Raw genomic sequence first — 115,343 nt, forward strand, 5'->3', positions numbered from 1 at the left:
TCCGCTAATGCTCGATAGATGGGCTCAGGATGGGGCTTGAAGTGAGTGTAGGAATCTGACCCAATAACCAGATCGAACAAATCTTCTAATCCTAATACTTTAATGCCGCGCTCAATCATATCATTCCGTTTAGTTGAGACAACGGCTAGTTGAACGCCATGCTGCTTTAACTCTGTTAAAGATTCTTTGACCCCTTCGAACACAGTGATCATTTCGTCATGTAATTCGGAATTCAGTTTGCGGTACTGTGCCACTACTTCCACCGATCGGTCCGGCACCAAAGTCTCATAGACCTCTGAAAGAGAGGGGCCGTTGAATTGTCGCACTGTCTCCATGGTATATTCTCCAGGAAACAACTCTTCTAATATCGTAAAGTGTGTTTTATTGATCAATTCATTTGAGTTGGCTATTGTACCGTCAAAATCAAATAATGCTGCTGTATATTCCACGTATATTTCCTTCCTTGTCTGCCGTTTGGGTTAACGTTTTTTTGATTCGTACTTTTTCTTCTTTTCTGCAAAAGTGCGCTCTGGCAGCATGCCTTGCGTATAATACGGAGGTGTCGGATATAGGAATTTTCTTCTGTAAATAATCAATGCAATCGCTCCAACAAGCAGCAGAACCGATAGCACTTGCGACACGCGGAATGGACCCCAGTATAAGCTGTCTGTGCGCATTCCTTCAATCCAGAACCGCCCAAGTCCATACCAGGCAACATATCCTAGAGCCGTCTCGCCTCTGCGTAATAGATCTTTTCTGCTGCGAAGGAACATCAGTAAAACAAATCCGGCAACATTCCATAATGACTCATATAGGAACGTTGGATGATAATAGGTTCCGTTTATGTTCATCTGTTCAATAATAAAATTGGGGAGCATTAGATTTTCTAAGAACCCGCGGGTCACTTCTCCGCCATGTGCTTCCTGATTGACAAAGTTACCCCAGCGACCGATTGCTTGAGCAATCATGACGTGCGGTGCTAAAACATCTAACAGGAGCCACACTGGCACACTGCGTTTCTTTGTAAACCACAATAAAGCAGCAAATCCGGCAATCAAACCACCATAAATGGCGATTCCGCCCTCCCAAATATAAAATATCCGGATCGGGTCCTGCAGGTAGGCATCTAATTCAAAGATTACATAGTAAATCCTGGCGCCGATCAGTCCGGCTGGGATAATCCAAAATGCCAGATCCACGATAAAATCTTCTTCGATTCCTCTTTTTTCCCCTTCTTTGATACTCAACCATACAGCTAAAAACATTCCAATAACGATAATGATTCCATACCATGCTACACTGATCGGTCCCAGCTGAAAAGCTACCGGATCTATAGCACCTATATTGACTGCCATATTCTTACTTCCTCCATACTATAACTCTTGAGAGTTCCTTTTGATCAACTGATTTAGATTCTGTTCAAAGGTTTCTGTAGCGTCGTAACCCATTTCTTTCGCGCGTATATTCATTGCGGCGATTTCAATAATAATGGACAAGTTGCGTCCTACTCGCACCGGAATAGAGAGTTTAGGCACATCTACATTGAAAAAGCGCATTTTTTCCAGGTTATTTCCTAAACGATCATACTCACGGTTGCGGTCCCAATGTTCCAGATTCATAACGAGGTCCACTGTTTTACTTGTGCGGATAGCTCCGACTCCGAAGAGGTTGACTACATCGATCACGCCAATCCCTCTAATTTCTATTAAATGGCGTAAAATTTCAGGCGGCTCACCAATAATTCGATGCTCATCCATCATGTACAACTCTACGCGATCATCTGCTACTAATCGATGTCCTCGCTGGATCAATTCCAGGGCAGTTTCTGATTTTCCAATCCCTGAATCTCCGATAATCAAAACACCCATCCCATAAATATCGACCAGCACACCATGTTGAGAAATGCGTTCTGCTAATCTTTCCTCCAAGAAATTCGTTACATTTGAAGATAATCTGGTTGTAGGTCTAGAAGAAACCAACACGGGAACGCCTTTTTCAGAAGCTGCTTTGATCAGCTCTTTTGGCGGTTCCTGATTTCTAGAAATCAGAAAAGCCGGTGTATCTGCCTGACACATCCGTTTCATAATAATATACCGTTCATCACTGGTCATTCGTTTTACAAATGATAATTCAGTTCTGCCTAATAATTGAACTCGGTTTTGCGGATAAAAGCTGAAATAGCCCGTCAACTCTAAAGCAGGTCGGGATAAGTCACTGATCGTAATATGACGGTCTAGATGATCTTCTCCAGTAATGACTTCAATGTCATTCATTGCTTCAACAAGTTCCTTAACAGTTACTTTATTGGTCATGTTAATCTCCTTCGCTAATCTTTTACTTTATGATTCACGCTGTTCTTTCACTGCACTGCTGCACTGCTGTGATTGCCTTCTAATCTGGAAAGCCTTCGTAAAATACTTAGCCTTATCTAAAAATGAATAAGCACTTACATCATATCATAATTGAATACGTCTTTATAGTGGATATCATTGCCCTTAATCTAATTTAAACTGAATTTACAATAATAAAAAACTCCACCGAAAAACGGAAGATCCGTCAATCGATGGAGCATAACGATTATTCTGCTTTTTACTAATTTTCGAATCCACTGCTCAAGAATGCGTTTAGCGCAGAAACAATGAGCGCAACGAGCAGTGCCAGCCAGAATGAACTGAAGGCGAAGCCGCTCACTAAGGCAGCTGTCAACCAGAGCATTAAACCGTTTATGACGAAATAAAACAGTCCTAACGTCAAGAACGTGATGGGTAAGGATAAAAGGACTAAAATGGGTTTAACAAACAGATTCAGTCCAGCAAAAACGATTGCCGCAACTAACGCTGTCAGCCAAGTCTCAATAATAAATCCTTCCAGAAATCCGGCTAAAGATAAGAATATAATTGTATTAGCTAAGATTTTTTGCCACCATTTCATGCTTAAAAGTCACTCCAGTCGTCCTCATCTACCTTTTCAGCTTCTTTTCTCTGTTGTTTCGGTTGAGGGCCTCTATTCGAGAAGCTGCTCGAACGATCAGAGGATGTTCTGCGAGGATTTCTTTTACTTGAACTGCCCTCTGGTAAAATCAACGCTAATATTAAATAAATCGGAACGGTCGCTCCTACTCCTACAAAAGTTGCCACGACCACTATGACGCGCAATAAGACAGGATCGATATTGAAATATTCGCCTAATCCTCCTAAAACACCGAAGATAACGGCATTATCTTTTGATTTTCTTAAATGTCCCATTATAACTTTCCTTCCTTTATGAAATTATTGATTAGAGTCTTTTAAAAGCACATTTCCTGAAGTCGTATGTGCTTCCAGTTGCAGCACTTGTCCTTCACGAATACGTTTAAATTTAAGTTTCGTGTCTTTTTGAGTCTGGATATCTAACTCGCTCAATCTGCTCTTCACTTTTCCGAAAACTGTCTTAGCTTCTCCTTCAACATCCGTTTCAAAAGGAATCGCAATTTTGACATCTCCATTTACAGACCCTGCTTTGATACGTGTCATCTCTTTACCCGTCAGCGTCAGCTTGATGTCGCCATTTGTTGTAGAAACGTCTGCACTCAACGGTGAGCCGTTATAAAGAACATCTCCATTTACTGTACTGACCAGAAAATCACGAATATCGGACTGTTTAACTTGAATATCGCCATTCGTTCCTTTGATCTCAAGCATAACAGCTTCTGTGTTTTTGAATGTCATATCACCATTTGTAGATTTGACAAATAGATCTTTTCCAGAGAATGATTCGAACACTACATCGCCGTTCAGCAACTTAATAGCAGTGTAATCATAAACTCTTTTAGGTAGTGCCATCGTGACGTTTGCTTCTACTCGTTTATTCGGAACATGGAAAACAAATTTATCATCATCGATCTCAATTGTGCTGCGTTCTTCAAAAGCTTTTAAAGGTGTTTCTGAGTCTATTTTACCATAGAGTTTGATTTTTGCAGAGATTTTAATCGTATCATCTTCGCTGGATACTAATTTCAGTTTACCGTTTGCTAGTTTGAAATCTAAAATACTAGCAGTCGTATTCTCAAAAGTCCACTCGTGATCAAGTGTGGTAGAGACCAGTTTTGGTACGCGTATATTCATGTCTTTCCAGTCGAAGTTTTCAAATGCTGAATTAATGGAGCCTTTGACTGATTTTGCAGCATTGCTGTTCATTGAAGAAGAGACTGATTCGCGAATGAATTTTCCGAGCTCTTTGCCGCTCACTTCAATTTGTTTACCCGCTTTAGAAATCGTTTCAGTCGCTTCATCGCGCCAGTTTTCAGGAATTTCTAATCTTTCGGAAACCTGTTTAGCTTTGGTCGTCCATTGTTTCATTTTTGTTGCATGCAGCTTTTTCATGACTTCATTTTTTTCATCTTGAATCTTCTCTACTTTATCAGACAGTCTTTTTACAGTTTGTTCCCGCTCTGAGATTTCCATTTCAACATCCGGCTCAGTTTCAGCTTTGACAGCTTCTAACTCAGCTTCTGTTTTGGCCAGGTCAGCTTTTAATTCTGCTACTTCAGCTGTATTATCCAGTTCATTGATTTTTTGAACCAAAGACAATTCTTTTTTCAAATTGGCTATTGATGTCTGTAAAGCAGCTGTTTCTTCATTTTTACGATTTTCCTGATCCGCTTTAAGGTGATCTAGTTCCGCTTTTTCATGATCTAAAGCTGATTTTGCTTTTGTCAGTTCGCTATTCACTTGATCTAATTTTGCTGAATGCTGGTTGATTTCTGTTGCTAGGCGTTCCAACTCTTGCTCGTTCTCAGAAGCTTTTTTCGTTTCGGTTTCTTCTGTAGATGTTTCTGTATTATCATTTGTTTCTGTTGTCTCAACTGTTTCTGATTCTACTGAATCTTCAACTGGTTCTTCAGATACTGGTTGAACAGGATCTGGTTCGTTAAAATCTTTGTTTTCTTGCTTCTTATCTTCTTTTTTCACTAGCGACTCCAGCAAGTCCAACCCTTCTTGAGTTGAAATCACACCGTTTTTGACTAGTTCTAAAATACGTTCTCTCTCTTGCATGTTTCTTCCTCCCATTCATTCTTCCCTCTTATGTCTGCAACAATTTTTAAGTTATGCTTATCTACTCTTTTCAATCTTGCTGAAAATCAATCTTTAGAATAGAAAAGATGTTTTCTACCCTTACACATAGTATGCAACAGATGAGTTCAAATGTCATAGGACTTGCGACTGATATTTGAGAATCAATCAAAAAAACAAACGACAAAGATCCTTCAACACGATGAAATGCTGAAGGATCTGAATGGTTTACTTACTTCCGACTTTTGATTTCCGTTTGGCTTCTTTTTCTAGGACTTCTTTCAAAAAGCGGCCAGTATGGCTTCCCTCGACTTCGGCTATATCTTCCGGTGTCCCAGTCGCCAAGATCGTTCCTCCGCCAGCACCGCCTTCCGGTCCAAGGTCAATCACATAATCAGCAACCTTGATTACATCCAGGTTGTGTTCGATCACTAACACAGTATTTCCAGCTTCTACCAATCGTTCTAAAACGACCAGCAATCTAGAAATGTCATCTGCGTGCAACCCTGTTGTCGGCTCATCCAGAATATAGAAGTTGTGCCCATTCTGTCTCTTATGCAGTTCACTCGCTAGTTTCATCCGCTGAGCTTCTCCTCCGGACAAGGTTGTAGCCGGCTGTCCTAACGTCATATAGCCCAATCCGACATCAATGATCGTTTGAAGCTTGCGTGCGATCTTCGGTACATTCTCAAAGAATTCGACAGCATCTTCGATAGTCATTTCAAGAACTTCAGCGATATTTTTGCCTTTATATCGAACTTCCAAGGTTTCTGAGTTATAGCGTGTTCCGTGACAAACTTCACAGGGAACATACACATCAGGCAGAAAGTGCATCTCGATTTTAATGATTCCGTCACCTTTACACGCTTCGCAGCGTCCACCTTTGACATTAAAACTAAAGCGTCCTTTTTGATAACCGCGCATTTTGGCTTCATTAGTTTTTGCAAATAAATCTCTGATATCATCAAAAACACTTGTATAAGTCGCTGGATTGCTTCGAGGCGTTCTGCCGATCGGACTTTGATCGATATCGATGATTTTTTCAATATTTTCATAACCTGTCACACTCTTATGCAGACCGGGTTTCGCTTTTGAACGTCCGACTTCTCTAGCTAAAGCTTTTTTCAAGATACCATTCACAAGAGAACTCTTGCCTGATCCTGATACTCCAGTGACTGCAGTAAATCGACCCAGCGGGAATGAGACATCCACATTTTTCAAATTGTTCTCACGCGCCCCTTTTACTTCGATGGATCCTAAATCTTCTGTACGGCGTACTTCTGGAACAGGGATGAATTTTTCTCCTGATAGATAAGCACCGGTCAGGGAATCCGGGTTGCTTTCAACTTCATCAGGTGTTCCGCTGGCAACAATCTGTCCGCCGCGCTCGCCTGCCCCTGGCCCCATATCGATTAGATAATCAGCTGCACGCATAGTATCTTCATCATGTTCTACGACAATCAGTGTATTACCTAAATCTCTCATATTCTTCAGTGAATCGATCAAACGATTATTATCTCGCTGATGAAGCCCGATTGAAGGTTCATCCAGGATATACAATACTCCAGATAAATTAGAACCGATCTGCGTCGCTAAACGAATACGCTGAGCTTCTCCACCTGAAAGGGTTCCTGCTTTTCGGCTCATTGTCAGATAGTCCAAGCCAACATTTTTCAAAAAGCTCAATCGATCGAGAATTTCTTTTTGAATCGGCAACGCAATTGTCGTATTCCGTTGTGAAAGATCCATCTTTTCAAAGAAAGCATGCGCTTCTTCAATAGAAAAATCGCTGACTTCACCAATATCTTTGCCCAGAACTTTGACAGACAAAGCTTGACGATTCAATCGTTTCCCTTTACACACAGGACATTTAAGCTCTGTCATATACTGAAGCATCTGATTTCGGGTAAAATCACTGTTTGTCTCTTTGTATCGTCTTGCGATATTCGGCAAAATCCCTTCAAAAGGAATCATGGTATCTCTTACACTGCCGAAGTCATTTTTGTAATGGAAATGGAATTTTCTGTCTTTCGAACCATTCATGACAATCTCTTTTTGTTCATCAGTCAGATCTTTAAACGGAATATCCGTTGGTATGCCAAACGTCTCGCAAGCTTGCGACAGCATTTGCGGATAATAATTTGAGCTGATCGGATTCCAAGGAATAATTGCACCATCATCAATAGACAGTGACTGATCCGGTACGACCAGTTCCTGGTCAACTTCAAGGTTTGTTCCCAGTCCGTCACAAGCTTCACAGGCTCCAAAAGGTGCGTTGAAAGAAAATAAACGCGGTTCTATCTTTGGTAAGGTAAAACCGCAATGCGGACAAGCATAGTGCTCGCTGAACAAATCTTCCCGCTCTCCGATAATATCAGCTATTACAAATCCATCTGCAAGGCGTAAAGCTGACTCGACTGATTCAAATAAACGAGAACGAATTCCATCTTTGATTACGATTCGATCGACTACCACATCAATAGTATGTTTTTTATTTTTATCCAGCTCGATTTGGTCACCGATATCAGCCATCTCACCATCGATTCTCAATCTGACATATCCTTCAGCTTTGATTTTATCTAGGATTTTTTTATGTTGGCCTTTTTTCTCTTTTACGATCGGTGCTAAAATTTGGATTCTAGTTTTTTCTGGGTTTTCCATGATGCTGTCGACCATTTGATCAACAGACTGACTAGAAATCTCAGTTCCGTCATTAGGACAGATCGGCGTACCGATTCGGGCATACATCAAACGCATATAGTCATTGATCTCAGTAGCTGTTCCAACTGTAGACCGCGGATTATTGCTGGTCGTTTTCTGATCAATAGAGATCGCCGGACTTAAACCATCAATACTGTCCACATCTGGTTTATCCATTTGTCCTAAAAACTGTCTGGCATAGGCAGAAAGCGACTCTACATATCTTCTCTGTCCTTCAGCATATAGCGTATCAAACGCCAGAGAGCTTTTACCAGAACCGGAAAGGCCAGTCATTACAACGAATTTATCACGCGGAATCGTCACATCGATATCTTTAAGATTGTGAGAGCGAGCACCGCGAACTTCAATTTTGTCGTTACCCATTAATTTGATCATTCCCTTTACTAAATTCTAGCCTTGCATTTTCAATCTGTTTTTTAGTTGATTATTGATTTAATTTAAATGATTTTTAGCACAACGAAGAGGTAAGTGAATCATTCCCTTACCTCTTCCCTATCCTGTATTATAACATATCATTTTCTATTTTGCGAATGTTTGTTCTGTATTTCGTTCGCTGAGCAACTGACTGGTAATTCTTTCCAGTTCTGCCTGATTAGTGAATTCACCTCTGATCAAGTCCGGTAATATTTCTTTCAAAAAGTACTGTACACAAGATAATGACTGGAATTCTAAAATGGTACCTAAAGACTCTTTATAGATTTCTGTAAATAGCGGTTCAGGGTTGCCTTTTTGAATTTCTCCAAAAGACTCGTACAGCAGATCAACTTTATCGGCTACCGAAAGAATCTTTCCTTCGAGCGAATCGTCCTTTCCCTCTTTGAATCGTTCTTGATATATGTCTTGGAATGGTTCAGGAATTTCCTGCTGAATAAAGTGATGAGCCATTGATTCTTCTACTGTCGCTAGTCGTTCTCGTAAATAAGGGTCAGCGTATTTGACAGGCGTTTTGATATCGCCGATAAAGATTTCTGTATAATCATGGTTCAATGCTTTTTCATACAAAGAGCGCCAGTCTACAGCATTACCGTCCTGTTCTTCTACGGTGCCTAAAAATTGAGCAATTTGTGTCACTTTAAATGAATGCGCCGCTACTGAATGTTCCTCATACTTGAACTTTCCGGGACATCGATTGATCTTTTCCAAGTCGCTCAGACTTTTAAAATATTCGTGCATACCCATATTCTCACTCCTTCATTGGTCATATCTATCCGTAATGATAAATTTTTACTATATTATCAGCTTCTTGCAATAAATGCAACTTCTTACTTAATTGTATTCTTGATATTCATTGTTCGCAACGATTCCGATTCGGCAAAAAACGCCAGCCTTTTGAAAGGGCTGACGTTCTTGATCGATTAGTTAGGTGGCATAAATTTGTTTTTAAATTCTAAAGGAAGATGAACTTCAAATGTCGTTCCCTTTCCTACCTGACTATTCAATTCGATATATCCATTTAGGTTATCAACAAGATATTTAACGATCGACAATCCTAAGCCTGTACCGCCGGCATTTCGGCTTCGTGCTTTATCCACTCTATAGAATCGTTCGAATACTCTTGATTGTTCTTCAGGAGGAATACCAATGCCATTATCAATCACTTTAATGACAGCTTCTTGCTCCTGATAGGAGATTTCCACTCGTACTGTGCCTTTTTCTGGTGTATAAGAAACGGCATTTCCTACCAGATTCAATACTATTTGCTTCAGCTGATCATGATCTACTTCTAAAGAGACATCCTCTTCATCTATCAGCATTAAATCAATTTTTTTCAATTCAGCCTTCTGCTGCAGAATCTGGAAAACTTCTCGTGCAACAGCTCCAGCTTTTATCGATTCAACATTCAAGCGAATCTGCTTTTGCTCTAATTTGGATAATTGCAGAATGTCTTGAACCATCAAGTCCAGTCTGCTGCTTTCTTTCAGCATGATCTCCAGAAATTCAATCAGCACTTCACGGTCCTCTAGTGCTCCATCAAGCAAGGTCTCGCTGAATCCTTTCAGAGCAGTAATAGGTGTCCTTAATTCATGTGAGGCATTTGCAACAAAGTCAGTTCTGACTTTTTCCAGCCTTCTGATCTCCGTGATGTCATATAACAAGACAATATAGTTTGTTGTGTTCTGTAATCGTCCTGGAATCGGAACAATATTTGCATCCACAATCTTCTCATCTTGGAGCAGCAGAGAAACTTCACGATTCTGAAGTTCATTTCCCTCATAGGCAGCTTCAATCAACTGATTTAATCCGTAACTCTTGAATACCTCTAAATAAGAGTGGCCGATTTTTCCATAGAGATTCTCACCCAATATCTCATTCATCACCGGATTGACCATGGTGATCTGGCGGTTTTCGTCCAGCAGCAGGACACCAATAACCAAATGATTGATTAATTCTCGCATCCGCTTGTCATTCTGGGCAATTTCCTGCATCTGCCCTTGCAAATTTCCTGCTAGGTTATTAATCGTTCCTCCAAGACTATCAATTTCACGGTAGGATGTTGACTGATACCTCGCATCATATTTCCGATGAGAAAGTTTCTTAGCCACATGTTTGATTTCTTCGATTGGGTCACCAATTCTTTTCGTCCAGTAAAAAGTAAACAAAATCGTTAATAGTAAAGATATCGTGATGAACAACAGAAAATATCTCACAAGTTCATCAGAAAATCCCACCATTTCTTCTACGCGCTTAGAAAGTCTCAGGATCCCGATGCGCTCTCCATCCGCATTCGATAATGGAACGGCAGCATAGTATCTAAAATCATCAGTACTGCTGCTGATCCGGTCATATGTACCGAGATCTTCTCCTGAGAGTACCGCTTGAATTTCAGGACGGTTCAAGTGATTTTCAAGTTCTGACTGATCTACGTGTGTATCATAAATGACATCACCTGTTAAACTGATGAGTGTAATTCTTTCTGAAATGACGGCTTCTGCTCTTTTAAGATCATTAATCAGTTCTGGAAGTTCCGTAGAATCCGAGATCGTTCCATCCAACTGACTCTGCAGGGTTCTCAACTGTGCTTCCAATCCACTGGCTTGCTGATTCAACCCTTGATCGGTAAAGACATTTGAAGAAATATAGAAAAATATAATAGAAAATGCACCAAACAGGATCAGGAAAAAGAGTAGTATCCTCCCTCTCAATTGTCTCATTTCGGCTCCTCTAACTTATATCCGAATCCTCTAGCTGTTTTGATATATTGAGGATTTTTAGTATCTTCTTCAATTTTTTCTCTTAAATGACTAATATGAACATCTACAATTCTTGTCTCGCCTGCAAAATCATAGTCCCAGATCGCATTCAGCAACTGTTCTCTGCTTAAAATACGATTCTGACGTCGAGCCATATACAGCAGTAAATCGAATTCTTTAGGTGTACATTCGATTAGATCGCCTTTTACCCGTACTTCATATTGTTCAGGGAAAATCTCTACATCTTTTATTATGATCGATTTTTCAATATTTTCCGTCGGCTCTGTTTCCAGATCATTCATTTTTTCATATCTTCTGAAAATAGCTTTCATGCGTGCCAATACTTCTCTTGGGCTGAACGGCTTAGTCATATAATCATCTGCGCCGATTTCCAGACCAATAATTTTGTCGATCTCAGAATCCTTAGCGGTCAGCATGATGATAGGAGTATCGACTTTTTCTTGTCTCAAGCCTTTACAGATATCGATTCCGTCTTTAGATGGCAGCATCAAGTCTAAAATGATCAGGTCATACGAACCTGAGCTAGCCATTTCATATCCTTCTTCTCCATCCATAGATGCAGTTACCTGATAGCCTTCTTTTTCCAGGTTATAAGTCAACAACTTGATGATCGATTGCTCATCTTCAACGATTAACACTTTTTTCAACATGTTCGTCTTCAATCCTTTCACATAAACCCGCATCTTTTTACTACTAACCTTTGTTCATCTTCGTTTTTTAAACGACTTTGATTTCTTCTAGTGTAATCAATCCTAAATCATGCGGATCGTCATCATAAATAGCCGTTTCAGCCAGAATAATCTCTCCATCAATTCGCTTAACTCTTAAGTGGCAATAGGCGCGATTAGAAAAAAGTGCTTCATTATAGTCATCGATTGTCTGGATCGTTTTTTGATTACATTCCAAAATAGCATCTCCGATATCCAATCCCATTTTTTCTGCGGGACTATTGGGACGAACCGCCACAATTTTTAATCCTTGTTCAGCGGGACCAAATCGAAAACTCCATTTTTGCTCTCGTTTTCTGTGTCGATAAAGTACAGCAAATCCGCCAGCGACAAATACGACCAATCCTGCTGCTGCGATTTCTTGGATCCAGAATGATAACGCAAATAACAGTATACTTACGATAGAAAGAGCCATAAAGTCCCTGATGATTCTATCTTTTGCTTCACTAGGCATTTGAGCCTGAACAGTGTATCTCAGCCCGATAAGAACAGGGAGTAAGAAGAAAGAATACGTCTGATTCCCAAATGTAAAAACAGGCCACCAGTCAAAAAATGGTCTGAACCCCTCTCCGGGAATAATCAACAGCAGCGGGACCAGCCAGAAAGGCGTCATGCGATACTTGGCAACCAGTTTGCCGCGTTTAGTAGCTAAGAACCTTGGAATGAATCTCGCCATGTCTCCTGTATGCAAAACCAAAACGGTACTAAGTAAAAGGAGCAGTGCTAATATAAAGGTTACTTGAGAAAGTTCAAACGCCGTTTCTGTTCCCTCAGTCAACGGACCGTACCAAGCTGCAGATTGCGGAATCCATTGTGTAACATCAACGTTTAATAGTGCAAGCCCCAGTAAGAGCAGACTCGTTACTGAAAAAGTGAAAATGGGATGGATAAACCGGTAGCCCATTCCTAAAGATACGATCGTTACGACTTGATACAAAATGATCCAGTCTAGGGTAATCGGCATTCCAATCAAAACCGTCAACAATGAAATCAGCAGACCGGGAAGCAACCCCCAGATGAAAAATCGTTTTACTTCAAAATGGTCTTTATAAATCGTTGCTCGTAATTGTTTACGGTCATAGCTGATTCTTCTGCTTCTGGAAATAAAAACTAATGCAACACCTAGTAAAAATAACGGTTGAATAAAAAAGAGGCCTATTGCAAGCAGTAAATTTTGTATTATATTCATTTCTCTACACCTTTCTCTTTAGCTTTCTTTATTATTTTAACATATCTTTAGATAAAGGTATGCATTGGTTTACGGTTGGAGCACTTTATTTAGATCCGCTTTTTGATAATTTAACTATATGCTATACTATTAGGATAAACACATTATTTTTGAATAAAGGAGTTCCTTATGAATTTACTGCAGCAGTTTGGATGGATCCTGTTCTTTTCTTTAATCGGAGAACTGATTTCTCTTTTTTTACCCTTGCCTATTCCCGGCAGCGTAATCGGTATGCTTTTACTTTTTTCAGCCCTGCACTTTGATTGGCTGAAAATGGAGAAAGTAGAACAAGTCGGGACATGGCTAACACAAAATATGGCCATCTTATTTGTTCCGGCAGGCGTAGGATTAATGGTTTATCTCGATTTACTTGTATCTATCTGGTGGCAAATCATTATCATTTGTATCTTATCTACTTCTTTTGTAATCATCTCTGTAGGCAAAGCAGTCCAAAAGTTCAAACAACTTAGAGGACAGAAATTTAATGAGAGAGAAGCGGAGATATACGAATGAAAGAAATCATTACAGAAACCCCTATGTTTGGACTATTTTTGATTATTAGTACCTATGCTCTGGGCAATGTTCTGCACAAAAAATGGCCCATCCCGTTATTTGCACCTTTAGTATTTTCAATTTTCAGTATCATTTTCCTGTTGATGATATTTGATGTAAAATATACGACTTTCCAGTTAGGCGGAGATATTGTGCATATGCTGATTACACCAGCAACCGTCTCTCTCGCCATTATTCTAGAAAAAAACTATCGTTACTTGAAGGAATATTACCCCTCTATATTGTTAGGGATCGGGATCGGAACTATTGTGCATACACTCATTGTTCTGGGATTTGTTGCTCTATTTTCTCTTGATCAGCAAATATTTGCTTCTTTCTTTTCAAAAAGTATTACCACTGCCATTGCTCTAAGTGTATCAGATTCACTAGGTGGGATAGAAGCTCTGACCGTTACCTTAGTCGTGATTACCGGAATACTCGGCTCATTGATCGGCCCATTTCTGTTCAAAGTCGCCCGTATCCATGACCCGATTGCACAAGGTGCAGCACTAGGAAGCGGTGCCCATGCTATGGGTACTTCAAAAGCCATTCAACTAGGCGACGTTCATGGAGCTGTATCTGGTATTTCTATTATATTGACGGGTATTTCCTTCGTGCTATTAACATCCATAGCCAGTCTGATCATTCAATAAAAACCTATTGAGGAACATTTAAAACAAACTCCATATAAAATCTGACCAAAAAAGGTTAGCCAGAAGACAGTGGATCACTGAATTCGGCTAACCTTTTTAACCTTTTTTATAGATGAAAGAGTTGTTTTTTATGATTAAAAGATCAGATAATGTTGCTTAAGGACGACCGAATCCTGCAACATATCTAGACCAGTATCCTGAAGTGAAACTAGCAACGGCTACTCCAGTAGATGTTTGTGCACCGATAAATCTTCCGCCGCCTAGGTAGATCCCAACGTGATCAATAGAGCCAGACTGGTTAAAGAAGATCAAGTCTCCAGGTTGTGCTTGTGATTGAGAAATTCTTGTTGTAGAGCTGTACTGTCCAGCAGCCGTTCTTGTAATGCTGCGGCCTGCTTGACGGAATACATATTGAACAAATCCTGAACAATCAAACCCTGCTGGCGATCCGCCACCGTAAGAGTAAGGAACCCCAGTATAATTGTAGGCAATACTTGTAATAGATCCTCCATTTGTTGCAGCTGGTACAGAAGCATTTGAAGATTCTGAAGACTTCGAAGAACTAGATGAAGTTGTAACCGTATCTTCTGAAGAACTAGATGAAGTTGTAACCGCGGCTTCTTCTGATTCATCTTCTACAGTAATTGTGCTGGTTTGTGAGGCAGCTGTTCTAGCTGACTGGATTTCTTGAATACGCGCTTCAGCAGCTTTTTGTTCAGCCAAGAAAGCTTCTTTTTCTTCCGTTACCTCTGCACGTTCAGCAGCAATTGAAGCTACTAAGCGTTCTTGATTTGCTTGTTCTTCTTCAAGCGCAGATTTTTGGCTTTCCATTTTAGCAGCACGCAATGTTTGCTCTTCTTGTTTTGCCAATGTTTCTTTTTCTTTTTCTACAACAAGTTCTTTATCATCGATTTGTTGTTGGATCAAATCTTGATTTGCAGTCACCATGGTATTAACAACATCAATTCTTCCAATAATGTCTGATAAAGATTCTGATTCCATCAAAAAGCTGACAACAGATCCAGAGTCTCCTGTTACTTGAACAGCACGCGCTTGCTTTTCAAGCTGTGCTTCACGTTCTTCAATAACCTGGTTTAACTGTTCAATTTCTTCTTGTAGTTGAGTCAATTCTTTGTTGGTCAATTCCATCTCTTCAACTAACGTATTCATTTCTTTTTCTTTGCTTTCGATCTCAGCTGTTACAGTAGATAATTCTTTTTCAGCTTCACTTTGGCTGCTTGAAAGCTCTTCTAGTTTCTGGTTGAACTCTGATTCATTTTCAGGAGCTGCAAATGCAGTAACAGCAGGTGCTGCTAAGTAGCTGAATCCTATTGTTGATGCTAATGCTAGTTTTAAGATTGATTTCTTGTTCACGGTCGGTTTCCTCTTTCTCTATTAAAGTATGTTTTTACTATGTAAGTTCAGCAAGGCAAGTACGGTTGCACTCGCAATGCTGAAGAATTGCTTTAAACTTTTAAGAATTTTCTGATAGACATTGCTGAACCAAGACTTCCGATGATCACACCAATGCTTAACAATGCTGCGACAAGCAGGATCAGGAAGGGATTAGGCGGCAATAACGCAAAGTATGTTCCTGAAAGATAGTTCATGATTGTGTCAAACCCTCTCAGATAAACATAAGAGATGATTGATACAGGAATCAATGCTCCGATTAGCCCAATCAGTGCTCCTTCAATTAAGAACGGCCATCTGATAAACCAGTTTGTAGCTCCAACGAGTTTCATAATCTCGATTTCTGTTCTTCTGGAGAAGATAGTGATTCTGATCGTATTGGCAATCAGGAAAACTGCTGTAAAGACTAATGCGACGATGATGACGACTCCAACGTTTCTAACTGTACCCATGACTTTAAACAGTCTGTCAGCATCAGAACCGCCGTAATTGACTTCAGCGACATAATCAAGTGTTTCTGCCTGCTGTGCTACTTCTGCTGTCTGTTCAGGAGTCGTAGTATTGACTACGAATACATCATAAAGCGGGTTATTGTCTCCATCGAACAGTCCGAATGCATCACCGTAACTGCCAATTACGTTATCTAATTCTTCTTCCCGACTAGAAAACTCTACTGATTCGACATTTTCCAATCCTTCAAGACTCTCTTGCAGTGCTTCTCGGTCAGCTTCTTCAGCTGCCAGATCGACATGCACTCGAATACTTACATCATTCTCAATATCTGAAGCTAGTTTGTTTACATTCATCAGCAAAGCGATAAAGCTTCCAACCAGCAACAAGGTGACAGCCACTGCACTGATAGCTGCCAGTGTCATCCAGCCATTTCTTATAATGCTTCTAAATGATTCTGCGATATGTCTTTTAACAGTTCTAAACTTCATATCCGTACTCCCCTTCCTCTTGATCGCGGGCAATACGTCCATTTTCAACTGCTAAAACTCTGTGTCTAACACGGTTTACAATCTCGCTGTTGTGTGTTGCCATGATAATCGTTGTTCCTTGATTATTGATTTCTTCTAGTAAATCCATAATCCCCCAAGCTGTCTCCGGGTCTAAGTTCCCGGTCGGCTCATCTGCTATCAACACGCGCGGCATGTTGGCGATAGCTCTTGCAATGGCGATTCGCTGCTGCTCTCCGCCTGATAACTCATTCGGAAACATTCTGACTTTGTGTTTTAATCCGACTAGATCCAGCACTTCAAGTACACGCTTTTGAATCTGTTTAGGATTTTTTTCCAATACCTGCATTGCATAAGCAACATTTTCATATACTGTCAAACGCGGCAACAATTTAAAATCTTGGAAGACGACTCCGACGTGTCTTCTTAAGAAAGGGATTTTTTTAGGTTTCAGGTTAACAAGATCAAACTCTCCAACCTTGACCGTTCCTTTTGTCGGAACTTCTTCTCTATAAATCATTTTAATGAATGTAGATTTCCCAGCACCACTGGGTCCAACGACGTAAACAAATTCTCCCTGTTCAATTCGAACATCTAATCCATTAATTGCCGTAATGCCGTTTGAATACTTCTTATAAACATTAGACATTTCAATCATGTTATACTCACCTATCTAAAATATTTTACTTCTCGGACGACTGGTAGACATGCTTATGAAGAAACAGGAAAGACCTGCTCCTTTCTTTCAAGCAAGTATTAGTATATCAGAGCATAAAAATAAGTCTGTTTTAATCCAATTACAAACATATTTCAAATTGTCATGCTTGTAGGAAATTATACAAATATTTGTTTTCAACTCTTCAAAAAAGTGGATTATCTACCACTTTATAAATTAATTAGATTTAAAATAGTGATCGAATCACCATATATACATGTTTTAATAGGTGTAAAATGGGATATAATCAAATTTCGCAATGTTACAGTTCTGTTAAAAAAGAATCGATGAATTTATGTCCAAATTTTGACACTTATATTGTAGTGCTATTTTAGTCATAAAAAAGATTGACTTCGGATTATCTTATACCGAAATCAATCTTTTCATCATATTATTCGCTTGTCTGAATCAATGAACGAAGATAAGCTTCGATAAAAGGATCCAAATCGCCATCCATCACAGCATCTGTATTGCCCGTTTCTTCGTTTGTTCTGTGGTCTTTCACCATTGAGTAAGGGTGGAAGACATAAGATCGGATCTGAGAACCCCAGCCGATTTCTTTCTGTTCGCCTCTGATAGCAGCCATCTCTTGTTCTTTTTCTTCTATCTGCTTCTGATACAATTTTGCTTTCAGCATTTGCATCGCTTGCTCTCTGTTGGCGATTTGAGAGCGCCCGGCTTGACTGGCAGCTACGATTCCAGTTTCTTTATGAGTGATTCTAACGGCAGATTCTGTTTTATTGATGTGCTGTCCGCCAGCCCCGCTAGCTCGGTAGGTATCTATACGGATATCATCAGGATTGATTTCAATATCGATATCTTCATTAACTTCCGGTACAACATCTATCGATACAAAGGAAGTATGTCGACGTCCACTCGAATCAAATGGAGAGATTCGAACTAACCTGTGGACTCCTTTTTCAGCTTTCAATAATCCATAAGCATGCGTGCCTTTAACGAGCAAGGTTACACTCTTGATTCCAGCTTCTTCTCCGTCTTGATAATCCAGTACTTCTGTGGAAAAACCTTTCTTATCCATCCACCTTGTGTACATCCGGTACAGCATTTCTCCCCAGTCTTGTGACTCAGTTCCACCAGCACCAGGATGAATTTCCAGGATAGCATTATTGTTGTCATACGGCTCACTTAAAAGCATTTCCAGTTCAAACTCTTCAGTATCTTTATTGAGTTTTTCTATCCCCGCTTCTAATTCTGCGCGAATATCAGCATCTTGTTCTTCTTCCAGCATTTCAATCATCGTTGAGTATTCTTCTACTTGTTCCGCTAAAGATTGAAAGGCATTGTACTTGCTTTTTATACTATTTCCTTCATCAATAACTTTTTGTGCTTTCTGCTGGTCGTTCCAAAATGAAGGGTCAGCCATTTGTTCATCAAATTCGGCAATATCGGCTTCCATTTTTTCTAAGTCAAAGAGACCCCCTGAAGTCTGAAACTTTCGAACGTGCTGCTTGCAGAGCATTTCTGATATCACTGATTTCCATTGTAATTCCTCCTAATGATGGGTAGAAAAATCCCCTCTTGCAGCTGGTTGCCGCAAGAGGGAAAGAACGTTTTTAGATACAAGCTACCCCATTCTTGTATGTGTTTCTTCGTCATGAGAAAAGACAGGTTTTTTTGTTTTTCCGCGGCTTGCATCTTTGCTGCTGCCGCTCGGTGAAGCTTGTTCACGCTGCAAGTTCTGACGGATTTGAGATTTCATCAGTAATCGAGTTACTTCGTAATCGATCTCTCCAATCATTTCTTCAAATAGCGTGAATCCTTCTTGTTGATATTCTGTCAGCGGATTTGACTGAGCATAAGAGCGCAACCCAATACCTTGGCGTAATTGATCCATTTGATCTATATGATCAGTCCATTTGCGGTCTACAACTCTCAAGATAACCACTTTTTCAAATTCAAGCACTTGTTCTTTACCGTTTAATTGAGCTGTTTTTTCTTCGTAATTGCTTTTGGCAAGTTCAACCAGCATGTTTTCAATTTCAGCAGCTGATTTGCCTTTTAAATCTTCTTCTGATAACTGATCCGGGTGTACAAGTACGGTATGGGCAAATTCAATGATATGTCCAAGATTCCATTTGCTTGAATCTTCTTGCTGTGTGTTTAACTCCACGTAGTTTTTGATTGTACGGCGAATCATTGGTAAAGTAACATAGCTCAACGATTCTTCTTCAAGAATGACTTCTTGTCTTTGCCCATAAATCACTTCACGCTGTTCACGCATGACATCATCATATTTCAATACATTACGACGAGTATCGTAGTTATTTCCTTCAACTCGTTTCTGAGCAGACTCAACTTGACGGCTGATCATACGGCTTTGAATCACTGCGTCATCTTCTGCAATCTTCAATTGCTCTAATACCATTCTGATTCGTTCTGATCCAAAACGTTTCATTAAACTATCTTCTAATGAAAGATAAAATTGTGAAACCCCTGGATCTCCTTGACGTCCAGCACGTCCACGAAGCTGATTGTCAATACGTCTAGATTCATGACGTTCTGTACCAATAACTGCCAAACCGCCCATTTCTCTAACACCAGGTCCAAGTTTGATATCTGTACCACGACCCGCCATATTTGTTGCGATTGTTACCGCTCCCGGCTGTCCAGCGTTCACAATGATCTCTGCTTCTCGGAAGTGGTTTTTCGCATTCAATACTTCATGCGGAATGCCTTCTTTTTTCAAGAGATTACTGATATGTTCAGATGTCTCAACAGCTACTGTACCCACAAGAATCGGTTGTCCTTTTTCATGGCGTTCTTTGATGTCTGCTACTACAGCATTAAATTTACCTTCTAATGTCGGATACAGCAGATCATCACGGTCGTCACGAATCAGCGGACGGTTTGTTGGGATCGCAATAACATTCATATTGTAGATCTCACGGAACTCTTCCTCTTCTGTTTTTGCTGTACCTGTCATCCCAGACAGTTTTTTGTACATACGGAAGTAGTTCTGGAACGTAATGGTCGCCATTGTCTTAGATTCTTTTTGGATTTCGACGCCTTCTTTGGCTTCGATCGCTTGGTGCAATCCGTCAGAGTAGCGGCGTCCATCCATAATTCGTCCTGTAAATTGATCTACAATTTTCACTTGTCCATCATCCACTACATAATCAATATCCAGCAGCATAATGAAGTTGGCTCTTAATGCTTGGTCCAAATGATGGATCAATGACTGATTTTCTAAATCATACAAATTGTTGACTCTGAATGTTTTCTCTGCTTTCTCAATCCCTTCTTCTGTTAAGGAGATCGATTTAGACTGCAAGTCGATTGTATAATCTTGTTCTTCTTTTAAGCCTTTGACAAAAAAATCGCAGCGTGTATAGAAAGAAGTGGAACGATTTGCTTGCCCAGAAATAATCAACGGCGTTCTAGCTTCATCGACTAAGATCGAGTCAACCTCATCTAAAATCGCAAAATTTAACGGACGCTGTACCATTTGCTCTTTATAAACGACCATGTTATCTCTTAAATAGTCAAACCCTAGTTCATTGTTTGTAGAATAGGTAATGTCGCATTGGTACGCTTCGCGTTTTTCACTAGACGTTTTGCCGTTCAGGTTCAAACCAACGGTTAATCCCATCCAGCGGTACAACTCGCCCATTTCTTCCGCATCACGCGTTGCCAAGTAGTCATTGACCGTAACTACGTGAACACCTTCTCCGGAAATCGCGTTCAAATAAACCGGCATTGTAGCCGTCAAGGTCTTCCCTTCACCAGTTTTCATTTCGGAAATATTTCCTTCATGAAGAGACATCCCTCCCATTAATTGCACGCGGAAAGGGAATAGTCCTAAAACACGTTTTGCCGCTTCACGAATCGTCGCAAATGCTTCAGGCATTAAGTCTTCTAATGTTTCACCATTTTGATAACGGGATTTAAATTCTTCTGTACGTGCTTTCAGCTCCTCATCAGATAAGGCAGCGATCTCTCCTTCCATACTTTCAATACGGTCGGCAATTTTTCCGTAACGACGCAGATCTTTTTTGTCGTTATCGAATAAATTCTTTAATAAATGAGCCATTTAAACAAATCTCCTCTTTATTCGTTTCACTGTTTTAATTGTTATATCGCAAAAGTCAATGATATCGATTTTCATACTATACTATCATACCACTATTGATTCTCAAAAAAAAGCCTTGATACTATGCTTTACAGGTGTTTACAAAAATGTCATTTTTTCATTATTATACATACTTGTACTTTCATTTTGTACAAGATTAAAAGAACGTGAAAAAAGGCGAGCAGTCAGCTGCTCGCCTTATCCTAAAAAGATTAATCTGTTTCAATTAATCCATATTTTCCGTCTTTACGTTTATAAACAATACTTGCACCATTTGTATCCGCATCTTCAAATACAAAGAAGTTATGCCCAAGCATATCCATCTGCAGGATCGCTTCTTCCGCATCCATCGGTTTCAGACTTAAACGTTTTGTGCGAACGATTGCTGCACCGATTTCGTCTTCTGTTGTCTCCTCTTCATTATCAAGATCCAAGTCCGCCCATAAATCAGGGTTGGTCGGCTGAGGTGCGTCCACTCCTTGTGATCTGCGGTTCTTGCGATTTACTTTCGTTTTGTACTTTCTCATTTGTCTCTCTAGTTTACTGACCACTAGATCAATACTTCCATAAAGATCAGGTGATGTTTCTTCTGCGCGTAAAACGATGTAAGGAAGTGGAACCGTTACTTCTACTTTCGCAGTTTTATCAGAGTAGGTCTTCAAATTGACATGTGCTTGAGCGTCCGGCACATCTTTGAAATATTTTTCGATTTTCCCTACTTTTTTCTCAACATAGTCTCTGATTGCTTGAGTCACTTCTATGTTTTCTCCGCGAACATTGTATTTTAACATATTGCTTCACCCTTCCAATACTTTTTTACTTTGAGTCATTTTAGCATACTTTCTTCAATAACTCTCTAACAAACCATTTATATTGATTTGTTAACTTAGCTTCATTATACATGATAACGGTTACTTTCTCAATGTATCACGTTCATCATTTCGAATTTATCGAAATAACGAGACTGTCTGTACACTCGCCGCCCCCGCATCTACTAAACATTCTGCTGCATAGCGTATCGTTCGGCCCGTTGTATAAACATCATCCACAACTACTAGACGCTGACCTTTAATAGAATGAACTGCATGATCATCTTTAAGCTTGAAAGGCTGCTCCATCGCCAGCCGCTCTAGACGAGATTTAGTGGCCTGATTTTCACCTGAAGATCGATTCTCTAATAAAGTACTATATTTTACTCCGGCATAGTTCAGCATAATCTCCATCTGATTGAACCCTCTTTTTGCCAGACTACTTGAAGCAATCGGAATCGGAACGACTGTCTCAACGTTGGTTATTTTTTCAACTGCTTCTTTTAACGTTGGCGCAATCATACTGGCCACTCGGATATCTCCATCAAATTTAAACCGTTCCATCCATTCTTTTGCAAAAGCATTATAAGCAAAGATCGCTTGGTGACGAAATAAATAGTCTGGACTCTGCTTTCTCCATTTCAAGCAGTCAGAACAGACTTCTGAAGACGTTTGTCTGCGGCTGCAATCAGGACAGACAGAAGAAAAATCCAGCAGTTCAAATCGCTTCATGCAGGACTCGCAGACGGTTCTAGGCTGCAGTTTTTTGAACATTAGTAAATCGGTTATGGACAATTTTATCGCAATTTCCTTCTGACACCAAATACAAGCACTCAAGAATTTAACAACCCTCTTTTCTTTGCAATCTCGTTCATTTTTTTGATCTGACGAATCGCTTTTTTTATCTCTTTTGTCAATCCATCATGATAAAAGAGAACATTTCCTGTCGGATACTGAGGTGATCTTCCGGCTCGTCCCGCAATTTGCACAAGCGCCGACTCTGTAAAAATACGATCATCTGAGCCGATGACCAGTACATCAATGTTTGGAAAGGTAACGCCTCTCTCAAGAATCGTCGTGCAGACTAGAAAGTCCAGTTCTTCATTTCGCATAGACAGTACTTTTGCTTTTCTTTCCGGATCTTGAGAATGTACTGCTTCAAAGTGTGCCGTTTCAAAATGTGTTTTAATTACCTCTGAAAAAGCTGTCATCCAGTCGATATTCGGAGCAAATAATAGAAACTTTTTCTGAGATTTAAACAACTGCTGCATTTGTTTAAATAACTTTGTATTAGGGAAATGATGGAGCAATGCTTTTTGCCAGTTTTTTTCTCTCACATTTTTCGGAACTGGGAGTGCAAATCCATGATAGCGTGCTGGAAGTATACTGGCTTTTAATTGCTTTTTTTCTATTCTTTTTTGGTAGGTCTGGTCTGGAGTAGCTGTCAGAAAAATCAATGTCGAAACGGATTTTCGGGACTTTTCAGCAGCATACTGAAGTGCTTTATCCATTCGGTACGGAAAGGCATCGATCTCATCGATGATCAACAGATCAAAAGCTTCCTTGAACCGATATAACTGATGGGTCGTTGCAACGGTCAACTGAGCATACGTGTAGGGCTCTTCCATATCTCCATAAAGCACACTGATCGGGACATCTGGAAATGCTTGTTGTATCCTAGGCGCCAATTCCAGACATACATCCACCCGGGGAGATGCTAAACAAATTCTTTTATTCTGACGAATTGCTCTTTCGATTCCGGGAAAAAGCATTTCTGTTTTTCCGGCACCTGCTACCGCCCACAACAATCTGGTCTCGCAGTGATCGATTGATTGAATCAGCTCCTGTGCCGCTGCTTCTTGCTGAGCAGAAAGCTTTCCTTTCCAATGCAGAATTGGCTCAGGGACTTTTTTGAACTCGTTTGGTTCAGGTATATGAAAAAACATACTGCAGCTTTTGACTTTTCCGAGCTGGAGACAATTTGTACAATAACTGCACTCTTTATCACAGGTACACTGATTAAAAGGAATCGGTACAATCGGATGATTGCACCTTCGGCATCTTTCTTTACCATTCTTTATGTAAAAACCCGATGTTTTCAGCAGGTTTGACCCATCGATGATTGGTTGACTGAATTCACTTCGTAAGACTTCTCTTCCATATAAGTGAGTTTGCTTTGCTGCTGTCATTGTTATCCACTCATTTCTAACGTTTGCTCTCACTTATACTATTGTCTAAATCGTTTAAATCTCATTAAAAAAACTAGCGTATAACCATACGCTAGTTTAAACGAACAGCATGATTCATCATGCCAGATCATCATATTTAGTTGTCCAAGTCATCCCAATTGCACCTTCACCAGTATGTACTCCGATAACGGGGCCTAAAAAGCTGAGATTAAATGTAACAGTCGGGAATTTTTCCTCCATTTTTTCTTTGAAGGCAAGCCCTTCTTCTTCACTGAAAGCATGTACCACAGTTGCTTGGATCGGCTGTTCTGAAGCCTGCACAGAAGCTTCAAGCAAACTTTCGATTTTTCGCATAGCTTTTCGTTTAGTTCTGATTTTATCAAACGGAACGATCAATCCATTTTCAAAGGTCAAGACAGGTTTGATGTTTAACAGTGTCGCCACTCCGCCGGCAGCTCTGGAAAGACGTCCGCCTTTTACTAGATTCGTTAAGTCATCAACCACAAAATAGAGTTCTGTTGCGGCTTTAAGTTCATCCAGTCGGTCAAAAATTTCTTCTATTGTTGCCCCTTTTTGAGCTAACCTTGCTGCTTCTATCACTTGGAAAGCTTGTCCAGCAGCTGCAAGTTCAGAGTCATACGGGTAAATCTCCACCTGTTCAAAAGCTTTTGACACACTCACTGCGTTTTGATAAGTTCCAGAAATTTTGCTTGATAAATGTATACTGATAATTGCATCGTACTGTTTCCCTAACTCTTCATACAGAGCGGTAAAGTCTCCGACAGTCGGCTGAGAACTGGTAGGCAGTTTGTCCATTTCTCGTACCTTCATGAAAAATTCTTCTGAAGTAATATCTACTTCTTCCTTATAGACTTCATCTTGAGCGATACAGGATAATGGCACAGAATAAATATTATATGAATCGTATTGCTCATGAGATAAATACGCTGTACTATCTGTTACAACGGCTATTCTCATTGTTTCACCTCGTCTCTTTCATTCGTATCCAGTCGTGTATTATTAGCATATGCAATCTAATTATGCCCCCTATAAAATGGTCATAGAACCGCCTTGTAAATACACCAGATTCATTATACACTAATTGGATAAAAAAAAGAAAGGTCGAAAAAATAATGCAAAATTTTAGGACAATAAAAACTGAGGGTTCACATGAAATGGATATTAAAAAATCTCGTTTTATTTGTCATTTAAAAAGAACTGAAACTGAAACAGCAGCTTCTGCTTTTATTGAATCGATCAAAAAGGAACACTGGAAAGCCAACCACAACTGTTCTGCATACATATTGGGTGAACGCCAAGAAATCCAGCGAGCTCACGATGACGGCGAACCCAGCGGAACGGCAGGTGTTCCTATGCTTGAACTATTAAAAAAGCGCAACTTGAACAATGTGACAGCTGTCGTTACCCGTTATTTTGGCGGAACGAAGCTGGGTGCTGGCGGTTTGATTCGTGCTTATGGTGGTGCAGTGAATGATGCCTTATCTGAAATAGGTATCGTTGAACGCCAGCTGCACCAGTTTATAAATGTGACGGTTTCTTACCCGATGAGTGGGAAACTGGAAAATCAGCTTCGTCAGTCAGACTATTTACTGCAAGACATCTCTTACACTGACCAAGTAGGGTTTAATTGTGTCATTCCAATTGAGTCAGAAGAGTTGTTCAAACAGTCCGTTACAGAATGGACAAATGGTCAAGGTCTATTTTCTATCGGAAAACAAGCCTGGATCGAAGTCGATGCTGCTGACTGACCGATTGATTAGATTTCAAAAAACCGACACCTTGCTTGCTTTGTGTCAATAGTTGCACACAATAATGACAGTTAAATGAATTTCTTTTTCAAGTCTTGACACTGCACAACAGAAGGATAATAATGTAGACTAGAATATTTATGCTTACAGAAAATTTTGTCCCAGCTAAAGGAGTACCTGACTTGTCTAAAAAATATAAAAACAGTCGAGCAACCACTCGGCAATCTAATAAGAAGAAAAAACAAAAAATTATCCTTATGTTTCTGATTCCGATTTTTGCAGTGATCTTGGTTGCTATGGGATACTTTGCCAAATTACTGGCCACTACCGAAAACGCCATTGAAGCTTCTTATCATGAAGTCGAACGTTCAGAACCGATGGCAGAGGTCAATCCAATTGAAGAACCTGTATCTTTCTTGATTCTAGGAGTAGATAATGATCAGGCTGACTCTCGTTCACTTGGTTCCGCTCGTGCTGATTCTATTATTTATGCGACAGTAAATCCTATTACACGCAAGATGGAAATGGTTTCCATTCCTCGGGACACCTATGTGCCCATTATGCAAAATGGGCAAGTTGTGCAATATAATCGTATTAACTCGGCTTATGCAGTAGATGAAGAAAGTACAATGATTGAGACTGTTGAAGAATTTTTAGATGTGCCGATCCATTACTATGCGACCTTCAATTTTGATGCTTTTCTAGAAATTATTGATGCATTGGGCGGCATTGAAATGGATGTACCGATCACTTTTTCTGAACAGAATTCTTCTGGTGAAATGAGCACCATTCATTTAGAAGAAGGTTATCAAACCTTAAATGGTGAAGAAGCTTTAGCCCTTGCCCGGACTCGTAAAATTGATAATGATGTGGAACGCGGACATCGTCAGCAGCTTGTTATTCAAGCAATTATGAAAAAAGCTTTAAGTTTGGGATCTATTCCTAGGTATACAGAGATTGTAGAAACTGTTGGAGCAAATATGAGAACGGATATGCGCCTAAAAGATATGACTGCTTTGGCTCAAACAGGACTTAATCGTGATTTCGCTATCAACTCACATGTATTTGAGTGGACCAGCTTCACAGAAAGAGGGATGGATCTCGTTAGAATCGATCCTACCAGTTTGGCTAATATCCAAAACGATTTGAAAGCTTCTCTTGACGCCAGCGTAGCAGAAGAAGATGAAACTTCTTCAGAAGATTCAAGCGAAGCCAGCTCTGCTGATAATCCGGACTCAGACGAAGTTCAGTAAACTAGTTAAAGTAACAGGAAAAAACCAGACGATCATTTATCGTCTGGTTTTTTCTTGTTCAGTTGGTTTCCAAATTGTCTTAATGCCTTCAGCAACGGTCGTCTATCTGATCCAACTAATCCGATAATTTCTACGAAAAGCTCTACTCCAATCAAGACAAATATCGTCAGTAGAATTGACCCCCATAAAGTAGAAAAGTTATACAGCAAGGCAATAATAGAAAAAATCAGCGATACAAGATAAATTGCCATTACGGTTTGCCGATGAGACAATCCTAGTGACATCAAGCGGTGGTGAATGTGATTTTTATCTGCTACCGATATCGACTGTCGATTCATTTTCCTACGAATCATGGCAAACAAGGTATCTGTTACAGGGATACCCAGAATGACTACTGGAAGAACGAGTGAAATCAACGTAGCATTTTTCAACCCTTGCAGTGAAAAAATTCCAATCATGAACCCGATAAAAAGTGCTCCAGTATCTCCTAAGAACACGCTGGCCGGCTGGAAATTAAACGGCCAGAATCCAGCGATTGCGGCAACCAAAACAAAAATCATAATTGAAACAGACACTTCCTGAATAGTCAAAAAAATAAATCCGATAACTCCCATGGTTGTTAAAGCAATCATCGATACACCGCTGGCCAATCCATCTAATCCATCAATTAAATTGACGGCATTGGTAAACCCTAGAATCCAAAGCAGCGTAAACGGCAAACTCCAGGAGCCGAATTCCAATGTTCCTACGATTGGCAACGTCATGGTTTCCAGAGAAATATCTCCATAAAAATAGACTAAAAGTGCACCCACTAATATTCCTAGAACTTTTAAAATAGGTGTAAGATTTTTCCTGTCGTCAATAATTCCCGTTAGCAGCACTACTAAGGAGCCTATAAACACAGGCAGTAATTGTTCATCTGGTATGGGAAGCAGCACGAATAGTGATAAATAGTACGCAATGAAAACAGCAATACCGCCCATTGTCGGCATTACTTTACTGTGGACTCTTCTAGCTTCTGGAACATCTACAAAATTCAACTTTACTGCAACAATTTTATAAACATAGGTCAGTATAAAACTAAGGACAGTTGTAGCTATGCAGACTAGGAAAACTAAGAACATATCATACATATCAATAACTCATTTCTGGTAAACTTTCTTTCATTATAGCACTGCAGGAAACGAAAACACAATTGCATTTATGAATCATCTGAATTAAACTATAGAATAGTAAATCTATCATCCAACCGCTTTGTTTAAATCATTATTTAAAATTCAGCATAGAATAGAGGCTAATATGCGTTCACAAAAACATACTCATAGAAAAAAAAGAAATAAATGGATCAGACGCATCATCTACAGCGTTGTTCTGATCGCTTTTTTCATTTTCGGAACCGGTGTAGGCTATTATGGCAGTGAGATCTCCAGATTTTTAGGAGACGTTTCAAAAAACACGCCTGAAGAACTTCAGGATACTTCAGAACAGGATGCCAGACTGGAAGAGCTGCATCCATTTTCCGTACTGCTTATGGGACTAGACGATACAGGAGATACAAGACGTTCAGATACCTTGATCGTTGCAACGATTAATCCAAATATCGACTCTGTTAAGCTGGTTTCGATTCCGCGCGATACGCTCATAACGCTTCCGAATTCGGACCGACAAGAAAAAATCAATGCGCTATATACTATCTACGGCGTTTCAGGAACCATTGATTTTGTCGAAGATTACATGGATATCCCCATTTCTTATTATGCCACCTTAAACTTTGATGGTCTAGTTGACTTAGTCAATGCTGTCGGCGGAATCACTGTGGACGCTCCTTTTTCATTTACAGTACAGGACAGTAATGAAAATATGGATGCTATTCAGATAGAAGAAGGAATTCAGACAGTTGACGGCGAGCATGCCTTGGGGTATGCAAGAATGCGTAAACAGGATCCTCGAGGAGATTGGGGAAGACAAGAAAGACAGCGAGAAGTGATCCAGTCACTAGCAGATGAACTACTGTCCTTTGATACGTTCGCAAACTTTTCATCTATTTTGGATGCTATCCGCAATAATCTGCAAACTAACCTTTCCGGTCGTCAAATCTGGACAATTGCCAACAACTATACAGAAGCCGCACAAAATGTAGAAACGCTGGAAATTGCGGGTGCTGCAGATACTGTATATTTCCCAAGATATGGATTAGATCTTTATGTTTGGGAGCCCTATGAGGAAAGTCTGGAAGAAATCAAAACAGAATTAAGAGAACATTTAGAGTTGAGTGATTCAACTGGCTCACAAGATGAAAGTGAAGTTGGACTGGATGAAGAGTTTGAAAATTTTCCTTCAACGGAGGATTCAGATGATTCGTTCTCAAATCCACTGGAAGACGATTCCACAACTGAATAAAGCATAAACAAAAGGCAGCCATTCACACGGAACGGCTGTCTTTTATTTTAACTCTGATACTGGTGTATTCAAGCGATCAGCCAGTAACTTATACCACAACTGATATCCGTTCCCATTCGGGTGAACGGCATCTGCTAAGAATTCTGTCAGTTGACTACCATTTTCATCGATATTTTGCGACATTAGAGTATATATATCTATAAACGGCCATTGCTGTTCTCGAACAAATTGAGTGATCTCTTTATTATACTGATGGTAGGTCAATAAACCATTGTCCAGATAGACATCATTATAAATCGTTGGGTTGGCAGTTGTCAGTAAGACAAGGGTCTGAGGAAGCTGCTTTTGAAACCGATCCATGATATCAGACAGTTCTTGTTTTGTCTGCTCTAAATCGTTTTGCGGATAACGGTTATTATTGATCAAGCTCATTTCAAAAATCACAATATCCGGATGCAGGCCAATGGTTTCACCGACCTTGCCGTTTACCAGCAGATCCGTAGTACTGTATCCGTTAAATCCCTGGTTCCATACTGTCGCTTTGATCCCTTCCAAGGTATTCAACTGCTGTTCCAGCCTTTTCCCCCATACAGGCTGTGCAGCTGTAGCACCTTTCCCTCTCGTTACACTGCTGCCCAGCACGGCGATATCCACAACGCCATCTCTTTTAGTCACAAATTTTGCGCGATTCAAAATGGTTTCAGATCCATCAGCGTATTGATTCATGTACGTCTGAGTCAGTTCTTGAGAAGTTGCTTTGAACTGTTTATTGATCAGCCAATATGAACTGATGACAATCAGCATGGCACAAAGACATACAAACAACAGATTTCGTCTGGAAACTACTGGTCTATCCATTTCACCGATCTCCTCCCCTTTCTTACAATGGTAATGATTCTTATGTACAAACGGTTTAAACAGTCTTATTTTATCGAAGAATCCACTTGAAGTCTCGCATATTTTTAATTTAGACGATTGTTTTTATTTTATTGTAAAAATTTGTGCACATTTAACCTATTCTATATAAAAAGCCATTTCCAAAGGCACACAACTCGCTGGTTGAATGACTTGAAAATGGCTAATCTATTCTTTTGAAAAGTTCCTTATTTCTTTGCGGCTTCCAAGAAAAACTCGTAGCGGTCGCCAACATATTGAGATCTTACATATTCAAACGGTGTGTCATCTTGGCTATAGCTGACTTGACGCAGCCTTAATACAGAAGATCCTCGTTTGATGCCCAGCATTTCAGCGATTGATTCTGATGCCCAAGTAGCCGAGATGGTCTGTTCAGCTCTTTCGACACGCATGCCTTTTTCTACTTCAAGTGTTTTGAATAAATGTTGCGTAATCTGTTCTTTACTGAGATCATGTACATATTTATAAGGAATCGTCGCCACTTCATAACAGATTGGGATACCATCTGCTGAACGGATCCGCTCCATGATCAGAACTTCTTCATTGTGTTCAATCTGCAGTTTCTCCGCTTCACTGATACTGGCCGGTTTAGTATGAAAAGCCACTAGCTTGCTGGCCGGTACTTTGCCTTGTCGCTCAACTGTTTCTGTAAAGCTGGGGACTCCGCTCATTTTTTCTCGAACTTTTTCCAGCGCTACGAAGGTTCCGGATCCTCTGCGTCGTTCAAGAAGTCCTTCATCTACTAGTGTATTCACTGCTTGTCTAGCCGTCATACGACTGACGTCGAACTGCAGCGCCAAGTCTCGTTCAGAAGGCACTTTTTCTCCTTCTTTCCATTCTCCTGTGTTGATCCATTCTCTCATTTGATTATGCATTTGAATATATACTGGCATTTTTTTAGGCATGCAAATCTTCCTTTCTAACTTCACACCTTGCAGGATCAGAATAGTCTGTTTTCGCTACTCACTTTCTGCGATCTGGTGCGTTAGAATACTTTACAGTTTACTTGCAGCTGCCTTATCTACAATAATAGTCACATCGTCATGTGTTTGCAGGATACTGGCCGGTACTTCCTCAGTGATTGGACCGTTGATCATTTTACTGATGGCTTCTGCTTTCTGTTCACCATACGCCATCAAAATGATTTTTTTCGCTGAAACAATTGATTTGATGCCCATTGAAAAAGCGTATTTGGGAACATCTTCTTCTGTTTCGAAGTAACGCTTGTTCGCTTCAATCGTTGCATCTGTCAATTTTTCCATATGCGTTTCTTGAAGAAACGGTGTGCCCGGTTCATTGAATCCGATATGTGCGTTCGTTCCAATCCCTAAGATCTGCAAGTCGATCGGGTATTCTTCTATTACTCTATTGTACCTTTTTATTTCTTCTTCTTCATCCCCTAATCCATTTGGAATAAAAGTTTTTTTGAAAGGTTTATATTGAAATAGATGCTCATACATAAAAGTATGATAACTTTGCGGATGATCTTCTGGGAGCCCGACATATTCATCTAAATTGATTGAAATTAAATGAGAGTAATCCGTTTCACTATTTTTCATTTCATTATAAAGTGGCACGGGTGAACTGCCAGTCGCTAAACCAAGCACTTGTGCGCCGTTTTGAACGGCTTCCTCTACTAGTTCGAATGCTTTTCTTCCGCCTTCTTCTTTGTCATCAACGATGATTACATTTAAATCATGCTTTTCTTGCAATTGTTTATCTGACATCATGCATTTCTCCTCTTGTTATTGTCTTTTGAAGAGACAAGTCACTATCTAAAACCAATAGATCAGCGTCTTTTCCTGCTGACAACATCCCTTTATTTACAAGTCCAAACTCTTTTGCTTGGTTGTATGAACTCATTTTGACAGCTTCTTCAATCGAACAGCCTGTAAACTGAATAATATTTTTAAATGCATCAATAAATGTCAATACACTTCCTGCGAGCGTACCATCTTCCAGTCTCGCTTGCTTGTTTTTAACATAAACTTTCTGTCCGCCTAATTCGCTTTCACCTTCCGGAGCACCTTTTGCACGCATAGAATCCGTAATCAGTTCAATTCCATCTGCCCCTTTAGCTTTGTAAGCCAGTTTGACCATTTCGGGAACAATGTGCAGTCCATCCACAATCATTTCCACTGTGACACTGTCTTCCAAAAGCCCATATCCGCTGACACCGATTTCTCTATGATGCAGTCCTTTTTGTCCGTTGAACAGATGAGTAATATGAGTTGCTTTCGAGTCTTTCAGTTCGGCATACGTCGCTCCTGAATGGCCTGCCGATAAAATGATCTCATTTTCCTGACAGTAAGCTTCAAACTCTGTAACATCTCCTGTTTCCGGTGCATAGGTGACTAATCTGATGCGGCCGCCGCTCAAGTCGTTCCATCTGCTGATTTTTTCAGCATCCGCTACAACGATATACTGTTCCGGCTGAGCTCCCTTATGCGCTTTAGAAATAAAAGGACCTTCAATGTGAATTCCTTGAATCATCGGATTCATCTCCGCTACCTGTTTGATCGTCTTCATGGCTTGTTCGATCTGTTCATCTGACTGAGTCATCGTAGTAGGAAAATAACTTGTTACACCCTCTGACAGCATTTTTTCAGTCATCTCATTGATTTCTTCAGACGTACCATCCATATTATCAATGCCGTATCCTCCGTGACTGTGCACATCAATAAATCCGGGAATGACTTTTTTTCCTTTCATATCCAGAACAGTTTCTTCACTTTCCGGTTCAAATGCTTCCATACTCCCTACACTGACAATGGTGTCATTAAACCGTATAAACCCTTTTTCTATAACGCTTTCGCCGGTATAGATCTCTGCATTCGTGAGTACTGTGACCATGTTAATTCCTCCTTATCAACTCTTCATTCACATTGTAATTGGTATATACCAAAAAGTCAATCTTTATCTATTCACCAAAAAAAGAGCCGAGACAGGATTGTCTCAGCTCGATTAACTTCTTTTGTCTTACTTCCAGAAATCATCAAAAACGGTAATGGGGAGATGGCGTTTGTGCTGCGTTTTCAAGTACCAGCTTTCAATCGTTTTTGCTGCCTGTTCTGATACTTCTTGTCCAGTCAGGTAACGATCGATTTCTTCATAAGTTACTCCAAGAGCATCTTCATCAGAGCGGCCCGGACGGTCACTTTCCAAATCTGCAGTCGGTACTTTTTCATAGAACTTAGCGGGAGCACCAAGTTCTTTTAACAACGCTTTTCCCTGACCTTTATTTAAACGGAACAACGGGTTCAAATCAGTACCGCCGTCGCCGTATTTAGTAAAGAACCCAGTCACACTTTCTGCAGAATGATCTGTTCCTAAAACTGCTCCGCTGTGATGTGCTGCAACGGCATACTGTACTACCATACGCTCGCGTGCTTTGATATTCCCTTTATTGAAATCAGTGACTTCTACTCCGCCTGCTTTTAGTGACGCTTCATTTGCATCTACCGTCGGCTTGATATCTACTCTAACTACTTTATCCGGCTTCATCCAGTCTATCGCCGCCATGGCTTCTTCTTCGTCAGCTTGTTCGCCGTAAGGAAGACGCATTGCTATAAAAGCGTAGTTCTCATCTCCGGTTTCTTCGCGGAGTTCTTCCATTGCAAGTTGTGCAAGTCTTCCCAGCAATGAAGAATCCTGGCCTCCTGAGATACCTAAAACCAGCGTTTTAAGAAACTCATGCTTTTTCAAATAGTCTTTCATTAAGTCGACACTTTTTCTAATTTCTTCTTTTGGATCGATTTCGGGCTGCACAGCCATTTCTTTTATAATCTGATTTTTTAATTCTGACATTTTTCTGTCATCCCCCATTAAAAGTTTTCTCATTATTATAAAACTAGTTTAACACAGATTTTTGACTTCTTTTAAAACAAAGATTCGGACTCTTTATTTGGAATTTTTTTAAATAAATTTATGGTCTCTACTTTTGCATCATACAGTTTCTGAGACAAATCTACTGGATAAGGTTCTGGATTTAACAAACGTTTATGTTCTTCCCACTGTTCAGATAAGCTCTCTTTCGCGTACATACGAATTTCTTCCAGCTTCGGCAATTTATAGACTCTCTTGCCTTCTACAAAAATCTCTTGCAGCAGCGGACGGGCTTTGTAATCTGTTAGTGTTTTGTTGATATAGGTATATTGCGGATGAAACATGAACAGTTCTTCTTGTTCATTCGGCGTTTCATCGATTAGAGTAATATAGTCTCCTTCAGGCTTCTTGTCATTATGTGAGCGAATGCGCCAGACTTGTTTTTTTCCTGGTGTAGAAATTTTAGCAGCATTCCCTGTTAATTTAAGGGTATGATGCATATTGCCGTCATTTCCTTCTACTGAAACAATTTTATAAACAGCACCTAATGCCGGCTGGTCATATGCTGTAATCATCTTCGTCCCAACACCCCAAACATCTATCTTAGCACCCTGCATTTTCAAATTTTGAATAGTTTCTGCATCAAGGTCATTAGAAACGAAAATCTTCGCTTCTTTATATCCAGCTTCATCTAATTGCTGACGAACCCGTTTAGACAAATAAGACAAGTCTCCAGAATCCAATCGAACGCCTAAGAAATTGATTTTATCACCCATTTCTTTTGCGACTTTGATCGCATTTGGAACGCCCGATTCTAGAGTGTTAAAGGTATCTACTAAAAAGACACAGTTTTTATGGGTCTCAGCATATGCCTTAAAAGCCTGATATTCATCGCGATAAGCTTGGACTAACGCATGAGCATGTGTTCCTGAGGCTGGAATCCCAAAGATTTTAGCTGCTCTAGTGTTACTGGTGGAATCTACTCCGGCAATATAAGTTGCACGCGCTCCCCAGATCGCTGCATCCATTTCCTGTGCTCGGCGAGCTCCGAACTCCAAGACTGGGTCTTCTCCAGCAGCACTTTTGATTTGAGCTGCTTTCGTTGCCACGAGTGTTTGAAAGTTCACAATATTCAATAAAGCTGTCTCAATCAATTGACAATCCACGATAGATCCTTCTACTTGGATCAAAGGCTCGTTTGCGAAAGCAACTTCCCCTTCTTTAAAAGAGCGCAAGCTTCCCTTGAATTTCCAATTTTTCAAAAATGCCAAAAACTCTTCCGGATAGCCTTCAACCTCTCTAAGGTACTGGATATCTGACTCTGTAAAATGAAGATTCTCAATATAGCGGACGATTCTTTCTAATCCGGCGAAAATTGTATAGCCCATCCCAAAAGGGTTGCTTCTGTAATAGACTTCAAATACTGCTTTCTTATGATGATTGTCTTTCTTCCAGTGCGTTAAAATCATATTGATTTCGTACAAGTCTGTATGCAGCGCTACACTGTCATCAGCATACGTTCGGTTCATAATGTTATCCTCCTACTTGGTCCTTGCATCCTGATAGCTAGTATAGCACATCTGTACAAAGACAGCCCATTCAGCAGAACCCTGCTTTTTCTGAGCGGTTTCTATCGTTTATTCACTTACTTTTCGATAAACCTCTACTGTTTCATTTCCTTGTTTTTCAATCGTAAATTGACGACTCCATGCATAAAATGACTTACCGACTGCTTCGAGACGTCCAGTCTTCCATTCATGATGAGCTTGCTCGATTGCTTTCTTCAAAGCAGTACTATTTCCTTTTGGAACCAGCCATCCATACTGTTCAGATGGAATCATATCTTTCACGTCCCCAACTTCAGATGCAATGACCGGCAGCCGTTTTTCTCCCGCCTCTAAAGCGACTAAAGGGAAACTTTCACTTAAGGATGGCAAGATCATGACGTCTGCCTTAGAAAACTGTCGACTGACTTCTTCTGAATCGATCCAGCCTAAAAAAAGAACCTTTTCAGTTAAGCCGCTGCGGTTCACTAGTGCTTTCAACTCAACTTCTTCTTCGCCTGAACCACAGATCGTTAACATCCAATCTGAAAAATCCAGTTGCCGCAGTGCTTCAATCAGGTAACGGTGTCCTTTGACCTTTTCCAGTCTTCCAACTGTAAGCATCCTAAAAATGGATGTATCTTTTGCTGCCGGTTTCCAGTCTTCGCTGAAAGCTCGACCATTGTGCACTACTGAGACTTGACTGGCCGAAACATTGTTTTGCATAAGGATTGATTTGATTTCTTTAGATACAGCAATTAAATGATCCGGTTTTTTTAGTGTCCTCAGGTTAATCTGTTCAAAGAGCTTGCCTTTTATACCGCGATGCTCGAAGTCTAGCGTTGGATCACTGTGTACAGTCATAATCCATTTCGCAGCAATCAGTCTGTGAAGCAGCGAGACAAATAGATTGGCCCTCGGTCCATGCGTATGCACGACTGTATAACCGTTTCTTTGAATCAATTGCCTTAATTTTTTCAGAACACGTATGTCATATCTAGATTGTTGAGATAAAATATAGACAGTTATTCCGCTTTTTCGAGCCATATCTGCAACAGGGCCTTCTTCAAAAACCAGCAGCTCCATATCGATTGTATCCATCCCACGAAAAAGCGACTGAATATGGAATAGTCCTCCTCCGAACTCGTTTCCTGCATTGACATGTAAAATTTTCATTTTTTCTGCTCTTTTCGTTTCTGCTGATTAACTTTTTTCATGAATGCCGGCAGAGCCAGCATCCGCTGATAACGAGACGGCTGCTTCATTAAGCGGTACAACCATTCAATGTGCAGTTTCTGAACCAGTTTCGGTGCACGTTTGGCTTTGCCGGACAGCACATCAAAACTTCCGCCTACTCCAACAGCTATGCCGTAATCCGCAGACTTCAAGTATTGATAAATCCATTTTTCCTGCCTTGGAAAACCAAAAGCAACTAAAATCAAGTCTGGTTTCGAAGCCTTCACTTGTTCAATCATTTTTGGATCCGAGTGGTCGAAGTATCCATGGTGATATCCGGCAAGGATCATGTCCGGCCATCTTTTTTTTGCATTCTGTACCGCTTGTTCAATAACCTCTTCTTGCGCTCCGATGAAAAAGACTCGTTTTCTGTGAGTGTTAGATAAATCCAGCAGCCCCAGCATCAAGTCAAATCCTGGCACGCGTTCTCTAATAGGCATATTCAACTTCTTTGCAGCTCTAACGATTCCGATGCCATCTGGCGCTATGTAATCTGCTTTCAGCAATAAGTCGAAATAAGCTGGATCTTCTTTAGCATACATAACGATTTCCGGATTAGCAGTGACTAAGAATGTCTTCTGCTGTTTTTCCATTCTAATGAGCAGCCGGGTCAGAAATTCAATTTGAGTTAAATTATCAAAAGGAATGCCTAATATCGAGACCTTCTTTTCGTCCATTCCATTCATCCGTTCCGTAGTTTCTATTGCTATTATTGTAATACAATTTTGGCTTAGCGTACAGTCATCATTTAGTGAAACTTTTATACTTGAGCTGATTTGTGTAAGCCTGTTATTACCATTCTTAGACTATCTCTATATGTCCTTTACTGAGATAAACAAAAAGAGCGAAAAAAGGCTGTTCAGACCTCCTTTCGCTTTTGCATAAAACCACGTCATCAACATTTATTGTTACTTACACAATAATTTCTTGTATCTCACTACCGGTTCTGTTTTTCAAGTTAACTTTAGAGGCTTCAATTTTCAAGACAAGAATATTAGGATCATCTTTACTGGAGTAATGTTTGTCCATATACTTATTCCAAGCTTTATCGATAATCTCCTGATCAGTGCTTGTAGAAACGGTTCCTTCAATCTCTACATAATCTTTGTCAAACATACCTTCTTCATGTCCTAATAGGACAAAAACATGTGGATTATTTTGAATATCTTCAACTTTTTCAGTTCTTTTATCTGTTATGGTATACAGGTTAAACCCTTCACTGTAAAAAGACATGTACCGTGCAACCGGTTTATTATCTGCGATTGTTGCCAGCACACCTACATCTTTTTTGTCCATGATCTTAAGTGCTCTCTCTTTGACCTCTTCCATTTTCCCATCTCCTTTTATTCAATTGATTATCTTAACTATGACAGAGATCCGCCCAGCATTCAAAGAATCTGCTTTCAAAACAGAAACCAAAAAAAGAAGCAGCTGACAGCTGCTTCCTTTCTTATCTTTACCATATTAAGATTCTACTTGGTTTTTCCCGTTCGTTTTAACTTTATACAGCATGCGATCTGCCCGATTGAATAACTGACTGACCGTTTCTTTTAGCATATACTGAGCAATGCCGGCACTGCTGGTTACTTCTGCAGGCTCACTGTAATCAGCAGAAGCCAATTTCTGTCTGATTCGTTCAGCGGTTTGATGCGCACTGTCTTTTGTTGTATTCGGCATAACAATCATGAATTTTCCACCTTCAAAGTTTCCGGCAAGATCTTCAGGCTTAATGGTGTCTTCAATGATCTGACTAGCCTTCTTGATAATTTCATCACCGAATAGCGGACCAAATAAAGAGTTCTGGTGACTTAAGTTGTCGATATCTAGTAAAAGGATCGATAAGGTTTTATCAGCACCTACTTGTGCCTCATTTACAAGTTTTCCTAACTCAAACAAGATATTCGCACGATTATATAATCCTGTTAAAGAATCTTTTCTGGATTGGATCGCCCACTCTTTATTTTCTTCCAGCAAGCGGCGTCTTTCATCCTCGTAATCCGTAATATCAAATACAATACCAGATAAAAATAAAGGTGCCCCTTCATCTGATCGCTTAGTTACTTTCCCACGATCATAATAAGTGCGGTACTGACCGTCTTTTGTTTTGATTCGATATCTAACTTCCCATACTGGAGTTTTATTGGAAAGATGATCTCGCATTGCATCCATTACTCGTTCGTAGTCATCTGGATGCAATCTATCTGTAAAGAACTGAAAATCTACATATTCCGGTAATTCTTCTTTTGTAAATCCGAGCGCCATTGCTTTCATAGGATTGAAAGTCACTCTATTTACTGTGAAATCCCAGTACCAGTGTCCAAGGTTTCCTGACCAGGCGAAATCAAGTGAATCTTGTTCCTCCTGCAGTTTTAATAACTCTTTGTTTAACCGTTTAACTGATTCAAGTTCTTTCTTCAGATCTTCAACTTCTTGCTGAAGGATATTTTCGGTCATGTGCTCACACCTTTCACTTACTAATTATAGGCTAAACTATTTTTTATTCATATAAATATGAGAAAGACAGTGTTATTAAATAGAATGTGTGTTCACATTTCAGACATAAAGCAAAAACCTTTTTAATGGTCGGAGAATCTTAACCTTCATTGAGAAAAACCTCTGAATGTATTACTATTTTTACGAATAAATTCCAGCTATATCCCATTCTTTAAATTAGAGAACTCTAACCTATTTTAATCTTTTCCTTATACCGGCTTACTTGAGATGGCTTTCTGAGTATGTCTAGGTACTTATCAGGATATTTATGTAAAATCTGTTGAATAATCGGTCGATTATTGGAATTAAACTTCCAAATAAACGTTAAAAATCCCTTCTCGATTGTATTAGGATTACCGTATTTATGTGTGTTTGTTAATTTTCCTGATACGGCTCTTTTAAGTACTCGGTACAAGCAAATCCATCTGGGGAAATCCAACCAGATCACTGTATCAGCGTATTGAATCCTTTTTTCCAGTGTTCTGTTGTAATTTCCATCAATAATCCAAAACGATTCCTTCAGCACTTTATCTAATACAATATCAAATTCATTTTTTGATATTGTTGCATGGTCATCAACCCAGTTTATTTGATCTAAATGAATAAGCGGCAGTTGCAGTTCATCAGCCAGATTCTTAGACAACGTTGATTTCCCTGCACCTGGACAACCAATAACTAGCACTCGCTCCATCACACTCTCTCCTATCTAATGATTCAACTGTTCACTGCGACCTTACAATTCTGTTTCTTTAATAACTAAAACGACTTTGTAAGTAGCGTGCTGATCAATTTTAGTCAAAAAATCATCTAGTTCTTCAATGTTCGTGAAGCGGGCTTGCAGCATATAGCATCCATCGCCGCTGATTTTGTAATACTTTTCTACTGTTTCTTCTTCATCCTCTAATAAAGTGAAGAAGGTACGGTGATCCTTATTTCTCATCGTAATCGTTATAAAAGCAAAAACTGATTTATTCAACTTGTTCTGGTCAATTTCTACCGTATACCCTTTAATAATTCCTTTTTGTTCCAATCTGGCCACTCGATCTGAAGCAGCTTGTCCGGTCAGATGAACTTTTTCTCCTAGTTCTTTCATTCTGATGCGTCCGTTTTTTTTGAGTTCTTTCAGTATGAGCCTGTCGGTTTCATCTATCATTTTTTTATTCCTTTCATTAATCTAGTAAGAGTTTTTATATGATTGAGTCTCTCATTATTAAATAGCGTCTAGACTATTATAGAATAGAATCATAATAAAACAAAACGAGGCGTTGTCATAAAGAAAGTGGAACTCAGATGAACGCTGCACGACTTATGAATATTACAAAAAATCCATTTACATTCTAACAAAAGCCAAAAAAGCTCGGCACAAACCTTCTTTCTAGTAGATTTGTTCCGAACTTAATTAATCAGTTCAAGGCAGCGAGCTGCTTTTTATTTAATTTTATTTATATCACACTTTTGACTTTCCAGTTAACCTCTTTGGAGTTTCTGAACTGGATCTTTATAAAGAGATACCAAAGCAAGTAAATCAATAATCCAGATATTAAAGTGACTATAATAGTCGACCAGTACCCTTGCACTGCGTTCTCCGTCACTGATGATGCCAGCGGTGCAAACAGAAATGTGGAGAATATGTATAGTCCCATAAGAACGAGACTGTCCGCTAATAATTGCGGGACTCCATAGTCTTTACGATGATTCTTCTGTCCAAAAAAGAATAAAAAAAGCCAAATCCCTGCAACCACTGCTATATTTACGAGCTGGTACGGAACCTGCATCGTTGCCATCAGAAAAAAGACGCCTCCCATTGGCCATTGTACACGCGTTCTGAAAACTTTATGCTTGTCTTCTTCTATTAATTCCCCAAACTTCATTAAATCTCCCCCTTATAGAAACATTTTAACCATACACTATTTTATTTGCAATGGTTCAATACCTGCTTCTAATACTTATATCTTTAGGAAGTTGAATAAATAAGGTATGAAATGAGAGGGCAATGTTCATAGCACAACTTCCTTAACCGTATTCATTTTTTTCCAGTTGATTTGCTTTCTGTTCTTTTAAAAATATATTCAATATCGTATTCAGGAAAAAAGGTACATTTTATTTTTACTGCTTCTCCAAATTTAAAATCTGATTCTCCGTTGATTTTCTCTCTAACCGTCTGGTACCGAATATGTAGTAAATCCGCTATATCGACCAAAGAAACACCTTTTTCTTTTCGGATCCTTTCAAAATTATGAAGCATATTTACACCACCTTATACGAATTTTCGTACTACAAGACCACTGCATATAACATATTTAGCAATTAAGTTCATATTAGTACGAATTTTCGCACTTGTCAACTCTTATTCGTTACTCTTCTCACAAGCTTCATATTGATATACGATTTTTCGTATGTTACTGTAATACTACCTAATTAAACGGAGCGAAGAGAATGAAAAGAGAAGATCATTTAAAGAGTATAATCTTACAAAGATTTGGTACGATCAAAGAATTTTCACGAGCAATCGACTTGCCTTATACGACGATTCGTTCCATTTTGGAACGTGGGATCTCAAATGCCAAGCTGGGAAATGTCATTACGATCTGCAACGGACTCGGCATTTCTACAGAAAGTCTGATTACTCAAGAAGATTTCGTTATGGAGTCGAGTACGGTAGCCTATTCTTCCTATCTGCATACTCAAATTCAGAATCCATCATCAACTGAAAAAGTAGAATTACCTGATATCGTTATGGGTAAATACGCTGGAGATAAAGATGTTTTATTTACAAAAATGGTTGAAGAAACGGTTAATAAAATCATTCCCAGCGGCTCCTATATTGGAATCAAGGAAGAACCGCTAATGAAGTTAACGGATGGAGATATTGTGATTTATACTTATCAGGAAAAGCAAAGTGTCAAAAAGCTTTATAAAATTGGCAATTCTTTAGTATTCAAACCCGTCTCTCATGATCCGAAATTTATTGATTCTGTATACGAGGCAACAGATCAAAGTCTGCAAATCCTTGGAAAAATCGTCGTTTACATCGTTGTAAATGACTAATTCTTATTACTACTTATGAACAAAAAAGAAGCTGCCGCTTGTCATTTTCATCCAAGCGACAGCTTCTTTTTTATACTTTCCGTTTTAGTAAGGTAGTTGTTAATCGCTTGATTTCTTCTTTTTCTTTTCCATTCGGCAGTTCTTCGATCAGTGCCAGTGCTTTTTGTGTATAGCGCTCTGCCAGTTTCTCGGCTTTTTCAATGCCTTTTGCATCATGTAAGGCTGTTCTGATTGCTTGCACATCTTTGTCTGTGTAGGTTTCTTTTTCAAGCAGATTTTTGAAAAATTCTGGAGACTGTTCCATGGTATAAATTACCGGTGCAGTGTAGATTCCATTTTTGATGTCTTGAAATGTCGTCTTTCCCCAATCCGCTTCTTCCTGGGTATACTCCAGCAAGTCATCCATCAGTTGAAACGCCATACCGATCTTCAGGCCGATTCTGTAGCTCAGCCATTGCGCTTTCACAGATAGGCCGCTTTCCATAGCTCCAGCATAGCAAGACAAGGCAAAGAGTTCAGCCGTCTTTCCTCTTATCTGTGTAAGGTAGCGTCTAAGCGTCATCTCTCCATTATACGTCTGATCGAGTTGCTGCAGTTCTCCTCTAATCACTCTCTCCATTGCTCTTGTCAGCAGTCCTTGCACATCCATTTCAAGACGATAAGGATGCGTGATTCTAAAGCATACGGATATGAGATAGTCTCCTGCATATACTGCCGACTTCTTTCCATATCTGGCTTGAATAGTTGGTTGCCCTCTTCGTACGATGCCTTCATCAATGATATCGTCGTGCAAAAGTGTAGCATTATGAAAAATCTCCAATGATGCAGCGATCGACTGCGCTCGCTGCTGTTCACTGGCTGGGCCTAATTTAGAGAACAATAAGGCATAAGCAGGCCGCACCATCTTCCCATTATGGATGAAAATGTCTTTAGCCGCTTCATGGACTTGCTGGTTGCGTATAAAAATATTGCTTTCAATCAACTGTTTTGTCTGAATCAGTTCTTCTTTAACTGTTGGATAATCATCCCAAAATAAATGGATAGTCACACTAGCTCCGCCTTATTGTTTAATTTATGTAGAGTAAATAGATTACTTAATATGCATTCAGTAAATACTTCCCAGCTCCTTAAATATTTTATGGATCATTTAGCTAAAAATCTGTTCTTATAGTGAAAGTCATCTAATCGGTCAATAGACCCGTTTTTTATGCCTTCAGAATAGTTACTAGGTTATTAGTATTTCTCTTATTATACTGTTGTCTAGCAGGGTTGTCTAAGAGATTGACTACATTTCATTTTACTCGTTATTTAATAAGTCTATATAAAGTGTCTACCTCATTTTGTCTGGTATACTTAAGAAAAGAAATTTGTTTACCTTTAAAGGAGTCAGAAATGTCTATAGCTCAATTTCTGCGGTTCGTAGATATCCGCACTAAGTTTACCAGCATGCTTCCGGTTTTATTAGGCGTGCTCTGGTCACTTTATTATTTTCAGTCTTTCAATTTACTGAATACGGTTGTTTTTTTCATCGCCTCTATTCTGCTTGATTTTACAACTACATCGATCAATGTGATTGTCGATTACCAGACAGCTTCTTCAGAAGCCTTTAAACGGGAACATAATATCATCGGCAGAGAAAACATCTCAGAAAAACTAGTTGTCCAATATATATTCGCCATGCTCGGTCTGTATTTTTTATTAGGTGCATTCCTCGTCATTCGTACAGACCTTGCTTTACTTCCGCTGGGTATTCTGTCTGCTGTTATTGCTGTCACTTATACGTATGGACCGATCCCGATTTCCAGAATGCCGTTGGGAGAGTTGTTTTCCGGTCCTCCACTGGGTTTCGGGATCATATTTATCGCTATTTATGTAAATAACCCAGAATCCCTGCTGCTTTCACTGAGGTTTCAAGAAACAGCCTTTGTTCTCCAGGGGAATTGGGAAGCTATTTTAGCCATCTTTTTCTTTTCGCTTCCGCAGATTCTGCTGATTTCAAATATAGTTTTAGCAAACAATATCTGCGATCTAAAGCAAGATATCGAAAATCATCGGTTCACGCTCGTTTACCATATTGGAAAAGAAAAAAGCATTCAGTTGTATAACTGGCTCACTTATGGCAGCTATGCTGTGCTGGCTATACCGATACTTTTTGGCTGGCTGCCATGGATAATGGTTATGATTTATCCCACTCTGATTTATGTTCATCAGCAAGTCATATTATTTAATCAGAGACAGGAAAAATCGGAAACCTTTGTCACTTCTGTTAAATCATTTTTAATCTTTACAGTTGTTGAATTGATCTTATTTATGTTCGCTGTACTTTGGAGGATGATTTAAACATAAAAAAAGGAGTGAATTCACATGACCAGAAAAGTTGTCTTGTTTATTGCTATGAGTCTGGATGGGTATATTGCGAGGAAAAACGGCTCAATCGATTGGCTTGAGCTGAATGTCATGAACAAACAAGAAGATTCTACCTACGATGAATTCTACAAATCAGTTGATACTGTCATTATGGGAAGAACAACTTATGATCAAGTTGTCAGCGAACTGTCTCCAGATGTTTATCCTTATGCTGACGCTGAGTCTTATGTGTTAACCTCAAGACCAGGTGATTCTAGTGAGAAGATTCACTTTACAGATGAAGACGTTACTGATCTAGTCAGCAAGCTAAAACAGTCCCCGGGCGATGACATTTGGATCGTAGGCGGTCAATCTGTGATCACACCGCTTATCCAAAATAATCTGATCGACGAGTATCAAATTACCATTGTACCGATGCTGCTGGGAGAGGGCATTCCCCTATTCAAACCCATTGAAAATGAGATTGAACTGCGGCAAGTAGGCTGTTACGTACTCAATCAACTCACTTATTTAACCTTTATTCGTGTCTGAAGCTTTCAAAAAGACGATGAAATTCTCCGTTAGCAATACTGGAGAATTTCATCGTCTTTTATCTATCCCATTCATTCGAACATTTGACAAAATATTCAACTGTAAAAAACAAAGACTACCACCGATATTGTTATCATAGCAGCAAGCGGAACGGAAAACTTAAACAAGGGCTTCTGTGTTTTATGTCGAAAAACCTGCATACTGACCCAAGACCCAACCCCTCCTAATAAATAAGACGCCACCAGAAGGTGTTTTTCAGAAATTCTGTACTGTCGTCTTACTGCACGCCTTTTATCTATATAGAAGAGACAGAACGTATACCCATTCATCATTGTTATAAAAGCTAAAGTGATTAACTGTAAAATGGTTAGAGTAAATTCCATTTTTACCTCCTTAAGTTAAAACATTCTGGTTATTATACCATATTAAGAAATGCGTCGAATGATTATCGATCGTCATTTGTTCGCACGCTGAAACCTCTGTATACTATGCTTATCTAGTATGGAGAGGACGTTAATATTGAGTCACAAAGAAGTTACAACGAGATTTGCCGTTAGAGAAGATATACCGTTGATTATGAAGTTCATCAATGAATTGGCAGTATATGAAAAAATGTCCGATCAAGTCATCGCAACTGAGCAGCTGCTTGAAGAACAGCTCTTTGACAAAGGAAATGCAGAAGTGCTGTTTGCAGTAGTTGATCAGCAGGAAGTTGGCTTTGCCCTCTTCTTCCAGAACTTTTCAACCTTTTTAGGTCGTTCAGGAATTTATCTGGAAGATCTGTATGTAGACCCGATTTATCGAGGAAACGGGTACGGCAAACACCTTTTGAAACAATTAGCCAGCATCGCTGTCGAAAGAGGCTGCGGCCGTTTAGAGTGGGTCTGTCTGGACTGGAATAAACCAAGTATCGACTTTTACTTATCATTAGGTGCTCAGCCAATGAAAGACTGGACCATCTACCGTGTTGCCGGCGAAACACTGCATCACCTGGCAGAATAGCAGAAGAATCGATCAAGACAGCTGGAGGTACTCGGTCAGCTGTCTTTTATTTTTTTGTGTTCCACTATTTGTTTTAGTACAATATTAATATAAAGCATACTGAACTGGAAGGAGCCGTTCCCATGAAAGCTTTCTTAAACTATCTGTTAGGATTCAAAGTAGTGGTTTGTTTTGTTATCCTCATATTGCCTTTTGCACTCAGCTTTTTCATCAGTGACCCATTCATCTAACAACTGAATGGGTCGGTTATGAGCTGTTTACTATTTTATTAGAGGATAAAACGATGCATTCAAGCATTGGCGGCTTGGCTATCATCGTCGTCTCCATCTTTTCCTTGTTCAGCTATCTGATTATCGAACTTCCAAAATCTCTTACAACGAAAGTACAGAAAGGAAATCACTGATGAGTAAACTAGAAGACAAATTAATAGATCGGTTAAAAAAATGGATATTCCCGATCTCTCTTCTCACTTCCATTGCAAACGATTATGCTCAAAAGGGTATCTTAGCAGCAAAACTTACATACACCATCCTTTTATTCTTTCTTTTATGTGTCGGTATCTATGCTTTAGTTAAAACCGTCCAGTTCGGTTACACGAAGCTTTTTCACCGTAATAAAAATTGGCTTATAAAGTAAAAAGTTGTTTGATCTGCTGTTCCACTTCTTGGAATGTACGGCACTCAGCGTCTGGCTGAATGTTTGTATGATTTTTCAATGCATAAGGATTGAACCAGATATTCTTTAACTCTGCATGTATGGCCCCTTGGATATCCGAACGTAAAGAGTCGCCAATCATAAGCGTATTGCTTTTAGTCATCCCACTGTTTCGTTTCAGAATCTGTTCGAAGAATAACCGATTCGGCTTCGCGATACCAATTTCATCAGAAATCACAATATCCTCAAACATTTCCGCAAGACCGGTACCTTTTAACCGATTTCTCTGCGTACTTGATTTCCCATTCGTTCCGGCAATCAGTACAAATCCTTGCTGCTGAAGCCTATCCAGCAGTGCTTTTGCACCTTCCAGTACAAAATAACTTTGATCCAGATAGTTCCGGTAAGTCCGCTCAAGTAAGGTTCCGTCTGCTTCAATACCAAATGCTTGGTAGGTCGTTGAAAATCGCGTATTGAGCAAGTCTTTTGCTGATCCGCCCTCTTCGATCTGCTTCCAAATGCTGCTGTTTACCTTTTTAAATACAGGCAGCCACTGATCAAAAGTCACTTCAGAAACTGGATGCTCGGCAAAAATATTGCTTAACCCTTCCTGTTCTCCCTTTTTGAAATCAAATATTGTATCATCTAAATCGAAAATCAAAAATTTTTTCTCTTTCATTGTTTACCTCCGTAAAATCAAAGTCTGTTTTATTGTAACAAAGTTTGACATTGAAATCTGTGGCGAATTTAAAAATCCATTGATTCTATACTTCTGATCCATGTTATAATAGGCAGCAAAATGCCTTATTCCTCAATCAAAAATCGCTATAAAGGAGAATGAACTATGACAATACCTGTGATCACTTTAATGGATGCTTACATGCTCGAATCCCTTTTATCTAAAGGGGTAAAAAAAGAAGCGCTCGTTCAAGCAATAGAAAACCACTCTCTGGATCAATTCAAGCAGACTGAGCAATCTTACGATTACGCTCAACTCAATGAATCTGTTAAAGGAAAAGAACAAAACTATATTGACGCTGTAAAAGGTCCTTACGCAATCAGCTACTTGACGATCAATGGATTGAAAAATCTGCTGCGAATCAAATACGGTTTCGAGGAAGGAACAGACTTTACACTGTATGAAAAGAAGCTGGAACAGTTGACCGTTACGCAACAGCAGCTAACTGAAATCCAGACTTTAGTCGGCTCAGTCTGGTCTGTCAAAAAAGTCGCTGACCAAGAACAGGGATCCTATACGATTTCCATTCTCCACGCAAGCTTATTACAGTAACTGAAAATCCAAATACAAAAGTTTTAAAATTTATTGTTGACAACCGCCTCCTTCACTTGCTATAGTTATGACCAATAAGAACAGCACAATAAAATGCGTAAAAGATAAGTACTTTTGGAAACTCTTCATAGAGAGCCCTGTCTGGTGAAAAGGGGCAAGAGGGAACAGTCGGAAAATGGTCTTTTAATTGCCGGAAGGCTTTATACTTCCAGCGAACGCGGAACGAATGAGTTCGAGAGAATGAGTTTGTTACGGTCACACCCGTTACAGTGTCGCAGTATTATGCACTTTTTAAAACAAGTGTCGTACTGGCTGAGACAATGAGAAGTGATTCCATTGTAAAACAAGGTGGTAACACGAATTTGACGATTTCGTCCTTGAAGGAGATCTGCATACAGCAGATTTCTTTCAAGGACTTTTTTTATTGACAATTTTATACTGAACACTTAAGAGATGAGTAAATGCCCCTGAAGCAATAACAGAGAGCCTGTAATCGCTGAAAACAGGTTTGCTTAAAGACATTGAATATGGTCTCTTCCCTGCTTCCCTTTTTATATTTTATAAGGTAAGCAAAAAGTGGATTGCCGAGTCTAGTAATAGACCAGGCAATTCCGGGTGCGCCCGTTAACGTGCTTAAGTATAGTTTTTTTCCACTATACTTAATGAGGTAAGATTCGTGAGAGTCTTATAAATAAAGGTGGTTACACGACAACATCGTTCGTCCTTTGACTAAACAGCATCCAGCTATTCCGTTAGCACTTTGCTGTTTGGTCGAAGGGCTTTTTTTATTTTCAATCAATTAACTGTATAGATTATAAGCATTATGGTGTTAAGTCAAGAGAATAGATTAAAATGACAACCTATTTTCATAAAAAAGGGTACACTGAACTAAACCGCCACGTATTCGAAAATACGTTCGGTTTATATCTTCGGATAGTCGTCCTTAAGAAATAGTTTCTCTTAAGACTCCATCGCCTCCGATCTTGCGATATAGAGTTGGTGATCGCTTAGGAGTGCAAACACCAGACGCACTAATTTTCGTGCAGTTAAGACGAGGGCTCGTTTGTGTTGTGTTTTCGGTACTTCTTTATATTTTTTCTGGTAATAGGCTTCATACTCAGGAATATATCGTCTTACAGAGTTGGCAGCTTGAACTAAGTAATAACGTAAATAACGGTTTCCTGACTTAGACATCGGTGTCTTTTCTTTTTGATAGTTACCAGATTGATGTTTTGGCCAATAAAGACCAGCGTATTTTGCCAGTTGAGCTTCATGGTTAAATCGGTCAATTTGACCAACTTCAGCGATAATGCCTGCGGCATAAACAGGTCCAATGCCTGGAATGCTTAACAATGTTTTGGCGCTATCGATGGTTTCCATAATATTCTCAATGGCTTTATCAATGATTTTTATTTCTTGTTCAAATCCACGTATAACACGCATTTGAACACCTAGATTGATATCAATACTGTCTTGTGCTAATTTGCCTAAGCGATAAGAGTCTGAGACAGATTTTCTAATGACTTTAGCTAATTTGACAGGATCTTTAAAGCGTCCTCGTCCAAACTTTTGAAGTAAAGCAGCTAGCTCAACGCTATTCATTGTCCGAATCTCAGCCATTGAAATGTCGCCATTCATTAATTGAATCATCGTTGAACTAAACACAGACGTGCTTATATTTTCAGCTTTTAAGTCACTCGAAAGAGTGTTGCACTTGTAATAAAGATTTTCCACGTAGTGCTGCTGGGCTTCGGTCATCTGTCGAATCAACTGATAGCGTGTACGAGTAAAACGTAGAAGAGCAACGAATTTTTCTTCTCGTGGTTGAGATTTCGTATGCTTTCCAGTTGTCAAAAACTCTGCAATGATTTGGGCGTCTAATTTATCATTCTTTTCTTCTGTCCAGACTTTAGAAAAACGATGAATAACCCGCGGGTTTTCTACAATGGTTTCAACGTTAATCAGTTTCAACTCTGGATCATTTGAGAAGAATAGGGACGGGTGCATACTGTATTGACCCGTCGCTTCCATACCTACAAGTATTTTGTCAAAATCCAACTCCTCGTGAAAGCGAAGGATTTTATCTTTAATCATTGTGGCGCCTGACTCACTATTCGCTACTGTCTCTTGCCAAAGAATCGTATTGGTATCATCTTCACGTAAGAGAAAACAAGCATCAAGCTTCGCTTTACTTACGTCTAAACCGACAAATAATTTCATGGAAGGGTTCCCCCTTTCGTTATAAATTTGGAAGGTAAGCTTGGTCACTCCGGGCTATCCCTGTAACACAATGCGTGCCTTAACCTCGAGCATAAGTATTTAACTCGTTTCTTGTGTAGCTGCCAAGACCGAAGGTTTCCTAAGACCAACGGACACAAGAACCAAGCCATACAGCTTATGAGTAAATAGTCTCAACATTGTGACGGGAAGCATGCTTAATGAGTAGTCGAACTACAAGGAGGGGAAAGCTTCATCCCATTTAGAACCATCTTCCATCTAGTTCTATTTTACACAGAAACAGCACGGAATGACCAAGCGATAACCAAGATATTTAATTATCAAAGAACTAAAGTGAATGGATCATCAAAAGCGACTTTTTGAAATTTTTCTCCCCCATGGGGGAGAAAGCTCCATTCTTTCAAACAGTTAATCCATCAACTAAGTTAAGAACAATTCTTAACTACAAACTTATTATACGAGGAGGATAACACATGATAGAGTTAAAAAATTTAGATGTTCAATTCAAAACAGATCATAAAGAGATTCATGCTGTACGAGATGTAACGATTCAGATCGATAATGGAGATATTTTCGGAATAGTCGGTTACTCAGGTGCCGGAAAAAGTACATTGGTCAGAACGATCAATCTGCTGCAGCGGCCTACAAACGGCAGCGTGCGAGTAGGAGATAAACAATTGCTGGACTTGAATCCGAAAGAACTGCGTCAGGCAAGAAAGAAAATCGGGATGATATTTCAGCATTTCAATCTAATGAATGCCCGGACCGTTTCCGGAAACGTACTTTATGCTTTACGTTCGAGTAAGCTATCCGCCGAAGAGAAACATAAAAAAGTAGCAGAACTTCTGGACCTTGTAGGATTAGCAGATAAACATGACGTCTATCCTTCTCAACTTTCTGGTGGGCAGAAACAACGTGTTGGGATTGCACGATCATTGGCAAACGATCCGGAAGTCTTGCTTTGCGACGAAGCAACGAGCGCTTTAGATCCTAAGACGACTCTATCTATTTTAGAATTGCTGAAGAATTTAAATGAAAAGCTTAATTTGACTATTGTCATTATCACTCATGAAATGGAAGTCATCAAAGAAATCTGCAATAAAGTAGCCGTCATGGAAGACGGTTCAGTTGTTGAGCAAGGTGATGTTGTCTCAATTTTTACAGAGCCTCAGAACGCTTTAACACAGGAATTTATTAATACAGCCACTCACATTGACCAGGCATTGGCAAAACTGGCTAAACATCCAACTTTGCTTAACTTGAATAGAGAGGATACCATTGCTCGTCTGTCATTTGTTGGAGAAAGTACAAATGAACCGCTAATCTCCAGTCTCTATTCTAAGTTTACTGTTTCAACAAATATTCTATACGGAAATATTGAAATTCTGCATGATACACCCATCGGAAATTTGATTGTTGTATTGAGCGGTAATCCAACACAAATCAAACAAGCTACACAATTTTTAGAATCTCAACAGGTTCATGTTCAGGAGTTGGAACATGTTCAAACAAATGAAAAAGCAAAAGTTGTTCCTTTAAATCGTGAGTATGTTGTTTAGGAACAGTTTTATAAGAAAAGGAGAAAACTTATGAATGGAATAACTGAATTTATTGAAAGTATTGCGCCGAATGTATGGGAAATCCGCGAACGAGTCGTTGAAAGTACCTGGGAAACGATTTATATGGCCCTTGTAGCTGCGCTTATTGCCGGTACTATCGGCATAATCCTTGGCATCATTTTAGTCGTTACAAACAGAAGAGGTATTTTAGAAAATGTGAAATTCTATCATTATCTTGAACAAGTCATCAACACCTGTCGATCCGTTCCTTTTATTATCTTACTAGCCCTACTGGCACCTTTTACTCGATTCATAGTAGGCACAACAATCGGAACGACAGCCGCTATTGTTCCAATTATTATCGGAATTATTCCCTTTTACTCTCGGCAAGTTGAGAATGCTTTACTTGAAGTGGATCCTGGAATTGTAGAAGCAGCAGAATCAATGGGCTCGTCTCCTCTTGAAATCATATTTGGTGTTTATTTAAAAGAAGGGTTTCCTTCACTTGTTCGAGTATCAGCTGTTTCAATCATTAATTTGATTGGTCTGACCACCATGGCCGGTGTAGTCGGAGGTGGCGGATTAGGAGATTTAGCGATTGCTAGAGGGTATAACCGATATCAGATGGATGTTACAGTCGTCTCTACTCTTTTGATCATGCTAATCGTTTTTGCTTCACAATGGTTAGGACGTGTACTGATCAGAAAAACATCCCATTAACTTATGCAGTGTTGTTTAAAAACTGTTGATACAACCTATTTAGATAAACAATATTCTTAAAGGAGAGAAAAAAATGACTACAATCACTTCTGGTACACTCGAAAAAACGATCACGGATTATATTGAAACAAACACAAAAAAATTCATTGATACAAGCCATATCATTTCAGCAAATCCAGAAATTGGAAATGAAGAATTCTTTGCTCAAAAAACACTGACTGCCCTGCTTGAGGAAGCCGGCTTCAACGTCACAAGAGATATTGCCGGTCATCAGACTGGTTTTACAGCAACAAAAGATTCTGGAAAAACTGGACCTCATATCGTATTTCTTGCAGAGTACGATGCACTGCCTGGTATCGGACATGCTTGTGGGCATAACGCCATTGGAACGCAAAGCACACTAGCAGGAATTGCACTTTCAGAAGTGATCAAAGATGTTGGCGGAAAAGTTTCCGTTTACGGAACACCCGCAGAAGAAGGTGGGCCAAACGGAAGTGCTAAAGGCAGCTTTGTGAAAGCAGGATTGTTCGATGATGTAGATGCTGCATTAATCGTCCACCCAGCAAATCGAACGGGACTAACCGGTCCGAGCTTAGCAGTTGATCCTCTAGAGTTCAAGTTCTTTGGACGAACCGCTCATGCTTCTGCTCAGCCAGAAGAAGGCATTAATGCACTCGATGCTGTAATCCAGCTCTTTACAGGAATCAATGCACTCCGCCAGCAATTAAAATCAACTATACGGATTCACGGAATCATCACTGACGGTGGAGAAGCTCCCAACATTATTCCAGAATATGCAGCAGCCCGATTCTTTATCCGAGCAGAAACCTGGGAAGAGGCCGAAGAAGTTTCTAAAAAAGTTCAGGATGTCGCTCGCGGAGCTGCTCTGCAGACTGGTTCAAGAGTAGAAATCGGCCGGTTCCAAAATGAAGTACATGAGTTTCGCATCAATTCTGAATTGGACAAAGTCCTCGAACAAGAATTGCTGAATGTTGGAGAAGAAATTGATTATACCCAAAGAAAATCTTACGGTTCAACCGATGCCGGAAATGTCAGCCGTGTAGTCCCTACTTCTCACCCGCACTTTAAGATTGGCCCAGATACATTAGTCGGTCATACAAAAGAGTTCCGAGAAGCTGCTATTTCACCTTTAGGAGATGAAGCACTCATCAAATCAGCAAAAGTACTTGCTCTCTCAGGATTGAAGTTATTAAAAGACAGAGAAACACTTGCAAAAATCAAAGAAGAATTTAAAAAAAATAAAACAAAGTGAGGAAAACAAAGATGAAAAGGAAATTTTTAGGAACATTTACACTATTATGCGCAGGGTTATTGGCTGCATGCGGAGCTAACGCTGAAGAAACCGTTAAAGTCGGAGTCGTAGGAGAAAATAACGATGCTTGGGAACATGTACGTGATGTAGTAGCTGAAGACGGAATTAATTTAGAAATTGTCACTTTCTCAGATTACCAAACACCCAATACAGCACTAGCAGAAGGAGATCTTGATCTAAATGCGTTCCAAACAGTTATCTTTTTAGATTCTTTCAATGAAGATACTGGAAATGACTTAACACCAATTGCAGACACCACTTTGAACCCGTTAGGCATTTATTCTGAACAGGTAGAAGATGTAGCCGATATTCAAGAAGGCGATACGATTGCTATCCCAAATGATGCATCTAATGAAGGCCGCGCATTGAAATTGCTTCAATTTGCAGGGTTGATTGAAGTTGATCCAGAAAAAGGAAACTATCCTCTTATTGAAGATATCACAAGCAATCCATTGAACCTGGAGATCGTGGCTATTGCCAGTAATCAGACTGCACGTTCATTGAGCGACACAACTGCAGCCGTAATCAATGTTGGAATGGCCGTTGACGCTGGATATATTCCATCAGAAGATGCTATTTTCTTAGAGTCCGCTGAAGGCGATACAGAACCTTACATCAATGCTATCGTTGCACGCTCTGAAGACACGGATAACGAAACCTATCAACAAATTGTCGAAGCTTATCAGACAGACGAAGTAAAAGAAATCATTGCAGAAACAACACAAAACTCTTCTATTCCTGTTTGGGAATAAGCAGTACAGACCAAAAACCGCACATAGCTGAGCTATGTGCGGTTCTCTTTGTTTTTGTATTAAAAAAAAGTCAATTTATCAACGCATAACAGATCCACCAGATAACAGGATATTTTCTCCCACAATATTTTCTGCAGCATCTGACAATAAAAAGGCAATCGTATTCGCTACTTCTATTGCATTCGTGATACGTCCGGACGGCAGTTTTTCGCTTTCGATTTTGAATTGTTCTTCAAAACTGTGACCTTCTCGTTCTCCTTTAGAACGGATGCCGTTTCTTCCCATCTCAGTATCTACATACCCTGGGCAGACACCGTTGACTCGGACATTATATTCAATGGCTTCTAGTGCAAATGACTGGGTAAATCCATTGAGCGCAAATTTAGATCCCGTATAAGCCGTCCCGCCATATGTCCCTCTTATACCGGAAAGAGAAGAAACATTCACGATTGCGCCCTTTTCTTCTTTCTTCATCGCTTTATAAATTCTTTGCGTTAGTAGAATCGGGACAGTGTGATTTAAGTGCATCACGCGCTCCAGCTCTTCTTGGGTCAGCTCTTCCAAAATGCCTCCGCCAGTCATCCCAGCTGAATTCACTAATAAGGAAACCGGTCCAAACTTTTCTTCTGCGGCTTGAACTAATTGTTCTCTGTCAGCTGTATCGGTCAAGTCAGCAACATATTGCAGTACCTTTGCATTCGGCGATTCTTTTTCAATTTCTTCTTTTAATTCGTTCAAAACTTCTTCTTTTCTTCCTGTGATCGTAACATCGGCACCCATAGAAGCTAGTACTTTTGCAGTCTCGCGACCGATCCCTCCGGTAGCGCCTGTAACTAAAGCATGTTGGCCTTTAAATGCATCAGATGAATAAATAGACATGACTCTCCTCCTAAATAGCTTGATTTAATCGTTAATCGTATTTAAATTGTTGCATAGAATAAAGAGATTATCTAATATTTTGTATTATTACATGGGACGAGCTCTTAATGAATATATATTTCTAAGGTAAAACAGATCATAGCTATCAAACTGGACGCAGTCCTAATGTGATTCCAAATTGTCCATGACTTTAAATATCTCTCCCATACACCTTGACTACCGTTATCTTCAGCATTTACTGCTTCCAACTGATTGTTTAACGGTACATTTCTTGTTCCTGTAACAAGAAAACAACCGATAAAATAAAATAATGACCCTGTCAAAACTATCCATGAGTCCAAAGAAGTAACAAAGAAGAGTATGATCAGCACCAAACTCGTTCCCGCTGTTCCCATAAAGAATAAGAAAAAGAAAGGATTCACCACTTTCCGATTGATCTCTTGCATAGTAGCGATTCCGTTAGATATAGTCAAAACTCCGAAAGCTTCCATAATAAAGTTCGAAAAAGCAAAAAACATTCCGGCTACCAACCCCGAACCGACCAAGGAGAAAACAACTAAGCACTCAATTAAGATTTCCATATTTACCTCCATTTACTTGTTTATGGTATAAGTTTAGTAATCTAATGTTTAAACTGTGTGCTTTTTATATTGAAATTATGTAAAACAGATAGAAACTTGCCTATAACAGTATAGTTTGTATTATACTCATGTTATAGCATTTATTTATTTGTTAATGAACATATATTCACGAACAAATCCAATGAAAATGAAACATATGATGGAGGAGACTGACATGGCGACCCCAATTTATGAACCTTTGAACACCTTAAAGAAAGTAGCAGACAATATCTGGATTGCAGACGGCGAAATCATTAAGATGCGCGTAGCAGGTGTCGGTATCCCTTTTCCTACGCGAATGACGATTGTTAAATTGAACGATACAGATTTGTGGTGCCACTCTCCTATCAAACCAGATGAACAGTTATTAGAAGAAATCAATACACTCGGAGAAGTAAAACATTTGATTTCTCCAAACAAAATTCATTACGCCTATATTGAAGACTGGAAAAAGCTCTATCCTCATGCTGTTGCCTGGTCGAGCCCAGGAGTTGAAAAACGCGCACAGTCGCAGAATATCACTGTGAAATTTGACCGTGCTTTAGAAAACAAGGCGCCTGCAGAATGGTCAAATGACATTGACCAACTCATATTCAGAGGCAGCAGAGTCATAGAAGAAGTCGTCTTCTTTCATAACCCCAGCAAGACACTGATATTAACCGATTTGATCGAAAATTTCGAACTAGAACGAACACCGAGCAGGCTTTGGCGATCCACCTATAAGCTGGCTGGAATCGCAGATCCAGATGGAAAGACTCCCATTGATATGCGCTTGACTTTTCTAGGACAGAAAGAAAAAGCGCGACAATGTTATCTTCGAATGCTGAAGTGGAAACCTGAGAAAGTCATATTGGCTCATGGTCGCTGGTACAATAAGAATGGGACTCAAGAATTGGAGCGCGCATTCAAGTGGTTGGAGAAATCGTAAAGTCTTTCTTCATCTACTGTTTAAACATAAAAAAGACTTCATGCAGAACGTATACTACGCTGATCTGTATGAAGTCTTTTTCCATATAATCTTATTTAATGTTTTTATACTCTGCTTCCAGTGCGCGTTTAACTGCAGGTCTTTCTTGAATTCGGTTAGCCCACTCTAGTAAGTGCGTATATTCATCAGCCTTCAAGAATTCCGCAGCATCACCATACAATTCTCCTTGAACAAGACGACCATACCAAGGCCAGATTGCCATATCCGCAATCGTGTACTCATCGCCTCCGATGAATGTTTTGCCTGCTAAATGCTTGTCCAACAAATCTAGCTGGCGCTTTGTTTCCATTGTAAAACGGTTGATCGGATACTCTTGCTTAGTTGGTGCGTAGTTGTAAAAATGACCAAATCCACCACCTACATATGGAGCAGCACCGGTTTGCCAGAACAGCCAGTTCATCAGTTCTGTTCGCTCAGCTAGTGTAGTCGGCATGAATTGCTCGAATTTTTCAGCTAGATAAAGCAGGATCGAAACAGATTCAAATACACGAATCGGTTCATCCACTGAGTAATCCATCATAGCCGGTATTTTAGAGTTAGGATTGATCTTCACGAAATCACTCCCAAATTGATCACCTTCAGTGATATTGATTTTGTATAAGTCGTAGTCAGCACCTTCAACGCCGGCTTCTTTCAATTCTTCCAGCATGATGGCTACTTTCACTCCATTTGGTGTTCCCAGAGAATAAACCTGCAGCGGCTTATCTCCTACCGGCAGCTCTTGTTCAAAACGGCTTCCTGCTACTGGCTGGTTCCCGAATTGATTGCTTTCGTCTTGATCCCATTCCCAAACTTTAGGGACTTCATAGTTTGACATTTTATCCACTCCTTCTAATTTACTTTCAGTATACTGATTTACTATTTTGCCGTCCACTTTCTAATATTTGATTTCTAAACTATCCCTTCTCGATTGATAGATTCTAAGTAAATTAACTATCTTTTATTAAACCAAACGACTCTAGGAATAGGCGAATCAAAACTCATTTTCCACAAAGGTTCCCGCTAAAAGATCATGAATAGCTCGTTTATCATGACGAAATAATACCATCAGCCCGCTTATTACCGTAGTTACTCCAAAAGTCGCATAGCCTAATAAGACTCTGCCGATCACTTCGCGCATAATCATATCAGACAAGCTGAGATCCGTACCATCTAGTTTTACGATTCTTATATTCATGATCTTTTTACCAATTACGTATCCATTCCAGTACACAGGAAGAAAAGTTAAATAAAATAGATAAGTTAGATTAAAGGCTAGTCCTTGTGTCCAATTGATTGATATCTCTCCAGTGCTCAGATAGATCATCATGCCGATCGGTAAAACGATGATGATTGAATCAACAATAGCTGCTAGTATTCGTATCCCGAAACCTGCTCTTTCTAGTTCAGAGCACATAGAACTTCCCCCAATTTGAAATTTTATTTATACTATCTACCTTTGCTGAGAAATATTTTAAAGTATCATTTATGTATTATATAGAATACCCCTAGGTAAGTTTGTAGGTATGTAAAGTAGTTGTCGATAAAACACTTATACTACATAAAATCTCATTTGCTACTTTTAATAGTATATTAAAAATTCAGAAAATCAAAGTCTTTTGTAACCGCTATTAATTCCTAATGCTGAATAGTATAAAAATAAAGCAACCCTTTTACGAGGGTTGCTCTGCTTACTGAACTACTTGAATTGAATTGCCATTACTCGAAACTTGTATATTTCCGTCTCTTGTCAGATAGATTGTTGTTCCTAATTCTTCAAGAGCCGAAACAACTTCTTCTTCTTCTGTGTTTTTATCCGAGCTGGTGATGATTGCATATTCAGGATTGACTGTTTCAAAAAATGTCTCGCTGTTCGCTGCAAGTCTTCCGTGGTGAGGAACTTTAAGCAGCGTGTATTCTCCTTCTGTCTGATTCATTACTTCTTCAAGCCTGGCTTCTTCTGCATCTCCGGCAAACAAGAAATAATTCTCTCCATGTTCTACACTGACAACTAGTGAGTAGTCATTATCGCTTTCATATGCATCAGCTTCTGGTGGATAGACTGTAAAGCTGGCAGATTCAATTGAAAATTTCAATGTCTCTGTCAGAACTGTAGCGGCAAGTCCCGCTTCTTCCATAGCAGTAACGAATTCCAAGTAGTCTGTACTGTCGCTTTCGTAATCCGGCACCAATACATTCTGAACGTCCACTTCATTTAAGACCGTATCTGCACCTCCGACATGATCTTTGTCAAAATGTGTGATAATCAGATAATCTATGGATGCTATTCCTTCTTCTTCTAAATACTCCACGATTTCTTCCCCATCTTCCTCTTCACCGGTATCAATGACGATAGTCTGATCCCCATTTGATAACACCATACTATCTGCACTACCGATTTTGAAAAACGTGATGTCTAAACTTTCCAGAGTATTAGCTTGACTCTGCAAAGAACAACCGGCCAGCGCTATTGAGACGACGAAAGCTGTCACCATTTTTATACCTTTATTAATGAATTTATTTTCTTTAAAAACTATTTTAGTTCCTCCTTCTAAATTATTTATATCTGTCTTACAAGTAAATGACATAAAACAACTAAAGAAATTTCTCCCATCAGATTAGGCTTTTTTAGTTCCCTGCTAAATGATTGCAGTTTGATACTTGGATTAAATGCAGGAATAACAACATAAGGTTACATACTCCCTACCTTCTTAGGAATCTTTGAGTGCATCTCTTTTAACTGTTTAGAAATTGTGTATGTCTTCTATACTCTTATTATACTCATATAGAAGAATTCATTCTCCGTAAAACTGATTGAATTCTGTGGTAATTATGTGGTAAAGAATATTTTTAGAAATAACTCCACAAAAAAGCACACGATGCCTGTAGTGAATTCAAAGATATCGTGTGCTAAGGTTTACTTATTAAATTGGTATTACGTCAATATATTGGACACGATTTAAGAGAATTTCTTAATGAAACATGGACCTGTTTTGAGGCCTCAAGGTTTCAGTAAACGTTCTAACCGCTGACGCTTTTTAGAACATTTACCGAAACCTTGAGGATAGCTAAAGACTTTCTATTTAACCGTCCTATGGTTCCGTCTAACTTAAATGACTGCTTGATCTAAGTATGCTTGCTCAATGGCCAGGGACGTTCGGTTCCCAAGTGCCGAGTGGATTCTCTTCCGATTGTAGAAGGCTTCAATGTATTGAAATAATTCTCTATAAGCCGTATCGAAATCAGGATAATTCTTTTGGTAAACTTCTTCCTTTTTTACGATAGAATGAAAGGATTCGATTACGGCATTATTGTGAGGACTCCCTTTCCGACTGAAACTATGACGAATCTCTTGTTTTTCTAGCGAAGATTCATACGCTTCGCTTGTGTACTGTGAACCAAGGTCAGAATGGAGAATGAGGCCTTCGGCCGCACCGTATCGTTGGGTTGCCTTGGTTAAAGTATCTAAGACCAGATCCACGGTCATCTGTCGGCTAAATGACCAAATCGCTTTCCGTGAATATAAATCAAGGATCGTGGAGAGGTAACTCCATTCATCTTTCCCTGTCCAAATGTAGGTGATATCCGTTACCCATATTTGGTTCAATCCAGTGGTAGAAAAATCTTGATTTAATAAGTTTACCCGATCGTCCGGCACAGGATCAACGGACCTATGGGGCCGCCATTTCTTTTGTGTAATGGAACGAATGTCCTGTTTATGCATCAGTTTTTGAACACGTTTGAGACTACAGTCTTCGTTTTCATGAGTAACCAAGATTGCATGAATTTTCGGGGCACCATACACACGCCCACTTGATTCCCATATGCGTTCAATTTTTTTGAGAATACGCCGATTTTCACGATCTCTATGCGATTCCTCGCGATTAATACGTTCATAAAAACTTGAGCGTGGAATCTCAAACAATTCCAATGTTCGCTTTAAATTGATGTCGTCTTTGATTGCGTTGAGTTCGAAAATAAAGTCATCGCGGTCTATTTTTGAGTGAACATGGCTAAGACCTTTTTTAGGATATCATTGTCTGTCTTAAGACGGGCATTCTCTGCTTTGATTTTTTCGATATCTGCTTCAGAATATCCGGTTTTTTCATCCGTGGAATATTTTTTGATCCACCGATAAATGGTTTGTTCTGCTATGCCATGTTCCTCACTTAAATTCTTTACTGAATGACCATTTTCGTACAAACTGACTAGCGTTTTCTTATAGTCGACATCATAGGTTCTTCGGTTTGACATCGATAGACACTCCTTTTCGATAGTTTATATTCTATCAAAACGTGTCCAGGATTTCATACTAACATCATCTATCAGTCATTTTTCTACTGATAGATTTAATATAAGATTTCAAATATCCCGTGACTAGTAGAAATGAATGTTCCCTCGATTTCTAAGTCACGACCATAGGATTCATAATCAATATAGTTCTGTAAGTTAGCAGGAACTTCTCCTAAAGCTCCTGTTTCTTCAATATAGTAGCGTGCGACATCTGCCATATCATCACAATCTGAATAACAAATAATATCTTCTTGATGTTCATGGAGTTCTTCAATGCTTCCAAAATGAGATTGTAGATTGGATAGTTCTGCAAGTATTTAATCTGGTAATCCCTCAGCGATCGTCCACAGGCGATTTAATTCGCCAATAGACGTGTGTTCGTCAACCTCAAAGGGTAATTCATAATCGTGAATAGCATATTCTTCGTATTCATCATTTAACCCAATACGTTCCTTTACTTCCTCAAAATCAATAGGGAGTTTAAACCATGCCCCTACTAATTCTCCCTCATTATATTTTCCTAAATTGGCAATGTAAACTTGCATATCATCCATAAAATTCACATCCTTTCTTTAAAATTTGCATAAAAAAAGCACTAGATTAATTTATCTAATGCTTTTTTATTTAACAATACGAATGTTTTTACTATTATTCTTTTTCGATTTCATTAACTATTGCATTGAATGCAAAAGTATCCTGTATTAAATTTCTAATCTGTCTAACATTTGAACAATATATAAAACTATCAAAAAGTCTTTCTCTAACATCAGGAGATAGGGTCATCTCATATTTTTTTGAAGATTCAACAAGGATTTTTTGACCGATTTTATTTTTTTCTTCACTAGTTAACTCTTTAAAATGTATAATTTTATCGAATCTATAAAATATAGGACTTCCTAGGTTTTCTTCAATCTCTTCAAGACTTAGGTAATTCGATGTACAGATTATTATTGATTTTTTTAACTCCAAATAATAGTTTTGATCCTCGTAAATTCCTTCATCAAATAGTTGATAAAAAGCACTATGAAATGAAGGATGGGCTTTATCAAATTCGTCTAGTAATAATACATTTGATTCTCTATCTAATAAATCTTTAGCAAAACTCTTTTCATAATGTGCACCACCAAAAAGATAATTAGCAAACTGACTATTTTGATACATAGAAAATTGTTTTCTAAATAATGGTTCTCCAATAATCTCTGAAATGAATTTTGCAGTTTCGGTCTTACCGATTCCAGACATTCCATATAATAGTATAACTATTGGTTTTTTACGATTAGATAAGGTAACAGGAAACAATGCTTGTAGTAATTTCTCTTTTGCACTTTTTTGACCAATAATTCTGTCATCATATTTTGAATTGATTTTTTTTAAATTATCTATATCCAAACTAATATATTCTTGATTATACACTTCTGTTTCTGGAAATAACCTCTTAATTTGATCACTAATTTGTAATGGGGGATTATGCAGATATAATCTATCATAATCAAATTTACTTAAAAAGTTATTAAAGTTAATGATCACATGTTCTCTAACGCCAGCGTATTCATCTGAACCTACAACTATATTTTCGACCCTAATCTTTTCTGGTTCACTCTTTGGTTGGGGTTGATCAGATATCTGAATAATCATATTTTTTGAATCTCTGTCATTCTCATATACTAATTCAGTTAGTGTTTTATATTGAGCTGGAATTGATTTATTAAATTCTACTCTTGAACCATAAAATATCACTATATCACTCACTAATAACACCACCTAACACTACATCGTATACATCTAGTAAATCATTTTTATCTTCATTTTTTTCCCCAGTAACTATTTCAGTAACGTCTATTTCACTTTTTTTCTTTTCGAATTTAAACTCATTTTCCATTGATAGTTGATTCATGGTGCAAGTTCCTACTTTAATTCCATAGTAAGTAAGATTCATTTTTGATAAGTCTGCTAATGTATAACTATTTTTAAAAGCGTTAATATTAAATCTTAAAACTGTTTTAGGAACAGGTTCGCTTCCTAAAAGCATTTGATAATATCCTCTATCTCCAAGTATAGCTTTATTAAGTTCAGTTAAATCAATGGGTATTTCTTCTTTAGGTACCACATTTAAATATGAACTATACATTTTATAGATGGTTATGGATTCTTCTGGAGCATATATCTCTTCAGATTTAAAGATATGAATGTTTTTATCCTCTACAGCTAGTGACAGATAATCAGTTAATAAAGTGTTTGATATTGTTGATTCCATTATTTTAGCCATTTTAGAATCATAACCTGTATTAACACTACCTGAAATAGTTGCCTTAAAAGTAGAAAAAAGATTGAATCCAGTTTTTGCTTGAGCATCTATTTCCGCTACAAGCTTAGCTAACCTTTCTTTATTTTCATTTGTTGACCAATCAATTTTTCCACCATTTTTAATGGTTACAAAATCATTAGCAGCTACTTCATCAAAGTAAATTATTTTTAAAAACTTTGAGTTTTTTGATTTTTTAGTCATTCATCAATCCTCCTATGTTTTAATTAGATATATTATATCATTATTATAGAAGTATCATGAGCCAATAATTCTATTGAATAGCTCCAATAAAATATCTTTCACACCCGCTGCATTAAAAACTAAGCCTACTGCAATAATGGCAATGATGAGAAAGCTAATCAACTTACTAAACTCACGCTTAAAGCCAAGATACAAGCCAATCACAACGATAGCCAAGAGTACCAGCGATTGAGCATTTGATAGAAACCAGTTATAAAGATTTTGTCCAAAATTCATAAAAATTCTCCTTTCTTTTTTTACAATTGTTTAATTTACAGAAACGTACTAAGTGATTATTTCCTTATCGGTTACTAACTGTTGTCTTAAAATCTTCTTATGTCGTTCCGTTAGTTTGGCATTATCCAAAACATCCTTGATAATCTGCGTTTGATTAATTTCATCTAATTTCATGGCTACCTTTAAAGTAGGTGCGACTTGATGGGACAACCAGTTCAACGTCCGTTGAAAAGAATATGGTTCTGGTTTTGTCGTTAATTTTAATTGTTCACGGTTGCTTCCAATAAACCAAGCCCATTCTTCATTGAGTTTCCAATCAGAACGGGGCTTTGTACTGTCTTTATCTACAAAACGGATATAGCGATTGATAATTTTAAAAGCAGTACGCTCCGGATTGTCATAGACTAATAAATCATGTACTGCATAATAGGCACGCTCATTTTTTAAACGAATTTCAAAACGATTTTTTACGTCTGCATCTTCAATAGGAATATTGTTTTTCTTGAACTGTTCATAGTCTTTTTCATAGATACAAAAATAGACTTCGTTTTGGAGCGAACCGATATAGAGTGTGTTTCCCATACATTCTTTTTCATTTTTGCGTATCAATTCACCGCTACAATAGCTTTTAAAACTACGGAAAACTGAAATACATTCTTCCTGTCTACATTTTTCTGTGAGGTTAGGAATATTTAAAATCCCAGTTTTATCATTAATAGCAAGGTCAAGTCGTTTCATCACGCCACCAGCCACTAAGGCGTCCATAAAAAACTCATCCCAGCTTCTTTGCTGTGCCAAAAGATAACTTTCAAATTGACGACAACCACGACCTTTTAATTCAACCAGTACTCCTTTATCTATCTCATGGGAGCATAGAATAAATATATCACCTAAAACATAATGTTCTGTATAAGAGTAGAATCCATAATCCTCATGAAGCATATAGGAAATTTTCAACCTCAAAATATCCTCAATCACGTGTTTGACATCTGTTGTAGGAAATCGAATCCTCACATAATCAAAGAGCATTTCAAGGGGAGCGTCTGGATTGAATCGTTCCAGTGTTTGCCAAAGTGATTCTTGTAGTTCATCTGATGGCTTTACTTTGCCTGTTTCAATGTCGCTAAGATATTGTCTTGTAATGCCTGTTGCAATTGCCATACGATTTTGTGAAAGCCCATAAGCAAGACGTTTTTCTTTTAATTCCTGTACCCAAGTCTTTTCACTCAGCTTAATCTCTCCAATCAAAAAAGCGTATGTCAACTGTTGAAGCTCATTTGACATACGCCCAAATTTTCTAAATCCCTTATAACCAAAGGGTTTTCTACTATTTTTTGTCTGTTTCTTGTTGTTTTGTACCCCCCTGTTAGATACGGGGGGTTAAGTGCTGGCGTGGCTATCGCCACACCAGCCAGCAAGATCAGTCCACACCTGCGACTTACGCTTCGCACGTTGCCTACGTGGACTGTCTGCTGTTATCAATATTCCTATTACTTAATTTCTTCTAACTCAGTGTGTTGTATAAAATCATCTGAAACCTCTATTGGATTCAAAACTTTATAATCTAATGTAACTGTGCTTCTATATTCATCATTTGAGTTTAAGTTAATGTCTAGTATTTTCCCCACTGCAACATAATTTTTATTATTTATCCAGACAACTCCATCACCTACTTTTAAAGTTGTACTCCACTTTATAGGCATCAACCACTCTTCCTTTATATCTGAAGGTATATTGATACTTTCAAATTCTTTAAAATTATGAATTCGTAACATTTCTTGAACTTTGTTATAAGAATGAATACTTTCAGATCCCGCAGTAGACCAATGTGTTACAAATTCCATTGGTGGTATGCCAATCTTAAAATCTCCTCCATTTATTAAGTATTGAAAAGTGACTGTTTGTTCAGCCTGTCCTTCAAAACTCATTAAGTTAACAGCATCTGAAAAAAATTTAAACTTTTCTACATCGTTATAGTAGCTCTCAATTCTAGATTCTGTATCAACATTTTTAATTGATAAAAGTTCGTCCCTTAGTGTGGTTATTAATTCGAAGATTGGATTTTGATTTTCTTGCGAGTACGGAGTGTCTAATAACAATTCGCTGACAAATTTTCCTTCGAAAAAATCTGGTAAATTTTCAAATTTCCCCTTTTCAATCATTGGAATAATGAATGGGCTGTTAGATTTTTCTTTTAATAGTGTAACTTCATTAAACACTCCTGTTTTAGGATCTTTCATTTTATTAATATATGTTTCTGTACATATACATATTACAAATCTCGATGAATTTATCCCATTAACCATAAATTCATCGAGCTTAGTTCCTGGATGATTTTCATATACATCTAGTAAAACTTCAAATCCCCACTTTTTAAGATAAATAGCTAACCATTGCGTAAATGATTTAATCTTTCTATCAGCTGTTTTTTCTTTTTCCCATGCATATGATATAAAAATTCTTCTCTCCATATATTATCCCCCTAACAAAAATATATGTTAATTATATCATCTACATAATTCTTTAACTATGAATCTTCATTCACCATTCCTGTTAAATCAGATATATTTTTTAGAAAGTCATGTCCTTTTGGTACTAAGGGTGTGTAAAATTCTGATATGACACTTGTTCCCACATCTACATAGCCACGTCCTTTGATTTGCTTTAAGAAGAAATCTTTTTGTACGTCACTGCCAAACATCATGCCATAGCCCATTTCAGACATTCTTCCAAGTGCCACTCTGAAATTAAACTGGTCACGGATTCCGTCGCCTAAATATTTTGCGTCTGGACGTTGACAAGCTAGTATTAAAAAGAAGCCAGCTTGGCGACCTAACATAACAATTTGTTTCAATTTATTTAAGACTGCGGTATTTTCTTTTGTTCCCAGCATTTCCATAAAAGCCACGTATTCATCAAAAATAAGAAAGTTAGCTGGAAGTCCTAAGTAGGCATAATTTTCTCCTGTTTTATAATTTTCCATTTGCTTCATATCCTCACTGCGTATCATCATTTCTTCATAGAAATTATCAATACAGGAAAGCATATCCTCTTTTTTGTAGTAAACATTTTCTATTACAGAGCCTAAATCTGCAAGGTCAGCATTCTTTGGGTCAAGAATATATAGATTTGATTCTGTATTAAGCAAGGCCTCAATCAGTGTTAAAATAAAGTATGTCTTACCGCCACCTGTACCCCCAGCAATCAGCATATGAGGAAGCTTGTCATATTCCCACCATACATTTTCCATCAGTCGTAATTTTCCATCTGTAGCTTGTACTTCATCAATAGAAATCCGACTAGCGATAGTGTCGTAAAGCAAGGTATATTCCACGTAAGAATCCTTTAGCTCTTTATCCGTCAGCTCACAGTACAAGCCACTTTCTAGTTTCTTTTCTAGGTGTAAGAGCTGGTCTTGATATTTCCCTAAAGTAATTTCTACCCGAATTTGTATCAATCCGTTATTAAGACGATAATAGATTTTGGGAAAGTAAGCTATCTTCTCTTTAGTACGACTGGATGAATCTTTAAAGAAGCTATCTGTTTTAATCTGTTCCGATTCATACCACTTATTTTCTAAAATCATCTTTGCCAGCTTTTGACGGTGGTAGAGTTGTTTTACTGTATCATATCTATATCTTTTGAATAGAAATACCATCAGCAAGCAAACAAGAATTGCGACACTTATACTCATCATTAAATAGGGAATGTCAATCCGGTTTGCTTGCAATAGATTAAAGTCTTGCCAATTGACCTGCTGGATTGCTTGAATATGAAACAGTCCAACAACCAGCAGGAAAATGGGTAGTAAGGTAGCTATTGTAAAGCGAAAGACTAAATCTTTGTCACTCGGACGAATCCTTTTACCATGAAATGTAATCTGTTTCATCCGTTATCTTCTCCTTTCTATTTAGTGGAAGATAGAGTGATAATTCTTATTTAACAGGTTCTTTTTTAGGTGGTTGGTTTCTAAGTGCATTAGAATCTTTCACCAGAATAATATCATCTGCTTTGATATACCAGTTTATATCTGCCCCTCGAAAGGTAGCAGTAGCGACAGTATCAGCTATTGGGTTGATAATTTCTATCCTTACATTATAGTCGAATTCCTTTAAAGGAACGCTGGCGGGAATACTTACTTGGATCATACGTCCTTGTCCTTTGGATTTTAGATCATAGGTACGTTCTTTAACTTCCTCTGAAACTGTACCATCTTCATTTTGAATACGGACTTCACGACGGAGTGCGGAAAATTTTAACTCTCCAAAGGTTGCCTCTTTTTCCAATACAATGCCATTAGCTAATCTCATAATTAAATTCCTCTCTTTCTTTATGCTTTTATCATGTCATCTGCATGTAAAAAATAATTAGTGAATCCACGAGTACCAATTTTATAGCCCTCTGCTGTAATACGTGGGTTAATTAGTTTTACACTTTCTTCAAATTCAAAGTTCTTTTCTCCAGCTTCGGCAGGAAGAACAACGACAATATCATCTGCTCTTTGAATAGTAGAGTATAGATTGAAGCTACGAGATAGCACAGTCATTTGTCCGTTAACTCTTCGCTGTTTAATTTTATCCTCTCCAGCAAATTCTAAATTTCCGAAGGTTTCTTTCATATTTGGGATTACAAATTTTAGTTCCATATTTATACCTATCCTTTCTTTTAAACGGTTTAATGAGTTTTATTTATTAAATGTTTTACAGGGTGGGAAACGCCCCTTTAAATCTTGTTTTTATTGTTTCAAACTATCACATCCTTTCAATTTGGGTAAAAAAATAGACACCTCATCTTTCGAAGTGTCTTATTCTGTATATTCAACTTTCTAGGAATGCGTTATTATGCTAGATATGTTCTGAAGTAAATCAGCCTTAATATTCTTAGAAACCACTGTATTTTTTTCGACAGTCGTAGTAGTTTCTTAAAAATTTGGATTCCAATTATACTCTATTGTTTTTTCTCGTCTTCGTTTAAGGTGAGTATCTACAAAATTGTTTCGAATTGGAAACCTCATATTTTTATCATATTGAACCTGTGCAATAAAATTATCATTACTCGGAAATAAAGCTCTATCTTTTCCTCTACGTAGTTCTCTTTTGTATAATACCATGTATATTATATCTGCTTCCATATTCCCATATTTTACTTTATGAGATGAAAATCCAAAATTCTCCAATGTATTAATCTTATTGATAGCATTCTTTACGGCATCGCGTACATGGTTTGGTCTTTTTGCTCGTTTAAGATATACAACCGATTTAAATCGCTTCTGGTCTTCTAAGCTAATGTCCTCAATTTCTGTTATTAGGTAGTCTTCAGTTTCTATATCTGGATAATAACGAAAGGAATCTTCAAATTCATTTCTATTTTCATCGTTAATCGGAAACATCAATACATTTTTATCTTTAATTACACGTTTCCAAGCTTCTCCCAAATCTATTACACCACTTGCTAAGTCGCTAACTATAGAGCAATTAATTGTAAAAAAAGAATTAGCAGTTCTAGGAGAATGAAACGAAATCATGATAGTGTCTTCTAATGATAGTTCTCTTAACTGGAAAATCCTTTCTGCAGTATGTAAACCGAGAAAAACTCGTGAATCAATATCTAAGTCTACACCAACAAATTCCACATTTATATGTTGTCTTTGTTCAGTCTGATTATTAATATCTAGCTGATATATTTTATCACAAGTAGTGAGGAGTGTAGACATGGATAGTTTTTCAAAGAATAGTGAAGTGTCTTCATGAGCAGAAGAATTTTTATATATTTCGTTATAAGTTATATTTTCTTCGCACAAATATCCAATCCATGCTAATACAATAGCACTTAATCCATCATATAACTGTAAGAGTGAATCCTTAAAATTGTAAACACTTGACTCTTCCTGAATTTGTTGCCCACCTTTTCTATAAGAAAAAAACATTTTGGAACCTTCTGCTTTAACTCCACCGTGTGAAATTGCGTTACGAATATTTGAATCAGCTAAGTCAGTAATTATTTGATATCCTCTTTTAGAACTTGCTAAGCATTCTATTTGTGGAGTTAAATTCTTTTGAAACAAATTACGGTTTTCAATTATACTTTGAAATTCAATGAACAGTTTTAGTATATTGCTGAAACTAGTATTTAATAAGTCGTTGTATATGTTAATACTAAATATTTTTGCTTTTAACTCCTCACTCCCTTTAAATCTGTTCATTAATAAAATTCTTTCCTCTATATCTAATAAATTTTGATAAGTATAGATCAAGAAGTGGGAATTTTTTAATAAAGTCGTGGTCATATTTTCGTTCCCTATATTTTCCTCAATTTCCTGAATTTTTGCCCTTGTGAAAAGAAATAAATCATTGTTCCAATGTTTCATTTGAGGATTCTTAAGGAATTTATATAAAATAGGATGATAAATTGATGGTAAGGAATCTAATTCTGAAAATAAAGAAACAAATGTTGATTTTACATCTTTCAAACCAAGTTCTTTGGTTTCCTCCCACCAATTAATATAGTCAGTTAATTGCAATACAATTCCTCCAATAGTTTGTTTAATTATACTATACCACTTAAACTCATCAACAAAAATAAAGAAGAAAACTATTTTTTATCATAAAATCTAAAATAATAACATCACCTTTTTTTACAATATATAGTCTGCCTAAAAATATAATTAAATATTTTCTAATGTATTTAAAAGTTTAGCCTAATTCAAAATTATGCGAAACTTTCCTTAAAGATTAATAAACGACCATGCAGCTATATTAAAGAACTGGATATAGAATTATACTGTATAGTTTTTTGAAATAAACAGGTTAGACTTGATGCGAAAATTACACTATTATTATTTTTAATATGTTTTATCTCACTTAATACTTTCTCAAACCCCTTAATTTTGCTGCATTTATCCTTATATACTGTACGTTTAAAATAGAGTTGGGTTACTAAAAACTTTTGCGGAGAAAACAGACAAAAAAGAGAGCACATTTCATAAAAATGTACCCTCTAAACTTTGAATTGATAGGGTTCCCCTTCCCAGAAACTCTGGAGGGATTTTAGATCAAATTAAACCATTTTATTCATTATAAGAACCGAAAGAAGCCTGTTAAATAAATAATTCACTACCAAATCAAGTTAGTGTATTATTCCAACTATTAAGTATACTGTTTCATTATATCATTTTCTTTAGAAAACTAGACATCTTATTTCGATAAAAATAAAAGCTACCTAGTCATCGGTAGCCCGAATAATTGAATATTAGATTGTGGAATAGAATTATATTGAAGTGTCTGATTAAATGCACATACAGCAATTTCCTGATTTTACTGCATTTCAGCTTATATGTCCTCCTAAAATCTAGAAATTACTTAGGAAGTAATTTTTCCTATTTGTTCAAAAAGTAATTTCATTATGCACAAAACAAAATAGGCACAGTAACCATTATCGTTAAACTCCAGCCCATGAGCTACTTTATTTCGAATATTCATGAGTTCCTCTATCATTAATTTTCTGAATAGCCAATGTCTATCTTCACCGAGATATGATTTTAATGCCTCTGTTTCAAAAATTGGAGTAAGAGTTTTTGAGTGTTCAACTGGAAATCTTTTCAGATTTGAAGTTTGCTCACCAGCTTCTTTTGCAACTTCACGAAACCACCATTCAATCTGTGGTGAAAGTAAATATAATCCCGAATAGATATCTCCTACAAAAAACAACTCAAATGCTTTATTAATATAATACGATCTTTTAATCAATATAGGATGTTTTTTAATCATTTCAGAAAAATCGACTTGAATTTTCTCCTCTAATATGACTTGTAGTAGATGCATCCACAAAGCTGCTCCAATTAATTGTATACTTCTAAATAGAGCTAGACTTTCCTTAGTCGCCTCACTATTTGACTCAAAGATAGTCTGCTCATATTCATTTTTCATAATGACTGAAAAAACCTCAAAAAATTGGTTAATTTGTTTAATTCTTTTTCTATTTTCTAAAATTTCTTGTCTTGTAATAAATGGGACACTTCGAATTAGAAACTCAATCTGTTCATTGCGCTCCATAAGTTTAAACTGTTCAATGTATTCATTTAATTGAGTTTGTTCTTCTTCACTTAGATAATCCATAAGATTTTTATCCCGGATTATAGAGTTCGGATATTCCATTTTAGAAAATCTTGTTTTCAACTTATCCAATCACATTTTGGATTGTTTCATTTTTTCTGAATTCGTTAATTCATATTTTTGATAAATTTTTATAGCATTCTCCAAATGCATTATTGAGGCTTCTAAATTAATACCACCTAGATTAAAACGTTCCTCTGCTAATTGCTCATAAACCCCTGCATATCTCTTTGCTACCTCTTTTATTTGCTGTTTATCATTTTTCTTTTGATACCATTTAATCTTTAAATTGAAAGCTGATGGAAATATGCAATCAAATCCCATTGGATTGTACTTTGAACGTTCAGTAGGAGCGGTATCTCCTTGAAGTATTGAAAAAGAAATCATCGTTTCAATTTTCTTCAACAACTCTTCCGTTCTAAAATTTTTCTCGTCTAGCAAATAATCAATAGCTGGAATAAGAAGTTCAAAATTTTCTATTCTATTCAAGGTATTCTCATCAAACTTAATAGAACTTACCAATTTGCTTAACTTATTTTCAACAGTGTTTATGTCTTTTTTATCAGCAGAATTTATTGCAACACCAACTAAACTAGAAGCTAAACGATATTGTTTTTTTCTGTTCACCAATTCTTCTGCTATTTGCATAGCTGCGATTGTAGCCATGTCAGCAAACTCTCTGAATCGTTGTCCGCTGTACTTATGCATTGTTTTGCTATCGGAAAATCCTTCATTAATGAAGTACATGCCAGATGTAAGTGAATAACCAATAACAGTTTTAACAAAAACATCCGAAGTGGAATCAAATCTTAATTCTAACTCGTTATAAAGAGCCTTTCTCCTTTCTTGAAATGTTTGAAGAGTTTCATCTTCAGCAATCTTTTTAAACAAATCATCATAGACTTGTGCCGCTTCCAAGTCAAAATGAAGCGGTTCATTGCTATTGACAAAATACTCTAACCAATTATCTCGCATATCTTATGCCTCCATATCATATATGATAAACTAACTATGGTTAATTAATTATATGGAAAGGTTAATATTGGCAATATAAAAGTAGAAATTTAAAAAATGAATATTGGAGTATAGATCGTAGAGTAACAGACTAACATCTGATTAGGTGCAAAAATGCGCTTTGACTGCACTATTTTTTATTTTTATGATTTATACTATTTTATCGTTTTTCACAGTCCTCAATTTTACTGCGTTTTGCCTTATATGCCTCACCCAAAATCCAGAGTGGGGATAGTCAAAACTTTTGCGGAGAAATCAGACAAAAAGAGAGTACATTTCATAAGAATGCACCCTCTAAACTTTGAAATTGATAAGGTTCCCCTTCCAACATCTCTGGCGGGATTTTTGCGGGAAACATAATCAATTTAAATCATTTTATCCATTTTAAGAACCGAAAGAAGCCTGTGAAACCAATCATTCACTACCAAATCAAGTTAGTGAATTACTCCCACTCAATGTAGAACTAAAGCTCTACAAACGCTGTCATATCAACGTTTACGAGTGGCTTTTTTATTTTGGAGACAGTGTTGGAGACAGTTACTTTTTCACTGCCTGATTTCCATTAAATGAGACACTGCTTTTCTTTGCTGTTTCAATTTTGATATTCCCATTCATGACTTGCGCAATTTCTTGGTCTATACCTGAATACATATGCGAATAGTGCTTCAATGTAATTTCTGGGCTTGAATGACCGAGACGTTTTGAAAGTATCAGAACCGACACATTAAATTCGTTAATGAGATAGCTTGCGTGACTGTGGCGAAGTCCTTTTGCTTCGATTTCTGGAACGCCTGCAAGTTTTGCATACCGTTTAACAATGCGGGCAATGGTTGACTTAATCATTGGGTTACCATCATAGCTAAATATGAAGTCAAGATTGCCGACTTCTTCCGCTTGTCGTTTTTTCCACGCTTTCAAAATTTCAATCGTATCATCATCAAGGCTAATAATTCGACTGCCTGCTTCTGTTTTTGTGTAAGACTGCCGTTGCCAGTTTGTTTTGCTTTCAAGTATCAACATATGCGTTACACGCAAAGTTTTCTTCTTGAAATCGAAATCCGACCACCAAAGAGCCGTTCCTTCATTTACTCTAACTCCTGTATTAAAATACACCCAGAGCATGACAAAACAAAGGTGTTCATACAAATCATCAATGCAAATCTGATTAATAACCTTCTCAAAATCTTGCTTAGTCCAGTAGGCAACCTGTGCTTTACCCTTTGGTATTGCCTTCACTTTCGTAGCTACATTAGTTTCCAAATATTGCAAACTAACCGCCATGCCTAATATTTTCTTCAAAGTTGAAAACATCAGGCTAGCATAACCATTTGAGTAGTTTGCGCCACCCCTCCGTTTTGACAAAAGCCATGTACGGAAATGTTGCACATCCTGAACCGTAATCGTTCGAAGTTGTTTCTTACCAAAACGTTGCATGATGATTTTCAACATTGGTTTTCGGCTTTGAAAAGTTTGTTCAAGGACGTCTGTTTCATAAAAAGGCAAGTACACCTCATTCATGAATTGTTCAAAGGTCATATCATAGTTTGAGTAGCCGTTTGTTTGAAAAAACTCACTGCGAATGCGAGTTAATTCTTTATAGGCTTCTCTTGCTGATAAAAACCGTTTCCCATTCTGATTTTTGCGTGCTTTTTTCTTAATGCGCTTTCCAGTGATAAGATCGAAGCCTAAGCTAGCTTCATAGTAAAACTGCCCCTTATCATCTGTAAACACACCTGTATATTGTGTGGTTGGCAATTATTATTCCTCCGTTTCGGACGACAATTCAATATCACCGATAACGGATTTTACCGCCTTCAAGGGTATCACGGACACCCGCGACCCTTGATAAAACTCATACCCTGAGCTTACCATAAATGCTTTCCCTTGACGAATAATTCTTTTTGCCGTGTAAGGTGGAAAGCCTAGTTTTTCTAAATCCTGCCAACTTACCATTTCTTTATTCATTGTTGCCACCGCCTTTAATTTGTCTATTTCTTTCCGACTTATAGCGACGTGAATCAAGATATTTTGCGAAGAAGTAAGTTTTGTTCATGACTAATGCCAACAAAATTGTATTGTTCGTTCTGGCATATGTTACCAAATCTTTAAATTCCACAAATTCATTTTCTTCAATCATATCAATGATTTCACCAATAAATGAACCGCCATCTTGCTCTAAAAGAAAACCAGCTAAGTCAAAGCCACAACCGCTCTCAATATCTTCAATGTTGTATTGTGTTTTGTCTGGATTTTCGGCATGAACAAAATAATCGTACATGCCTTTTGGTGACATAATCACTTCAACATGCTTCGGCGATTTGAGTTTTTCACTGATTAATTCTGATACCTGCGAATAGCTTTTCAAACTGTCAAAGTAAAGCGCCCCATGCTTATGAGCTTTCTTGATTTCACCCGTTTCTTTATTGACATCTTTATCATGCCAAGGACTTAAAATAAACGGTACATGCAAACCCTCCAACACATCAAAATAATTTTCAGGTGCGCTTTCTTGATAAAGGATGAATGCCCATTTATTACTACGTTTATCTTTTTGCTTTTTCATTTTCCACCAACCTTGATTATTGATTAATGATATAACGGGGGTCGTAGTAGCCCCGTTATACTGTTTGCGTTATTTTTTATAAATACAGCGGAGCTCCTTTGCTCTTGCCTATGGCAAGCAAAAGCTCCGCTGTTCTACTTTACCTAATTCTCGTTCCTTCAAGTCTTAGGTAACTTTTCACTCTTTCAATATTTGAAAATGAATATTCTGGCAATCGGTTGGCGATTTCTTCACGCATAGAATTTTTATTATCCAAAATCATGCCATGTACGCCTAATTCATTGGGAAGCTTCACCATGAACACAACGCTGTCATTGCGCACATCAACAATCGCTTTATTAACCGCCTTGTTGTATCTAAAAATCATACTTTTCTCTTCCTCACGTGTTGCCCTCATCTGTAAAAACTTTCTTATCCGAGAAGTAAGCCAAATTGACTTACTAATGTTTATTACTGAATCCTTAAACGCCCTCATAATGACTTCGGGCAAGATAATCGAGAGCGTGATTAAAATTGAAACGATTAGAACCTGTTGCAAACCGTGTTGAACAATCATCACGTATTTATAGAGAAATTGAGTGTATTTCACCATACTGCCGTTTTCTTGACCATGCAGGAATAGCCCTATCAGCATGAAGCCAAACTCGGCAACAAATAACAATACAGAAATTAATAGCAAATAGCCATCCAAGCGGAACGTCCGCATAAAATATGATTTTTTCATGTCACATTATCCCTTCTAATTTATTGAATGTCGGCGTTAGCAATGGAACAATCTGAAAAGGGTGCTCCGAGTCGATTACCTGTATCAATCCCGTTCCGATACCTTGCGGAATAACGATACCTTCAAGCGATAAATCAGGGAATAAAAATTGTGTTGTCTTAGAATTAATATTGCCAACCTGAACGAGTACGTTCAACTGTTCCCTGACAGAAATCGGGATAGCATTATTATCAAATCGCTGTGATACCAATAGCAAGTGAACTTTACTTGCCCTGCCTAGTAGCGCTATTTGTGAAAGTAGACTAAAGAATCCGTCTTTTATCGGTTTTGCCACCCCATCGCTTAAAGCCAAAACCTCATCTATAACAACTGTATAATGTTCAAAATCAGCAGTAGGATTGTTATATAAAACTTGCTGACGTTGTTGAATTAACTCAAGCGCCTTGCTCAACTCACTATTCACTTCTGAAACAAAATCAGATTTGCTCCGACTTGCATTAGGAGCGACAACTGGAACATTGTTTTCTCTACCCCACCTGCTCGGCATATCGAACTTAGGGTCAACGATAACCAACTGTGACGACCATTTTAGCACGCAAAGCATATAAGTAAGAGCGTATGACTTCCCCGATCCGCTATTGCCTGCAATAGCGAAACTTGTCACCTTGTTCAAATCTATTGTCAGGTTTTCCATGATGGGAATTTTGTTGAGTGGCAAACGTTCAACAAAGCTATCAATATCTGAAATGACTAACCGTTTTGAAATACCCTTAACCCACGGGAAGAATAAAGCACGTTTGACATGAATATCATCCGTATCTAGTGGAACAAAATATGCTCCCGATTGTTTTAACAAAGTATATTCGGGGTAAAGCACGGCGTTCATGATAAGAAATAACTTTTGATAGAGGTCATCATCAACCACATAACTTGCAGGCATGCGGGGAATGAAATAGACGCCTTCATTCGTTACCTTTACATCAAATGAATTTGAGTAACTGGTTTCCCCGCTAATCTGCAAAGCCATGTTTATCGCCTGTAAGATATACTTTGCAAGCAGTAAACTGTTGTTAATCATTTAACCACTCGTACCCCTTCTGCACGGAAGTACACGTTAGAACGAATCTCTATCGCTTCTAAATTGTCCAATTTCACTTCTGAAAGGAACGGTGGCAGTGACGGCATTTTGGCAAACTTCACTGCAAAAGGATTTACGCCTTCCTGAGAAAAGTAAATTTTATACCCCGCCACTTCATCCGTGCGTTTGCCGTCATCAGTCCATACAAGTTGAGTTTCAATTTCAGATGATACGTTATAGATTGGCTTATCACCCTGAACATACTTTACTGCCGTTTCTAAGCTATATGAGCTTTTTATATTTTTCGTCTTCATGACTTTGTACCTCGTTAAATTAGTAGTATCGGCTATCAGCAGTTCGCCGACCCAACCGCCATATTGTTTGCAACCAACATGGCAATTCATCATCAAGCACTGCTTTACTTGATGAGTTAAGTATGACAATTTTTTTCTTTGTAGGTGCGGGAATTTAAAATTAAAAAAATAAAACCCCCGCACTTCTGCGAAGGTTTTATGATTCAGTTATTTATCAGTTATTTTCTTTATTTTTATTTTTCGAATATCATGACCCTTTTCAGCTTCTTGCTCAAGGCGTTCGTTAAAATCATCAAAACCAATGTTCCAAATAGAAGTCAATAAAATTTCTTTGATAAATACATCCAATGAGCTTGGTAAATTTTCAAATGTCAATATTTCTGATCTTACGTTCTTTAAGTTGCTTTCATCAACTTTCATATTCTGTAACTTGAAAATATCACCAACAGGCTCCATACTTTCATGAATATTATAAGTAAAATCAATGAAACATGATAATAAAGACTGACCTCTTTCACCATCATTTAGGATTTCATCTTCGAAATTCTGATAAAATGTTTCAATATCTTCTTCCGTCGATAATGGAATATCCCAAAAGTAATCAATATAATTTTCTGACTGTTGCATTTCCAAAAGCAAGGTAACGAAAAAATCCTTAAAATAAATTTTCGGGTTTCCCCAATACACTTCGTTTAAGTCATTAAAATCTAGATTTGTCACTAACGCTTTTGCCAATTTCAAGCTAACCAGTTTTGAATAATTTCCATTCGCTATTTCCTTAGTTTTGTGGTAGTCCAATACATTAGTCAGGAGCTTTGTATCGGAATAAACGTCCACTTTTGCAGGGCGTTGTTGGTGCTTCGCCCACTCATTGTATTTTTCATCAATGCGTTTTGAAGCTTGAGAATAAATCAATTGAGTGGTTTTCGGATATGGATTTTCTTTGACTACTTTAACCAAGTTACTCATTCTCCCCAACGTCATTCTTAGGAGTGTCTTTAGCAACCATTGGCAAATCATTTTTAGTCAGCGTTTGATAATCAACTGACGATTTATCACCATCTATAATTTCAAGCGGTGGCAAGCTATTCACCAACTCAATCGTCTGCATTGATATGTTGATAATGCTCAATAGCAAATTCAAAATATATTTCGGGTCATCTGAAAACTCGTTCGGGTCATCCGTGATACCTGACTTCTTATCAGTTTTCACTTGATACTGGTCAATTATCCATTCAATCGCAGGGCGACCATTTACCACGTATTCATAGGCTTGTTCTGGAATGTTGGTAATCGTAATATTTTCATTGTAAATGATAGTATCTAGCACGCCTTTTTTCGGATGCTTCATTTTCTTTACACGATACGAACCATTTACATCTGAAATATTTACTTTCACACCTTTATAACTAGGTTGATTTTCGTAGTTCAAATGCAAATCAGCAAGTTTGCGACCAACTTCAACGTATTTTTCTTTGTTCTTCAACAATGGAATGCGTGGAATTGTTTTATACAATTCATCTTCATATTTAGATTTATACTCATTTGAATTCAATACAGCATAAACATAATATATTAGTTCTTCATCACTCAATTTGAAATGATTTTTAGAATTAGAAGTCAAATTATAATTACTCTCTGAAATAAAACCAGTAGCTTTAATTTTAAACGGATAAGTTTGTGTTTTAGATGCGAACCCAAAGCCTTGTAGATTAACTGGTCCACGAGCAATTAAAGCTGAAAATGTTTTAGCACCACCAGGACCTGGAGTGTATAATAACAAACCATTTGGCTCCAATAATTTATCAAATTTCCCAGGCATCTCAACAAGACTTCTATCGTAATACACATACTTTTTAGTGAATGGTTTTGCTTGCGTTAGCACAATACCTTCTTTATTCATTGTTATCTTTTCTGACTTAATGAACTTATTTTTCAATCCTCGAGACCAAGAAATATAGTCTTCTGAACTGTTTAATTTTGAAAGTCGTTTCTCACCGTCTAATATATTGGCAAGTCGTATAATTTCAGAATTATAATTTGAAATCATGCGTTCAATATTATCAGTGACACTTTTCCGAGAAAAGTTGAACGCCCAAAAATCACGATTCGTATTAAAGCCGACTAACTTATTTATAAATATTCCTTCGGATGAGTCATTTAATGAGATATACTCATCATATCTCTTATCACGTTGATTAATCCAATCACCATTTTCATCCATCACAATATCTTTAAATTCAATATCATTTAGAGTATGCCGAGCTAGAATATCTAGCTTTTCATTTTTCGATTGATTGTCACCGATATCATGATATCTAATTGCATGCCTATTAGAACCATCTTTTATTAGCAATACAATCGCAACACCAGTCATAATATCAAAAATATTTTTCCCTTGTCTTTTGACTGCCTCAGGGCTCAGACCTCTAACTGCACCTTTCAGGTCAATTACATAAATATAATTAAATTCTTGATGTAGTACACGTCGCACTCCGTTTAATGATGGTGAATCAATATATCCATTGTTTGTGATAAATCCAATTACTCCATTCTCTGCTAAACGGTCTGTACTCCATCTTAACGCTCTAATGTATGAGTCTTGCAATGAGTTTTTCAATGTAGCATCCGTTTCTTTCGCATAAGTATTTTTTATACTATCGTCCAATTTAGGATAGTTTTGAATACTCGTAAAATCGTTTGCTGTCGATTTAATTTTCGAATACGGCGGATTTCCGATAATAGCTGTAATCGGCAACTCTTGCTGACGTTTCAAACGTTCATCATTTGTACCAAAATATTCATCATCTAATGTATCTTCATTTTCGGTACTTTCAAACGTATCGGTAAGCACAATTCCTTCAAATGGAACATAACTTTCGCCACCGTTGATTTCATCAAAGGTCGCTTCAATATTTATTGCTGCAATGTAATAACTCAACAACACAATTTCATTGGCATGGAGTTCCTGCGTATATTTTCTTGTAATATCTGCAAGCGTGATTTCGCCATTATCCATTTGTTGCTTCAAGTACGTTAGAGTTCTAACAATAAATGTTCCCGTTCCAGTGAACGGGTCTAAGATATTCACTCCTTCATCTGCCAACGATTTACCAAAATGTTTTTTCAAGACATCATCAACAGAATGAACAATGAAATCCACGACCTCAACGGGAGTAAACACGATACCTAAGCGTTCTGTCGTTGATTTAAAGCCAGTAGAGAAGAATTTATCATACAACGTAACAATAATTTTCTGTTTTCCTTCCGCATTATCAATTCCACTTGCTCGAAGTTTTACTGACTCATAGAATGGTTCTAGTTTTTCTTGCTCCTTCTCGAAGCCCGCTTTCTGCAATTCTGCAACGATTGATTCCATAGCGGATGAAACAGGGTTATTATTGACAAAGCTATATTCATCAAACAGCGCTTCAAATATTGGTTTAGTAATTAGGTGTTGCGCCAACATTTCAACAGCTGACTCTTGCGTTATACTTTCATTGATATTGTGACGTAAACTGCTGATGAACTTATCAAATTCTTCCTTGATAGGATTGTCTCTATCTTCCAAACGTTCATTGATCCAACGAATATATCGTTGGGCAATTTCGTTTACATCTTTCGACCAATCTTCAAGATAGCGTCTGTCACCAACCTTTTGAACAATCTTCCCAAAAATAGCGTCCTCAATCTTATCCCACAATTCAAGTTCAGTCTGTTGTGATTGTTCAACATCAACACCATTAGAAGTATCTGTTTCTGAATACGCCTTGCGAGGACGACCTTTACCAGGGTTGATGATATTGATATTCTCAGGCTTTTTCTTGTTCAACTGTAATTGATTAACAATCGCATTGAAACGTTCATCTGTTGAACGTAAGGCATTTAAAACTTGCCACACTGCCGCATAAGTTTTGTTATCATCTAACACATTTTCAGGCGTTACACCCGCAGGAATGACAATAGGAAGAATTATATAACCGTATTCTTTGCCGTCAAATTTGCGCATGATACGTCCAACCGCCTGTACAATATCTACCTGTGATTTTTTAGGTGAGAAGAAGATAACGGCGTCAAGGTTCGGAACATCAATTCCCTCTGTTAGGAATTTTACATTAGATAAAACACGAGCTTCGTTTTCATCAACATCGCCTGCTAACCAATCAATCGCATCTTTTTTCTGTAAAGCGTTCAATGTTCCATCAACGTGTTTCACATCAATATGGAAGCTATCTTCCGCATTCTCGCCTAAATATTCATTCACAACGTTATTGAATTTTTCGGCAATCTTTTCAGAATTTTTAATGGTATCAATAAATGAAATTGCTCTCTTCATAGGTGCGCCAGTTACTCTTCCTGTGGCACCCTCACGTTTAATCATGGCGTTCCAAACACCAACGATACGTCCGACATCATCAATATTTAACCCGTTTTCTGGGTCAGCAAGTGTCTGTTGAAGATTTTTGGTCATGGCTTCTTCTTCAACAGTTAGCACCATAACTTTATAGTCCGTTAAATAACCACGAGCAACGGCTTCACCAAAGCCTAAACGAAATATTTCAGTACCGAAAATTGACTCATCATCCATTGAAGCAATGATAACACTCTTTTCAATTCCTTTAGATTTTGCGTCATCAGAATAGATTTTCGGTGTAGCGGTTTGATACAAGCGTAATTTCCCTTTTACGTTCTTATTACTATGAACTTTTGCAAAAGGACTTTCTTCTTGGTTTTGCTCATGAAAACCCGTTGTGCGGTGTGCTTCATCCGAGATAATAAAGTCAAATTCGGGAAAGCCGTTTTCTTGCGCTTCGTGCATAACATTAATAGATTGATATGTGCTAAAAACAACATTCAAACGAATTTCATCTGACGGTTCAGATAGGCTTTCATAATTTTTTACAACGTCACTAGCCTTTGTTGTTGCAGGAAAGCCAATATCAGTTGCTTGAATATCTGTGTCATCATCATTTGCTTTTTTCTTGGTAGCTTTTCTATCAGAAGTTACCGCAAATGAATTCATTTCAAATCCATCCGACACATCCGAGTTCCAACTAAATAGCGATTGTGTTAAAAGTTGAATACTTGGTACAAGGTACAAAACGTTATAATTTTTTTGCTCGCTGTCCTTAGCAAATTGCTCAACCATTTTTAAGGAAGTGAACGTTTTCCCCGTACCTGGTGCCATTACCAACATACCACGGTCATGAGTCTTAAAATATTCGCTTGCTTTGTTAATTGCCAGCTCCTGATAATCACGTAGCCCTTTGTTTGATTTAACGATAACTTCTTTCGGCTTTTCAAAGTTCACACTCGACCAATCAATTTTTGAATGACGCAAATCAGATAAACCAATCAGTTGAACTTGCTTCGTTTGTTCTTGTACTGTTGTAAGGGCATTTTGGTTCCATTCATCCGTAGTGGATACAATCATCCCTAATGAATAATAATCTTTTCCGAGTTCTGAAATGAATGAGTTGATTTCAGCTTTCCCGACTTTACCTGAATAAAATTTTGCCTGAATCGCAGTTAATTCACCCGTATTTTTATTGCGTGCGACTAAATCAACACCAGTATCTTTTTTAGAAATGCCATACTCAGCAGGTACTTCATGTAAAAGCCAAACATCTGAATATAAATTTTTGTAGATTGGCTCATTTTGAAGATAAATCGCAACAAGCTTTTCAAAATATGTACCACGGTCACGTTGAACGCTTCCTGCCGACTCGTTTATTTGTTTGAGTAATTTATCAAATGTTTTCTCTGAATCATTTGATACTTGATAATTCGTCATTTCTTCAGACATTTACGCCACCTCCGAACCTGATAATTTCAGCTCCGTTAATTCATGATTTAAAAAATGCGCATTAACTACGCTGTGCTGTGCTATGCTATACTGTGTCATTTTACGGCTCCTTTATAATCTGTCAATTATTTTTCTAACAGATTGAACTTTACTATATAGTTTATTGTATCATCTAACAACTTCATCCGCCATCCACGAGGAACGGCTATAATTTCACAAGTAAAAAGCCGTCCACGAGGAACGGCTAAAATTTTGGAGACAGTTTTGGAGACAATTCAAACGTATTTTCATCCTTTTTCGTCTCTTGAGTTTTATCTAAATGGCGTCAAATCAACGTTTTCAGTAATAGATTTTGTCGCTACGTTATTCCCACTCAATTGTAGCAGGCGGCTTGCTCGTAATGTCATACACTACTCTATTAATGTGATCCACCTCATTCACGATACGAGTTGAGATTTTTTGCAATACATCGAACGGGATTCTTGCCCAGTCTGATGTCATGCCGTCGATTGAAGTTACGGCGCGGATTCCGATTGTGTAGTCGTAAGTTCTTCCGTCTCCCATTACACCAACGGATTTGAACCCTGGTAATACAGTGAAGTATTGCCATACATCGCGGTCAAGTCCTGCATTAGCGATTTCTTCTCTTAGGATCGCATCACTTTCACGAACAACTTCCAGTTTTTCTTCTGTAACTTCACCGAGTACACGAATCGCGAGTCCTGGTCCTGGGAATGGTTGACGCCAGACTAAGCTTGATGGCATGCCTAATTCTTCTCCTAGTGCACGGACTTCATCTTTAAATAGTGTATTCATCGGTTCGATCAGTTCGAACTGCATGTCTTCTGGCAATCCACCTACGTTATGGTGTGATTTGATGGTTTGCGCAGTGGTTGTTCCACTCTCAATGACATCTGTATATAGGGTTCCTTGTGCCAGGAAGTCGATGCCTTCTAATTTCGCTGCTTCATCGTTAAAGACTTCGATAAACTCGTTTCCGATGATTTTACGTTTCTGTTCCGGATCGCTGATACCGGCCAGTTTGCTTATGAATCGGTCTTTAGCATCTACACGAATGACGTTCAATCCAAATTTACCTTCTAAGCTTCCCATAACTTGGTCGCCTTCATTTTTACGCAGTAAACCGTGGTCTACAAAGATACAAACCAGTTGGTCACCAATTGCTTTGTTTAATAAAACTCCAGTAACACTTGAATCTACTCCACCAGATAATGCCAGCAGGACTTTTCTGTCGCCGACTTGTTCACGAATTTTATCTACTTCCAAGTCAATGAATTGTCCCATGTCCCAGTTTCCTTCAAAGCTGCAGACGTTAAGTGCAAAGTTGCGCAGGATTTCATTTCCGTGTTCTGTGTGACGAACTTCCGGATGAAATTGTACTGCATGGAAATTCTTCGCTTTGTTTTCGATTGCTGCAATCGGGCAGTGCGGATTGACGGCTGTGATTTCGAAGCCTTCAGGCAGTTCTGTAACGTAGTCTCCGTGACTCATCCAGACTGTTTCTTCTTGTTCTAGAGTCGTAAACAATTCTGCAGAACGGTTCTTGATTTCAAGTGTCGCTTTACCGTATTCGCGGGTACCAGCAGGTTCTACTTTTCCGCCTAAGTTATGCGCCATCAACTGCATTCCATAACAGATTCCTAAGATCGGAATCCCTAATTCAAAAATTTCAGGATCAATTGAAAAAGCTTTTTCATCATAGACACTCATTGGTCCACCAGAAAAAATGATACCTTTTACGTTTGATTCTTTTAATTCTTGTGCTGTAACAGTATGTGGTAACAGCTCTGAAAATACACCGAATTCTCTGATACGGCGTGTAATTAACTGATTGAACTGACTACCGAAATCTAAGACAGCCATTTTTTCTACTTGTTGCGTAATGGATTCGCTCACTAAATCTACACCTCTATTTTGAATTTTAAAGACTCTTTTTCCGAGCCGTTTCGTAATGATTTTTACTAGTGTATCATGATTGTTCGCTTTTATGTACCATAATTTCACTTTTTCACCGTTTTCTTTCTAAAATTAAAGAAAAGACAATCATCCACAAAATGACTGTCTTCGAGAAACCCTATTAAAATACGTACATCATACTTATAAAAAGAACTAGTTCATTCCAAAACACGAACAATAATCAGATTGTTAAAACCACTAAACCGTATTCAACTAGCGAACAAGGAAACTTAGAGATTTGATCATCTGCCAAACCGAATGAACGCCAACTTAATATAAAAAACCAGTATTCATAATTTATAGGTACTTGCGCATGATTCTTACAATATCAAGACCATATTTATTAGCTTTAGTTTCTCCAAATCCTTCTACAGCTAAAAGGTCATCTTTGGTTGTAGGCATCTTATCAACTAAAGCTTCTAACTGCTTATTAGTAAAAATAGTATACGCCTTAAAGTTTTCTTCACGACTCTTATTTAAACGATAAGTTTTTAACTCTTCATATAAATTTGTTTTATTCACTGGCGCTGCTTTTTGCATTACAGGCATAGACTTATCTTCAGACTTATGGCTAACGACTTTTTTGATAGTTTGCTGATTCGTAGTCACTTTATAGGGTTCGTACTTTTTAGTATAATCTTTTACGCTATCTTTATGTACATTCATATATGATTGAACCCATATCAACAACTCTTTATCAGACATAGCTATCTTACTTGACTGTTTATAGGCATCTTTTATGTATTTTACTAATTGGTCAGCTCGTATGACTTTTTCTTTCACTTCTTTTTTTGCAAACTTTGCATTCAGTACAGTCTTAGGATTAGACAATACGACTACAGATTTATAAGTATCATCAAAACTTCTTTTTGAGAATAACTTAGTTAAAAGGTTACTTTTACCATTCACACTGATTTTTTCCATCAAGTCTATGTGACGTTGATTCTGTGTGACCGGAGAATAGATGCCTTCTTTCTTTTTACTCCTTTTAAATTCTGTTGTACGTATAAAATCTCCTGCATTATTGATTTCGATATTCCCATAAAGGTTTTTGCTTTCTATTACAAAACATAGCTTTTTTGTAAAAACCAAATAGTCTATTTGAGCACTTAAATCTCCATCTTCTAAGTAGATATCATGTAAAACATACATTGGCATATGGCTATTTTTCAACTCAAATTCTATATTTTTCTCACCAATTATTCCGTACTCAAGATTTTTTATATCTTGTTTTAAAAGCTTAATTCCTTCAGTATTCAGAGAGGGTTCTAAGTCTTTTAACTTCTTCAGTTGTTCTTGGGCATTACTATTTTCTTTAAGAAAGATAGGCTCTTTCAATTTACCGAAAAAATTCATTTAATAGCTACTCCTTTTATTGTAGTAAAATATTCCAATTTAGTACGATTTCATATTAAATTGGATCGTATTTTTACTGAACCAGTAAAAGTAATATTTTTACTTGAATCATTGATATTTCTTTCAAATATTTATCGGCTAGAATTTGGAATTTTCGTTTTATTTAATAAAAAGATACAACTGAATCAGAAGCCTATCCTTCTTCTGTTCAGTTGTATCTTAGTTTTGATTTTTAGTTGACTTTTCATTCAGGGGAGAAAAACAAGTCAATGATTGTTTATTGCTTTTTATTCTGTTTGCTCAATTATTCATCAGATGTTGTATCTGATTCATCACTTTGCGGAGGTGTCATGCCAGCTGGAGGCGTCATACCGCCTGTGGGCCTTCCTCCTCCGCCAGCGCCTCCAGGCATCTGACCACTGCCGCCCATGCCCATTCCAGAAGCCGCTTGTTCAGTTGTGGCTTCAAGTTCAGCTAAAATTGAGCCGCTGTAGTATTCTGCCGTATCGTATATTCCATTCGTTGCCTCACCTGTTAACCCGTCGATCATTGAGATTGTATACGTTTCGCCTTCTACTAAGTCAGCCGATGAATATACAAGTGACTGACTGTCTTCTTGAAGTTCAAAAGTGAAGATCACTTCGTTATTTGCATTTGCTATTTGAATCACGTCTCCTTGTGTTAGGGATAGATCTGCTGTGAATAAGCTTGGTTGTTCTGAAGTGGATGAAGTTGCCATTGCCATCTGTGAACTGCCGTTTACGATCAGTGTACCGCCGGAAATATCAAAGCTGCTGTCATAATCCAGCGCTCCGTTTCCTCCGCCTGTTGGTCCATTGACAACAACTAATCCATTTGTCATTTCTATATTTCCATTACTGTCAATGCCATCACCATCCGCGTTGACGATCACTTCTCCGCCATTGAGGTTTATCGTTGCCGTTCCTGTATCACTAGCTGCATTTAATCCATCATCAGAAGTATTGACTTCAATCGTTCCGCCATTAATGGTTAAAGCATCACTTTCAAGTCCTTCATAGGCTGTCTGGACTAGAATGTTTCCTTCTTCAATCGTCAATGCGGTATTTGCATGAACGGCATCGTCTCCGGTAGAAAGATCATAATTTCCTCCGTTAACTGAAATTGTCCCATCAGAATGAATGGCATCATCTTGACTGTCCACGACAAACTCTCCGCCATTTAAAACCATTGTCCCTGTTGCTTTGATACCTTTTGCACTTGTCGATTCTTCTGTGTCCTCTTCTACATCGTTGGTATTCTCCGTTTCGGACCAGCTGCCCCAGTCACTCATCGCCGTTTGTGTTTCAGCATTTGCACTGCCGCCATTTGTTACTATATTGAACTGTCCACCGTTAATCTCCAGATCGGTTTCAGCTTGAATCCCATCTCCGGCAGCTGTTAAATTAAAGGTTCCATCTTCAATTAGAATATAGCCTTTGCCTTCTTCTGTATCGTTTGTAGATTGAATCGCATCTTTTGCAGCAGTGATATCGTAGGTTCCACCTGTAATCACAATTGAATCTCGTCCTTTGATCCCGTCTTGAACAGAAGCAATCGTGTAGTTACCGTTTGTGATGGTTACATCATCTTTACCTTTGATGGCATTTTTATAGTTAGCATCAATTATCAGGCTGCCTGATCCATTCAGTACCAGATCTCCTTTACTGAACAAAGTTGCATCCGGTTCATCACCTTCTTCATTCTCAAACGTGTAGGTTTCAGTATCGGCAAGTGTATTTTCTGTACCTTCTGCTAGTGTCACGATCGTATTTCCAGCGTTCACTGAGTAGATAGCGGCTCCAGACTCATTAATAATAGATGCGCCGTTTAAAACGACTTGTACGTCTGCTTCATCCGCTGCTTCAATGCGGACTTGTCCATTGGTCAATGTACCTTCTAAGACGTATGTCCCAGGTTCCGTAATGGTGATCACATCGTCACTGACCGATGCACCTGATCCCTCTACAGTTGTTGCGCCATCTTCCAGTGTAATGACTGTACTTGTTGCGATGTCCCATTCTTCATCTTCAGAAGATACTTCTGAAGAACTCAGCTCTAATGTGTCCACTGTAACGGCTTGGGATGTTTCATCTGATGATGCAGTCGTCGTTGAACTAGCTGCCGTGTCGGCACAAGCCCCCAGAAACAGCAGACTGCTTGCTAGAAAAGTATAAACCCTTTTTTTAGGCATTAATTTAAATGACTTTTTCATGTTTTCCGCTCCTTATGGTTGTCCATCGTTTTATGATGCTAATTCTCCGTTATAGCTAACTAAGGATGCATTCAGTACCCCTTCAGTCGCAAAAAGTTCGCTCATAAAAGCTGTGTCGTTTTCTCTTATTCTGACTTCATAAATCAATTCAGGTTGTCCATTGACTAAGGTTTTTGATTTTAATTTCAAACGGTCGATCTGTTGTCTTAAAATGTCTGTTGCAGCTACTTCTGCTGTTTCGTTTTTCAGATCCAGCATTAAGATGTAAGCTAGTTCTTTTTCTTTGTGCATCGTAAAGACGAGCAACACGGCTGCGATAAAGAATGAACCAACATATGCTAACAAGTAGAAACCAGCTCCTAGAATAATTCCGACACCGATTGACCAAAACAAGAAGACTAAATCAAGCGGATCTTTGATGGCGGTTCTGAACCGGACGATCGATAGTGCTCCAACCATCCCAAGCGACAAGACAACATTGGATGTAACGGCCAGAATAACGAAAGTCGTCAGCAAGCTCAGCATAACAAGGGATGTGTTGAACTGCGTTGAATACATGACTCCTTTAAAAGTCTTTTTATAAATGTAGTAGATGCATAATCCGATCAAAAGGGATGATGATAATGCAAAAAGTGCGTTTAATGGTGAAAATTCACTTAATTCCTCTACAAAACTACTTTTAATGATTTCTGAAAAATTGACCATGGTGCATTCTCCTTTTTATGCTGCTGTCTTATACAGTCAGTAATCTTGATATTTTGTATTTTGAGTGTCCGCAGGAAGTGGTCTCTGCTATCTGAACGAGTTCACGGATCCACCCCGGCAAGTAGGTGTCATATTTCACTTCTAGAACACATGCTACATCTGTTTCTCTGTGCATAACGGCTTCTGACTTCAAAAAGTCTTGAACTCGATTGGAAGCCCGCATATTATAGTCTAATGTGACTCGAGTATTGCCATGCTTATAAGCAAAAGCTTCCCGGTCGTAAGCAACAATAACTTTAGGTTTCAACAAATCTGTTCTAGCATTCATATAAAAATTCTGCTTGAGAGGATCATCGGAATATTTGAGAAATTTGAAGTCTCCTTGAGTCAACCGTTCAGCTTCTTCTCTCGTCAGCTTGGTACTGAGTTTATAACCGGCATTGTATTCTCTGACTTTCTTTTCTAATCGAATAAAAGATAGATCCTGATTATAATACCGGACTCTGAATTTCTCTCTTTCGGCATTTCCATCTTGGTTATCGTAATAAGATTCATCTTCTGGATTATCAAAGTACAAGCTTGAAATATGATAATGGTTCCCGACTACATGCTCGTCATGCGGCAGCAGTTTCCTGAGCCTCTTCATCAATACCTGTTTGGATAATTCGGATATTTCATGTTTATATTCATGTCTGTAAAATTTCTCTTCCATTTTGTTTTCCCCTCTTTCCTTGTCCATGTGTTTATAATACGCCGATCCTTTTCTGACTTCTCCGTAAACCTGATTGAAAGTTGCGGCAAAGTTAACGCAGTTTTTTTAAAATAAAAAACCGAGACAACTCATTTGCTGAGTGTCTCGGTAAATGTTACTGATCATGATTAGGATATTTTATTTAGAAAAATCATGAAGCTTGTTCCGCTGTCGTTTGAAGATACTTCGATTCGACCGCCATATGAAGTAACAATCGCTTTGACAATGGAAAGCCCGATTCCATGGACCCCTTTTTCACCAAAATAGAAGCGATCAAAAATATGCGGTAAATCTTTATCGGAAATCGCAGCTCCATCATTGTAAACACCAAGAATGATCCGGTCTCCTTGTTCTTTACAAGTCAATCGTATTCGACTGTCTGCATATCTTAAAGCATTGGAAACTAGATTCTGTATGACTCTTTCAATGTCTTTTTCATCATACGCATACAAAACAGGTTTATCTGAAAAATCAAATTCCGGCTGGATATTTTTTTCATTGAAAAGCCGACTGTAACGCTCTGCAGTATATGAGAGTGTCTCCCTCAAGTCATTTTGACTTGTCATCCGGTCCGGAGATTTAGATTCCAGCCTTGAAAGGTACAGAATGTCTTCAACTAGATGTGCCAGTTGATCCGTTTCTTTTTTGATGACTTCTGCGCCTTTCTCACTTTCAATAATATCGTACTGTATACCTTCTGCCGTATTTTTAATAATCTGCAACGGTGTTCTCAACTCGTGAGAAGCATTCTGGAAAAATGTCCGCTGATCTGCATCATACTGACGAAGCTTATCTGTCGTTTCATTCATGGCTTGTTTCAGTTCGTGAGATTCTTTGTCAGCAAATTCCTCATCGATCGTTTCGTACCTGCCTTCACCAATCCGCTGAGCAAATTGCGCCAGACTTTTCATGGGTTTTGCGATTCTAAGTGAAATAAAGTACGTAATGCCTAAAGCGGCAACTAAAACGGTCACTAGTACGATAATCAGTAAAAGATTCAACCGATTCTCTAAGTGATACAAATCCGTCATATTGATAAAATAGACAGCTGTTACATCAGGATTTTCAGTGTCTGTCACCATTGTGTAGTAATACAGACTATCTTCCCATTCCAATCGTGCCTGTTCAACATCTTCCAGTGCTATACTTTGTTCTTCCAACCCTTCTACAAAATTCACTGAATCTGTATCCTGCTGGATATCGACTGGGAATTCAGCGGGAAAAAGAATGGCATAATTCTCATCAATCAACGCTCTGTTGACCGAAACAGCAAATGCCGGATCGTTGTCTCTCGGTCCTGCATCTAGCAGCGGATTGCCCTCAGCATCTCTTGGTTCCCTTCCGATATTCTGACTGGAAAGTGATAGCAATTCATTGGCAGAACTTTCGATATATTGAGTAAACAGAAAATTAAACGTCAGCATAATGATCACAAAAGCGGCGATCATCAACCCAGAGACCATTCCTAATAGTTTGAACTGAATACTGTGTTTATTCTTCCTTCTGCTCATTCAGTTGTCTCCTTCAGAGTAAACCCAAATCCCCAGACGGTTTCGATCTGAATGGTTGCTTCGGTCAGCTTTTTCCGAAGACGGCGAATCGTGTCGTCACAGGCCCGGGTCTCAATATCTTTTCCATATCCCCATACTGATTCCAGCAATTCTTCTCTAGAAACCGCCCGATCTTTATTTTTCATTAAATATAAGAAAACATTATACTCATTGGGCGTCAGATCAATCGTTTGTTCATTCACCGATGTTCTCATGGAATCCGGCGTCAAGGTCACATTGCCGAGTGTGTATGCCTCTTGTTCAGCAGCACCTTGATTCTGCTTGTCCATTTTCACTCTGCGCAGCATGGCTTTAACCCGCATATTCAGCGCGATAGCACTGAACGGCTTAGTGAAATAATCATCACTGCCTAAATTAATGCCTGTTGCATAATCCAAATCACTGTCTTTTGCCGTCAGTAAAATAATAGGTACCGAACTGATTTCTCTGATACTGCGTGTGATATCGAATCCGCTTGATCCCGGCATCATAACGTCCAGAATAATCAGATCGGATTCTTCTTTTTTAAATTGTTCAAATAACAAATCGCCATTTTCAAAATCGATCACTTCATACCCTTCGCTTTCCAAAAAGCTCTTAACGGTCAATCGAATGGTTGTTTCATCTTCGGCAATGTATATTTTTTCTGCCATACCGTTCACCTCTATCCTACTCTTAGTATACTAAAGATTGTGCAGAACTTTCACGTAAATTTGAAGCAATATTGAGGCAAATTGTCATGGCAGTCTATTGAGCGGAAACTTGATTCCCTGAAAAATAATGACACAAAGTAAGAAGATATTTTTAAAAATTTATATAACAGTACTTAAGCAGTTTTCAAGTCTATCACCGTGTACAGTTTCCAGTCCTGCCCTCACTGATGGATACTATGGAACTTCTTTTAGCTTCCTCTTTCATATTGATACAGGGAACGATTGATTTAAATTAACGGCAGTATCCTTCCAAGAAAGAGCTGTTTCCATAACAAAAAAGCCATTAGCCTTTATCATACTTTTAAAGGCTAATGGCTTTTTATACAGTTAATGATTCTGTTGATTTCTTTCGATTTCTTCCATAACTCGAATCAGGCGGTCCAGTTTATCATTACGTTCTTGCATGATTTTCACCATCTTTAGTGCCGCTCTCAAAAACAGAATCACTATAACTGGAATACCAATGTAAACGACTAAAAGAAACAATGGAATAAGCAGACTGTAAAAACCTTCAAAAATACTCATTTATGGCCCCCTCTTTAATGTTTTTTCAACAGTAGCTGGTCAATAAAGTGGTCGGTCGATTTATGGATGATCATATCAGCACGGAATCTGGTCGGCAGAATGTATTCTTCCAAGTTGGTCAGGTTCACAGCTTTCCAGACTTTCCGGGCTGTATCAAAAGCTTCTTCTCGGTTTCCCATTGCTAGATCATAATAATAGTTGGTCGGATTCTGGAACGCAGTATCCAGCAGCAACCCAAAGCGTTCAAGGTACCATTTTTCGATTCGCTCCGGTTCAGCATCCACATAGAAACTGAAATCAAAAAAGTCGCTGACAAAGATTTTTTCATTCGCCGGCAACTGCAGCACGTTGATTCCTTCTACGATCAGAATATCCGGCTGGTCGATAATGGCGTGCTCATCAGGAATGATATCATAAAATTTATGCGAATAGACAGGGACTTTTATATTGCGATGTCCGCTTTTTACATCCCCCATAAAGGTAATCAGGCGCTTCATATCATAACTCTCGGGAAACCCTTTGCGATTCAAGATATTCCGTTCTTTCAATACCTCATTAGGATATAGGAAACCGTCTGTCGTAATTAAATCGACTTTACGGTCAGGATACGCTCGAGTCATCATGGTCTGCAGCAGACGAGCCAGTGTACTCTTTCCAACTGCCACACTGCCGGCAATTCCGATAATATAGGGATCTTTCTTCTTCGGCTGATTCAGCAGCTGTTTCATTTCCAGCTGACGCTGGTCATAGTGCTTGATATGTGTATGCAGAACCTGCAGGATCGGCATATAGATCTCCTTAACATCCGTCATTGAAATCCGGTCATTCAATGAGCGCAGAGACTCCAGTTCTTCATCTGTCAGTGCCAGCTGTGTATGGTTATTCAATTCTTTCCATTCATTTCGTTCAATAATATAAAATGTATCTGATTCTTGCATGCGGGCAAATCCTCCGCTTCTATAGGTTGGATATCGTGTACAAGTTTACCAAATTTTTTGGATTTTGACTATCTAAATTGTCCTATCTTGTAAACGTTTGATTCTTTTTCACACTATCTGATCTTACTTCAAGTCTCTCTTTTTCTTTACTGGCTGCTGTTGCCAGTATTCCTTAATCTTTATGTATTTTTAAACTTAAATTGATACGATATATTGGAGTATAGAGACTAAGTATAGTACGATTATACTGAAAAGTTTTCATTTAAGAACGATTAAATGCTATTAGATAAGAATATGAGGAGTTGAACGCATGAAAACTCTCTCCGACCAAGCGATTGGGACTGCCCACGGGAAGATTATTTTAATTGGAGAGCATTCTGTTGTTTATAATGAACCAGCGATTGCCCTTCCCTTTCCTGCAGCGAACGTAGAAGTTAGAATCAAAGCCATTGACGGAGAAAGTCAGATTCATTCCAGCTATTATGATGGTTCATTAGCCAATGCGCCTGATTCCCTCAATAATTTAAAGAAAATTATCGAAACGATCTGTCAGGATTTTTCTGTATCCACTTCTGGGATGCAGATTGAAATTCTTAGTCTGATCCCTCCTGAGCGCGGCATGGGATCTAGTGCAGCTGTTGCGACTGCATTGATTCGTGCCCTCCATCATTATTTTGAACAGTCTTTGTCTACTGATCTGCTGCTTCACTATATTGAGATTTCTGAAAAAATTGCTCACGGTAACCCCAGCGGGTTGGATGCACGGATCACCAGCGGCACGAAGCCAGTCTTTTTTGTCAAAACCAAAGAACCCGAAACCTTTGATCTTCAGGTTTCCGGATATTTGATTGCAGCAGATACTGGGCTTAAAGGGCAAACGCGAGAAGCTGTTCAAGATGTGGCTCTGCTGCTGAAAAAATCCAAGCGCAAGACAAAACAGCTGCTGTCATCACTGGGATCACTGACGAACCAAGCGAAACAGGCAATCGAACGAGATGACATCAGTGCTCTTGGTACTATTCTCTCAAAAGCGCATCAGCACCTTTCAGACTTGAATGTGAGCAATGCCCAGTTGGATAGGCTGGTGTGTACAGCCATTAAACAGGGTGCCCTAGGCGCAAAACTCACCGGAAGCGGCCGCGGCGGCTGTGTGATCGCACTGGCTAAAACCGTTGAGCAAGCAAGACATATCGCAAAAGAATTAATGAAGAATGGCGCCGTAGAAACGTGGGTCCATTCATTAGGAGCAGACAAACATGAGTAAATGGGTTCGTGCACATACGAATATCGCCCTGATCAAGTACTGGGGAAAAGAAAATGAAGCCTTGATTATTCCAAAAAATAATTCTCTCTCGCTGACACTGGATGCCTTTTATACAGACACTAAAGTAACGTTTAAGGCTGACTTAGCAGCAGATGAATTGATATTAGATGGAGAAAAACAGGATCAGACAGCACTGAAAAAAGTTTCTGCTGTACTGGATCTCATTCGCGAAAAAGCTGGTATGACTGAGTTTGCAACTGTTGAGAGTGTCAATTATGTACCGACAGCTGCCGGTCTGGCATCTTCTGCATCAGGACTAGCTGCTTTAGCGGGTGCAGCCAATGAAGCAGCGGGACTGAATCTTTCTTCTGAAGCTTTGTCCAGACTAGCGCGCAGAGGCTCCGGATCTGCTTCCCGCAGTATCTATGGCGGTTTCGTAGAATGGGAAAAAGGGACAGATGATCAGACCTCTGTTGCTCGTCCGGTAGATGACGCAAACTGGGATATCGGCATGCTGTTCATTATCGTTAAAGATGCAAAAAAAGATGTCTCAAGCCGTGATGGTATGCGACGTACGGTTGAAACTTCTCCTTTTTATGACGGCTGGTTAGCAACGCTGGATCGGGATCTGGCTGAAATGAAAGCTGCTATCTCGGAACAGGATATCGATAAAGTCGGTACGATCGCTGAGCGTAATGCTCTGAAAATGCATGCCACAACCTTAGGTGCAAATCCGCCCTTTACTTACTGGAGTGCAGACAGCATGGTGGCTATGGACGCCGTTCGCACTCTGCGAAAAGAAGGACATTCTGTATACTTTACAATGGATGCCGGCCCGAATGTTAAAGTCATCTGCAAACAGTCTGAAATGAAGACCATCAAGCAGGCCTTATGTGCGTATTTTGGCGAAGAACAAATCATTTCGGCAGCACCTGGCCCCGGCATTCAAGTGATGGAAAACTAATACGGTTTTCTATTGTACATAGCTGAAGATTATAACTATTAAACTGACGAGAAAAGGATCGGATGGAATGAATCAAGTAGAAGCCTCGGCTCCTGGAAAATTATATATTGCGGGTGAATATGCAGTCGTTGAGCCTGGTCATCCAGCACTGCTAGTTGCTGTAGATCAGTTTTTAACGGTCAAAGTCACGCCTTCAGAAACAGTGGGAACGATTCATTCTTCTCATTACTCCAGCACTCCGTTGCAATGGAGACGAAAAAACGGCAAGCTTGTTGTCGATGAAAGAGAAAATCCCTTTCATTACTTGCTTGCTGCTATTGATTTTACGGAAAAATATGCAAAAGAATGCGGAACCGCTCTATCTATGTATCATTTGATTGTAGAGAGTGAGCTGGATAGTGCTTCCGGATTAAAATACGGATTAGGTTCCAGTGCTGCTGTGACAGTAGCAACTGTTAGAGCTTTATTGAAGTATTATGGATTGCCAGAAACAGACGTGCTGGTATTCAAACTCTCTGTGCTGGCTCATCTATCGGTAAAAAGCAACGGCTCTTTTGGTGATATTGCAGCGGCTACTTATACCGGCTGGCTGGCTTACAGCAGTTTTGACCGGGAATGGGTCAAACAAAAGATCAACACACACAGTATAAAAGCAATCACAGATTTAGACTGGCCGGCTTTCATGGTAGAAAGACTGACACCTCCAGAAGAGTTGAAGCTGCTGATTGGATGGACCGGCTCTCCTGCTTCTACCACTGATCTCGTTGATCAGGTGAAAGCCAAACGGGAAGCGAAAGAAGAAAACTATCAACAGTTTTTGAAAAACAGCAAAGCTTGTGTGGAGAGGATGATTCAAGCATTTAGAGCAAAAGATCTTAAAGCAATCCAGGCAGAGATCCGTCATAATCGTCATTTATTGAAAGAAATGAGTGAAAGTACGGGTGTATCCATTGAAACGCCCGCTTTAAAAGCTTTATGCGAAACGGCTGAAGCGCATAACGGTGCAGCAAAATCCTCTGGTGCTGGCGGTGGAGACTGCGGTATCGCCTTATTTGATCGTAAAATTGATCTGCTGGAACTCGTCAACACATGGAAAGCGCAAGATATTACCCTGCTCCCACTGCAAGTTTATGCTCGTTCATGATAAAATAACAATACAAGTATGATCATACATTGATTCAAAGATTCGAGACCTTCTCGGATCTTTTTTACAAAATAGACTTATTGGAGAAAAGAATATGCCTAAACAAAACAATCGTAAAAATGAACATGTCTCATTGTCTGAAAAATTTTATGAGCAAGGTCAGTCTTCCTTTGAAGAGATCCGCTTTGTACATCATTCTTTTCCTGGTATAGATGTTAAAGACGTTGATCTTTCTATCCAGCTGGCTGGTTTGCATTTTGATGTTCCTTTTTTTATCAATGCCATGTCTGGCGGTAGCCGCTGGACCGGAAAAGTGAATGAAAAACTGGCGATCATTGCCCGAGAAACCGGATTGGCGATTGCTACCGGTTCTGTCAGTGCAGCGTTAAAAGATCCTGAACAAGAAGGTACCTTTAAAATTGTCCGCGAGACCAATCCAAACGGATTAGTGTTCGCCAATCTCGGTGCGGGTCACGGTCTGGAAAATGCGAAAAAAGTAGTTGACCTGCTGCAAGCCGATGCGATGCAAGTTCATATCAATGCTCCACAGGAAATTGTTATGCCGGAAGGAGACCGTGAATTTGCAAACTGGATTGAAAACCTTCGCAGTATTGTAGAAGGACTGGACGTTCCTGTCATTGCCAAAGAAGTCGGGTTTGGCATGAGTCGGGAAACGGTTCAGTTACTGGAATCAATCGGTGTTCAATTGATCGACATCAGCGGCAAAGGCGGAACCAACTTTGCTCAAATCGAAAACTACAGACGAAAAGAAGCCAAAATGGATGACTTTGAATCTTGGGGACAGACAACCGTCGAATCATTGCTGGAAGCACAAGAAGCCGTACAGCAGGCACAGATTATTGCATCAGGCGGAATCCGTCGACCGATGGAAATAGTTAAAGCTCTGGCATTAGGCGCTTCCCTCAGTGGTCTCTCCAGCCAATTTATGCATATGGCGCTAGAAGATGTTGATCAGACGATTGAAACGGTGCAGGCCTGGAAAGCAGAGCTGAAGAGTGTAATGACTTTACTAGGCGCAAAAACGGTACAAGACTTGAATAAAACTGATCTCATCATTTCAGGTGATGCTGCACAATGGTGTACCGCCAGAAACATTGAAATCCAAAAATACGCTTCTCGTTCTTAACGGGAAACGTATTTTTTATTCTCACTCATAAAAGGATGAAAAACTATGCAGACCCGTCAGAATACACAGTCATTTTGGATTTATCTATGGATAGGCGTTTATATTTTCATTCAATGCACATGGGGTATATTACAGACCTTTGCCGGTTTCATGCTGTTTATCCGGTATTTCAACCTCCCTCACAGCTTTTACCACGGCAGTATCCGGACTAAATGGAACCGATACGATGGCGTTTCTTTAGGCTGGTTTATTTTCACGCCGAACGAATCAGACCCGGTGCTGCTGAATCGTAGAAACAAAGAGCAGTTCAAGCAAAACTGCGACAAATTAGCTGTTCATGAATATGGCCATACTTACCAATCGCTGATTTTGGGTCCATTCTATTTACTGACTGTCGGACTGGTCTCTTTCACTTGGGCAAGACTTCCCAGATATAGGAATATCCGTAAAAAATATGGTGTACCTTATTCTTTTTGTTGGACGGAACAATGGGCGAACTACTTAGGAGAGAAAGTTTTAAAACAACCTTCTCTTAAATAACCATTTTTACTGCAGCAACCAAAAAGGATCCGCTATAGTCAGCAGCGGATCCTTTTTCATATTTACAGCCCTATTCAAGTATGTATTTTTTACATTCAACATTTTTTGGCCCATTATTCAGTCTTTATTTTCTGAAAAGTATCATTAACAGCATCACTAAACATGTAACTACCCATTTTCGTACTGCTCTTCATTAATAAATAATTCATCGATTCTGACATTCAGATACTTTGCCATATCAAATGCCAACTGCAAACCAGGCTCATGATCGTTATTCTCGATTGCATTCATTGTTTCATTGTTTATGCTGCATAATAAGGCTAAGTCGCTTTGCGACAGCCCCTGCCAGTCTCTAAATTCTTTTATTGTATTTTTCACTATACTCAACTTCCTTCCAACCATGCTGTGTCTTTTCACATTAAAAAATCAACTGCCGATTCCTTTTTGATTAGCGGAGTCGATTGTTTTACTGCATTTAAATTCGTTCGTTTTATAAGCCCCGTATCATAGAAAAATCCACAATAAAGTGATTCCGACTAACCCGATTATCATTGACCATAATAGGCTTTTAGTTTTATATGCGATGAAAAAAACCAGTACAGAAGGAATCAATTTGATATTGATGGCTGGATTTATATTAAAAGAACCATTCCAGAAAAAGATATCTGATGCTACCAGTGCGGAAAAAATCGATACCGGAATATACGTCATCCAGCGGCTGAAGGAAGGCGAAATCTCCTTTTTACTTAGTAAGAGCATCGGCAGCAGTCTCGGTAGATAAGTGACTACGGCCATCCCCAAAGTAAGTGTCCAGTAGCTATTCATGAGATTCTCCCCCTTTTAAATCTGATTGGATTTCTTTATCTTTTTTTCTATCTTTTCTTCTCTCTTTTCTAACTTCCAGACCATAACCTGCAAAAGAAGCAATGATCGTGGCAATCACGAGTGCAATATTATGCTTAAACAAGACCATCAGCAGAACAGTCACTCCGGCAGAAACCAGTCCTGCAATCATATGTTCACGAGAAATGAACTGCTGGACCATCATACATAAAAACATTGCAATCAATGCAAAGTTCATGATTGTCGTGTTGACTTGAAACTGACTGCCGATCGCACCTCCGATAATCGTGCTGAGTACCCATGTCCCATATGTTGAGAGACTAGTCATCATCGCTTCATCCGTCGTCCAAAGTCCTTCTCTGGATTTAGTATAATTGATCCCATATGACTCATCCGTCAATACGTGGCTGAATAATGAAATAAAACCAAAAGACCGGTCTTTTACAAAACTGGAAAGACTGGCAGACATCAAAACATGTCTTAGGTTCAAAAAAAAGACCATTAAAATGACAGAAGGGATAGAAGCGCCTAACACGAGCATACTCGCTGCTAAAAATTGAGCCGCTCCTGCATAAACCAGTACACTCATTAAGCCTATCCCAAAAATTGAAATGCCCGCATCATATAAAACGACACCGCAAGCCATCCCCAGAGCAATATAGCTGACCATTACTGGAGAAGCAGCTTTTACACCATTTTGAATCGTTGCTGTTTTCATACTATCTTCCTTTACTGCATGTCCTGCTGGATTATATGTAGCAAAAAAGAACGGCTCAGAGGAACCGCCCTTTTCAGCAGTTGATCATTTTATCTATTGTATTTCGCTTATATTCCTTAACGCACGATATCGTGAACTAATGGTAATGGAGCGGCTGTTTGTGAGATGTGCATGTTGTCCAGAATCGTTGTTTTTACTTCTTCTGAAATCGGCTTGTTGGAATACAGAGTTGCTAGAGACTCTCCTGCTTCGACCTTATCGCCGACTTTTTTATGCAGATACAGCCCTGCCGCTAAGTCGATGCTGCTTTCTTTTGTCTCTCTTCCTGCACCTAACTTCATTGCTGCAATTCCAATTTGATCTGCAACGATCATAGAGACTACTCCAGATTGTTCCGCTAGGACCTCTTTGCTGTGTTCAGCAGTCGGTAAAATCTCTTCCGGACGGTCGACAACTGCTTTGTCTCCGCCTTGTGATTCTACAAATAGTTCAAAAGCTTTGAGTGCTTTACCATTTTGCAGATTCTCTTCCAATTTTGCTCGTGCTTCTTCCAGTGAATTGCCTACTCCGCCAAGATAAGCCATCTGACTGCCCAGAACCAGACACAGTTCAGTCAAATCTTCTGGTCCATGGCCTTTCAGCGTTTCAATCGCTTCTTTTACTTCCAGCCCATTTCCAATTGCATTCCCCAACGGCTGGCTCATATCTGAAATGACCGCCATTGTGTTTCTTCCTACAGTATTTCCAATTTCAACCATTGATTCTGCTAATGCTCTTGCTTGTTCGACACTCTTCATGAATGCGCCAGCACCTGTTTTTACATCTAATACAATCGCATCAGCACCAGATGCAATTTTCTTGCTCATGATCGAGCTGGCAATCAACGGAATCGATTCTACGGTTCCAGTAACATCTCTTAACGCATACAGTTTTTTATCTGCCGGCGTTAAATTTCCAGACTGTCCAACAACCGCTACTTTGTTTTTATTCACTAACTCTACGAATGCTTCTTTAGACAACTCGATATTGAATCCGGGAATGGCTTCGAGTTTATCAATCGTTCCACCTGTGTGCCCAAGACCGCGACCGCTCATTTTAGCCACTGGAACTCCTACACTTGCAACCAAGGGAGCCAGCACCAAGGTTGTTGTATCTCCGACACCGCCCGTCGAGTGTTTGTCGACTTTAACGCCCTCAATGTCTGACAGATCGATCTGCTCGCCAGATTCCACAATCGCCATCGTCAAAATACTTCGCTCAGCTTTTGTCATATCATTAAAGTAAATCGCCATTGCCATTGCACTCATTTGATAATCTGGAATGGTTCCTTCTGTGTATCCTTGGATCATCCAGTTGATTTCCTGTTCTGTCAGTTCAATGTTATGCTGCTTTTTATCAATTAGATCGACCATTCTCATGTTTATTCCTCCAAAATACCTGTCTTTATCTTACCGCAAACTCTTACTTATTTATTTTATCATACTTGAACACTATCATTTAATAATGTTTAGCACGGATTGTTTTCGCTATCATATAAGAAAAGTAACGACCTAGGAAAATAGTAAATACTCATCCCCCGAAAGAGATGAGTATAATTAGAATATTTATGAAGCTGTTTAATGATAGGACAATCAAGTTACTTTAGCTATCTTAGAATCCGCTGGATGCTCCACCGCCGCCGGACATACCGCCGCCACCTGATGAGCCGCTGCTTCCACCGCCAGAGAATCCACCTCCGCCGTATCCTCCATAATAACCGCCGCCAAAGCCGCCGCCTCTACCGCCGCGACCGCCTCTGCCTCCTGAATTAGCAGAGAAAATACCTCCGAACAAGATGATCAGCGTAAATATGATTCCAAAAATTAAATCTGATGATGAGTCCGAAGATTCTTGTGGTTCAGGGACGAATCCAAGTATTTCTTCTTGATCATAACTATATTCCTCATTGACAGATTGTGATAAGCTTGTGAAAATCCCTTCAACAGCTGTAGAGTAGTCATCTGTTCCAAGAGCATCTAGCTGACTATCTATCATACGGCCGGCGCTGGCATCAGTGATTGCCCCTTCTAAACCATATCCAACTTCAATCCGGATTTCCCGGTCATTTTCAGAAATCAGCAAGAGTACACCATTATCGGTATCCTCTTGTCCAATTCCCCATTTAGTGAATAGTTCAGTTGCATATTCTTCTACGGATAATCCATCTAGGGTCTCAACTGTTGCGACGACAACTTGTGGTTTTTCTTCTGTATTTTCGTAATTTCGGTTAACGTTCAGGATCAGTTCTTCTACGTCCGGATCAATTACATCTGCTTCGTCATAAATATAAAAATCAGATGGCGCATCTGGCAGAGAAGCTGCTGCTGCGGTCGTAACTGGAATAAGCCACAAGAGCAAAGCACTTACGCTGAATACAAGTAATTTTTTCAATAGATTAGATCCTTTCTCGTGGAATATGAGCTGATTTAATCCTTAGTCAAAATCTACAGTAGGGGCTTGTTCAGTGCCTTCTTCTGCTTCAAAATAAGGACGTTCATCGAAACCTGACAGGTTAGCAAAAATCGATGTCGGGAAAGATTCTACTTTATTATTGTATGAACGGACGACTTCATTAAAGCGACCACGTTCTGTCGCAATTCGATTTTCTGTTCCTGCCAGTTCATCCATTAAAGCTGTCACATTTGCGTTTGAAGTTAACTCAGGATAATCTTCTACAGAGACCATCAAAGAGTTTACTGCAGTATCTAATTGCTGATTCGCCTCAATACTTTCTTCAACCGTTTCAGCTGATGTGACTCCAGCTCTTGCATCTGCAATGGCTGTAAAGATTTCTTGCTCGTTATCCATTGCTCCTTGGACTGAGTTGACAAGATTAGGGATCAAGTCATATCGGCGCTGCAATTGTGATTCGACTTGCGCCCATGAAGCATCTACTTCATTTTCTGCTTGGACAAGGCTGTTATAAGATCCACCTAAATAAATAACGGCTACGACAATGACTGCGATTAACCCTGCGAGTATTTTCTTATTTGTTGACATGTTTGAACTCCATTCTGTTATGTGGTTTGTATCATTACATAAAAAAAATCTTGATACCGTTGCATGCATTCAACAGTTTTAGTGAGAAGCATTCATTGATAAACATTTAACGCTCTATGTCTATTTTACCTTATTGATTATATTAACGGAACAATTTAACTAAATTTAAAATAAAAAACGATTGTTTTATAACTCTAGATTTTAACTCAATGATGGTATTCTATTTAATGGAAATATCCTATCATTTAAGCTTATTTAAACGACTATCTTCCTCAAAGAAAGAAACAGGTATTTTGTCTACCACTAATACATGTGTTTTCCTTGAGGCAGAATGCTGGACAGAACCATTAAGTGAACGTACCAGATTCATAGCGTCTCGTCATACTATCCAATTTCCCTGTAAAAACAATTACTTCGTTTCTCATACAGAACCCCCAAATTACTATAAGAGTGAGCTACTGCCAACATTAACTATTTGATTATAAATATGGTTATGCTATAATGATTACGTAAAAAGAGGACATGCAGGCAACATGCCCTCTAATGTAGAACCGTTTAAGACGGTAGCAAATTTAAGTTAAAAAATAACCGTTAACCTGCCAAAGTTAGGACGGTTATTTTTTTTGTCGTTTTTTAACTTGATCAGCGCAACTATAAGACTAATTAAGGAAATCAACAGACTTCCGAAACCAATCATAAGCTGCAATGCGTCAGCTACTGACAAAAAGGCTTCTCCTTTCTAAGATTTCAGTACTTATCTCCATAAGCACCACCACCTTCCGGATAGCCACCGCCTTAACTTTCTACCTTTTAAGTGTAACACATCCTAGTAATAGATTCTCTCCCTTAAATGTACTTTATTACAATCTCTAAATTAATAATATTTCTTTTCTTTTTTATATTTTAACTAATTGGGACATTTATATTATGGCAACCGACTCAAATGCTTTATACTATAGGTTTGCTCCTTAGTTTATTCATGTTTGAATTCATTTGACGGAGAACCCAAAAATAGTGCTGGCAAATACTCACCAGCACTACTTCCATCATGATATAAAGTTGTTTTTTCTATTATTAGGTTTTAAATACTTACCGTATTTTCCTAAATCACGCGTTTGCGTAATAAGCTGCTTTTTTCTTTTTCAAGTCAGCAACGTCTGATTCACGGCAGTATACAAAGTGACCTGGGACGATCTCACGAAGTTTTTCTTCTTCTCCGTTTGATTCTCTTGGAACATAGACCGTTCGCTTGCGGCTCCGTTCGTGTTCTGGATCCGGAAGCGGCACTGCAGACAGCAAGCTTTCTGTATAAGGATGCAGCGGACGATTGTACACTTCGTCAGCTGGAGCTAATTCAAGCAGTTTTCCCGTATTCATTACCCCGATACGATCACTGATGTATTTAACCATAGATAAGTCATGCGCTATAAACAAGAAAGTTAAGTCTTGAGAAGCCTGCAATTCCATCATTAAGTTGACAACTTGTGCCTGGATTGAAACATCGAGTGCAGAGATTGGCTCATCTGCCACAATAAATTTCGGTTTAACCGCTAATGCACGGGCAATCCCAATACGTTGACGCTGTCCACCTGAGAACTCATGCGGATAACGACTTGCATGATCAGGATTCAATCCGACTAATTCAAGCAATTCAATTACGCGGTCATTTCGCTCTTTTTTTGAAGAAGCTAGTCCATGAATATCGATACCTTCTGCAATAATATCTCGTACCTTCATTTTCGGATTCAATGAAGCATAAGGATCTTGGAAGATCATTTGCATATCTCTTCTGAATGTTAACAGATCTTTTTTATTGGAAATATTATGCACTTGTGTCCCTTGGAAATCAATCTCTCCTTCAGTCGGATCGTACAATCGAATAATTGAACGACCAGTCGTAGACTTACCAGATCCTGATTCTCCTACAAGTCCAAAAGTTTCTCCTTTATAGACATCAAACGTAATATTATCAACTGCACGAACTTCATTTTTTGTGCCGGCATTGAAATATTGTTTTAGGTTTCTGACTTCTAAGATTTTTTCTTTTGTATCAGCCATTATTTTGCGCCTCCTTCAGTATGAAGTGCAGCATATTTTTCTTTATAGACTTTTTGACGAGCCATAATTTCAGCAGGCGGATTTATAGCAGGCGCATCCTTATGGAGCAGCCATGTTGCTGCGTAATGTGTATCCGAAACCTTGAACATCGGCGGCTGGTGTTCTGTATCAATCTTCATTCTATATTCATTTCTTGGTGCAAAGGCATCACCTTTTGGTGGATCCAGCAGATCCGGAGGTGTACCAGGGATCGCATATAGAGAGCCATTCGTTTCCAGAGTCGGCATTGATGCCAGCAAGCCCCAAGTATAAGGGTGTTGCGGATTATAGAACACTTCATCGACTGTTCCGACTTCCACAAATTTACCTGCATACATTACGGCTACTCGGTCCGCTACATTTGCTACGACACCTAAGTCATGGGTGATAAAGATGATGGATGTATTCACTTTGTGTTGAAGTTCTTTCATCAATTCAAGAATCTGAGCCTGAATCGTAACATCCAGCGCTGTTGTCGGTTCATCCGCAATCAGAATATCCGGGTCGCAAGCTAATGCGATCGCAATCACGACACGCTGGCGTTGACCACCTGAGAATTGGTGAGGGTATTGTTTCATTCGTTTTTCAGCGTCTGGCAACCCTACTAATTTTAATAATTCTAAAGCTCTTTCTGCTGCTTGTTGTTTATTCATATTTTGATGCAGGCGCAAGGGCTCTGCTATTTGTTTTTCAATGGTCATTGTCGGATTTAAAGAGGTCATTGGATCCTGAAAGATCATGGCAATCTTTTTACCGCGAATGTTCTGCATCTCTTTTTCTGACGTTTTCACTAAATCTTGTCCATCGAATAAGATTTGTCCTTCTTCAATGTTGGCATTTTGAGAAAGGAGCTGCATAATGCTTCGAGTCGTTACAGATTTCCCTGAACCCGACTCTCCAACAATCGCTAGTGTTTCTCCTTTTTTCAGATCAAAACTGACACCGCGAATGGCTTGCACTTTACCTGCGTAAGTGTCGAATGTGATCTTTAAGTCTTTAACTTCTAAAATATTACTCATTCATAGTCACCCCGCTAGTCTTTCATTTTCGGATCAAATGCATCGCGTAATCCATCAGCTAAAAAGTTGAAGGAAATCATCAAGACACATAACACGCCTGCTGGGTACCACATAAGGTGCGGCAGAAATGTAAAGGTCTTGTATCCATCATTGATCAATGTTCCTAATGAAGCTAAAGGTGCCGGAATACCAATACCAATAAAGCTTAAGAAGGCTTCAAAAAAGATCGCTGCCGGGATTGAGAACATGGTCTGGATAATAATGACACCTGATAGATTCGAAATCATATGCTTAACCGCAATTTTCCAAGAGGATTCTCCCAGTGTTCTTGCCGCTAATATAAATTCTTGATTCTTCAGTTTCAGTGTTTGCGCCCTAACAATTCGAGCCATTGGAATCCATCCGGTAATCGCTAAAGCAATGATAATAGAGATAATGCCTGGTTCGAACACTAAAAGCATCAAAATGACGACAACTAAATTGGGTACACCAGACAGAATCTCTAGAATACGCTGCATCACATTATCGATTCTTCCGCCGTTCCAGCCTGAGACCAGCCCATAAATAACGCCAATGGTTAAATCAAAAAAGGCTGCTGCAAAAGCAATCAATAAGGAAATACGCGTTCCGAAAAGAATACGAGAAAGCAAGTCGCGACCCAGACTATCTGTACCAAGCAGATAATAAGTGTCTCCAGCTTCTACTTGAGCATATTTGTCAATTCTCATGTCTCCTGAAGTGGCTGCTGTTCCATCTAGTCCTGGTATTTCAATTCCAGGCACTTTAGGTGGCAAGTTGGCATGTTCAGTGACTTGAGTCTCGATATCATGTGGTGCGATAACGGGAGCCAACAGTGCCAGCAGCATAATCAGTAAAATAATAAACAAACTGGTTACAGCTGCTTTATTTTTTTTCAGTCTTCTCCATGAATCTTGCATAAAACTCAAAGAAGGTGCTGAAATTTTTTCATTGTTTTCTGTAGCTGATCCACTAACTTGTTCAAACATATCAGAGGAAATCGTTGTGTTTTGATTAAAAATTTGATTATTATTGTGGGTTTCCATTCTTATTTTCCTCCTTTAGAAGAAATTCGAATACGTGGATCAATCAGTCCGTACAGCATATCTACAATCAGAATGATGACAACGAGCATCGTTGAATAAAGTAATGTTACACCCATGATTGTTGGATAGTCATTTGACTGAATGGACTTGATAAACTGCTCTCCGATTCCCGGAATAGCATAAATACTTTCGACAACCATTGAACCGGTCATCAACGCAACAGCCATTGGTCCAATCAAAGTAATCAATGGAATTAAGGCATTTCTAACCCCGTGCTTAAAAGCAACTGCCCAGCGGCTCAATCCTTTCGCGCGTGCTAGTTCAATATAGTCGCTGCCTAAGACGTCCACCATTTCTGTACGAATGAATCGGGCAGAATCTGCTAGTGGTGCGATTGCCAAAGCAATAGTCGGCAGTACAGAATAGCTGAACCCATCGTCCCATAATGCAATGGGGAACCACTGTAGTTGAACAGCAAAAACCAACTGTAAAAGTACTGCGAAGACAAAGTTAGGAATAGAACGGCCTAAAATTGCCATAAAAGTCGCCAGTGTATCAGCCCATGAGTTTTGTTTCATTGCAGCGATAACCCCTAGGATAATACCTAAGAATGTACCGAGAATAACGGCTTGGAATCCTATCTGAAGAGAAGGACCTACTCTTGAAGCTAATAGTTCTGTTACTGGCGTATTATCAAACTGGAAAGACACGCCTAAGTTTCCTGTCAATAATCCACCCATATATCTGAAGTACTGTACAATGACTGGGTCATTTAATCCGTATTGTTCTTGCATGATGAGTAATTGTGCTTCCGATAATTTATCCTCATTCGTAAAAGGTGTACCCGGTAATAGATTCATCAAGAAGAACGTAATTGATGCAATTAGAAATAAGGTCAACAGCATGTATAAAACACGTTTACCATAATATCTCATAAAATTTTTCATCAATTAACACCTCCGTTATTTATTTTCAACGCTATTTGTTTTCATAAAATTTACACAATATCTAGAATAGGCTCAGCACGTATCAATTGCAACTTTTTCTGAAATTGTGTGTCAATGAAAAGAGTTATATGAGAGTAAAATGAAAATAATCCGATTTCATTATCACTTTATTCTGATTGGTCATTATTTATACTCATTTTCATTTGTGCCTCTATTGTAGTCTGTGATAGTTTAGTGTACATTGTTCTTTAGCATTTACATTATTAAGATTAAGGAGCCGTTTCAGATGCAAAATAAATTTAATACTCCTTCTATTACGCTTGTTTTAGTTCTGTTCATCTTCGTATTAGAACTCATTTTGTATAAAGAAATTTCTTTTCTCCACACATCCAATTTGTTTTTTTATCCAGCAGGTATTCTGCTGATTATTGGTTTGTTCAGTCTGACGCTTCGTTCTGGATTTTTTGATTTCTTTTACTTCAGCTTCAGAAAGGCTTCTAAAAGAATTCGAAGAAAACAGGATGAAGACCCTGATGAAGATGATGAAGTTTCTGTGACAGATCTCTCTGATAAGATTGGAAACTTTCACTTATTTTTTATAAAAAGCGGCAGTACCTTGCTGGTTATTTCGATCATTTCTTTGATTGGATTTTATCTATTTGAATAGTCTCATTCTCCTTTATAGATTTGAACCGAGAAATTAACCCGAACTTAATCCCCATACTCAAAAAAAGAGTGGAGCTCCACTCTTTTTTTGACGCTTAGGAAACCTTTACTCGTCATTATCTATAAATGCCCATTTGTAAGAATAGTCTGCACCCGTTAAATGAGCTGCGATTCCTTCTACATAAGGTTTTTCAAGAACTGCATAAGAACGTTGGTAAATTGGTGCAATACCTGCAGTTTCCATTAAGAGTTGTTCTGCTTCGAGCAGATCTTGCCAGCGTGCATCTAGATCGTCCACATTGCTTTGAGCACTTTCAATTAAAGCATCATATTCTTCATTGCTGAATCCAGATTGATTATTTGGATTACCTGACTGGAACATTTCCAAGAAGTTGATCGGGTCTGCATAGTCAGCTCCCCAACCAGATAATTGAATATCATAATCTTGAGCACTGCTTGAAGCCAAGCGGACTTTGAATGGTACATTTCTGAGATTGATCGTCAATCCTGGAAGATTCGACTCTAATTGCGCCTGCATGTATTCTAGAGATCTCTTAGAGTTCTCAGTATCGTCACCAAGCATTTCAAGCGTAATGGAGTCTGTTCCCAATTCTTCTAGTCCAGCTTCCCAATACTCTAATGCTTCTTCAGGGGCGTAAGATAACAAATCGCCATTTTCAGCACGATAATCTTCGTTTGATTCCGGTCCAAAAGCCAATCCTTCTGGAACCAATCCATTTGCCGGAACAGAACCATTTTGTAAAATAGTATCCGTGAACCCTTGCTTATCAAAAGACATGGCAACTGCTTTACGGATATTTTCGTTTGCTAAAGCCGTTTTTTCCCCATTGCGTTCCTGATTGAACTTGAAGAAAAATACAGAAGATGTTGGTTCTGTCAGCAATTCCGGATCGCCTAGTTTAGTCGTGACGTACTCACCTGTCATTCTCATGCGATCCACGTCACCAGCGTTATATAAATTCAATGCCGTAGACGTTTCTTTTACTACGTTAACGTCGATTTGGTCTAACTGGACAGTTTCAGCATCCCAGTATGAATCGCTTTTAACCATCGTCCACTTCAAGCCAGTTCCGTCCCACTCTGTTAATTCAAATGGTCCGTTATATAGCAGTGAATCACTGTTAGAAGCATAATCACTGCCTAATTCAGTTACATAAGCTTCATTTTGAGGTAAGAACATCGGTAGAGTCAATAGATCTTTGAAATAAGGGACGGGTTTTTCTAGTTGAACTTCTAATGTTTTATCATCGATTGCTTTAGCACCAAGCTCTGATGGTTCTTTATCTCCAACAAGAATCGCTGAGGCATTTTTAACCACGCCATCAATCATATACGAGTATTCAGATGCCGTTTCAGGATCTGATAATCTTTGCCATGCAAAGACAAAATCATTTGCAGTAACCGGATCTCCGTTTGACCAAACAGCCTCTTCTTTTATATTGAACGTGTAAGTCATGCCGTCTTCGCTGACAGCAGGTTCTTCTGCCGCCATCCCTAACACCAGATTGTTTTCTGGTCCTTGGCGGTAAAGTCCTTCATTCACGTTATTCAAAACATTGAAACTGGAAGCATCTGTTGTAATTGCTGAATCCATTGTCGGAATTTCTGCCGTTTCAATCAATTTCAAGACTTGCTTATCTTGAGCTCCATCGGAACTTGCGTTTCCTGATGATTCGTTTCCACATGCTGACAGCAATAGAACACTTGTTAGAGCAATGCCTATTTTTTGCATTAGTTTATTACTCTTCATTCATAAATCCTCCTATATTATTGCAACACTGTTTATAACTAAAATTATATAACCACTACTATTAGTGTACTCGAAACATATTATCACCTCATTATCATAATTACAACACTTTTATGTAAAAATTCAAGTCGTTTATCACACGTTTCTTTTAGAATTTGCTTAGATTTACCGTCTTTTCAAATTATTTTCATTTACTGATTCTGCTTTGAATAGGTAAGAGGAGACTTCATTAGTATTATCATGCATGTTATACTGTATCAGTAAATGTTCATGTGTTTTTTAAGCGCAAAAGTAATTTTTTTGCGCGACTACCCTATTTTTCAAACGACAAGGAGCGATTAGATGACCAGTACTACTTTGAATCAATTTTTAGAAGAGAATCTAAACGAACTGAAAGAAAACGGTCTGTACAATGAGATCGATACGGTTCAGGGACCTAATGGATCTGAAATTATAATCAATGGGAAAAAATTGATCAACTTATCTTCCAACAACTATCTGGGATTTGCCAATGATGAGCGATTAAAAGAAAAAGCCAACCTGGCAACAAATCAATACGGAGTCGGCGCTGGGGCTGTCCGTACAATTAATGGTACACAAAGTATCCATGATGAGCTTGAATCAAAAATTGCCGATTTTAAACAAACTGAAGCAGCTGTTGCCTTCCAGTCAGGGTTCAACTGCAATATGGGTGCCATTTCAGCTGTAATGACAAAGAAAGATGCGATTCTTTCCGACGAATTGAATCATGCTTCTATCATTGACGGATGCCGCTTATCCGGTGCAAAAGTGATTCGTGTAAAACATCAGGATATGGATGACTTGCGAGCAAAAGCAAAAGAAGCCACAGAAAGCGGACAGTATGAAAAAGTCATGTACATTACAGACGGCGTTTTTTCAATGGATGGCGATGTGGCTAAACTGCCTGAAATCGTTAAAATCGCTGAAGAATTTGACTTGATTACTTATGTAGATGATGCTCACGGCTCTGGTGTAATGGGAAAAGGTGCTGGAACGGTTAAACATTTCGGATTACAAGATAAAATTGATTTCCAAATGGGTACGCTCTCTAAAGCAGTCGGTGTTGTCGGTGGATATGTTGCCGGAACTCAAAACTTGATCGACTGGTTAAAAGTTCGTGCACGTCCTTTCCTATTCTCAACGTCTTTAACTCCCGGTGCAGCTGCTGCCTGTATTGAAGCAATCGATATTATGTCTGCTTCAACCATTGAACATGACCGTCTATGGGAAAACGGCCGCTACTTGAAAGCAGGCTTGAAAGACTTAGGGTTCAACATCGGAGAATCTGAAACACCGATTACGCCTTGTATCATCGGAGATGAAAAATTAACACAGAAATTTTCTAAACGTCTGACAGAAGAAGGCGTCTACGCCAAATCAATCGTTTTCCCGACTGTCCCTAAAGGAACAGGTCGAGTCAGAAATATGCCGAGTGCTGCTCATACTACTGCACAGTTAGATCGTGTGCTGGAAGTATACCAGAAAGTCGGTAAGGAATTGAACGTTATTTAATAAGAAGAAACAAGATAGCATAAAGCAGTTGAATATACTGGGTTAAGATCAGGCAATCATGAAGACTTGATCCAGTCGACTGCTTTTTTGCTGCTGTTTTTCAAAACGGAGGAAGAAGCCTTGAAAAAGATTTTGATTACCGGAGCTTTAGGGCAAATCGGAACAGCTCTGACGGCTCGCTTAAGAGAAACATATGGAACGGATAACGTCATTGCATCAGATATTCAAAAGCCGGAACACTCATCCGTTGTAACTGACGGTATTTTTGAAAATCTTGATGTGACCAATCAGTCTTTAATAGAGGAACTGGTTCAGAAGTATGAAGTGGATACGATCATTCACTTAGCTGCCTTGCTTTCAGCTGTAGCAGAAGCAAAACCGCAATTGGCTTGGGAATTGAACATGGGCGGTCTGAACAATGCTCTGGAAGTCGCACGTACTTATGGATTGAAATTTTTTACCCCCAGCTCGATCGGTGCTTTCGGACCAGAAACCCCTAAAGACAAAACACCTCAAGTCACTTTACAGCGTCCAACAACGATGTACGGCGTAACGAAAGTCAGCGGTGAATTATTGTGCGATTACTATTATCAAAAATTTGGTGTCGACACGAGAGGTGTACGCTTTCCAGGACTGATTTCCTATGAAGCACTTCCTGGTGGCGGGACAACTGATTATGCGGTAGACATTTATTATGAAGCTTTGAAATCTGGAGCTTACACTTCTTTTATTGATAAAGGAACCTATATGGACATGATGTATATGCCGGATGCGGTTGAAGCCATTGTTCAGTTGATGGAAGCTCCTGCTGAGCAGCTGGTTCATCGCAATGCTTTTAACGTCAGTGCAATGAGTGTCTGTCCTGAAGACTTTGAAAAAGCCATTCAAGCGCACCTGCCTGAATTCAACTTATCTTTTGAAGTAGATTCGGTTCGTCAGACGATTGCAGAATCATGGCCGAACGCCATCGACACAACAGCTGCTCAAACTGAGTGGGGATTTTCACCAAACTATACATTGGAAAAAATGACAGCTGATATGCTGGAAAAATTAAACGTTAAAATAACTGAATAATCAAAAATCGGCTGCTTAAAAGAACCCCTTTTAAGCAGCCGATTTATTTATCCTCTATCCACATCTTCAACCACAGGGCCTTGTTCCGACCCTACGATCACTCTGTCCACACAATCCAAGAATAATCCATGTTCTACAACGCCGGTAATTGAATCAAGCCAAGTTGCTAACCTCTTCGGTTCTTCAATGACGCCCATGTGCAGATCAATAATCAGATTACCTGAATCAGTCACCAGACGTTCTCCATCTTCTTCCTTTCTCCAAGAAGGGTTGTATCCGGATTTTTCAAATAATCGGAAAACTTGACCAGCGCCGAAATGAACCACTTCTACTGGCAGGGGAAAAGCACCTAGCTGTTCGACCA

Annotated in this window: 111 protein-coding genes and 1 pseudogene (2 of these 112 only partly in view); 24 read left to right on the forward strand and 88 right to left on the reverse strand. The window is 38.7% G+C overall.

Translation table 11 applies throughout. The features are described from left to right. The 11 genes from ppaX to B6F02_RS00865 all read right to left on the reverse strand — a co-directional run. On the reverse strand, window positions 1-449 hold the 5' portion of the coding sequence (gene ppaX / locus B6F02_RS00815; protein ID WP_080145504.1) for a pyrophosphatase PpaX. 235 nt of this gene lie to the left of the window's left edge; 449 of the gene's 684 nt are visible here — the first part of the coding sequence; its start codon is at window positions 447-449; its stop codon lies off the left edge, out of view. Between the two features lie 30 nt (window positions 450-479). Beyond that, window positions 480-1,355 carry a prolipoprotein diacylglyceryl transferase gene (gene lgt, locus B6F02_RS00820; RefSeq protein WP_080145505.1) on the reverse strand — a complete coding sequence of 292 codons (876 nt, stop codon included), beginning with the start codon at window positions 1,353-1,355 and terminating at the stop codon, window positions 480-482. Between the two features lie 18 nt (window positions 1,356-1,373). Beyond that, a complete protein-coding gene (hprK, locus tag B6F02_RS00825; protein WP_080145506.1) occupies window positions 1,374-2,312 on the reverse strand; it encodes an HPr(Ser) kinase/phosphatase in 939 nt (312 codons plus the stop codon). Between the two features lie 280 nt (window positions 2,313-2,592). Next, window positions 2,593-2,931, reverse strand: coding sequence for a phage holin family protein (locus B6F02_RS00830; RefSeq protein ID WP_080145507.1), 339 nt, complete (start codon window positions 2,929-2,931; stop codon window positions 2,593-2,595). A 2-nt stretch (window positions 2,932-2,933) separates the two neighbouring features. Continuing rightward, window positions 2,934-3,245, reverse strand: a complete 312-nt coding sequence (locus tag B6F02_RS00835; RefSeq protein ID WP_080145508.1) for a PspC domain-containing protein — start codon at window positions 3,243-3,245, stop codon at window positions 2,934-2,936. 24 nt (window positions 3,246-3,269) lie between these two features. Then, window positions 3,270-5,033: a daptomycin-sensing surface protein LiaX gene (gene liaX, locus B6F02_RS00840; protein WP_179128495.1), complete on the reverse strand. Its 1,764-nt coding sequence runs from the start codon at window positions 5,031-5,033 to the stop codon at window positions 3,270-3,272. Between the two features lie 246 nt (window positions 5,034-5,279). Beyond that, window positions 5,280-8,135, reverse strand: a complete 2,856-nt coding sequence (uvrA, locus tag B6F02_RS00845) for an excinuclease ABC subunit UvrA (RefSeq protein ID WP_080145510.1) — start codon at window positions 8,133-8,135, stop codon at window positions 5,280-5,282. Window positions 8,136-8,291: 156 nt separating this feature from the next. Beyond that, window positions 8,292-8,951 (reverse strand): HD domain-containing protein, encoded by a 660-nt coding sequence (locus B6F02_RS00850; protein WP_080145511.1) that lies wholly within the window; start codon window positions 8,949-8,951, stop codon window positions 8,292-8,294. A gap of 176 nt (window positions 8,952-9,127) precedes the next feature. Next, window positions 9,128-10,924: a two-component system histidine kinase PnpS gene (pnpS, locus tag B6F02_RS00855; protein WP_080145512.1), complete on the reverse strand. Its 1,797-nt coding sequence runs from the start codon at window positions 10,922-10,924 to the stop codon at window positions 9,128-9,130. After that, complete coding sequence (locus tag B6F02_RS00860; protein ID WP_306293707.1) at window positions 10,921-11,631, reverse strand: response regulator transcription factor; 711 nt, start codon at window positions 11,629-11,631, stop codon at window positions 10,921-10,923. The genes pnpS and B6F02_RS00860 overlap by 4 nt, the downstream gene beginning before the upstream one ends. A 70-nt stretch (window positions 11,632-11,701) precedes the next feature. After that, the gene (locus B6F02_RS00865) at window positions 11,702-12,901 is read right to left on the reverse strand and encodes a PDZ domain-containing protein (protein WP_080145514.1); all 1,200 of its coding nucleotides are present in this window, start codon (window positions 12,899-12,901) and stop codon (window positions 11,702-11,704) included. Window positions 12,902-13,069: 168 nt separating this feature from the next. On the opposite strand from B6F02_RS00865, the gene B6F02_RS00870 reads away from it, so the two are divergent. Both B6F02_RS00870 and B6F02_RS00875 read left to right on the forward strand, forming a co-directional pair. Continuing rightward, on the forward strand, window positions 13,070-13,453 hold the full coding sequence (locus B6F02_RS00870; protein WP_080145515.1) for a CidA/LrgA family protein: 384 nt from the start codon (window positions 13,070-13,072) through the stop codon (window positions 13,451-13,453). Continuing rightward, window positions 13,450-14,145, forward strand: coding sequence for an LrgB family protein (locus tag B6F02_RS00875; RefSeq protein ID WP_080145516.1), 696 nt, complete (start codon window positions 13,450-13,452; stop codon window positions 14,143-14,145). Before B6F02_RS00870 ends, B6F02_RS00875 begins: the two co-directional genes overlap by 4 nt. A 156-nt stretch (window positions 14,146-14,301) precedes the next feature. On the opposite strand, the gene B6F02_RS00880 is transcribed toward B6F02_RS00875, so the two are convergent. From B6F02_RS00880 to B6F02_RS00920, 9 genes are all read right to left on the reverse strand, one after another. Further along, entirely contained in the window at window positions 14,302-15,519 is a 1,218-nt protein-coding gene (locus B6F02_RS00880; protein WP_080145517.1) for a C40 family peptidase, read from the reverse strand. Between the two features lie 92 nt (window positions 15,520-15,611). Continuing rightward, a complete protein-coding gene (gene ftsX, locus B6F02_RS00885; RefSeq protein ID WP_080145518.1) occupies window positions 15,612-16,499 on the reverse strand; it encodes a permease-like cell division protein FtsX in 888 nt (295 codons plus the stop codon). Further along, on the reverse strand, window positions 16,489-17,175 hold the full coding sequence (gene ftsE / locus B6F02_RS00890; RefSeq protein WP_080145519.1) for a cell division ATP-binding protein FtsE: 687 nt from the start codon (window positions 17,173-17,175) through the stop codon (window positions 16,489-16,491). Before ftsE ends, ftsX begins: the two co-directional genes overlap by 11 nt. A gap of 448 nt (window positions 17,176-17,623) precedes the next feature. Then, a protein-coding gene (gene prfB / locus B6F02_RS00895; protein WP_179128496.1) for a peptide chain release factor 2 occupies window positions 17,624-18,734 on the reverse strand; the annotation gives its coding sequence in 2 pieces (ribosomal slippage) (window positions 17,624-18,661 and window positions 18,663-18,734; 1,110 coding nt in all). 83 nt (window positions 18,735-18,817) lie between these two features. Continuing rightward, window positions 18,818-21,283 carry a preprotein translocase subunit SecA gene (secA, locus tag B6F02_RS00900; protein ID WP_080145521.1) on the reverse strand — a complete coding sequence of 822 codons (2,466 nt, stop codon included), beginning with the start codon at window positions 21,281-21,283 and terminating at the stop codon, window positions 18,818-18,820. Between the two features lie 251 nt (window positions 21,284-21,534). Next, window positions 21,535-22,113 carry a ribosome hibernation-promoting factor, HPF/YfiA family gene (hpf, locus tag B6F02_RS00905; RefSeq protein WP_080145522.1) on the reverse strand — a complete coding sequence of 193 codons (579 nt, stop codon included), beginning with the start codon at window positions 22,111-22,113 and terminating at the stop codon, window positions 21,535-21,537. Between the two features lie 156 nt (window positions 22,114-22,269). Then, window positions 22,270-22,863 carry a ComF family protein gene (locus B6F02_RS00910; protein WP_179128497.1) on the reverse strand — a complete coding sequence of 198 codons (594 nt, stop codon included), beginning with the start codon at window positions 22,861-22,863 and terminating at the stop codon, window positions 22,270-22,272. Between the two features lie 101 nt (window positions 22,864-22,964). Then, window positions 22,965-24,077 (reverse strand): DEAD/DEAH box helicase, encoded by a 1,113-nt coding sequence (locus tag B6F02_RS00915; protein ID WP_256864616.1) that lies wholly within the window; start codon window positions 24,075-24,077, stop codon window positions 22,965-22,967. Between the two features lie 360 nt (window positions 24,078-24,437). Further along, window positions 24,438-25,298 (reverse strand): DegV family protein, encoded by an 861-nt coding sequence (locus B6F02_RS00920; protein WP_080145525.1) that lies wholly within the window; start codon window positions 25,296-25,298, stop codon window positions 24,438-24,440. Window positions 25,299-25,453: 155 nt separating this feature from the next. Between B6F02_RS00920 and B6F02_RS00925 the strand changes: the two genes are divergently transcribed. Both B6F02_RS00925 and B6F02_RS00930 read left to right on the forward strand, forming a co-directional pair. Continuing rightward, window positions 25,454-26,089 carry a YigZ family protein gene (locus tag B6F02_RS00925; protein ID WP_080145526.1) on the forward strand — a complete coding sequence of 212 codons (636 nt, stop codon included), beginning with the start codon at window positions 25,454-25,456 and terminating at the stop codon, window positions 26,087-26,089. A gap of 182 nt (window positions 26,090-26,271) precedes the next feature. After that, window positions 26,272-27,342, forward strand: a complete 1,071-nt coding sequence (locus B6F02_RS00930; protein WP_256864617.1) for an LCP family protein — start codon at window positions 26,272-26,274, stop codon at window positions 27,340-27,342. Window positions 27,343-27,374: 32 nt separating this feature from the next. Here B6F02_RS00930 and B6F02_RS00935 read toward each other — a convergent pair whose 3' ends face one another. Beyond that, window positions 27,375-28,466 carry a glycosyltransferase family 4 protein gene (locus tag B6F02_RS00935; protein WP_080145701.1) on the reverse strand — a complete coding sequence of 364 codons (1,092 nt, stop codon included), beginning with the start codon at window positions 28,464-28,466 and terminating at the stop codon, window positions 27,375-27,377. A gap of 175 nt (window positions 28,467-28,641) precedes the next feature. Here B6F02_RS00935 and B6F02_RS00940 point away from each other — a divergent pair, with 175 nt between their 5' ends. Beyond that, window positions 28,642-29,742, forward strand: coding sequence for an LCP family glycopolymer transferase (locus B6F02_RS00940; RefSeq protein ID WP_080145528.1), 1,101 nt, complete (start codon window positions 28,642-28,644; stop codon window positions 29,740-29,742). A 42-nt stretch (window positions 29,743-29,784) separates the two neighbouring features. Here B6F02_RS00940 and B6F02_RS00945 read toward each other — a convergent pair whose 3' ends face one another. The 14 genes from B6F02_RS00945 to B6F02_RS01010 form a co-directional block, all read right to left on the reverse strand. Next, window positions 29,785-30,600: an SGNH/GDSL hydrolase family protein gene (locus tag B6F02_RS00945; protein WP_080145529.1), complete on the reverse strand. Its 816-nt coding sequence runs from the start codon at window positions 30,598-30,600 to the stop codon at window positions 29,785-29,787. 245 nt (window positions 30,601-30,845) lie between these two features. Continuing rightward, on the reverse strand, window positions 30,846-31,562 hold the full coding sequence (locus tag B6F02_RS00950; protein WP_080145530.1) for a GntR family transcriptional regulator: 717 nt from the start codon (window positions 31,560-31,562) through the stop codon (window positions 30,846-30,848). 90 nt (window positions 31,563-31,652) lie between these two features. After that, window positions 31,653-32,384: a glucosamine-6-phosphate deaminase gene (locus tag B6F02_RS00955; protein ID WP_372924823.1), complete on the reverse strand. Its 732-nt coding sequence runs from the start codon at window positions 32,382-32,384 to the stop codon at window positions 31,653-31,655. After that, window positions 32,374-33,510, reverse strand: a complete 1,137-nt coding sequence (nagA, locus tag B6F02_RS00960; protein WP_080145532.1) for an N-acetylglucosamine-6-phosphate deacetylase — start codon at window positions 33,508-33,510, stop codon at window positions 32,374-32,376. Before nagA ends, B6F02_RS00955 begins: the two co-directional genes overlap by 11 nt. 126 nt (window positions 33,511-33,636) lie before the next feature. After that, window positions 33,637-34,464, reverse strand: a complete 828-nt coding sequence (nadE, locus tag B6F02_RS00965) for an ammonia-dependent NAD(+) synthetase (protein WP_080145702.1) — start codon at window positions 34,462-34,464, stop codon at window positions 33,637-33,639. Between the two features lie 71 nt (window positions 34,465-34,535). Further along, window positions 34,536-36,011, reverse strand: coding sequence for a nicotinate phosphoribosyltransferase (locus B6F02_RS00970; RefSeq protein WP_080145533.1), 1,476 nt, complete (start codon window positions 36,009-36,011; stop codon window positions 34,536-34,538). Between the two features lie 108 nt (window positions 36,012-36,119). After that, window positions 36,120-37,202 (reverse strand): glycosyltransferase family 4 protein, encoded by a 1,083-nt coding sequence (locus B6F02_RS00975; protein WP_080145534.1) that lies wholly within the window; start codon window positions 37,200-37,202, stop codon window positions 36,120-36,122. After that, complete coding sequence (locus B6F02_RS00980; RefSeq protein ID WP_080145535.1) at window positions 37,199-37,939, reverse strand: WecB/TagA/CpsF family glycosyltransferase; 741 nt, start codon at window positions 37,937-37,939, stop codon at window positions 37,199-37,201. Before B6F02_RS00980 ends, B6F02_RS00975 begins: the two co-directional genes overlap by 4 nt. 235 nt (window positions 37,940-38,174) lie before the next feature. Then, window positions 38,175-38,591: a pyridoxamine 5'-phosphate oxidase family protein gene (locus B6F02_RS00985; protein ID WP_080145536.1), complete on the reverse strand. Its 417-nt coding sequence runs from the start codon at window positions 38,589-38,591 to the stop codon at window positions 38,175-38,177. Between the two features lie 135 nt (window positions 38,592-38,726). After that, a complete protein-coding gene (locus B6F02_RS00990) occupies window positions 38,727-39,716 on the reverse strand; it encodes a GGDEF domain-containing protein (RefSeq protein ID WP_080145537.1) in 990 nt (329 codons plus the stop codon). 226 nt (window positions 39,717-39,942) lie between these two features. Further along, on the reverse strand, window positions 39,943-40,446 hold the full coding sequence (locus B6F02_RS00995) for an AAA family ATPase (RefSeq protein WP_080145538.1): 504 nt from the start codon (window positions 40,444-40,446) through the stop codon (window positions 39,943-39,945). A gap of 42 nt (window positions 40,447-40,488) precedes the next feature. Further along, window positions 40,489-40,908, reverse strand: coding sequence for an Lrp/AsnC family transcriptional regulator (locus B6F02_RS01000; RefSeq protein WP_080145539.1), 420 nt, complete (start codon window positions 40,906-40,908; stop codon window positions 40,489-40,491). Between the two features lie 289 nt (window positions 40,909-41,197). Next, window positions 41,198-41,626 (reverse strand): hypothetical protein, encoded by a 429-nt coding sequence (locus B6F02_RS01005; RefSeq protein ID WP_080145540.1) that lies wholly within the window; start codon window positions 41,624-41,626, stop codon window positions 41,198-41,200. Window positions 41,627-41,778: 152 nt separating this feature from the next. Then, window positions 41,779-42,000: a helix-turn-helix domain-containing protein gene (locus B6F02_RS01010; RefSeq protein WP_080145541.1), complete on the reverse strand. Its 222-nt coding sequence runs from the start codon at window positions 41,998-42,000 to the stop codon at window positions 41,779-41,781. Between the two features lie 191 nt (window positions 42,001-42,191). On the opposite strand from B6F02_RS01010, the gene B6F02_RS01015 reads away from it, so the two are divergent. After that, window positions 42,192-42,803 carry a S24 family peptidase gene (locus B6F02_RS01015; protein WP_080145542.1) on the forward strand — a complete coding sequence of 204 codons (612 nt, stop codon included), beginning with the start codon at window positions 42,192-42,194 and terminating at the stop codon, window positions 42,801-42,803. A gap of 70 nt (window positions 42,804-42,873) precedes the next feature. On the opposite strand, the gene B6F02_RS01020 is transcribed toward B6F02_RS01015, so the two are convergent. Continuing rightward, window positions 42,874-43,851, reverse strand: a complete 978-nt coding sequence (locus B6F02_RS01020; RefSeq protein ID WP_080145543.1) for a polyprenyl synthetase family protein — start codon at window positions 43,849-43,851, stop codon at window positions 42,874-42,876. Window positions 43,852-44,195: 344 nt separating this feature from the next. On the opposite strand from B6F02_RS01020, the gene B6F02_RS01025 reads away from it, so the two are divergent. Both B6F02_RS01025 and B6F02_RS01030 read left to right on the forward strand, forming a co-directional pair. Next, window positions 44,196-45,143, forward strand: a complete 948-nt coding sequence (locus B6F02_RS01025) for a UbiA family prenyltransferase (protein ID WP_080145544.1) — start codon at window positions 44,196-44,198, stop codon at window positions 45,141-45,143. Window positions 45,144-45,167: 24 nt separating this feature from the next. Beyond that, a complete protein-coding gene (locus B6F02_RS01030) occupies window positions 45,168-45,701 on the forward strand; it encodes a dihydrofolate reductase family protein (protein ID WP_080145545.1) in 534 nt (177 codons plus the stop codon). Window positions 45,702-45,796: 95 nt separating this feature from the next. Here B6F02_RS01030 and B6F02_RS01035 read toward each other — a convergent pair whose 3' ends face one another. Beyond that, on the reverse strand, window positions 45,797-46,084 hold the full coding sequence (locus tag B6F02_RS01035) for a DUF1294 domain-containing protein (RefSeq protein WP_306293706.1): 288 nt from the start codon (window positions 46,082-46,084) through the stop codon (window positions 45,797-45,799). A gap of 136 nt (window positions 46,085-46,220) precedes the next feature. On the opposite strand from B6F02_RS01035, the gene B6F02_RS01040 reads away from it, so the two are divergent. Together B6F02_RS01040 and B6F02_RS01045 are read left to right on the forward strand one after the other, a co-directional pair. Continuing rightward, window positions 46,221-46,703, forward strand: a complete 483-nt coding sequence (locus B6F02_RS01040; protein WP_256864618.1) for a GNAT family N-acetyltransferase — start codon at window positions 46,221-46,223, stop codon at window positions 46,701-46,703. Between the two features lie 402 nt (window positions 46,704-47,105). Beyond that, window positions 47,106-47,339 (forward strand): hypothetical protein, encoded by a 234-nt coding sequence (locus tag B6F02_RS01045; RefSeq protein ID WP_080145547.1) that lies wholly within the window; start codon window positions 47,106-47,108, stop codon window positions 47,337-47,339. On the opposite strand, the gene B6F02_RS01050 is transcribed toward B6F02_RS01045, so the two are convergent. Further along, complete coding sequence (locus B6F02_RS01050; protein WP_080145548.1) at window positions 47,329-48,036, reverse strand: YjjG family noncanonical pyrimidine nucleotidase; 708 nt, start codon at window positions 48,034-48,036, stop codon at window positions 47,329-47,331. The genes B6F02_RS01045 and B6F02_RS01050 overlap by 11 nt on opposite strands. Before the next feature lie 165 nt (window positions 48,037-48,201). On the opposite strand from B6F02_RS01050, the gene B6F02_RS01055 reads away from it, so the two are divergent. Continuing rightward, complete coding sequence (locus tag B6F02_RS01055) at window positions 48,202-48,648, forward strand: hypothetical protein (RefSeq protein WP_080145549.1); 447 nt, start codon at window positions 48,202-48,204, stop codon at window positions 48,646-48,648. A 960-nt stretch (window positions 48,649-49,608) separates the two neighbouring features. Here the strand turns inward: B6F02_RS01055 and B6F02_RS01060 are convergent. Continuing rightward, window positions 49,609-50,868 carry an IS110 family transposase gene (locus B6F02_RS01060; RefSeq protein WP_080145550.1) on the reverse strand — a complete coding sequence of 420 codons (1,260 nt, stop codon included), beginning with the start codon at window positions 50,866-50,868 and terminating at the stop codon, window positions 49,609-49,611. Between the two features lie 491 nt (window positions 50,869-51,359). Between B6F02_RS01060 and B6F02_RS01065 the strand changes: the two genes are divergently transcribed. The 4 genes from B6F02_RS01065 to B6F02_RS01080 all read left to right on the forward strand — a co-directional run bounded on the left by B6F02_RS01065 (window position 51,360) and on the right by B6F02_RS01080 (window position 55,250). Next, window positions 51,360-52,445, forward strand: a complete 1,086-nt coding sequence (locus B6F02_RS01065; protein ID WP_080145551.1) for a methionine ABC transporter ATP-binding protein — start codon at window positions 51,360-51,362, stop codon at window positions 52,443-52,445. Between the two features lie 39 nt (window positions 52,446-52,484). Next, window positions 52,485-53,165, forward strand: a complete 681-nt coding sequence (locus B6F02_RS01070) for a methionine ABC transporter permease (protein WP_080145704.1) — start codon at window positions 52,485-52,487, stop codon at window positions 53,163-53,165. 73 nt (window positions 53,166-53,238) lie between these two features. Beyond that, the gene (locus B6F02_RS01075; protein WP_080145552.1) at window positions 53,239-54,438 is read left to right on the forward strand and encodes a M20 family metallopeptidase; all 1,200 of its coding nucleotides are present in this window, start codon (window positions 53,239-53,241) and stop codon (window positions 54,436-54,438) included. A gap of 11 nt (window positions 54,439-54,449) precedes the next feature. Then, on the forward strand, window positions 54,450-55,250 hold the full coding sequence (locus tag B6F02_RS01080; RefSeq protein ID WP_080145553.1) for a MetQ/NlpA family ABC transporter substrate-binding protein: 801 nt from the start codon (window positions 54,450-54,452) through the stop codon (window positions 55,248-55,250). A gap of 78 nt (window positions 55,251-55,328) precedes the next feature. Here the strand turns inward: B6F02_RS01080 and B6F02_RS01085 are convergent, their stop codons facing one another. Both B6F02_RS01085 and B6F02_RS01090 read right to left on the reverse strand, forming a co-directional pair. Continuing rightward, window positions 55,329-56,129 carry an SDR family NAD(P)-dependent oxidoreductase gene (locus B6F02_RS01085; RefSeq protein ID WP_080145554.1) on the reverse strand — a complete coding sequence of 267 codons (801 nt, stop codon included), beginning with the start codon at window positions 56,127-56,129 and terminating at the stop codon, window positions 55,329-55,331. Between the two features lie 104 nt (window positions 56,130-56,233). Next, complete coding sequence (locus tag B6F02_RS01090) at window positions 56,234-56,710, reverse strand: anthrone oxygenase family protein (RefSeq protein ID WP_080145555.1); 477 nt, start codon at window positions 56,708-56,710, stop codon at window positions 56,234-56,236. A gap of 214 nt (window positions 56,711-56,924) precedes the next feature. Here B6F02_RS01090 and B6F02_RS01095 point away from each other — a divergent pair, with 214 nt between their 5' ends. Continuing rightward, window positions 56,925-57,677 carry a DUF4336 domain-containing protein gene (locus B6F02_RS01095; protein ID WP_080145556.1) on the forward strand — a complete coding sequence of 251 codons (753 nt, stop codon included), beginning with the start codon at window positions 56,925-56,927 and terminating at the stop codon, window positions 57,675-57,677. 91 nt (window positions 57,678-57,768) lie between these two features. Here B6F02_RS01095 and yghU read toward each other — a convergent pair whose 3' ends face one another. The 34 genes and pseudogenes from yghU to coaA form a co-directional block, all read right to left on the reverse strand. Continuing rightward, entirely contained in the window at window positions 57,769-58,554 is a 786-nt protein-coding gene (gene yghU / locus B6F02_RS01100) for a glutathione-dependent disulfide-bond oxidoreductase (protein WP_080145557.1), read from the reverse strand. Between the two features lie 156 nt (window positions 58,555-58,710). Further along, window positions 58,711-59,133: an RDD family protein gene (locus B6F02_RS01105; RefSeq protein WP_080145558.1), complete on the reverse strand. Its 423-nt coding sequence runs from the start codon at window positions 59,131-59,133 to the stop codon at window positions 58,711-58,713. A 274-nt stretch (window positions 59,134-59,407) separates the two neighbouring features. Next, entirely contained in the window at window positions 59,408-60,211 is an 804-nt protein-coding gene (locus B6F02_RS01110; protein ID WP_179128498.1) for a ComEC/Rec2 family competence protein, read from the reverse strand. 614 nt (window positions 60,212-60,825) lie between these two features. Continuing rightward, entirely contained in the window at window positions 60,826-61,713 is an 888-nt protein-coding gene (locus B6F02_RS01115; RefSeq protein ID WP_143745167.1) for an IS3 family transposase, read from the reverse strand. Next, entirely contained in the window at window positions 61,710-61,970 is a 261-nt protein-coding gene (locus tag B6F02_RS01120) for a transposase (RefSeq protein ID WP_080145561.1), read from the reverse strand. Before B6F02_RS01120 ends, B6F02_RS01115 begins: the two co-directional genes overlap by 4 nt. A gap of 95 nt (window positions 61,971-62,065) precedes the next feature. Beyond that, a pseudogene (locus B6F02_RS01125) lies at window positions 62,066-62,563 on the reverse strand (antirestriction protein ArdA). 94 nt (window positions 62,564-62,657) lie between these two features. Next, window positions 62,658-63,758 carry an AAA family ATPase gene (locus B6F02_RS01130; protein WP_080145562.1) on the reverse strand — a complete coding sequence of 367 codons (1,101 nt, stop codon included), beginning with the start codon at window positions 63,756-63,758 and terminating at the stop codon, window positions 62,658-62,660. Further along, window positions 63,751-64,515: a DUF6414 family protein gene (locus B6F02_RS01135; RefSeq protein WP_080145563.1), complete on the reverse strand. Its 765-nt coding sequence runs from the start codon at window positions 64,513-64,515 to the stop codon at window positions 63,751-63,753. The genes B6F02_RS01130 and B6F02_RS01135 overlap by 8 nt, the downstream gene beginning before the upstream one ends. 54 nt (window positions 64,516-64,569) lie before the next feature. Further along, window positions 64,570-64,791: a hypothetical protein gene (locus B6F02_RS01140; RefSeq protein ID WP_080145564.1), complete on the reverse strand. Its 222-nt coding sequence runs from the start codon at window positions 64,789-64,791 to the stop codon at window positions 64,570-64,572. A 48-nt stretch (window positions 64,792-64,839) separates the two neighbouring features. Continuing rightward, window positions 64,840-66,075, reverse strand: a complete 1,236-nt coding sequence (mobT, locus tag B6F02_RS01145; protein ID WP_080145705.1) for a MobT family relaxase — start codon at window positions 66,073-66,075, stop codon at window positions 64,840-64,842. 206 nt (window positions 66,076-66,281) lie between these two features. Then, entirely contained in the window at window positions 66,282-67,262 is a 981-nt protein-coding gene (locus tag B6F02_RS01150) for a toll/interleukin-1 receptor domain-containing protein (RefSeq protein ID WP_080145565.1), read from the reverse strand. A 56-nt stretch (window positions 67,263-67,318) separates the two neighbouring features. Beyond that, on the reverse strand, window positions 67,319-68,680 hold the full coding sequence (locus B6F02_RS01155; protein WP_080145566.1) for an FtsK/SpoIIIE domain-containing protein: 1,362 nt from the start codon (window positions 68,678-68,680) through the stop codon (window positions 67,319-67,321). 46 nt (window positions 68,681-68,726) lie between these two features. Continuing rightward, the gene (locus B6F02_RS01160; RefSeq protein ID WP_080145567.1) at window positions 68,727-69,101 is read right to left on the reverse strand and encodes a YdcP family protein; all 375 of its coding nucleotides are present in this window, start codon (window positions 69,099-69,101) and stop codon (window positions 68,727-68,729) included. Window positions 69,102-69,121: 20 nt separating this feature from the next. Next, window positions 69,122-69,436: a YdcP family protein gene (locus tag B6F02_RS01165; RefSeq protein ID WP_080145568.1), complete on the reverse strand. Its 315-nt coding sequence runs from the start codon at window positions 69,434-69,436 to the stop codon at window positions 69,122-69,124. A gap of 276 nt (window positions 69,437-69,712) precedes the next feature. Then, a complete protein-coding gene (locus tag B6F02_RS01170) occupies window positions 69,713-71,311 on the reverse strand; it encodes a hypothetical protein (protein ID WP_080145569.1) in 1,599 nt (532 codons plus the stop codon). 838 nt (window positions 71,312-72,149) lie between these two features. Continuing rightward, on the reverse strand, window positions 72,150-72,905 hold the full coding sequence (locus tag B6F02_RS01175) for a DUF4209 domain-containing protein (protein WP_179128499.1): 756 nt from the start codon (window positions 72,903-72,905) through the stop codon (window positions 72,150-72,152). A 69-nt stretch (window positions 72,906-72,974) separates the two neighbouring features. Next, window positions 72,975-73,877, reverse strand: a complete 903-nt coding sequence (locus tag B6F02_RS01180; protein WP_080145571.1) for a hypothetical protein — start codon at window positions 73,875-73,877, stop codon at window positions 72,975-72,977. 576 nt (window positions 73,878-74,453) lie between these two features. Next, window positions 74,454-75,671, reverse strand: coding sequence for a tyrosine-type recombinase/integrase (locus B6F02_RS01185; protein ID WP_080145572.1), 1,218 nt, complete (start codon window positions 75,669-75,671; stop codon window positions 74,454-74,456). Between the two features lie 3 nt (window positions 75,672-75,674). Next, a complete protein-coding gene (locus tag B6F02_RS01190) occupies window positions 75,675-75,881 on the reverse strand; it encodes a DUF3173 family protein (RefSeq protein ID WP_066790109.1) in 207 nt (68 codons plus the stop codon). Next, window positions 75,874-76,479 (reverse strand): replication protein, encoded by a 606-nt coding sequence (locus B6F02_RS01195; protein WP_080145573.1) that lies wholly within the window; start codon window positions 76,477-76,479, stop codon window positions 75,874-75,876. The genes B6F02_RS01190 and B6F02_RS01195 overlap by 8 nt, the downstream gene beginning before the upstream one ends. Window positions 76,480-76,618: 139 nt before the next feature. Further along, window positions 76,619-77,203, reverse strand: a complete 585-nt coding sequence (locus B6F02_RS01200) for a hypothetical protein (protein WP_080145574.1) — start codon at window positions 77,201-77,203, stop codon at window positions 76,619-76,621. 1 nt (window position 77,204) lies between these two features. Further along, window positions 77,205-78,281 carry a cell division protein FtsK gene (locus B6F02_RS01205; protein WP_080145575.1) on the reverse strand — a complete coding sequence of 359 codons (1,077 nt, stop codon included), beginning with the start codon at window positions 78,279-78,281 and terminating at the stop codon, window positions 77,205-77,207. Then, a complete protein-coding gene (locus B6F02_RS01210) occupies window positions 78,278-78,595 on the reverse strand; it encodes a hypothetical protein (RefSeq protein ID WP_080145576.1) in 318 nt (105 codons plus the stop codon). Before B6F02_RS01210 ends, B6F02_RS01205 begins: the two co-directional genes overlap by 4 nt. A gap of 207 nt (window positions 78,596-78,802) precedes the next feature. Then, window positions 78,803-79,555 carry a hypothetical protein gene (locus B6F02_RS01215; RefSeq protein WP_080145577.1) on the reverse strand — a complete coding sequence of 251 codons (753 nt, stop codon included), beginning with the start codon at window positions 79,553-79,555 and terminating at the stop codon, window positions 78,803-78,805. Window position 79,556: 1 nt separating this feature from the next. Next, complete coding sequence (locus tag B6F02_RS01220) at window positions 79,557-84,401, reverse strand: DEAD/DEAH box helicase (protein ID WP_080145578.1); 4,845 nt, start codon at window positions 84,399-84,401, stop codon at window positions 79,557-79,559. Between the two features lie 363 nt (window positions 84,402-84,764). Then, window positions 84,765-86,285: a glutamine-hydrolyzing GMP synthase gene (guaA, locus tag B6F02_RS01225; protein WP_080145706.1), complete on the reverse strand. Its 1,521-nt coding sequence runs from the start codon at window positions 86,283-86,285 to the stop codon at window positions 84,765-84,767. 390 nt (window positions 86,286-86,675) lie between these two features. Next, entirely contained in the window at window positions 86,676-87,734 is a 1,059-nt protein-coding gene (locus B6F02_RS01230; protein ID WP_080145579.1) for an HRDC domain-containing protein, read from the reverse strand. 304 nt (window positions 87,735-88,038) lie between these two features. Continuing rightward, window positions 88,039-89,967 (reverse strand): carbohydrate-binding domain-containing protein, encoded by a 1,929-nt coding sequence (locus tag B6F02_RS01235; protein ID WP_080145580.1) that lies wholly within the window; start codon window positions 89,965-89,967, stop codon window positions 88,039-88,041. 30 nt (window positions 89,968-89,997) lie between these two features. Continuing rightward, on the reverse strand, window positions 89,998-90,672 hold the full coding sequence (locus B6F02_RS01240; RefSeq protein ID WP_080145581.1) for a DUF4956 domain-containing protein: 675 nt from the start codon (window positions 90,670-90,672) through the stop codon (window positions 89,998-90,000). 28 nt (window positions 90,673-90,700) lie between these two features. Further along, window positions 90,701-91,384 carry a polyphosphate polymerase domain-containing protein gene (locus tag B6F02_RS01245; protein WP_179128500.1) on the reverse strand — a complete coding sequence of 228 codons (684 nt, stop codon included), beginning with the start codon at window positions 91,382-91,384 and terminating at the stop codon, window positions 90,701-90,703. Window positions 91,385-91,551: 167 nt separating this feature from the next. Beyond that, on the reverse strand, window positions 91,552-92,934 hold the full coding sequence (locus B6F02_RS01250) for a sensor histidine kinase (protein WP_080145583.1): 1,383 nt from the start codon (window positions 92,932-92,934) through the stop codon (window positions 91,552-91,554). Beyond that, the gene (locus B6F02_RS01255; protein ID WP_080145584.1) at window positions 92,931-93,626 is read right to left on the reverse strand and encodes a response regulator transcription factor; all 696 of its coding nucleotides are present in this window, start codon (window positions 93,624-93,626) and stop codon (window positions 92,931-92,933) included. Before B6F02_RS01255 ends, B6F02_RS01250 begins: the two co-directional genes overlap by 4 nt. 387 nt (window positions 93,627-94,013) lie before the next feature. Further along, the gene (locus B6F02_RS01260) at window positions 94,014-94,211 is read right to left on the reverse strand and encodes a hypothetical protein (RefSeq protein WP_080145585.1); all 198 of its coding nucleotides are present in this window, start codon (window positions 94,209-94,211) and stop codon (window positions 94,014-94,016) included. A gap of 14 nt (window positions 94,212-94,225) precedes the next feature. After that, window positions 94,226-95,149 carry a type I pantothenate kinase gene (coaA, locus tag B6F02_RS01265; RefSeq protein ID WP_080145586.1) on the reverse strand — a complete coding sequence of 308 codons (924 nt, stop codon included), beginning with the start codon at window positions 95,147-95,149 and terminating at the stop codon, window positions 94,226-94,228. Between the two features lie 310 nt (window positions 95,150-95,459). On the opposite strand from coaA, the gene mvk reads away from it, so the two are divergent. The 5 genes from mvk (at window position 95,460) to B6F02_RS01290 (ending at window position 100,208) form a co-directional block, all read left to right on the forward strand. Continuing rightward, the gene (mvk, locus tag B6F02_RS01270) at window positions 95,460-96,413 is read left to right on the forward strand and encodes a mevalonate kinase (RefSeq protein ID WP_080145587.1); all 954 of its coding nucleotides are present in this window, start codon (window positions 95,460-95,462) and stop codon (window positions 96,411-96,413) included. Continuing rightward, window positions 96,406-97,377, forward strand: a complete 972-nt coding sequence (gene mvaD, locus B6F02_RS01275; RefSeq protein ID WP_080145588.1) for a diphosphomevalonate decarboxylase — start codon at window positions 96,406-96,408, stop codon at window positions 97,375-97,377. The genes mvk and mvaD overlap by 8 nt, the downstream gene beginning before the upstream one ends. 67 nt (window positions 97,378-97,444) lie before the next feature. Next, a complete protein-coding gene (locus B6F02_RS01280) occupies window positions 97,445-98,521 on the forward strand; it encodes a phosphomevalonate kinase (protein ID WP_080145589.1) in 1,077 nt (358 codons plus the stop codon). A gap of 94 nt (window positions 98,522-98,615) precedes the next feature. Further along, a complete protein-coding gene (fni, locus tag B6F02_RS01285; RefSeq protein ID WP_080145590.1) occupies window positions 98,616-99,668 on the forward strand; it encodes a type 2 isopentenyl-diphosphate Delta-isomerase in 1,053 nt (350 codons plus the stop codon). A gap of 45 nt (window positions 99,669-99,713) precedes the next feature. Next, entirely contained in the window at window positions 99,714-100,208 is a 495-nt protein-coding gene (locus tag B6F02_RS01290; protein WP_080145591.1) for a hypothetical protein, read from the forward strand. A gap of 168 nt (window positions 100,209-100,376) precedes the next feature. Here the strand turns inward: B6F02_RS01290 and B6F02_RS01295 are convergent, their stop codons facing one another. The 11 genes from B6F02_RS01295 to opp3b form a co-directional block, all read right to left on the reverse strand. Further along, on the reverse strand, window positions 100,377-100,586 hold the full coding sequence (locus B6F02_RS01295; RefSeq protein ID WP_080145592.1) for a helix-turn-helix transcriptional regulator: 210 nt from the start codon (window positions 100,584-100,586) through the stop codon (window positions 100,377-100,379). A 126-nt stretch (window positions 100,587-100,712) separates the two neighbouring features. Continuing rightward, entirely contained in the window at window positions 100,713-101,033 is a 321-nt protein-coding gene (locus B6F02_RS01300; RefSeq protein WP_080145593.1) for an AzlD domain-containing protein, read from the reverse strand. Then, window positions 101,026-101,769 carry an AzlC family ABC transporter permease gene (locus tag B6F02_RS01305; RefSeq protein ID WP_080145594.1) on the reverse strand — a complete coding sequence of 248 codons (744 nt, stop codon included), beginning with the start codon at window positions 101,767-101,769 and terminating at the stop codon, window positions 101,026-101,028. The genes B6F02_RS01300 and B6F02_RS01305 overlap by 8 nt, the downstream gene beginning before the upstream one ends. Window positions 101,770-101,885: 116 nt before the next feature. Then, window positions 101,886-103,187, reverse strand: a complete 1,302-nt coding sequence (locus tag B6F02_RS01310; RefSeq protein ID WP_080145595.1) for a pyrimidine-nucleoside phosphorylase — start codon at window positions 103,185-103,187, stop codon at window positions 101,886-101,888. Window positions 103,188-103,419: 232 nt separating this feature from the next. Then, on the reverse strand, window positions 103,420-104,199 hold the full coding sequence (locus B6F02_RS01315; RefSeq protein WP_080145596.1) for a TPM domain-containing protein: 780 nt from the start codon (window positions 104,197-104,199) through the stop codon (window positions 103,420-103,422). 42 nt (window positions 104,200-104,241) lie between these two features. Further along, window positions 104,242-104,808 carry a LemA family protein gene (locus B6F02_RS01320; protein WP_080145597.1) on the reverse strand — a complete coding sequence of 189 codons (567 nt, stop codon included), beginning with the start codon at window positions 104,806-104,808 and terminating at the stop codon, window positions 104,242-104,244. Window positions 104,809-105,385: 577 nt separating this feature from the next. Then, window positions 105,386-105,532 (reverse strand): putative holin-like toxin, encoded by a 147-nt coding sequence (locus tag B6F02_RS01325; RefSeq protein ID WP_080145598.1) that lies wholly within the window; start codon window positions 105,530-105,532, stop codon window positions 105,386-105,388. 383 nt (window positions 105,533-105,915) lie between these two features. Further along, window positions 105,916-106,866 (reverse strand): ABC transporter ATP-binding protein, encoded by a 951-nt coding sequence (locus B6F02_RS01330; RefSeq protein ID WP_080145599.1) that lies wholly within the window; start codon window positions 106,864-106,866, stop codon window positions 105,916-105,918. After that, window positions 106,866-107,924: an ABC transporter ATP-binding protein gene (locus B6F02_RS01335; RefSeq protein WP_080145600.1), complete on the reverse strand. Its 1,059-nt coding sequence runs from the start codon at window positions 107,922-107,924 to the stop codon at window positions 106,866-106,868. The genes B6F02_RS01330 and B6F02_RS01335 overlap by 1 nt, the downstream gene beginning before the upstream one ends. 14 nt (window positions 107,925-107,938) lie before the next feature. Further along, the gene (gene opp3C / locus B6F02_RS01340; RefSeq protein ID WP_306293708.1) at window positions 107,939-108,931 is read right to left on the reverse strand and encodes an oligopeptide ABC transporter permease; all 993 of its coding nucleotides are present in this window, start codon (window positions 108,929-108,931) and stop codon (window positions 107,939-107,941) included. Between the two features lie 59 nt (window positions 108,932-108,990). Then, window positions 108,991-109,935, reverse strand: a complete 945-nt coding sequence (opp3b, locus tag B6F02_RS01345; protein ID WP_080145602.1) for an oligopeptide ABC transporter permease — start codon at window positions 109,933-109,935, stop codon at window positions 108,991-108,993. 286 nt (window positions 109,936-110,221) lie between these two features. Here opp3b and B6F02_RS01350 point away from each other — a divergent pair, with 286 nt between their 5' ends. Beyond that, window positions 110,222-110,602 (forward strand): DUF3899 domain-containing protein, encoded by a 381-nt coding sequence (locus B6F02_RS01350; protein WP_080145603.1) that lies wholly within the window; start codon window positions 110,222-110,224, stop codon window positions 110,600-110,602. 105 nt (window positions 110,603-110,707) lie between these two features. On the opposite strand, the gene B6F02_RS01355 is transcribed toward B6F02_RS01350, so the two are convergent. Continuing rightward, window positions 110,708-112,372, reverse strand: a complete 1,665-nt coding sequence (locus tag B6F02_RS01355) for a peptide ABC transporter substrate-binding protein (protein ID WP_080145604.1) — start codon at window positions 112,370-112,372, stop codon at window positions 110,708-110,710. 342 nt (window positions 112,373-112,714) lie between these two features. Between B6F02_RS01355 and B6F02_RS01360 the strand changes: the two genes are divergently transcribed. After that, window positions 112,715-113,905 (forward strand): glycine C-acetyltransferase, encoded by a 1,191-nt coding sequence (locus B6F02_RS01360; RefSeq protein WP_080145605.1) that lies wholly within the window; start codon window positions 112,715-112,717, stop codon window positions 113,903-113,905. Between the two features lie 120 nt (window positions 113,906-114,025). Beyond that, the gene (locus tag B6F02_RS01365; RefSeq protein WP_080145707.1) at window positions 114,026-114,979 is read left to right on the forward strand and encodes an L-threonine 3-dehydrogenase; all 954 of its coding nucleotides are present in this window, start codon (window positions 114,026-114,028) and stop codon (window positions 114,977-114,979) included. A 47-nt stretch (window positions 114,980-115,026) separates the two neighbouring features. Here B6F02_RS01365 and rpiA read toward each other — a convergent pair whose 3' ends face one another. Beyond that, on the reverse strand, window positions 115,027-115,343 hold the end of the coding sequence (rpiA, locus tag B6F02_RS01370) for a ribose-5-phosphate isomerase RpiA (RefSeq protein WP_080145606.1). 364 nt of this gene lie beyond the right edge of the window; the window shows 317 of its 681 coding nt (coding positions 365-681); its start codon lies beyond the right edge, outside the window; its stop codon occupies window positions 115,027-115,029.

It is taken from the genome of Marinilactibacillus piezotolerans, assembly GCF_900169305.1.
In the GTDB taxonomy this organism is placed as follows: Bacteria; Bacillota; Bacilli; order Lactobacillales; family Carnobacteriaceae_A; genus Marinilactibacillus; species Marinilactibacillus piezotolerans_A.

What these genes read in the sequence shown, in the direction of transcription:
- lgt (WP_080145505.1), bottom strand. Translation starts at nt 1,355, where the DNA reads ATGGCAGTCAATATAGGTGCTATAGATCCGGTAGCTTTTCAGCTGGGA.
- hprK (WP_080145506.1), bottom strand. Translation starts at nt 2,312, where the DNA reads ATGACCAATAAAGTAACTGTTAAGGAACTTGTTGAAGCAATGAATGAC.
- B6F02_RS00830 (WP_080145507.1), bottom strand. Translation starts at nt 2,931, where the DNA reads ATGAAATGGTGGCAAAAAATCTTAGCTAATACAATTATATTCTTATCT.
- B6F02_RS00835 (WP_080145508.1), bottom strand. Translation starts at nt 3,245, where the DNA reads ATGGGACATTTAAGAAAATCAAAAGATAATGCCGTTATCTTCGGTGTT.
- liaX (WP_179128495.1), bottom strand. Translation starts at nt 5,033, where the DNA reads ATGCAAGAGAGAGAACGTATTTTAGAACTAGTCAAAAACGGTGTGATT.
- uvrA (WP_080145510.1), bottom strand. Translation starts at nt 8,135, where the DNA reads ATGGGTAACGACAAAATTGAAGTTCGCGGTGCTCGCTCTCACAATCTT.
- B6F02_RS00850 (WP_080145511.1), bottom strand. Translation starts at nt 8,951, where the DNA reads ATGGGTATGCACGAATATTTTAAAAGTCTGAGCGACTTGGAAAAGATC.
- pnpS (WP_080145512.1), bottom strand. Translation starts at nt 10,924, where the DNA reads ATGAGACAATTGAGAGGGAGGATACTACTCTTTTTCCTGATCCTGTTT.
- B6F02_RS00865 (WP_080145514.1), bottom strand. Translation starts at nt 12,901, where the DNA reads ATGAATATAATACAAAATTTACTGCTTGCAATAGGCCTCTTTTTTATT.
- B6F02_RS00870 (WP_080145515.1), top strand. Translation starts at nt 13,070, where the DNA reads ATGAATTTACTGCAGCAGTTTGGATGGATCCTGTTCTTTTCTTTAATC.
- B6F02_RS00875 (WP_080145516.1), top strand. Translation starts at nt 13,450, where the DNA reads ATGAAAGAAATCATTACAGAAACCCCTATGTTTGGACTATTTTTGATT.
- ftsX (WP_080145518.1), bottom strand. Translation starts at nt 16,499, where the DNA reads ATGAAGTTTAGAACTGTTAAAAGACATATCGCAGAATCATTTAGAAGC.
- ftsE (WP_080145519.1), bottom strand. Translation starts at nt 17,175, where the DNA reads ATGATTGAAATGTCTAATGTTTATAAGAAGTATTCAAACGGCATTACG.
- secA (WP_080145521.1), bottom strand. Translation starts at nt 21,283, where the DNA reads ATGGCTCATTTATTAAAGAATTTATTCGATAACGACAAAAAAGATCTG.
- hpf (WP_080145522.1), bottom strand. Translation starts at nt 22,113, where the DNA reads ATGTTAAAATACAATGTTCGCGGAGAAAACATAGAAGTGACTCAAGCA.
- B6F02_RS00910 (WP_179128497.1), bottom strand. Translation starts at nt 22,863, where the DNA reads ATGAAGCGATTTGAACTGCTGGATTTTTCTTCTGTCTGTCCTGATTGC.
- B6F02_RS00915 (WP_256864616.1), bottom strand. Translation starts at nt 24,077, where the DNA reads ATGTTTTTTCATATACCTGAACCAAACGAGTTCAAAAAAGTCCCTGAG.
- B6F02_RS00920 (WP_080145525.1), bottom strand. Translation starts at nt 25,298, where the DNA reads ATGAGAATAGCCGTTGTAACAGATAGTACAGCGTATTTATCTCATGAG.
- B6F02_RS00925 (WP_080145526.1), top strand. Translation starts at nt 25,454, where the DNA reads ATGCAAAATTTTAGGACAATAAAAACTGAGGGTTCACATGAAATGGAT.
- B6F02_RS00935 (WP_080145701.1), bottom strand. Translation starts at nt 28,466, where the DNA reads ATGTTCTTAGTTTTCCTAGTCTGCATAGCTACAACTGTCCTTAGTTTT.
- B6F02_RS00940 (WP_080145528.1), top strand. Translation starts at nt 28,642, where the DNA reads ATGCGTTCACAAAAACATACTCATAGAAAAAAAAGAAATAAATGGATC.
- B6F02_RS00945 (WP_080145529.1), bottom strand. Translation starts at nt 30,600, where the DNA reads ATGGATAGACCAGTAGTTTCCAGACGAAATCTGTTGTTTGTATGTCTT.
- B6F02_RS00950 (WP_080145530.1), bottom strand. Translation starts at nt 31,562, where the DNA reads ATGCCTAAAAAAATGCCAGTATATATTCAAATGCATAATCAAATGAGA.
- B6F02_RS00955 (WP_372924823.1), bottom strand. Translation starts at nt 32,384, where the DNA reads ATGTCAGATAAACAATTGCAAGAAAAGCATGATTTAAATGTAATCATC.
- nagA (WP_080145532.1), bottom strand. Translation starts at nt 33,510, where the DNA reads ATGGTCACAGTACTCACGAATGCAGAGATCTATACCGGCGAAAGCGTT.
- nadE (WP_080145702.1), bottom strand. Translation starts at nt 34,464, where the DNA reads ATGTCAGAATTAAAAAATCAGATTATAAAAGAAATGGCTGTGCAGCCC.
- B6F02_RS00970 (WP_080145533.1), bottom strand. Translation starts at nt 36,011, where the DNA reads ATGAACCGAACGTATGCTGATGACAGTGTAGCGCTGCATACAGACTTG.
- B6F02_RS00975 (WP_080145534.1), bottom strand. Translation starts at nt 37,202, where the DNA reads ATGAAAATTTTACATGTCAATGCAGGAAACGAGTTCGGAGGAGGACTA.
- B6F02_RS00980 (WP_080145535.1), bottom strand. Translation starts at nt 37,939, where the DNA reads ATGGACGAAAAGAAGGTCTCGATATTAGGCATTCCTTTTGATAATTTA.
- B6F02_RS00985 (WP_080145536.1), bottom strand. Translation starts at nt 38,591, where the DNA reads ATGGAAGAGGTCAAAGAGAGAGCACTTAAGATCATGGACAAAAAAGAT.
- B6F02_RS00990 (WP_080145537.1), bottom strand. Translation starts at nt 39,716, where the DNA reads ATGACCGAAAATATCCTTCAGCAAGAAGTTGAAGATCTGAAGAAAGAA.
- B6F02_RS00995 (WP_080145538.1), bottom strand. Translation starts at nt 40,446, where the DNA reads ATGGAGCGAGTGCTAGTTATTGGTTGTCCAGGTGCAGGGAAATCAACG.
- B6F02_RS01000 (WP_080145539.1), bottom strand. Translation starts at nt 40,908, where the DNA reads ATGATAGATGAAACCGACAGGCTCATACTGAAAGAACTCAAAAAAAAC.
- B6F02_RS01005 (WP_080145540.1), bottom strand. Translation starts at nt 41,626, where the DNA reads ATGAAGTTTGGGGAATTAATAGAAGAAGACAAGCATAAAGTTTTCAGA.
- B6F02_RS01010 (WP_080145541.1), bottom strand. Translation starts at nt 42,000, where the DNA reads ATGCTTCATAATTTTGAAAGGATCCGAAAAGAAAAAGGTGTTTCTTTG.
- B6F02_RS01015 (WP_080145542.1), top strand. Translation starts at nt 42,192, where the DNA reads ATGAAAAGAGAAGATCATTTAAAGAGTATAATCTTACAAAGATTTGGT.
- B6F02_RS01025 (WP_080145544.1), top strand. Translation starts at nt 44,196, where the DNA reads ATGTCTATAGCTCAATTTCTGCGGTTCGTAGATATCCGCACTAAGTTT.
- B6F02_RS01030 (WP_080145545.1), top strand. Translation starts at nt 45,168, where the DNA reads ATGACCAGAAAAGTTGTCTTGTTTATTGCTATGAGTCTGGATGGGTAT.
- B6F02_RS01035 (WP_306293706.1), bottom strand. Translation starts at nt 46,084, where the DNA reads ATGGAATTTACTCTAACCATTTTACAGTTAATCACTTTAGCTTTTATA.
- B6F02_RS01045 (WP_080145547.1), top strand. Translation starts at nt 47,106, where the DNA reads ATGAGTAAACTAGAAGACAAATTAATAGATCGGTTAAAAAAATGGATA.
- B6F02_RS01050 (WP_080145548.1), bottom strand. Translation starts at nt 48,036, where the DNA reads ATGAAAGAGAAAAAATTTTTGATTTTCGATTTAGATGATACAATATTT.
- B6F02_RS01055 (WP_080145549.1), top strand. Translation starts at nt 48,202, where the DNA reads ATGACAATACCTGTGATCACTTTAATGGATGCTTACATGCTCGAATCC.
- B6F02_RS01060 (WP_080145550.1), bottom strand. Translation starts at nt 50,868, where the DNA reads ATGAAATTATTTGTCGGTTTAGACGTAAGTAAAGCGAAGCTTGATGCT.
- B6F02_RS01065 (WP_080145551.1), top strand. Translation starts at nt 51,360, where the DNA reads ATGATAGAGTTAAAAAATTTAGATGTTCAATTCAAAACAGATCATAAA.
- B6F02_RS01075 (WP_080145552.1), top strand. Translation starts at nt 53,239, where the DNA reads ATGACTACAATCACTTCTGGTACACTCGAAAAAACGATCACGGATTAT.
- B6F02_RS01080 (WP_080145553.1), top strand. Translation starts at nt 54,450, where the DNA reads ATGAAAAGGAAATTTTTAGGAACATTTACACTATTATGCGCAGGGTTA.
- B6F02_RS01085 (WP_080145554.1), bottom strand. Translation starts at nt 56,129, where the DNA reads ATGTCTATTTATTCATCTGATGCATTTAAAGGCCAACATGCTTTAGTT.
- B6F02_RS01090 (WP_080145555.1), bottom strand. Translation starts at nt 56,710, where the DNA reads ATGGAAATCTTAATTGAGTGCTTAGTTGTTTTCTCCTTGGTCGGTTCG.
- B6F02_RS01095 (WP_080145556.1), top strand. Translation starts at nt 56,925, where the DNA reads ATGGCGACCCCAATTTATGAACCTTTGAACACCTTAAAGAAAGTAGCA.
- yghU (WP_080145557.1), bottom strand. Translation starts at nt 58,554, where the DNA reads ATGTCAAACTATGAAGTCCCTAAAGTTTGGGAATGGGATCAAGACGAA.
- B6F02_RS01105 (WP_080145558.1), bottom strand. Translation starts at nt 59,133, where the DNA reads ATGTGCTCTGAACTAGAAAGAGCAGGTTTCGGGATACGAATACTAGCA.
- B6F02_RS01110 (WP_179128498.1), bottom strand. Translation starts at nt 60,211, where the DNA reads ATGGTGACAGCTTTCGTCGTCTCAATAGCGCTGGCCGGTTGTTCTTTG.
- B6F02_RS01120 (WP_080145561.1), bottom strand. Translation starts at nt 61,970, where the DNA reads ATGTCAAACCGAAGAACCTATGATGTCGACTATAAGAAAACGCTAGTC.
- B6F02_RS01135 (WP_080145563.1), bottom strand. Translation starts at nt 64,515, where the DNA reads ATGACTAAAAAATCAAAAAACTCAAAGTTTTTAAAAATAATTTACTTT.
- B6F02_RS01140 (WP_080145564.1), bottom strand. Translation starts at nt 64,791, where the DNA reads ATGAATTTTGGACAAAATCTTTATAACTGGTTTCTATCAAATGCTCAA.
- mobT (WP_080145705.1), bottom strand. Translation starts at nt 66,075, where the DNA reads ATGTCAAATGAGCTTCAACAGTTGACATACGCTTTTTTGATTGGAGAG.
- B6F02_RS01150 (WP_080145565.1), bottom strand. Translation starts at nt 67,262, where the DNA reads ATGGAGAGAAGAATTTTTATATCATATGCATGGGAAAAAGAAAAAACA.
- B6F02_RS01155 (WP_080145566.1), bottom strand. Translation starts at nt 68,680, where the DNA reads ATGAAACAGATTACATTTCATGGTAAAAGGATTCGTCCGAGTGACAAA.
- B6F02_RS01160 (WP_080145567.1), bottom strand. Translation starts at nt 69,101, where the DNA reads ATGAGATTAGCTAATGGCATTGTATTGGAAAAAGAGGCAACCTTTGGA.
- B6F02_RS01165 (WP_080145568.1), bottom strand. Translation starts at nt 69,436, where the DNA reads ATGGAACTAAAATTTGTAATCCCAAATATGAAAGAAACCTTCGGAAAT.
- B6F02_RS01175 (WP_179128499.1), bottom strand. Translation starts at nt 72,905, where the DNA reads ATGGATTATCTAAGTGAAGAAGAACAAACTCAATTAAATGAATACATT.
- B6F02_RS01180 (WP_080145571.1), bottom strand. Translation starts at nt 73,877, where the DNA reads ATGCGAGATAATTGGTTAGAGTATTTTGTCAATAGCAATGAACCGCTT.
- B6F02_RS01190 (WP_066790109.1), bottom strand. Translation starts at nt 75,881, where the DNA reads ATGAATAAAGAAATGGTAAGTTGGCAGGATTTAGAAAAACTAGGCTTT.
- B6F02_RS01195 (WP_080145573.1), bottom strand. Translation starts at nt 76,479, where the DNA reads ATGAAAAAGCAAAAAGATAAACGTAGTAATAAATGGGCATTCATCCTT.
- B6F02_RS01200 (WP_080145574.1), bottom strand. Translation starts at nt 77,203, where the DNA reads ATGAAAAAATCATATTTTATGCGGACGTTCCGCTTGGATGGCTATTTG.
- B6F02_RS01205 (WP_080145575.1), bottom strand. Translation starts at nt 78,281, where the DNA reads ATGATTAACAACAGTTTACTGCTTGCAAAGTATATCTTACAGGCGATA.
- B6F02_RS01210 (WP_080145576.1), bottom strand. Translation starts at nt 78,595, where the DNA reads ATGAAGACGAAAAATATAAAAAGCTCATATAGCTTAGAAACGGCAGTA.
- B6F02_RS01220 (WP_080145578.1), bottom strand. Translation starts at nt 84,401, where the DNA reads ATGTCTGAAGAAATGACGAATTATCAAGTATCAAATGATTCAGAGAAA.
- guaA (WP_080145706.1), bottom strand. Translation starts at nt 86,285, where the DNA reads ATGGCTGTCTTAGATTTCGGTAGTCAGTTCAATCAGTTAATTACACGC.
- B6F02_RS01230 (WP_080145579.1), bottom strand. Translation starts at nt 87,734, where the DNA reads ATGAATTTTTTCGGTAAATTGAAAGAGCCTATCTTTCTTAAAGAAAAT.
- B6F02_RS01235 (WP_080145580.1), bottom strand. Translation starts at nt 89,967, where the DNA reads ATGAAAAAGTCATTTAAATTAATGCCTAAAAAAAGGGTTTATACTTTT.
- B6F02_RS01240 (WP_080145581.1), bottom strand. Translation starts at nt 90,672, where the DNA reads ATGGTCAATTTTTCAGAAATCATTAAAAGTAGTTTTGTAGAGGAATTA.
- B6F02_RS01245 (WP_179128500.1), bottom strand. Translation starts at nt 91,384, where the DNA reads ATGGAAGAGAAATTTTACAGACATGAATATAAACATGAAATATCCGAA.
- B6F02_RS01250 (WP_080145583.1), bottom strand. Translation starts at nt 92,934, where the DNA reads ATGAGCAGAAGGAAGAATAAACACAGTATTCAGTTCAAACTATTAGGA.
- B6F02_RS01255 (WP_080145584.1), bottom strand. Translation starts at nt 93,626, where the DNA reads ATGGCAGAAAAAATATACATTGCCGAAGATGAAACAACCATTCGATTG.
- B6F02_RS01260 (WP_080145585.1), bottom strand. Translation starts at nt 94,211, where the DNA reads ATGAGTATTTTTGAAGGTTTTTACAGTCTGCTTATTCCATTGTTTCTT.
- coaA (WP_080145586.1), bottom strand. Translation starts at nt 95,149, where the DNA reads ATGCAAGAATCAGATACATTTTATATTATTGAACGAAATGAATGGAAA.
- mvk (WP_080145587.1), top strand. Translation starts at nt 95,460, where the DNA reads ATGAAAACTCTCTCCGACCAAGCGATTGGGACTGCCCACGGGAAGATT.
- mvaD (WP_080145588.1), top strand. Translation starts at nt 96,406, where the DNA reads ATGAGTAAATGGGTTCGTGCACATACGAATATCGCCCTGATCAAGTAC.
- B6F02_RS01280 (WP_080145589.1), top strand. Translation starts at nt 97,445, where the DNA reads ATGAATCAAGTAGAAGCCTCGGCTCCTGGAAAATTATATATTGCGGGT.
- fni (WP_080145590.1), top strand. Translation starts at nt 98,616, where the DNA reads ATGCCTAAACAAAACAATCGTAAAAATGAACATGTCTCATTGTCTGAA.
- B6F02_RS01290 (WP_080145591.1), top strand. Translation starts at nt 99,714, where the DNA reads ATGCAGACCCGTCAGAATACACAGTCATTTTGGATTTATCTATGGATA.
- B6F02_RS01300 (WP_080145593.1), bottom strand. Translation starts at nt 101,033, where the DNA reads ATGAATAGCTACTGGACACTTACTTTGGGGATGGCCGTAGTCACTTAT.
- B6F02_RS01305 (WP_080145594.1), bottom strand. Translation starts at nt 101,769, where the DNA reads ATGAAAACAGCAACGATTCAAAATGGTGTAAAAGCTGCTTCTCCAGTA.
- B6F02_RS01310 (WP_080145595.1), bottom strand. Translation starts at nt 103,187, where the DNA reads ATGAGAATGGTCGATCTAATTGATAAAAAGCAGCATAACATTGAACTG.
- B6F02_RS01320 (WP_080145597.1), bottom strand. Translation starts at nt 104,808, where the DNA reads ATGTCAACAAATAAGAAAATACTCGCAGGGTTAATCGCAGTCATTGTC.
- B6F02_RS01330 (WP_080145599.1), bottom strand. Translation starts at nt 106,866, where the DNA reads ATGGCTGATACAAAAGAAAAAATCTTAGAAGTCAGAAACCTAAAACAA.
- B6F02_RS01335 (WP_080145600.1), bottom strand. Translation starts at nt 107,924, where the DNA reads ATGAGTAATATTTTAGAAGTTAAAGACTTAAAGATCACATTCGACACT.
- opp3C (WP_306293708.1), bottom strand. Translation starts at nt 108,931, where the DNA reads ATGTTTGAACAAGTTAGTGGATCAGCTACAGAAAACAATGAAAAAATT.
- opp3b (WP_080145602.1), bottom strand. Translation starts at nt 109,935, where the DNA reads ATGAAAAATTTTATGAGATATTATGGTAAACGTGTTTTATACATGCTG.
- B6F02_RS01350 (WP_080145603.1), top strand. Translation starts at nt 110,222, where the DNA reads ATGCAAAATAAATTTAATACTCCTTCTATTACGCTTGTTTTAGTTCTG.
- B6F02_RS01355 (WP_080145604.1), bottom strand. Translation starts at nt 112,372, where the DNA reads ATGAAGAGTAATAAACTAATGCAAAAAATAGGCATTGCTCTAACAAGT.
- B6F02_RS01360 (WP_080145605.1), top strand. Translation starts at nt 112,715, where the DNA reads ATGACCAGTACTACTTTGAATCAATTTTTAGAAGAGAATCTAAACGAA.